82 protein-coding genes, 2 tRNA genes and 2 pseudogenes (1 of these 86 running past the window's edge) are annotated in these 105,563 nt (G+C 64.1%); 52 read left to right on the top strand and 34 right to left on the bottom strand.

The annotated features are described in order from the left end of the window. Nucleotides 1–219, top strand: a 219-nt coding sequence (locus GC162_11040; protein MBI1369173.1) for a hypothetical protein, incomplete at its 5' end; no start/stop codon positions are given. Here the strand turns inward: GC162_11040 and GC162_11035 are convergent. From GC162_11035 to ligA, 5 genes are all read right to left on the bottom strand, one after another. After that, the gene (locus GC162_11035; protein ID MBI1369172.1) at nucleotides 185–826 is read right to left on the bottom strand and encodes a hypothetical protein; all 642 of its coding nucleotides are present in this window, start codon (nucleotides 824–826) and stop codon (nucleotides 185–187) included. The genes GC162_11040 and GC162_11035 overlap by 35 nt on opposite strands. 108 nt (nucleotides 827–934) lie before the next feature. Further along, the gene (locus tag GC162_11030; GenBank protein MBI1369171.1) at nucleotides 935–1,564 is read right to left on the bottom strand and encodes an MOSC domain-containing protein; all 630 of its coding nucleotides are present in this window, start codon (nucleotides 1,562–1,564) and stop codon (nucleotides 935–937) included. A gap of 40 nt (nucleotides 1,565–1,604) precedes the next feature. After that, nucleotides 1,605–2,465 carry a PEP-CTERM sorting domain-containing protein gene (locus GC162_11025; GenBank protein MBI1369170.1) on the bottom strand — a complete coding sequence of 287 codons (861 nt, stop codon included), beginning with the start codon at nucleotides 2,463–2,465 and terminating at the stop codon, nucleotides 1,605–1,607. A 141-nt stretch (nucleotides 2,466–2,606) separates the two neighbouring features. Then, nucleotides 2,607–3,599 carry a TerC/Alx family metal homeostasis membrane protein gene (locus GC162_11020; GenBank protein MBI1369169.1) on the bottom strand — a complete coding sequence of 331 codons (993 nt, stop codon included), beginning with the start codon at nucleotides 3,597–3,599 and terminating at the stop codon, nucleotides 2,607–2,609. 348 nt (nucleotides 3,600–3,947) lie between these two features. After that, on the bottom strand, nucleotides 3,948–6,068 hold the full coding sequence (gene ligA / locus GC162_11015; GenBank protein ID MBI1369168.1) for an NAD-dependent DNA ligase LigA: 2,121 nt from the start codon (nucleotides 6,066–6,068) through the stop codon (nucleotides 3,948–3,950). 685 nt (nucleotides 6,069–6,753) lie between these two features. On the opposite strand from ligA, the gene GC162_11010 reads away from it, so the two are divergent. The 3 genes from GC162_11010 to GC162_11000 are packed head-to-tail and all read left to right on the top strand — an operon-like array spanning nucleotide 6,754 to nucleotide 11,314. Next, on the top strand, nucleotides 6,754–9,042 hold the full coding sequence (locus GC162_11010; protein ID MBI1369167.1) for a hypothetical protein: 2,289 nt from the start codon (nucleotides 6,754–6,756) through the stop codon (nucleotides 9,040–9,042). 27 nt (nucleotides 9,043–9,069) lie between these two features. Further along, nucleotides 9,070–10,365 (top strand): glycosyltransferase, encoded by a 1,296-nt coding sequence (locus GC162_11005; protein ID MBI1369166.1) that lies wholly within the window; start codon nucleotides 9,070–9,072, stop codon nucleotides 10,363–10,365. Continuing rightward, nucleotides 10,352–11,314 carry a radical SAM protein gene (locus GC162_11000; protein ID MBI1369165.1) on the top strand — a complete coding sequence of 321 codons (963 nt, stop codon included), beginning with the start codon at nucleotides 10,352–10,354 and terminating at the stop codon, nucleotides 11,312–11,314. Before GC162_11005 ends, GC162_11000 begins: the two co-directional genes overlap by 14 nt. A gap of 48 nt (nucleotides 11,315–11,362) precedes the next feature. Here GC162_11000 and GC162_10995 read toward each other — a convergent pair whose 3' ends face one another. Further along, entirely contained in the window at nucleotides 11,363–12,121 is a 759-nt protein-coding gene (locus GC162_10995) for a helix-turn-helix domain-containing protein (protein MBI1369164.1), read from the bottom strand. A 68-nt stretch (nucleotides 12,122–12,189) separates the two neighbouring features. Between GC162_10995 and GC162_10990 the strand changes: the two genes are divergently transcribed. From GC162_10990 to GC162_10955, 8 genes and pseudogenes are all read left to right on the top strand, one after another. Continuing rightward, entirely contained in the window at nucleotides 12,190–15,240 is a 3,051-nt protein-coding gene (locus GC162_10990) for a DUF1549 domain-containing protein (GenBank protein MBI1369163.1), read from the top strand. Nucleotides 15,241–15,283: 43 nt separating this feature from the next. Beyond that, entirely contained in the window at nucleotides 15,284–16,717 is a 1,434-nt protein-coding gene (locus tag GC162_10985; GenBank protein ID MBI1369162.1) for a DUF1501 domain-containing protein, read from the top strand. Between the two features lie 349 nt (nucleotides 16,718–17,066). Next, nucleotides 17,067–17,582 carry a sigma-70 family RNA polymerase sigma factor gene (locus GC162_10980; GenBank protein MBI1369161.1) on the top strand — a complete coding sequence of 172 codons (516 nt, stop codon included), beginning with the start codon at nucleotides 17,067–17,069 and terminating at the stop codon, nucleotides 17,580–17,582. A gap of 1,111 nt (nucleotides 17,583–18,693) precedes the next feature. Next, nucleotides 18,694–18,966: pseudogene (locus GC162_10975) on the top strand (hypothetical protein). A gap of 60 nt (nucleotides 18,967–19,026) precedes the next feature. Continuing rightward, the gene (locus GC162_10970) at nucleotides 19,027–19,872 is read left to right on the top strand and encodes a hypothetical protein (protein ID MBI1369160.1); all 846 of its coding nucleotides are present in this window, start codon (nucleotides 19,027–19,029) and stop codon (nucleotides 19,870–19,872) included. 53 nt (nucleotides 19,873–19,925) lie between these two features. Beyond that, on the top strand, nucleotides 19,926–21,911 hold the full coding sequence (locus tag GC162_10965) for a hypothetical protein (protein ID MBI1369159.1): 1,986 nt from the start codon (nucleotides 19,926–19,928) through the stop codon (nucleotides 21,909–21,911). Nucleotides 21,912–21,971: 60 nt separating this feature from the next. Then, nucleotides 21,972–22,754 (top strand): prepilin-type N-terminal cleavage/methylation domain-containing protein, encoded by a 783-nt coding sequence (locus GC162_10960; protein ID MBI1369158.1) that lies wholly within the window; start codon nucleotides 21,972–21,974, stop codon nucleotides 22,752–22,754. Nucleotides 22,755–22,859: 105 nt separating this feature from the next. Next, nucleotides 22,860–23,891: a hypothetical protein gene (locus GC162_10955; GenBank protein ID MBI1369157.1), complete on the top strand. Its 1,032-nt coding sequence runs from the start codon at nucleotides 22,860–22,862 to the stop codon at nucleotides 23,889–23,891. 9 nt (nucleotides 23,892–23,900) lie between these two features. Here GC162_10955 and GC162_10950 read toward each other — a convergent pair. The 3 genes from GC162_10950 to GC162_10940 form a co-directional block, all read right to left on the bottom strand. Further along, nucleotides 23,901–23,986, bottom strand: a tRNA-Leu gene (locus tag GC162_10950). Between the two features lie 70 nt (nucleotides 23,987–24,056). Further along, complete coding sequence (locus GC162_10945; GenBank protein ID MBI1369156.1) at nucleotides 24,057–25,232, bottom strand: gfo/Idh/MocA family oxidoreductase; 1,176 nt, start codon at nucleotides 25,230–25,232, stop codon at nucleotides 24,057–24,059. A 59-nt stretch (nucleotides 25,233–25,291) separates the two neighbouring features. Further along, nucleotides 25,292–26,077, bottom strand: a complete 786-nt coding sequence (locus GC162_10940; protein MBI1369155.1) for a helix-turn-helix domain-containing protein — start codon at nucleotides 26,075–26,077, stop codon at nucleotides 25,292–25,294. 74 nt (nucleotides 26,078–26,151) lie between these two features. Here GC162_10940 and GC162_10935 point away from each other — a divergent pair, with 74 nt between their 5' ends. Together GC162_10935 and GC162_10930 are read left to right on the top strand one after the other, a co-directional pair. Then, the gene (locus tag GC162_10935) at nucleotides 26,152–29,184 is read left to right on the top strand and encodes a DUF1553 domain-containing protein (GenBank protein ID MBI1369154.1); all 3,033 of its coding nucleotides are present in this window, start codon (nucleotides 26,152–26,154) and stop codon (nucleotides 29,182–29,184) included. A gap of 5 nt (nucleotides 29,185–29,189) precedes the next feature. Further along, complete coding sequence (locus GC162_10930) at nucleotides 29,190–30,644, top strand: DUF1501 domain-containing protein (protein MBI1369153.1); 1,455 nt, start codon at nucleotides 29,190–29,192, stop codon at nucleotides 30,642–30,644. Here the strand turns inward: GC162_10930 and GC162_10925 are convergent. Continuing rightward, complete coding sequence (locus GC162_10925; GenBank protein MBI1369152.1) at nucleotides 30,590–32,926, bottom strand: methyltransferase domain-containing protein; 2,337 nt, start codon at nucleotides 32,924–32,926, stop codon at nucleotides 30,590–30,592. The genes GC162_10930 and GC162_10925 overlap by 55 nt on opposite strands. After that, nucleotides 32,923–33,339 (bottom strand): hypothetical protein, encoded by a 417-nt coding sequence (locus tag GC162_10920; protein MBI1369151.1) that lies wholly within the window; start codon nucleotides 33,337–33,339, stop codon nucleotides 32,923–32,925. Before GC162_10920 ends, GC162_10925 begins: the two co-directional genes overlap by 4 nt. Before the next feature lie 192 nt (nucleotides 33,340–33,531). Here GC162_10920 and GC162_10915 point away from each other — a divergent pair, with 192 nt between their 5' ends. Further along, entirely contained in the window at nucleotides 33,532–34,278 is a 747-nt protein-coding gene (locus GC162_10915; protein MBI1369150.1) for a hypothetical protein, read from the top strand. A 158-nt stretch (nucleotides 34,279–34,436) separates the two neighbouring features. Here the strand turns inward: GC162_10915 and GC162_10910 are convergent. The 7 genes from GC162_10910 to GC162_10880 form a co-directional block, all read right to left on the bottom strand. Beyond that, a tRNA-Leu gene (locus tag GC162_10910) sits at nucleotides 34,437–34,522 on the bottom strand. A gap of 130 nt (nucleotides 34,523–34,652) precedes the next feature. Then, nucleotides 34,653–35,513, bottom strand: a complete 861-nt coding sequence (locus tag GC162_10905) for a hypothetical protein (protein MBI1369149.1) — start codon at nucleotides 35,511–35,513, stop codon at nucleotides 34,653–34,655. 334 nt (nucleotides 35,514–35,847) lie between these two features. After that, nucleotides 35,848–36,255, bottom strand: coding sequence for a hypothetical protein (locus GC162_10900; GenBank protein MBI1369148.1), 408 nt, complete (start codon nucleotides 36,253–36,255; stop codon nucleotides 35,848–35,850). A 13-nt stretch (nucleotides 36,256–36,268) separates the two neighbouring features. Beyond that, nucleotides 36,269–37,384, bottom strand: a complete 1,116-nt coding sequence (locus GC162_10895) for an AAA family ATPase (protein MBI1369147.1) — start codon at nucleotides 37,382–37,384, stop codon at nucleotides 36,269–36,271. A 3-nt stretch (nucleotides 37,385–37,387) separates the two neighbouring features. After that, nucleotides 37,388–39,472 (bottom strand): DDE-type integrase/transposase/recombinase, encoded by a 2,085-nt coding sequence (locus GC162_10890; GenBank protein ID MBI1369146.1) that lies wholly within the window; start codon nucleotides 39,470–39,472, stop codon nucleotides 37,388–37,390. Further along, on the bottom strand, nucleotides 39,444–39,707 hold the full coding sequence (locus GC162_10885; GenBank protein MBI1369145.1) for a hypothetical protein: 264 nt from the start codon (nucleotides 39,705–39,707) through the stop codon (nucleotides 39,444–39,446). Before GC162_10885 ends, GC162_10890 begins: the two co-directional genes overlap by 29 nt. Further along, nucleotides 39,704–40,273 (bottom strand): hypothetical protein, encoded by a 570-nt coding sequence (locus tag GC162_10880; protein ID MBI1369144.1) that lies wholly within the window; start codon nucleotides 40,271–40,273, stop codon nucleotides 39,704–39,706. The genes GC162_10885 and GC162_10880 overlap by 4 nt, the downstream gene beginning before the upstream one ends. A 360-nt stretch (nucleotides 40,274–40,633) precedes the next feature. Here GC162_10880 and GC162_10875 point away from each other — a divergent pair, with 360 nt between their 5' ends. From GC162_10875 to GC162_10790, 18 genes are all read left to right on the top strand, one after another. After that, nucleotides 40,634–41,134 carry a hypothetical protein gene (locus tag GC162_10875; protein MBI1369143.1) on the top strand — a complete coding sequence of 167 codons (501 nt, stop codon included), beginning with the start codon at nucleotides 40,634–40,636 and terminating at the stop codon, nucleotides 41,132–41,134. A gap of 32 nt (nucleotides 41,135–41,166) precedes the next feature. After that, nucleotides 41,167–41,559: a hypothetical protein gene (locus tag GC162_10870; GenBank protein ID MBI1369142.1), complete on the top strand. Its 393-nt coding sequence runs from the start codon at nucleotides 41,167–41,169 to the stop codon at nucleotides 41,557–41,559. A gap of 29 nt (nucleotides 41,560–41,588) precedes the next feature. Then, a complete protein-coding gene (locus tag GC162_10865) occupies nucleotides 41,589–43,010 on the top strand; it encodes a hypothetical protein (GenBank protein MBI1369141.1) in 1,422 nt (473 codons plus the stop codon). Further along, nucleotides 43,010–45,397 (top strand): phage portal protein, encoded by a 2,388-nt coding sequence (locus GC162_10860; GenBank protein ID MBI1369140.1) that lies wholly within the window; start codon nucleotides 43,010–43,012, stop codon nucleotides 45,395–45,397. The genes GC162_10865 and GC162_10860 overlap by 1 nt, the downstream gene beginning before the upstream one ends. Next, the gene (locus tag GC162_10855) at nucleotides 45,363–46,202 is read left to right on the top strand and encodes a hypothetical protein (GenBank protein ID MBI1369139.1); all 840 of its coding nucleotides are present in this window, start codon (nucleotides 45,363–45,365) and stop codon (nucleotides 46,200–46,202) included. Before GC162_10860 ends, GC162_10855 begins: the two co-directional genes overlap by 35 nt. Beyond that, nucleotides 46,114–47,451 carry a phage major capsid protein gene (locus tag GC162_10850; GenBank protein ID MBI1369138.1) on the top strand — a complete coding sequence of 446 codons (1,338 nt, stop codon included), beginning with the start codon at nucleotides 46,114–46,116 and terminating at the stop codon, nucleotides 47,449–47,451. Before GC162_10855 ends, GC162_10850 begins: the two co-directional genes overlap by 89 nt. Before the next feature lie 108 nt (nucleotides 47,452–47,559). Further along, nucleotides 47,560–48,012, top strand: a complete 453-nt coding sequence (locus GC162_10845; protein ID MBI1369137.1) for a hypothetical protein — start codon at nucleotides 47,560–47,562, stop codon at nucleotides 48,010–48,012. Between the two features lie 121 nt (nucleotides 48,013–48,133). Then, nucleotides 48,134–48,322 (top strand): hypothetical protein, encoded by a 189-nt coding sequence (locus GC162_10840; GenBank protein MBI1369136.1) that lies wholly within the window; start codon nucleotides 48,134–48,136, stop codon nucleotides 48,320–48,322. A 13-nt stretch (nucleotides 48,323–48,335) separates the two neighbouring features. Then, complete coding sequence (locus GC162_10835) at nucleotides 48,336–49,991, top strand: hypothetical protein (GenBank protein ID MBI1369135.1); 1,656 nt, start codon at nucleotides 48,336–48,338, stop codon at nucleotides 49,989–49,991. Nucleotides 49,992–50,547: 556 nt separating this feature from the next. After that, the gene (locus tag GC162_10830) at nucleotides 50,548–50,832 is read left to right on the top strand and encodes a hypothetical protein (GenBank protein MBI1369134.1); all 285 of its coding nucleotides are present in this window, start codon (nucleotides 50,548–50,550) and stop codon (nucleotides 50,830–50,832) included. A 57-nt stretch (nucleotides 50,833–50,889) separates the two neighbouring features. Next, nucleotides 50,890–52,527 (top strand): adenylyltransferase/cytidyltransferase family protein, encoded by a 1,638-nt coding sequence (locus tag GC162_10825; GenBank protein MBI1369133.1) that lies wholly within the window; start codon nucleotides 50,890–50,892, stop codon nucleotides 52,525–52,527. A gap of 831 nt (nucleotides 52,528–53,358) precedes the next feature. Next, nucleotides 53,359–53,862: a hypothetical protein gene (locus GC162_10820; GenBank protein ID MBI1369132.1), complete on the top strand. Its 504-nt coding sequence runs from the start codon at nucleotides 53,359–53,361 to the stop codon at nucleotides 53,860–53,862. A 13-nt stretch (nucleotides 53,863–53,875) separates the two neighbouring features. Continuing rightward, a complete protein-coding gene (locus tag GC162_10815) occupies nucleotides 53,876–54,310 on the top strand; it encodes a hypothetical protein (protein ID MBI1369131.1) in 435 nt (144 codons plus the stop codon). A gap of 261 nt (nucleotides 54,311–54,571) precedes the next feature. Next, nucleotides 54,572–58,291: a hypothetical protein gene (locus tag GC162_10810; GenBank protein ID MBI1369130.1), complete on the top strand. Its 3,720-nt coding sequence runs from the start codon at nucleotides 54,572–54,574 to the stop codon at nucleotides 58,289–58,291. A 131-nt stretch (nucleotides 58,292–58,422) separates the two neighbouring features. Further along, nucleotides 58,423–58,947 (top strand): sigma-70 family RNA polymerase sigma factor, encoded by a 525-nt coding sequence (locus GC162_10805; GenBank protein MBI1369129.1) that lies wholly within the window; start codon nucleotides 58,423–58,425, stop codon nucleotides 58,945–58,947. Further along, the gene (locus tag GC162_10800) at nucleotides 58,944–60,533 is read left to right on the top strand and encodes a hypothetical protein (GenBank protein ID MBI1369128.1); all 1,590 of its coding nucleotides are present in this window, start codon (nucleotides 58,944–58,946) and stop codon (nucleotides 60,531–60,533) included. The genes GC162_10805 and GC162_10800 overlap by 4 nt, the downstream gene beginning before the upstream one ends. Further along, on the top strand, nucleotides 60,530–61,951 hold the full coding sequence (locus tag GC162_10795; GenBank protein MBI1369127.1) for a hypothetical protein: 1,422 nt from the start codon (nucleotides 60,530–60,532) through the stop codon (nucleotides 61,949–61,951). The genes GC162_10800 and GC162_10795 overlap by 4 nt, the downstream gene beginning before the upstream one ends. Beyond that, a complete protein-coding gene (locus GC162_10790; GenBank protein MBI1369126.1) occupies nucleotides 61,948–62,808 on the top strand; it encodes a prepilin-type N-terminal cleavage/methylation domain-containing protein in 861 nt (286 codons plus the stop codon). The genes GC162_10795 and GC162_10790 overlap by 4 nt, the downstream gene beginning before the upstream one ends. An 82-nt stretch (nucleotides 62,809–62,890) precedes the next feature. On the opposite strand, the gene GC162_10785 is transcribed toward GC162_10790, so the two are convergent. Together GC162_10785 and GC162_10780 are read right to left on the bottom strand one after the other, a co-directional pair. Beyond that, nucleotides 62,891–64,498, bottom strand: a complete 1,608-nt coding sequence (locus tag GC162_10785) for a hypothetical protein (GenBank protein MBI1369125.1) — start codon at nucleotides 64,496–64,498, stop codon at nucleotides 62,891–62,893. 64 nt (nucleotides 64,499–64,562) lie between these two features. Continuing rightward, nucleotides 64,563–65,858, bottom strand: coding sequence for an aminotransferase class I/II-fold pyridoxal phosphate-dependent enzyme (locus GC162_10780; protein MBI1369124.1), 1,296 nt, complete (start codon nucleotides 65,856–65,858; stop codon nucleotides 64,563–64,565). Nucleotides 65,859–66,012: 154 nt separating this feature from the next. Between GC162_10780 and GC162_10775 the strand changes: the two genes are divergently transcribed. After that, nucleotides 66,013–66,396 carry a hypothetical protein gene (locus GC162_10775; protein MBI1369123.1) on the top strand — a complete coding sequence of 128 codons (384 nt, stop codon included), beginning with the start codon at nucleotides 66,013–66,015 and terminating at the stop codon, nucleotides 66,394–66,396. A 111-nt stretch (nucleotides 66,397–66,507) separates the two neighbouring features. Here the strand turns inward: GC162_10775 and GC162_10770 are convergent, their stop codons facing one another. Then, complete coding sequence (locus GC162_10770) at nucleotides 66,508–66,975, bottom strand: Azurin (GenBank protein MBI1369122.1); 468 nt, start codon at nucleotides 66,973–66,975, stop codon at nucleotides 66,508–66,510. 33 nt (nucleotides 66,976–67,008) lie between these two features. Then, nucleotides 67,009–67,461 carry a hypothetical protein gene (locus tag GC162_10765; protein MBI1369121.1) on the bottom strand — a complete coding sequence of 151 codons (453 nt, stop codon included), beginning with the start codon at nucleotides 67,459–67,461 and terminating at the stop codon, nucleotides 67,009–67,011. A 181-nt stretch (nucleotides 67,462–67,642) separates the two neighbouring features. Here GC162_10765 and GC162_10760 point away from each other — a divergent pair, with 181 nt between their 5' ends. Further along, nucleotides 67,643–68,086: a GNAT family N-acetyltransferase gene (locus GC162_10760; protein ID MBI1369120.1), complete on the top strand. Its 444-nt coding sequence runs from the start codon at nucleotides 67,643–67,645 to the stop codon at nucleotides 68,084–68,086. Nucleotides 68,087–68,132: 46 nt separating this feature from the next. Here GC162_10760 and trkD read toward each other — a convergent pair whose 3' ends face one another. Further along, on the bottom strand, nucleotides 68,133–70,034 hold the full coding sequence (trkD, locus tag GC162_10755) for a potassium transporter Kup (GenBank protein MBI1369119.1): 1,902 nt from the start codon (nucleotides 70,032–70,034) through the stop codon (nucleotides 68,133–68,135). A gap of 188 nt (nucleotides 70,035–70,222) precedes the next feature. Here trkD and GC162_10750 point away from each other — a divergent pair, with 188 nt between their 5' ends. Beyond that, nucleotides 70,223–70,990, top strand: a complete 768-nt coding sequence (locus tag GC162_10750) for a hypothetical protein (protein MBI1369118.1) — start codon at nucleotides 70,223–70,225, stop codon at nucleotides 70,988–70,990. A gap of 166 nt (nucleotides 70,991–71,156) precedes the next feature. On the opposite strand, the gene lexA is transcribed toward GC162_10750, so the two are convergent. Then, nucleotides 71,157–71,783: a transcriptional repressor LexA gene (gene lexA, locus GC162_10745; GenBank protein ID MBI1369117.1), complete on the bottom strand. Its 627-nt coding sequence runs from the start codon at nucleotides 71,781–71,783 to the stop codon at nucleotides 71,157–71,159. Here lexA and GC162_10740 point away from each other — a divergent pair. The 3 genes and pseudogenes from GC162_10740 to GC162_10730 all read left to right on the top strand — a co-directional run bounded on the left by GC162_10740 (nucleotide 71,782) and on the right by GC162_10730 (nucleotide 76,107). Further along, complete coding sequence (locus GC162_10740) at nucleotides 71,782–72,279, top strand: hypothetical protein (GenBank protein ID MBI1369116.1); 498 nt, start codon at nucleotides 71,782–71,784, stop codon at nucleotides 72,277–72,279. The two genes, lexA and GC162_10740, sit on opposite strands and share 2 nt — an antisense overlap. 658 nt (nucleotides 72,280–72,937) lie before the next feature. Further along, nucleotides 72,938–75,457: a DUF4131 domain-containing protein gene (locus GC162_10735; GenBank protein MBI1369115.1), complete on the top strand. Its 2,520-nt coding sequence runs from the start codon at nucleotides 72,938–72,940 to the stop codon at nucleotides 75,455–75,457. Nucleotides 75,458–76,014: 557 nt separating this feature from the next. Then, nucleotides 76,015–76,107: pseudogene (locus GC162_10730) on the top strand (sulfur globule protein CV1). Between the two features lie 420 nt (nucleotides 76,108–76,527). On the opposite strand, the gene fliS reads toward GC162_10730, so the two are convergent. Continuing rightward, nucleotides 76,528–77,055: a flagellar export chaperone FliS gene (gene fliS, locus GC162_10725; protein ID MBI1369114.1), complete on the bottom strand. Its 528-nt coding sequence runs from the start codon at nucleotides 77,053–77,055 to the stop codon at nucleotides 76,528–76,530. Between the two features lie 93 nt (nucleotides 77,056–77,148). Next, on the bottom strand, nucleotides 77,149–77,457 hold the full coding sequence (locus GC162_10720; GenBank protein MBI1369113.1) for a hypothetical protein: 309 nt from the start codon (nucleotides 77,455–77,457) through the stop codon (nucleotides 77,149–77,151). A gap of 127 nt (nucleotides 77,458–77,584) precedes the next feature. Between GC162_10720 and fliD the strand changes: the two genes are divergently transcribed. The 4 genes from fliD to GC162_10700 all read left to right on the top strand — a co-directional run bounded on the left by fliD (nucleotide 77,585) and on the right by GC162_10700 (nucleotide 85,357). Next, nucleotides 77,585–80,353, top strand: a complete 2,769-nt coding sequence (gene fliD / locus GC162_10715) for a flagellar filament capping protein FliD (GenBank protein MBI1369112.1) — start codon at nucleotides 77,585–77,587, stop codon at nucleotides 80,351–80,353. A gap of 36 nt (nucleotides 80,354–80,389) precedes the next feature. Then, nucleotides 80,390–82,144: a hypothetical protein gene (locus tag GC162_10710; protein MBI1369111.1), complete on the top strand. Its 1,755-nt coding sequence runs from the start codon at nucleotides 80,390–80,392 to the stop codon at nucleotides 82,142–82,144. A gap of 26 nt (nucleotides 82,145–82,170) precedes the next feature. After that, a complete protein-coding gene (locus GC162_10705; GenBank protein ID MBI1369110.1) occupies nucleotides 82,171–83,286 on the top strand; it encodes a PilT/PilU family type 4a pilus ATPase in 1,116 nt (371 codons plus the stop codon). Nucleotides 83,287–83,386: 100 nt separating this feature from the next. Then, nucleotides 83,387–85,357, top strand: a complete 1,971-nt coding sequence (locus GC162_10700) for an oligopeptide transporter, OPT family (GenBank protein MBI1369109.1) — start codon at nucleotides 83,387–83,389, stop codon at nucleotides 85,355–85,357. 16 nt (nucleotides 85,358–85,373) lie between these two features. On the opposite strand, the gene msrA is transcribed toward GC162_10700, so the two are convergent. The 4 genes from msrA to GC162_10680 all read right to left on the bottom strand — a co-directional run bounded on the left by msrA (nucleotide 85,374) and on the right by GC162_10680 (nucleotide 91,560). Then, a complete protein-coding gene (gene msrA / locus GC162_10695) occupies nucleotides 85,374–85,958 on the bottom strand; it encodes a peptide-methionine (S)-S-oxide reductase MsrA (protein ID MBI1369108.1) in 585 nt (194 codons plus the stop codon). Between the two features lie 338 nt (nucleotides 85,959–86,296). Next, nucleotides 86,297–89,011, bottom strand: coding sequence for a hypothetical protein (locus GC162_10690; GenBank protein MBI1369107.1), 2,715 nt, complete (start codon nucleotides 89,009–89,011; stop codon nucleotides 86,297–86,299). Between the two features lie 78 nt (nucleotides 89,012–89,089). After that, entirely contained in the window at nucleotides 89,090–90,388 is a 1,299-nt protein-coding gene (locus GC162_10685; protein ID MBI1369106.1) for a hypothetical protein, read from the bottom strand. Then, entirely contained in the window at nucleotides 90,385–91,560 is a 1,176-nt protein-coding gene (locus tag GC162_10680; protein ID MBI1369105.1) for a hypothetical protein, read from the bottom strand. Before GC162_10680 ends, GC162_10685 begins: the two co-directional genes overlap by 4 nt. 354 nt (nucleotides 91,561–91,914) lie before the next feature. On the opposite strand from GC162_10680, the gene GC162_10675 reads away from it, so the two are divergent. Together GC162_10675 and GC162_10670 are read left to right on the top strand one after the other, a co-directional pair. Continuing rightward, nucleotides 91,915–92,667 (top strand): PEP-CTERM sorting domain-containing protein, encoded by a 753-nt coding sequence (locus tag GC162_10675; GenBank protein ID MBI1369104.1) that lies wholly within the window; start codon nucleotides 91,915–91,917, stop codon nucleotides 92,665–92,667. Nucleotides 92,668–93,099: 432 nt separating this feature from the next. Then, nucleotides 93,100–93,837, top strand: coding sequence for a PEP-CTERM sorting domain-containing protein (locus GC162_10670; GenBank protein MBI1369103.1), 738 nt, complete (start codon nucleotides 93,100–93,102; stop codon nucleotides 93,835–93,837). Nucleotides 93,838–93,920: 83 nt separating this feature from the next. On the opposite strand, the gene GC162_10665 is transcribed toward GC162_10670, so the two are convergent. Continuing rightward, nucleotides 93,921–94,262, bottom strand: coding sequence for a hypothetical protein (locus tag GC162_10665; GenBank protein ID MBI1369102.1), 342 nt, complete (start codon nucleotides 94,260–94,262; stop codon nucleotides 93,921–93,923). 103 nt (nucleotides 94,263–94,365) lie between these two features. Between GC162_10665 and GC162_10660 the strand changes: the two genes are divergently transcribed. The 6 genes from GC162_10660 to GC162_10635 all read left to right on the top strand — a co-directional run bounded on the left by GC162_10660 (nucleotide 94,366) and on the right by GC162_10635 (nucleotide 99,269). Continuing rightward, nucleotides 94,366–95,718 carry a hypothetical protein gene (locus tag GC162_10660; protein MBI1369101.1) on the top strand — a complete coding sequence of 451 codons (1,353 nt, stop codon included), beginning with the start codon at nucleotides 94,366–94,368 and terminating at the stop codon, nucleotides 95,716–95,718. Then, nucleotides 95,715–96,335, top strand: a complete 621-nt coding sequence (ilvN, locus tag GC162_10655) for an acetolactate synthase small subunit (protein MBI1369100.1) — start codon at nucleotides 95,715–95,717, stop codon at nucleotides 96,333–96,335. Before GC162_10660 ends, ilvN begins: the two co-directional genes overlap by 4 nt. Before the next feature lie 18 nt (nucleotides 96,336–96,353). Next, nucleotides 96,354–96,812 (top strand): hypothetical protein, encoded by a 459-nt coding sequence (locus GC162_10650; GenBank protein ID MBI1369099.1) that lies wholly within the window; start codon nucleotides 96,354–96,356, stop codon nucleotides 96,810–96,812. Nucleotides 96,813–96,878: 66 nt separating this feature from the next. Beyond that, a complete protein-coding gene (locus tag GC162_10645) occupies nucleotides 96,879–97,121 on the top strand; it encodes a hypothetical protein (protein ID MBI1369098.1) in 243 nt (80 codons plus the stop codon). Further along, nucleotides 97,118–97,342, top strand: a complete 225-nt coding sequence (locus tag GC162_10640) for a hypothetical protein (protein MBI1369097.1) — start codon at nucleotides 97,118–97,120, stop codon at nucleotides 97,340–97,342. Before GC162_10645 ends, GC162_10640 begins: the two co-directional genes overlap by 4 nt. A gap of 169 nt (nucleotides 97,343–97,511) precedes the next feature. Continuing rightward, a complete protein-coding gene (locus tag GC162_10635; protein ID MBI1369096.1) occupies nucleotides 97,512–99,269 on the top strand; it encodes a hypothetical protein in 1,758 nt (585 codons plus the stop codon). Between the two features lie 71 nt (nucleotides 99,270–99,340). Here GC162_10635 and GC162_10630 read toward each other — a convergent pair whose 3' ends face one another. Next, on the bottom strand, nucleotides 99,341–100,819 hold the full coding sequence (locus GC162_10630) for a tetratricopeptide repeat protein (GenBank protein MBI1369095.1): 1,479 nt from the start codon (nucleotides 100,817–100,819) through the stop codon (nucleotides 99,341–99,343). Between GC162_10630 and GC162_10625 the strand changes: the two genes are divergently transcribed. Continuing rightward, on the top strand, nucleotides 100,698–103,046 hold the full coding sequence (locus GC162_10625; GenBank protein MBI1369094.1) for a hypothetical protein: 2,349 nt from the start codon (nucleotides 100,698–100,700) through the stop codon (nucleotides 103,044–103,046). The two genes, GC162_10630 and GC162_10625, sit on opposite strands and share 122 nt — an antisense overlap. A gap of 210 nt (nucleotides 103,047–103,256) precedes the next feature. On the opposite strand, the gene GC162_10620 is transcribed toward GC162_10625, so the two are convergent. After that, nucleotides 103,257–104,822: a hypothetical protein gene (locus tag GC162_10620; protein ID MBI1369093.1), complete on the bottom strand. Its 1,566-nt coding sequence runs from the start codon at nucleotides 104,820–104,822 to the stop codon at nucleotides 103,257–103,259. Between the two features lie 79 nt (nucleotides 104,823–104,901). After that, nucleotides 104,902–105,563, bottom strand: partial view of an AAA family ATPase gene (locus GC162_10615; protein MBI1369092.1) — the 3' end only. Its footprint extends 841 nt past the window's final position; 662 of the gene's 1,503 nt are visible here — the last part of the coding sequence; its start codon lies off the right edge, out of view — the gene reads right to left on this strand; its stop codon occupies nucleotides 104,902–104,904.

The following is a 105,563-nucleotide window of genomic DNA, read 5'->3' as shown; positions in this document are numbered from 1 at the left end:
GGGGTCAGGGGTCAGGGGTCAGGGGTCAGGGGTCAGGGGTCAGGGGTCAGGGGTCAGGGGTCAGGGGTCAGGGGTCAGGGGTCAGGGGTCAGGGGTCAGGGGAATCGTATAAGATTTCCACACTCCACACTCCACACTCCACACTCCACACTCCACACTCCACACTCCACACTCCACACTCTCCTCACACGCCCGACTTCAACCGCAGCACTTCCGTAATCACCACCTGCGCATCGTCGATGTCCGGGCGCTTGGCCAGGACGTCGTCGATCCAGGTGATCGCCTGCGTGCGGTTCTCGCCCAGTTGGACGAGCACCTCCAGCGCCTCGCGGGCGGCGGAGCGCGACGGCGTCGGGGCGCTCTGTGTCTGGTCCGCCGCACGAAAGGATTTTTCGTCGATGAAGCGGTCCACGCGATCGTGCAGCGACGCGACAATCGTCTCGGCCGTGCGCTTGCCCACCTCCGGCAGCGCCTGAAGCGTCTTGACGTCGCGATCGGCGATCGCCGCTGCGATCTGCGCGCTGGGCATCGCCATCGCCCGCAGCGCCTTGCGCGGCCCGATGCCCTTGACGCTCGTGAACAACTCGAAAAACGCCCGGTCCGACTCCGTGACGAAACCGGCGAGCCGCGGTACGAAACTGCTGCCCTGCGCGGCACCCTCCAGGTAATGGATCGTGTGCAGCGTGATGGGCTGGCCGATGCTCATGCCGAGCCGCGCGGCGGTGAAGGCGGGGACGTAGACGCTGTACGTCAGCCCCGCGCCCGGATCGATCGAAGCGACCGCGCCGGTGAGGGACTCGAGCAAGCCGTGAATCCTGCTGATCATGGCGGTAGTTTAACATCTGCGATGGTGAAGTGGCGAAATGGTGATATCGTGATATGGAGAAGTGGTGGCGGACGCTCTGCAATATCACCACTTCACCATATCACCCCATCACAATTTCCTAGCAAATCGCCCCCGCCAATCCGGGGCGAGCTCCTCGCACGCGACGAGCTTTTCGTAGAACGCCGGATCGGTGTCGGCGTTGAACATCGCGCGCATCGTCGCGGCGACGGTCAACTCGGGATGCGGCCGGTGGACGAGCGTGATCGCATCACCCGCTCGCACGCTTCCGGGGGTCAGCACGCGGAGGTAGAAGCCCGTGTAGCCCGTTTCGTGAATGTACGGCAGCAGGTCGGGACGATCGTGCTTGCGCGCGAGCTTCGAGCACGGCTGTCGCGGCTTGGTGACCTGCACCGCCGCCGACCCGACGCTCAGCGTATCGCCGATCGAGATCACCGTTTCGTCGAGGCCTTCGGTGGTGAAGTTCTCGCCGAAGCTCGGCACGTCGAGCGCCACGCCGAGAAAGTCGCCGACGGGGCCGTAGTGTTCGCGCGGGTACACGCAGATCGCCATGTGCGGCCCGCCGTGATTTTCCCGGTCCGCCTGCCGATCGTCACCGACGTGTTCATGCGACACGGCAACCGGGCCGTCGACCGGCTGCTTGTTGATGGCGGTGGTGTAGCTGTGCCCGCTGTGAACAAGCAGGCGCGGACGGGCGGTGTTGACGCTCAGCACACGCATGGCGTCGACAGTGTAGCATCGATGTCGTGGAAGATTCCGCCTATGCCACGCGCATCCGTGAGCGGCGCATCAGCACGAGCGATCCAAGACCCAGCAGCATCATTGACGTCGGCTCGGGAATCACCGCCGTCGCCGCCGCCCCGCCGGCCAGGACGGAGATTGCATGGGCATTGAGCGTTTCGTCATAGATGGCGATCTCGTCCATGTGTCCGTCGAACTGCTTGGAGGCGCTGACGGCGTCGGAGACCTGCCCGGCGCGGAGGACTTTGGTGGTGATGGTGGAGAAGCTCGAGGCGGTGGTGCCGGAGCGATGGGCGGTGACGTTCACGCCATCGACGTAGAGTTGAAGCCCCGTGGACAGATTCGGCGCGAAGGTGAGCGCGACATGATGCCAGCCGGTATTGGCCAGCACGTTGTTGGAGCCGGACACGCGGGCGTTGCCGACGAGGGCGGCGATGGTGTTGTTGTTGGTCCCGCCGCCCAGCGAATCGTCCTCATCGCGCCAGAACACGAGGGGCTGCCCCGTGGTGAACTGACCGACGGACAGGAAGGTCATGTCCACGGACGTGCTGTCCATCTGAACCCACATCGAAATCGTGAAGTGCGCCAGCCCGTTGAGCGGCCCGCCGCTCGAGCCCAAGTCCAGATAGTGCGCGGCCCCGACGGCGTCGAGGTTCACGGAGTTCGCCGGCGCGCTGGCGTCGCCGGGCGAACCGGCGTTCTCCCAGTCGCCCGTGTTGAAATTGTTGTACGTGCCATCGGAACCGACCGTGGCGTGCACGGCCGCCGACCCGTCCGCATCATCCAGTTCCCACCACGCGACCAAGCTCGCCTTCGCCGAGCCGACACAGATCAGACTCGCCGCACATGCGATCCATACGCGTTGCAACCCATGCATCATGATTTGCTGGCCTCTTCTAAGGATTTGATTTTCCACGCCGTAAGCGGCGCATTTCCCACAACCCGAGTATACCCCCACGATCACCCCGCCGCCAAGCAATAATTGTAGGATTTCTCCGCATTTTTCGGGGTCCGACGCCGTTCACGCGCCGGGTTCATCCGCATCGTCATCATCATCATTCGCTTCACCGTGCGTCATCATCGACACGACCATCCCCGTCGCCAGCGACACGACGATCACCGCCAGACTGAACCATGTCTCGATCGCGACCCAGTGCGAGATGAGCATCTTCACGCCGACGAAGATCAGGATGAACACCAGCGAATACTTGAGCTTCTCGAACCGGTCGAGCACCGCGGCCAGGGCGAAGTACAAGCTTCGCAGGCCCAGCACGGCGAAGACGTTGGACGTGAAGACGATGAACGGCTCGCGCGTCACGCCGAAGATCGCCGGGATCGAGTCCACCGCGAACACCGCGTCCATGCTCTCGACCGCCAGCAGCACGAGCATGAGCGGCGTGATGGCCCGCCGGCCGCCAAGGTGCGAGAAAAAATGATGCCCCTCATAATCGCGCGTCACGGGATAAAACTTCCGCGCCAGTTTCACCAGCGGGTTGCGATCCGGATGGGCATCGGACTCATGCGCGAAGAGCATTTTCAAAGCGGTGACGATCAGCACCGCGCCGAGCACGTATTCGAGCCATTCGAAACGGTTGATCAGCGCCGCCCCGACGCCGATCATCGCCCCGCGCAGGACCAGCGCCCCGAGCACGCCCCAGAAAAGCACGCGATGCTTGAGGGCTTCGGGCACGTGAAAGTACGAGAATATCGCGGCGATGACGAAAATGTTGTCGATGCTCAGCGACTTTTCGATGAGGTAGCCGGACAGGAACTCCATCGCCGCCTGCCGCCCGCCCAGGTCCGTGCCGATGCGTTCGCCGATGCCCAAAAGGTGATAGTCGTACATGAAATAGATGCCGACGTTGAACAAAAGCGACACCGCCACCCACACCGCCGTCCAACCCAGCGACGCGCGCAGACTGATCACCGCGTCCCGGCGATGAAACACGCCCAGGTCCAGCGCCAGCATCCCCAGAATCATCACGATGAAACCGATCCACACGAAGACGGTCATGGCGGGATTGTAGGCCCGGTCGTCCGCCCGCAACGCCCTCGACGCCTCCGGCTGATTCGCCCCATCGCACCGGCGCGCCCGCCCCCCGGTTTTTCGACGCACCGGTGTGCCCCCGTTCACGCCTCAATATCGAGCAATTTCACCCCTGTTTCGGGGTCCCGGCGCGCACCGGACGGTCCGGTGCGCACCGGCGCGGAGGCCCCGGCGCGCCGGTGCGCGATCAATCAAGGACTTACATTCATCGCGCGCGCACGACCGCGTCCGATGCGCCATCGCTGTGCGCAAACCGCGAAACGACGGTGCGCGAAATGGGGCCAACGGCCCCGTCGACCGCTCCCCCGCCGCTCGTCACAACTTCTTCATCGTCGCCATCAGCTTCGCCTCGTCCCACACTTCGACCCCCAGCGCCTGCGCCTTGTCGAGCTTGCTCCCCGCCTCCTCGCCGGCGATGACGAAGTCCGTCTTCTTGGAGACGCTCCCCGACACCTTCGCGCCGAGCCCTTCGAGCTTCTCCTTGAGATCCTCCCGCTTGAAGTGCGCCAGCGTGCCGGTGAGCACGATGGTCTTGCCCTTGAAGGGCGAGTCGGGCGTCGAAGCGCGCTGCTGATACTCCCGGCTTGTCAGGTCCACGCCCGCATCGCGCAGCCCGTGCAGCGTCGCCCGCCCCGCCGCCGAGTGCAGATACTTGTGCAGCGAAGCCGCCACGATCGGCCCGACATCCGGCACTTGCGTCAGCGCCGCCTCCTCCGCCCCCATCAGCGCGTCCACATCCTCAAAATGCATCGCCAGTGTCCGCGCCGTCGCCGATCCGATATGCCGCACGCCCAACGATCCGAGCACGCGCGCCATCCCGCGCTGCTTCGACGCCGCGATGCCTTCGATGACGTTCGCCGCCGACTTCTCGCCCATGCGCTCCAGCCCCGCAAGCTGCTCCGCCTTCAGCGCGTACAGGTCGGCGAAGTGATGCACGAGGTTGTGGGCGAGCAGTTGATCGACGAGCTTCTCGCCCAGGCCGTCGATGTCCATCTGTCCGCGATGGGCGAACCAGATGAGTTTCTCGCGGAACTGCGCGGGGCATTCGGGGTTGATGCAGAAGCGCCCGGTTTCGTCGGCATCGCCGATCGGCTCGTGATTTTCCGCGTCTTTTTCGACTTTTTTGACGCGGTCGGGGTCCATGATGATCTCGACCGGCCCGCCGCACTCGGGGCATTTTTCGGGCGGATGAATCTTCTTCTCGTGCCCGGTGCGCTGGTCCTTTTTGACCTCGACGACCTGCGGGATGATTTCGCCGGCCTTCTCGACGACGACGTGATCGTGAAGGCGGATGTCGAGCTTGGTGATGTAGCCGAAGTTGTGCAGCGTGGCGTGCGAGACGGTGGTCCCGGCGAGTTCGACGGGTTCCATGGTCGCGCGCGGCGTGAGCTTTCCGATCTTGCCCACCTGCCAATCGACTTGCATCAGTTTCGTCGTCGCCTGATCGGGGGCGTATTTGTAGGCGATGCGCCAGCGCGGGGCTTTGCTGGTTTCGCCCAGGGCGCGCTGCTGGTCGAAGCGGTCGATGGTGACGACGACGCCGTCGACGGGGTAGGCCCAGGCGCGGCGCTGCTTGTCGTAGTCGGCGATGTATCGCCAGACCTTGTCCGCATCGTCGAATCGCTCCGTCCCGGCGGTGACGGGCACGCCCCATGACTTGAGCGCTTCGAGGTAGTCGGAAAACGACCCGGCGTGATCGGGTTCGACGATGCCGCGGCTGTGGGCGTAGAAGCGGAGGGAGCGACGGGCGGTGACCTTGGGGTCAAGCTGCTTGAGCGTCCCGGCGGTGAAGTTGCGCGGGTTGGCGAAGAGGGCCTCCCCGGCGGCCTCGCGCTCGGCGTTGATCTTGTTGAAGGTGTCGAAGGTCATGAAGACTTCGCCGCGGATGTCGATCACGTCGGGGACGGGATGTTTTTGTGTGGACTCGAGGGAAAGGGGAATGGCGCGGATGGTTTTGGCGTTGGCGGTGATGTCGTCGCCCCGCCGGCCGTCGCCGCGCGTGACGGCCCGGATGAGTTTGCCCTGCTCATAGCGCAGACTGATCGCCACGCCGTCGATCTTGGGCATGCACACATACCCGATCGCCTCGCCGAAGAGCCCGCCGCCCTCGGCCGCGAGGTTCTTTTCGTTCCGGGCCATCCATTTACGCAGGTCTTGTTCGTCGTAGGTATTGTCGATCGACATCATCGGCGAGGCGTGTTCGACGGTGTCGAAGCCCTCGATGGGTTCGCCGCCGACGCGCTGGGTGGGGCTGTCGGACGTGACCAGTTCGGGGTGGGCGGCTTCGAGGTCTTGCAGCCCCTTGAGCAGGGCGTCGAACTGCTGATCGGTGATCTGCGGCGCGGCCTGAACGTAGTAGAGCCGATTGTGCCGCTCGATCTCCTCGCGCAGCTTCGCCGCTCGCTTGCGTGCTTCATCAAGGTTCGACTTGGACATGGGGGCAGTTTACCACTCCGGCCGCTGGGCTCGAAGGGGGACCATTCGGTTGACTTGCGTCAGAGGGCGTTCCGCCCTCCGACACCTCCCTGATGCAAAAGTCATCAAACCCCGCTCGCCGCCGTCTCTGACCCCTCCCCCTGAAAGGGGGAGGTTGGGTGGGGGTCAAGCGCATCGGCCCGCGTGCGCTTCCTCACGGCGCGGACGCATCATGCGACGAGACCGATGCGCGGGTCACGTGACGCAACATCACCTGAACTGATGCGCCTCACCCTCCCCCCGCCCCTCCCTCGAAGGGAGGGGAGTCCGACCCCTCCCCCGGAAAGGGGGAGGTTGGGTGGGGGTCAAGCGCATCGGCCCGCGTGCGCTTCCTCATGGCGCGGATGCATCGTGCGACTGGAGCGGTTTCACAAATCAAATAGCGTTCCCAACGAGCCGCGACCGTGAGGGAGCGGTCAAGGAACGTCATTGGATGCGGGCTCGACCGCTTGCTGACGTGCGCGGCTCGTCAGGATGCGTGGCTACACATTGATTCAAACCGCTCTTGATTGATGCGCGGGTCACGTGACGCAACATCACTCGAACTGATGCGCCTCACCCTCCCCCTGCCCCTCCCTCGGAGGGAGGGGAGTGGATCACTTCAAAATCTGCAAGCGAGCGGGCGAATCGGTCGATGATGGGCGATATGTCATCGTGCGTCGATCATCAGTCCGTCACGCTGTTTACCGAAGCTTTCGCCGGGGGCGACTTCGAGAAGGCGGACGGGCTTTTGACGGAGATGGGCAAGGCGGTGCCGGGGGAATTGCTCGCGGCGGCGGGTCAGGTGCATCTGCATTTTGGGCGCTGGCGTGAGGCGGCGAAGTTGTTGGGTCGGATCATCAATCCGACGCCGACGGATCAGCTTCATCGCACATTCGCGCGGAACATGGGGGCGATGGCGGAATATCGACCGGCCCTGTGCGAGCGGCTGGCCGGTGCGACGCCCGAGGCGCGTTTTCAGATCGCCGCCACGCCGTCCGGGCGGCCGACGATTCTGTACACCCCTCCCGTCGGTCCGCCGACGATCCTCAGCCCGGACAACGATCCGCTCGGGGCGGTCGAAACCTCGCTCCGCAAGCTCGCGACCGCCTTCGAGAAGGGGCAGACGATCGGCGTGTACGGGTTCGGCGACGGGTATCTCGTCGCGGCGCTGGCGCTCAAGGCCCCGCAGCTCACGCTCACGCAGCAGCAGGCGGTGCACATCATCGCCGCCGAAGCGCAACATGTGCGCCTCGCCCTGTCGATGCACGACTACACCGGCCCGGACGGTCCGATCGCGCAGCAGCGCTTTCACTGGTGGGTCGGCGAAGACTGGGCGGAGCAGATGCGCGATGCGATGCTCACGGAGCCGCAGATTCCTTTTCCGCAGATGTGCATCACGCACGGCAAGCAGGGCGACCTGATCGAAACGCAGCTTGTCAAAGTCGGCGAGGCGATCAGCGCCCCGGCGCTGGCGGTGCAGTCCCAGTTGGATGAATACTACCGCGACCTTGACGCCGGGGAACTGGCGGCGGCGTTCAGCGAGCATCCGCTGCGGACCCCGCGAGCGCTGATCATCACGTCGCGTTTCACGACGGTGCTTCAGTACGCCGCGCGGGACACGGTCGCCGCGCTGCAGTCGCTCGGATGGAGCGCGCATCTGCTCATCGAAAAGCGCGATGACTATCAGATCACCGGGTCGGCGGTGCAGCGGGCGGTCAGCGATCTTAAGCCGGACATGGTGTTCGTCATCGATCACCTGCGCGTCGAGTACCCGAAGGTGTTCCCGGCGAATCTGCCGTGGGTCTGCTGGATTCAGGATCATTTGAGCAATCTGACGAACCGGGCGGCGGGCGCGTCGGTGACGAAGCGCGACTTCGTGCTCACGCCGTTCGCCCCGCTGTACGCGCAGCGGCACGGGTATCCGATGCGCCAGTGCATCCCGCTGGGCAAGCTCACGCGGATTCCGCAGCGGCCGGAGACATGGGCGAGCGATGGCGATGACCTGGCGTTCGTGTCGCATGCGTCGCAGACGCCGCCGGCGATGGTCGAGCGCATGCTCGATGCGGCGAAGCATGACCCCTTGGGTCAGAAGCTCATCGCGGCGGCGAGCGAGCGGATGATCGATCTGTACGAGCGGGGGCAGAGTCTGCCGACGCCGCTCGATGTGCGTCTGCTGCTTGACGAGACGCAGCGTGAGACGGGGATGTTCATCCCCGATCCCGACACGCGGCACTTCGTCATCGACATGCTTTTCACGCAGCTCAACAATTTGCTCTACCGGCAGCAGGCGTTGACGTGGTTCGCCGACGCGGCGGACGAGATGGGTTTGTCGCTGGCGCTGTACGGGTCGGGGTGGCGGGATCATCCGCGCTTCGGCAAGTACGCGCGGGGGCCGATCGATTATGGGCAGCCCCTTGAGGAAATGACGCGGAAGACGAAGATCAACTTGCAGATCGTGCCGTTCTTTTGTCTGCATCAGCGGCTGCTGGACGGGTTGGCGGCGGGCGGGTTTTTTCTCGTGCGGTCCGGGCCGTACGACACGGTCGGACCGGCCCTGCTGGCGTTCCTGGCCGATCATCTGCCCGAGCATGTCGACAGCGTCGAGGAGGCCCGCCGGCTCATCGATGCGTCGCAGCGCGAGGCGCTGGAGCAGCATCTTGAAAGCGCGGCGGTGTTCGCGGAGCGCGGCGATCCGGTGGGGATCGTGCAGTCGTGGCGGCGGGCGGGGTGGCTAAAGCCGCATCAACCGGCGCTGCCGCGCTTTGATGAGGTGAGCTTCGATGCGCCGTGGTGTGTTCGGTCGCATCTGGCGCGGTTCATTCATGATGAAGGCGCCCGCCGCGCGATCGCGGAGGCGCAAAGGCAGGCGGTCGAACAACGCCTCAGCTACACGACGGGCATGCAACGGGTGACCCGGCAGATCGGGCGACTGATTGAAAGCGAAAATCGATGAACCGCCGAGACGCAGAGAACGCAGAGAATGACCATCAGGCAGAAGATGATTCTGTCGCCTCTCTCCGCGTCCTCGGCGTCTCGGCGGTCAACCCTTCCGGAAAATAACATGCGACTCAGCTATGTGATCATCACCTGGAATCGTCGCGAGCGTCTGCTGGCGACGTTGGAACATTTGCGCGACAGCACGCCGCTGTCGAGTGCGAATTTTGAGACGTTCGTCGTGGACAACGCTTCGACGGACGGCTCGGCGGACGCGGTGGCCCGGCGTCATCCGGAGGTGAAGCTCATCCGGCTCGGGCGCAATGAGGGCATGGCGGCGCGGAATCACGCCATCGTCCGCGCGGCCGGGGAGTATGTGACGATCCTCGACGATGACAGCTACCCGGTGGACGATGCTCTGATCCGGGCGATGCGGTACATGGACATCCGACCGCAGACGGCGGGCGTGTGCGGACGCGTGGTGCTGCCGAGCGGGAAGCTCGAGGCGTCCGCGCTGCCGAGCGTGATGATCGGCTGCGGCACGGTGCTCCGCCGCACGACGCTCGAGCAGGTCGGCCACTTCGCCCCCGAATTTTTCCGGCAGGCGGAGGAATACGACCTGACCTTCCGCCTCGCCCGGGCGGGTTACCGCATCGAGCGATTTGAAGACATCGTCTTCCGTCACGACAAGCATCCGGGCGGGCGGTCGAGCGCACTGACGCTGCGGATGGACCTGCGGAACAATCTGATTCTCACGTCGCGCTACTTGCCGGCGGAGCTGCGGCGGATGTACGCGGCGGATTGGACGCAGCGCTACGCTGCGCTGGCGGCGCATGCGAAGATGTCGCGCGTGGCGAAGTCGGCGAAGCGCGAAGCGCGGCTCTGGGAATGGCGCACCGCCTTCGCCGGTCGGCGGGTGCTTGATGACATGGCGCTCGAATCGATGCTCGAACTGGAGGCACAGGCGACGCTCGTCGACGCCTTCACCCGCCTGCACCATCTGCGCGACGTCGTCATCGCCGACCTGGGCAAGAATATCCACGCCACCTGGCAGGCCTGTCAGCGGAGCGGTCTGCGGGTCAAGGCCATCGCCGAGAATCATCCGGCTTTTTCCTCGCTGACCTACCGCGGCGTCGCGGTGCGGACGGACGCGGTGGCGATGAGTACGGACCCGGAGGCGATCATCGTCTCGAACATCAATCCGGCTCAGGTCGAGCGGCGGGTCGATGCCCTGCGCGAACAGTACAAGGTGCCGGTGCTGGCGCTGTGGAAGCCGCGCACGTTGAGCGCGCCGGCGCGCGATACGAAACCGCAGGAGACGATGCGCGATGCCGCTGCCTGAATCGCGACACTATCGCCCCGATGAGCGGCTCGTGATGTCGATCGAGCTGACGAATGTGTGCAATTACCGTTGCCCGTTCTGCCCGCAGGCGTATCAGCATCTGCCCAATCAGCCCGCCGGCTCGCCCTACAACCGCAAACCCGGCATGATGAGCCGGGCGGTGTTCGAACGCACGCTCGCCGAGGCCCATCGCGTCGCGCGCACCGTCGAGCTGGGCTTCTTCGGCGAGCAGACGCTGCACCGTCACTACATCGAATTCATCGAAAAACTCGGCAAACCGCGGCCCTTCGGCGTCGAGCTCAATACGAACATCTCCATGCTGACCAAACCCATGATGCAGGCATGGATCGATGCGCAGATCGACCTGGTGCGATTGAGCGTCGACGCCGTGACGCCGCAGGTGTATGACCATGTGCGCCCCGGTCTGATCCGCGACTTCGAGGGCAGAAACGTCCCGCCCGATCGGCGCATGGCGGTCATCAATGAGAAGATTCACCACTGGCTCAGTCTCGCTGATCATCGCCCGACGCGGATCGTCTTCGTCAAAAGTTCGCACAACGAAGGCGAGCGCGAGAGGTTCATCGACTACTGGCAGCCCCACCTGGGCGAGCGCGATGTCATCCTCATGAAACAGGTGCTCAGCTACGGCGGCAAGATCACCGACCCGATGATCGAAGCGGGGCGATGCAATGTGTGGAACGTGCGCTACCTCGTCGTCGACTGGTCGGGGCGGGTGAGCCCGTGCAATCTCGACACGAACATGGACCTTTGGCTGGGGAGTCTCATGGACGACTCCGTCGATGCGCTCTACCACGGCGAAAAGGCGCAGTCGCTGCGTCAGCGGACGGGTTGCGGCAATGATCTGACGCCGTGCCGGACATGCAAGGATGCGAACAACTGGTCGAAGAACGAGCAGTTCCGTTCGATCGCACTGCCGATCGCGATGTGAGGGGAAGCGCGGGGCGTTGCCCCGCCGCTAAACGGGAGACAATCTGATTCATGCGTGGCGGAAGCGCTTTCGATACGCGAGCGGGGTCATGCCGGTTTCGGTGCTGAAGCGTTTGGTGAAGTGGGCCTGGTCGCAGAAGCCGGTCGCGGAGGCGATTTCCGAAACGGGCCGCGCGGTGGTGTTGAGCAGGCGTTGGGCGGCCTGAATGCGCAGGGAGAGAATGAACTGTTTGGGCGTGATGCGGAAGATCTGCACGAAGCGGCGATTGAAATGCGTGAGCGAGATGCCGGCGAGCGCGGCCAGATCGCTCATGCGCAGCGGCTCGGCGAAGCGGGCTTCGAGATGACGAATGACGGGCGTCAGCTCACGGAAATGATGCGACGTGTCGCCGGGCGTTTCGATGCGGTACATCGCGCCCACGAGGCCGATCACCTGTCCGCGCTCGTCGAAGATCGGGACCTTGGAGCAGACGTACCAGTTGGGCACGCCGCGGGCGTTGGGCACGAGCCAGACCTGTCCCTCGGCGGGCTGACCGCTGCTCATGACGCGCTGGTCCTCGGCAATGTAGGCCTCGGCGTGCAGCGGGGTGTGGAAGTCGCGATCGCACTGCCCGAGCAACGTCTCCAGCGACACGCCGCCGTGGTGTTCGAGAAATCGCGCGTTGGCGTGGACGATGCGGCTTTTCGTATCTTTGGCAAAAAAGCACACGTCGGGCAGGTGGTCGAAAATGCCCATGATGTGCTTCGCCACCGGGTATTTTGCGAAAAACGCCCGTCCGAACGCCTTGCCTCGGGAAATGGGGGTCATGGGCGGATTTTACAAAATTTGTCGTCGTCGATGCAAGAACAATTTCGCGCGGATGCCTTCAATGACGGATGCGATCCAGAGGTCTCTTCATCGTCGGGGCGATTCTTTGCGTCCTTCTCATCCCGCACCTGGCCGCGCGCGGCGAGGCGACCATCGACTTCGACCGCGATGTGCGGCCGATCCTCTCGGACAAATGCTTTTTCTGCCACGGCCCGGACCGCGCGCACCGCAAGGCCGACCTGAGACTCGACACGCACGAGGGCGCGCTGGCCAAACTCAAGGACGGCTACGCCATCGTGCCCGGCAAGCCCGACGCCAGCGAACTGGTCCGCCGCATCAACACGACCGACCGCGACGACCTGATGCCCCCGCCCGATTCGGGGCGCACGCTCACCGATGCGCAGAAGAAGACGCTCACGCAATGGATCACGCAGGGCGCGGCCTGGGCGGAGCACTGGTCATTCGTCCCGCCGGTGCATCACGAGCCGCCGGCGGTCAAGCGCGCGGACTGGGCGCGCAATCTCATCGACCGCTTCGCGCTGGCGAAGATGGAGGAAGCGGGCGTCGCCCCGTCGCCGGAGGCGGACAAGCGTACGCTGATTCGGCGCGTGACGATGGACCTGACGGGCTTGCCGCCGACGCGCGACGAAGTCGCCGCGTTTCTCGCCGACGATTCGCCGCAGGCGTATGACAAGCTCGTCGATCGGCTGCTGGCGTCGCCGGCGTACGGGGAGCACATGGCATGGACCTGGCTGGACGAGGCGCGTTATGCCGACAGCAACGGGTATCAGCAGGACGCGACGCGGACGATGTGGCCGTGGCGCGATTGGGTGGTCAAGGCGTTCAATGAGAACATGCCCTTCGATCAGTTCACCGTCAAGCAGATCGCCGGCGATCTGCTGCCGAACGCCACGCTCGAGGACCGCCTCGCCACCGGCTTCAACCGCAATCACATGCTCAACGGCGAAGGCGGACGCATCCCCGAGGAATCGCGCGTCGATTACGTCGTCGATCGCGTCGACACCACGGCGACGGTCTGGCTGGGGTTGACGCTCGGCTGCGCCCGCTGTCACGATCACAAGTACGATCCGTTCACGCAGGTCGAGTTCTATCAGCTTTATGCGTATTTCAACAACATCGACGAGTCGGGCGCGGTGGATGCGGGCGGCAATGCCCGGCCGGTGATGTCGATACCTACGCCGCAGCAGCAGGAAAAACAGGCGGCACTACAGAAAGACCTCGCCGCCGCGCAGCAGCGGCTCGACGCGGCGCTGGCCGACAAGACCGCGCCGCCGCAGACGTGGATCGATCAACAGATCGAAGCGATCAAGTCGATCGAAGGCGACGCGAAGTGGGCCGTGCTGCATCCGACGAGCGCGACGTCGAAGAACGGGCAGACGATGCACATCGAACCCGACGACTCCGTTTACGTCAACGGCGTCAATCTCGAGAAGGACGTTTACACGCTGACGCTCGCCACGGATGCGAAGAACATCCGCACGCTGCGCCTCGAAGCCCTGCCGCGCGAGGAGTTCACGCATCACGGGCTCGCCCGCTCCGACAGCGGCAACTTCGTGCTCACCGAAATCGAAATCAGCGAAGGCGGCAAACCCGTCAAAATCACCGGCGGGCAAGCGGATTTTGAGCAGTCGGGGTTCCCGGTGGCAAGTGCGTTCGACGGCAAGTCGGAGACGGGATGGGCGGTGAACAGCCCGAAGATCAACACGCCGCGCACGGCTCAGTTCGCGCTGGGCCGCACCATCGTCGGCGGACCGGGCACGACGCTGACCCTCGTGCTCAAACACGAATCGCCGCACAAGCATCACAACATCGGCCTGTTCCGCCTGTCGGTGTCGTCCAAGCCGATCGGCCAGCCGAGCGTCGAACTTCCGGCAGCGGTGAAGGACACGCTATTGGCGGCAGAGCGCACGGCGGATCAGACAGCGGCGCTGACGAAGTATTACCACGATCTGCGGGCTCAGCCGGTCAAGGATGAGATTGACGCGATCCACAAGAAGATCGAGGCGGCGGAGCGATCGAGCATCAGCGTCATGGTGATGGCGGAGCGGAAGGAGCCGCGGGAGGCGCATGTGCTGATCCGCGGAGCGTATGACAAGTACGGCGAGCCCGTGCATCCGGGCGTGCCCGCGCGGCTCAATGCGTTACCGAAAGATGCACCGTCGAATCGGCTGGCGCTGGCGAAGTGGCTCGTCGATCCGGCGAACCCGTTGACGGCGCGCGTGACGATCAATCACTACTGGCAGCAGTTTTTCGGCATGGGGCTGGTCAAAACGACCGAGGACTTCGGCTCGCAGGGCGAGCGGCCGAGCCATCCGGAGCTGCTCGACGAGCTGGCGGTTCAGTTCGTCGAAAGCGGATGGAACGTCAAGGCGATGCACCGGATGATCGTCACGTCGGCGACGTACCGGCAGTCCTCGCGCGTGACGGAAGCGATGGTGGAGCGCGATCCGGAGAATCGATTGCTGACGCACGGGCCGCGGTATCGCTGGCCGTCGCAGGTCTTGCGGGATCAGGCGCTTTCGCTGGGGGGATTGCTCAACGCGCAGATGGGCGGGCCGGGCGTGCGGGCGTATCAGCCGCCGGGTTTGTGGGAGGATTTCAGCTTCGGGAAAATCAGGTATGAGCAGGACCACGGCGCGGCGCTGTATCGGCGATCGCTGTATCTGTTCTGGCGGCGGACGATCGCGCCGACGACGCTGTTCGATACATCGTCGCGGCAGGTGTGCATGGTGAGGCAGCGACTGACGAATACGCCGCTGCATGCGCTGACGCTGCTCAACGATCCGGCGTACGTCGAGGCGGGGCGTGCGGTGGGCGAGCGCATGATGCACGAAGGGGGACCGACGGCGAAGGCGCGGATGGCATGGGGTTTTGAACTGGTGACGGGACGGGCGCCCACGGCGGAGGAAGCGTCGGTGCTTTACGAGGGATTTGAGCGCACGCTCGCCCAGTACCGCGCGGACCCGACGGCGGCGGAGCAGCTTCTTTCCATCGGCGAATCGAAGCCCGATGCGAAACTCGATCCGGTCGAACTGGCGACGTACACGACGATGGGCAACACGCTTTTGAACCTCGACGAAGTGATCAACAAGGAGTGACGCGATGGGCCCGGAAGCATTTGCTCAGCGACACCTTTTGGACATGACCCGTCGGCATTTTTTCGGCGCGGCGAGCACGGGGATCGGCACGGCGGCGTTGGCGTCGCTCTTCGCGCGCGAAGGTTTGGCGGCGCCGTCGAGCACCTCGACGGGATATCGCGGTCTGCCGGGTCTGCCGCACTGGGCGCCAAAGGCCAAGCGCGTGATCTATCTGTTTCAGTCGGGGGCGCCGTCGCACATCGACCTGTTCGAGAACAAGCCCGAGCTGGTCAAGCGGCGCGGGGAGGATCTGCCGGACTCGGTGCGGATGGGGCAGCGATTGACGACGATGACGGCGGGGAAGCCGACGAAGTTATTGCCGGCGATCAAGCCGCTCAAACAGTATGGGCCGGGCGGGATGTGGCTGAGCGATTTGCTTCCGCACACGGCTGCGAACGCGGATAAGCTGTGTTTCATCCGCTCGATGCACACGGATGCGATCAACCATGCGCCGGCGACGACATTCTGTCTGACGGGGGCGGAGCAGCCGGGCCGGCCGAGCATGGGGGCGTGGCTCAGTTACGGGCTGGGCTCGACGAACGACAATCTGCCGACGTTCTGCGTCATGACTTCGCGGGACAAGGAAGCGTCCTGCGGGCAGCTCTTTTTCGATTTCTACTGGGGCAGCGGATTCTTGCCGTCGCGGTATCAGGGCGTGCAGTTCCGCGGGGCGGGCGACCCGGTGCTGTATTTGTCGGACCCGACGGGACTGAAGCGAGCCATTCGTCGGGGTCAGCTTGACGATCTGGCCCGGCTCAACACGATCCGGCAGGACGCGGTGGGCGACCCGGAGATCACGACACGCATCGCGCAGTACGAAATGGCGTACCGCATGCAGACGTCGGTGCCGGCGCTGACGGACATCACGACGGAGCCGAAGCACATTCTGGAAATGTACGGCCCGGACGTGCATCGGCGGGGTTCGTTCGCGCAGAACTGCCTGCTGGCCCGCCGGCTCGCGGAGCAGGGCGTGCGTTTCGTGCAGCTCATGCATGCCGGTTGGGACCAGCACAAGAACCTCTTCACGCAGCTCGCCATTCAGTGCCAGGACACCGATCAGCCCTCCGCGGCACTGGTGCGCGATCTGGAGCAGCGCGGGCTGCTCGACGACACGCTGGTCATCTGGGGCGGCGAATTCGGACGGACGGTTTTCAGCCAGGGCGATGTGAACAAGACCGACGGCACGGGGCGCGATCATCACCCGCGCTGTTTCACCCTCTGGATGGCCGGCGGCGGGGTCAAGCCCGGTTACGTGCACGGCTCGACCGACGACTTCGGCTACAACGTCGCCACCGACCCGGTGAGCGTCTACGACCTTCAGGCCACGATCCTGAACCTCTTGGGCATCCATCACGAAAAGCTGACCTATCAGTACCAGGGCCGGCACTTCCGGCTGACGGACGTTCACGGCGCGTCGGTCGGGGCGGTGATGAGCTGAGCCGTTCCACCACCAGCGTGGACAAGAGTGAACTCTCAATGGCCAAGCGGTCACGTCGCAAAACGAAGATTGCTAAGCCGCAAGCGACTTGACGAGGACGCGAGAGAGGAAATTCAGAGCATTCAATTAAGGCCTCTGAATAACCACCAAGGCACCAAGAACGCCAAGATGAAATCAGGGTTTTGAACTCAACAACGCATTCCTTGGTGACCTTGGCGCCTTGGTGGTTCAATTTTTCAGAGGTCCCAATTGTTTATTCGACGGCCCGTAAGGTTTGCCCGTCGGATGCTGTATCTTGGCGGCGGGATGCGCTGCGCCCCGGGGGCGGCGGCGACCGCGGAGATTGTAAATGGCGGTTGACAATGAATTTGCGACCACACTTGCCCGGTTTCAGCATCGGATTTACGCCTATGCGCTGATGCTGACGGGCGAGCCGGGGGCGGCGGAGGAAGTGGTGCAGCAGGTGAATGTGGTGCTCTGTGCGAAGGCGGACGACTTCGTGCGGGGGACAGATTTCATGGCCTGGGCGGCGGCGACGGTGCGCTTCGAGGTCAAGGCCTTCCGCACCAAACAGAGCCGCGACCGGCATGTGTTTGACGCCGCCACATTCGACATCCTCGCCGCCGAAGCGGACGCGAATTTGTCCGGGCTCGACGAGACCACGGCCGCGCTGCACCAGTGCATCGAACGGCTGAGCGATCGGCAGCGTGCGATTCTCCGCCGGCGGTATTTCGACAACGAAGTCGTCGCGCACATCGCCGACGCCATGAGCATGACCGCCAACGCCGTCGATCAATCACTGTTCCGCATTCGCAAAGCGCTGGCCAAGTGCGTCGAGGCGCGACTGAACGGGGGCCGATCATGACCATCGCCGCCCATGACGTGGACCATTGGCAGCAGCGGATCTCCGCGCTGCTCGACGGCCGACTCGATGACGAGGCGCGGCGTCAGCTCGATGCGGCGCTGCGCGATGATCCGGCGGTGCGGGCGGCGTACTTTGCCATGATGATGCTGCACTGCGGCATGCGGCGGAGCGCCATCGCGGCGGCGCCGACGACTACCGCGGCCGACGCCACGCCGGCGGGTTGGACCGTCGGGCGATGGGCCGTGTGCGCCGCGGCGGCGTGCGTGATGCTCGGCGTGCTGGCGGCGATCAGCGTGGTCAGCCAGCGCGATGCTGCGCCGGCGCGGAGCGGTGATGCGGCCGGCGCGGTTCCGCATGTGGCGATTCTCTCGGACCTCTCGGACGATGCGCGTTTCGATGCGTCGGCCGGCGCGATGAACCTCGGCAGCGAACTGACGATCGGCCCGATTCGACTCGCCGCCGGTCATGCGCAGGTGATGTTCACCTCCGCCGCCGTCGTCGACCTGACCGGGCCTTGCGAATTTGAAATGACCGGACCCAATCGCGCACGTCTCATCTCCGGTCGCATCGACGCCTACGTCCGCCCCGAAGCGCGCGGGTTCGCCGTCGACCTGCCCGGCGGGGCCAAAGCCATCGACCTGGGCACGCGCTTTTCCGCTCAGACCCTCCCCGCCGGCGAATGCCAGGTGCGCGTCACCGAAGGCCGCGTCATGCTCGAAATCACCGGCGGAAGTTCTGCGTACACCCTGCGACCGGACTTCATCGCGACTCTCGCCGCCGACGGCTCCCTCCGTTCGCTCCGCACCGACTTCACCTACGTCAACGCCACCGCCGGACCCGGCGGCAATACCGTCAACATCGCCGACGGCCTGACGACGACCTGGTCCAATGACAACGCCAACGCCGGCGCGAGCCGCATCAATACGGACCGTCTCTGGGGCTCGTCGCCGCTGGAGCAGGGCTTCGACGCGATGCCCAACGCCATGGTCTGGGAATCGTCCTCCTATACCGAGGACGCCCCCGCCATTCGCACGACCGTCAACGGGCTCGACGATGGAACCTACGAAGTCTTCCTCCTCTGGGCATCGAACACCACGCAACCCGCCGCCGCCTGGCCCCTTCGCGCCCGGCTCCCCGGCAGCAACGTCTACAAGACTTTCGCCGCCAATGGCGACATCATCGAAACCAACAAAATCGGCCTGCACCTGTGCCGCGCCCCGCTCGGCAAAGTCACCGGCCGGTCGCTGAGCGTCGAAGTGGACGACGTCCCGCACGTCGCCCGAGCACGCTACCTCGGCTTCGCCTACCGCCGCGTCTTCGAACCGTCGACCGGCCTTTCCGAAGACCGCATCCAAACGCCGATCCGTTCGTCCGCAAAATCCGTCACGGATGTTCCGTCACTGGAGAAAAACGACTGAAGGTCCCGCACAAAAGGAATGGAACATTGAATCACGCTTTAACCGTCCGACTCCTGACCGCTCTGGTGATCGCATCCGCCCTCGCCGTCGACGCCCGCGCGGCTCTCATCCTGCACTACACGATCAATTCCTCGACCGTGCACACCAACATCGTCGACGACGTCAGCGCCACGCAGATCAGCGATGGATACCGCAGCGGCGGCGGCAGCTTCGCACTCACCACCGACCACCTCGGACAGGCCAACGAAGCCCTCGTCGTCTCCGCCAACAGCATCGCCGTCGACAACTCCAACGGCGGCATCAGCACCGGCGGCTCCGGGACCTTCACCATCGCCATGTGGTACAAAGGCACCGGCACCGGCTACCTCTTCGATCAGCTCTCCACCCGATTCGTCTGGTCCCTGAACACCAGCACCAGCGGCGACGCCAACGACGGCGGGGCCGCATCGGGCATCGGCGTCCATTGGAACGGCACCTGGTACAACTCCGGCGTCACCACCGGCTTCAATGACAACGCCTGGCATCACATCGCCCTCGTGCTCGATAACGACGGCTCCAATTCCTTCTTCAGTATCTACCTCGACGGATCGGCGATCGACGTCAACCCCGCCTCCGCCGGCGTGCAGACCACCCGCGCCATCACCGGCATCGCCAATCTCACCACGCAGGCGAGCAACTTCACCCAGCGCCTCGCCAGCGCCTACAACGGCACCGTCGTCACCGCCGGCTCCTACGATGACATCCGAATCTACAACACCGCGCTGAGCGCCACCGAGATTCACAACCTGGTCATCACGATCCCCGCCCCCGCCGCGCTGCCCGCCGGGCTGGCGCTGTTGTTGGCGATGACCCTCACGCGCCGTCGTGACTGAACAACCCGAAGCTCAGGAAGGGCCCTCCCTGAGCTTTCCGCAGGAGATGAAACATGAAAACCCGCATGAACCGACTTCTGATCCCCGTCGCGATGATCGCACTGACCGCCTCCTCCGGCGCCCGAGCCGCCAGCGTCACATGGAACGGCGGCAGCGCCGCCAATGACTTCTGGTCCACCGGCGGGGCCGGCGGCAACTGGTCCGGCTCCGCCGCGCCCGGCTCGGGCGATGACGCGATCTTCGGCGACACCGACGCCGCCGCCAATTCCTCCACCGTCAACAACATCGTCGACGCCAACCGCACGATTCGATCGCTGCGATACGCGCCCACCTCCTCCTCCAACTGGCAAAACACCCAGATCAACACCGGCGTCACGCTCACCGTCAACGGCACCGACGGCACGCGCTCGTTCGGTCTCAGCGCCGCCATCGCCGGACCGCAGGTCACGCAGGTCACCATCTCCGGCGGCGGAACTTTCGCCATCAACAGCTCCGCCAACATCCGCATCGGTGAGGGCGGAAGCACGCTTTCCAACACCGGCATCCTCGACATGAGCGGACTGGCCGTCTTCACCGCCAACACCGGCACGGGCAGCTTCATCGTCGGACCCCAAGGCACGTCGGCCGCCGCCGCCCCGTGGACCGTCAAGTTCGCCGCCGCCAGCACACTCACCACCACCGCACTCCAGCTCGGCGGCACCACCCCGGCCACCGACACCAGCACCCTCAAGCTCGGCTCCGGCACCCAGATCATCAATGCCAACACCATCAACCTCGGCTCCGCCCCCTCCGGCGGCAACCGCGGGTCCGGTGAAATCTCCTTTAATACCACCACCGGCACGCTCAAAATCCGCACCGCCGCGGACACCGTCAACGGGCGCGCCGACCTCAACGTCGCCAACGTCACCAACGTCACCGGCTCCCTCATCACCGGACTCTTCGATGTCGCTGGCCACGCCGCCGACCTCCGGCTCAACAACCTCAACGTCGGCAACCGTGTCCTGGCCTCCGCCAACACCGGCACGCTCGCCACGTCCGGCACCTTCAGCTTCGACAACGGAACCCTCGACGTCACCGCCGTCTCGATGGGCAAACGCACCAACGTCAACAACGCCAACGGCGTCACCGCCGTCCTCAACATCGGCGGCGGCATCGCCAACATCGGCTCCATCTCCATGGGCCAGAACTCCGGCACCGTCGGCACCGGCGCCGCCAGCGCTACCCTCAACCTCACCGGCGGCAACGTCACGCTCGCCGGCAACATCTCCCGACCCGCCTCCACCGGAACCGTCAGCTCCATCATCAATCTCGATGGCGCATCCCTGAACATGGCCGGCTTCGCCATCGGCGGCTCCGATGCGATCACCTTCAACGCCAAGTCCGGAACCCTCTCCAACCTCGGCGCCCTCAACAGCGGCGGAACACTCACCAAGTCCACCAGCGGTACGCTCATCCTCACCGGCACCAACAACTACGCCGGTCAGACCCTCGTCACCGCCGGAACGCTCCTGGCCAACGGAACCAACACCGGCTCCGGCGCCTTCACCATCCAGTCCGGCGCGACGCTCGGCGGGTCGGGCTCCATCGCCGCCGCCGTCACTGTCGATAGCGGCGGCAAACTCGCCCCCGGAAACTCCCCCGGCATGCTCACCCTCGGCAGCACCCTCGACATCTCCGGAGCCCTCAGCAACGCCTCCCCCTCCATGCTCTTTGAACTGGGCTCCACCAGCGACAAGGTCGTCCTCACCTCCGGCATCCTGACCATCGGTTCGGGTCTGCTGAATTTCGACGACTTCGCCTTCACCCCCGTCACCGGCTTCGGCCCGGGCGTCTACACGCTCTTTGACACCGCTCAGACCATCAGCGGCACGCTCGGCTCGAGTCTCACCGGCACCATCGGCGCGTTCAGCGCCACGCTCTCAACAGCCAACGCCAATCAGGACGTCATCCTCACCGTCGTCGCGGTCGTCCCCGCGCCGATGGCGCTGCCCGCCGGTCTGGGTCTGATGGCGCTGCTCGCGATGCGCCGTCGCAAATAGCGGCGACCCAACGTGTCGCGCGTCGCGCCGCTTGTTGAGCGGCGGCTACGGGATTCAACCATGCGTCCTCGCGCGTTCAGTCTGATCGAACTGCTCGTCGTCACGGTGATCATCGCGGTGCTGGCGGCGATACTTGTGCCGGCCCTGAAGCGAGCCCGCTTCGTCGCGCGCGAAACGGTGTGCGCGTCGAACGATCGGCAAATGGTCGTCGCGATGCTCCGCTACGCGGCGGACTTTCAGGGTTGGTATCCCACCATCCCGATCAACGCCTCCATCGGGCTTAACCCATGGGGCTGCAATCCGCAGTTTCTGCCGATGCTCGGCAAGTACGGCGCGGGATGGGAACTGTGGGGCTGCCCGCTGAGGCCGCTCACTTCGGGCTGGTCGCCGTTCCGTCCGCAGTACAACGTGCCGCAGAGCGTGCTCGATACGCACGATGACAACGCCATCGCCGCCGCCATGCAGTACAACGCCACGCTGACGATCGGGCAGTTCCTGTATTGGGTCCCCACCAAGTGCAACAACGGCTACGAGCCGCACAATCGCGATCCGGTCACCGGCGTCTTCGATGTGCAGGCCACCGATGACTGGCCCACGCGCGTCAGCCAGCTCGGCAAAGGCGGCCATCCGCTCATCTCCGACCTGCTTTACATCTATCCGCTCGAAGGCCCGTCCACCGCACGCGACTTGATCCGCGGCGGACACGCCTACGACACCGGCCGCGTCTCCGCCGTCGGAGGCGTCGAGTCGATCAACGCCGCCTATCCCGATGGTCACGCCGAACATCGAACCTTCGACGACTTCGCCCTCCGACAGTCCCAGCAGTGGTACGTGTTTTACTGACGACCGGCGGAACGTTCGTGTTAGAATCATCCCCGAGGAACCCGGCGACAAGGCCGGGCAAGAGCGTTTCACGATCGTTCCCGTTCAGGCGTCGGAGACACCGCGATGAAAACGCTGATGCCTTGCATATGCGTCGTCGGCTTGGTCATGTCGCTGGCGCTGGCTCCCGCCGTCCGCGCGGAGGATCTTCCCGAAGGGCCGGGTTTGGCGGCGATGTATCCGGGCGATGTCGGCATTGCGAACGATCCGCATGTGGTGCTTGCGGAGGATTTCGAGGAGGACGACCTGGCGGCGATGGCGCGGCGTTGGAGCGATGTGAGCAATCGCGATCTAAAGCCGATGCGGTTCATCGATGACGCCCCGCCCGGCGGCAAGGGTCATCACGCCCTGCAAATCTCCGCCGACGTGACGCACGACACCGGCGGACATCTTTACACGCAGCTATCGCGCGGCCTCGATGTCGCTTTCGCGCGCTTCTATGTGAAGTTTCCCGACGATGCCGGATATGTGCATCACTTCGTACACCTGGGCGGGTATCGGCCGGCGACGAACTGGCCGCAGGGCGGCGCGGGCGTTCGGCCGCGCGGCGATGATCGTATCACCGTCGGCATCGAACCCTTCGGTCAAAACGGACGCGTGCCCCCGCCGGGCGAATGGAACTTCTACGCATACTGGCATGACATGAAAATCTCCGGCGATGGCAAATACTGGGGCAACGGTTTGCGTCCCGTGACTCCCGCCGCCGTGCCGCACGGGCGATGGCAATGCGTCGAGTTCATGATCAAGCTCAACACGACCCCCGACAGCCGCGACGGCGAACTGGCCCTCTGGCTCGACGGAAAACTCACGGCGCATTTTGCGAAGGGCGCGCCGCGCGGCCGATGGACCGGCGAGGGCTTTTCGCTGTTGCCCGATGACGAGGCCGACGCGGCGCCCTTCGAGGGATTCAATTTCCGAACGAATACGGACCTGAAAGTGAATTTTTTCTGGTTGCTGCACTACGTCACGCCGGAGAACCAGAAACGCAACCGCGTGAACCATCCCGAGTCGCCGGTCCGCGTGCAATTCGATCACATCGTCGTCGCCGACCGGTACGTCGGTCCGTTGGAGCCGATGGCGGGTCCGGCGTCAAAATGATCGAACGAATGCCGAAGGTGGGAATCGAACCCACACGGGGGGTGAGCCCCAACGGATTTTGAATCCGTCGCGTCTGCCAATTCCGCCACTTCGGCCGTTGGGGCAGATTCTAGTTTCGCCGACATCACGCGGCAAATCCGCCTGATCCATCCGAAGCGCGGGGACTTAAGTCCCCGCGCCCACATCAACATGCTCCCCGCTCGCCGCCGACGCCAGCCCCGCTTCGAGCACCTGCATGCAGCGCCAGCCGTCCTCAAAATCCGGCTTGATCCCCCCGCCGCGCGTGATCGCATGCACGAAATCCACCACCGCGTGCGTGAACTCATGCTCATACCCGATCATGTGACCCGGCGGCCACCACTGCTTCATGTACGCATGCACCGGCTCGGTCGCGATGATCGTCCGAAACCCGTGCGCGTCCGCCGAATCCTTCCGATCGAAATATTGCAGTTCGTTCATCCGCTCCAGGTTGAACGCCACCGCGCCTTCGGAGCCGTAGATTTCGAACGTGTTGAAGTTCTTGCGCCCCAGCGCGAAGCGCGATGACTCGAACGAGCCGAGCGCGCCGTTGGCGAATTGAACCGTCATGAACGCCGCATCATCGACCGTCACTTCGCCCTTCGGTCCGCCCTTGACGCCCTCGGCGAACGCCGTCGCTCCTTTGGGCGGCAGCGGGCGCTGGCGGATGAAATGACTCGTCATCGCGCTGACGCGCGTGATGTCGCCCACGAGGAAGCGCGCCAGATCGACGCTGTGCGAATTCAAATCGTAATGCGGCCCGGCCCCGGCGTGCTCCTTCTGCAATTGCCACGTCAATGGGAAATCCGGATCGACAATCCACGACTGAAGATACGCCCCGCGCCAGTGAAAAATCCGCCCGATGCGACCGTCGTCGATCATCTTTTTCGCGAGCATCACGGCCGGGCATCGACGGTAATTATGATTCACGTAATGCACGACCCCCGCCGCTTTCGCCGCCTCGTACATCCGCCGCGCTTCGTCGCTCGACAGGGCGAACGGCTTTTCGCAGAACACATGCTTGCCCGCCTGCGCCGCGGCGATGGCGATCTGGCAATGCGTCGCCGTCGGCGTCGACACGTCGATGATGTCGATGTCGTCGCGCTCCACGACCTGCCGCCAGTCCGTCGAAGTTTCCTGCCATCCCCACCGATCCGCGAACGTTTCGAGCGGCTCGCGCGACCGGCCGCAGATGACTTTCGTCACCGGCGCCGCATCGAGATCGAAGTACAGCGGCGCGTTCCGCCATGCCTGCGTGTGGGCCTTGCCCATGAAGTTGTAGCCGATCATCCCGACGTTGAGCGTTTTGGATGCCACGATCATCGCTTCCTTATGCATCTGTTCATGCGAATCAGTCGTGCGAGCGTAACGGCAACGCTTGGTCATGACAATCCGTGCGCCCGGCGGCGGTCTTTCTTGCGGCCGGCGAATCGACGGCGGTACGCCTCGGGCGTCTGCCCCAGATGTTTGCGGAAGAGCTTGACGAAGTGGCTCGCGTCGAAAAAGCCCGTCCGCTGCGCGATGTGTTCGAGGCCCATGGGCGTCTCGCTGAGCAGGCGGCAAGCCGCGTTGATCCGCACCTGCCGCACATAGCGCGCCGGGGTGAATCCGAACTGCGCCTTGAACCGCCGCACGAACTGGCTCACGGAAAGGTGCGCCAGCGCCGCCAGGTCCGCGATGTGAATGGTCGAAGCGAAATGCTCGCTCACGTGCGCGATCACGCCCGCGAACTGCTGATATGGCCCGAGCACTGACCCGCTGCCGGCGATGTCCTGCATCACGCCCGCGATGCCGATCGCCTTGCCGCTTCGATCCACGAGCGGCGTCTTGGTCGACATGAACCAGCGCACCACACCCGATGCGTCCGGCACGAGCCAGACACGATCGGCGATCGTCCGCCGCGCCTTTGCGACCTCGCGATCCTCCGCCACGTACTGGTCCGCCAGCTCCGGCCGAAACAGGTCGTAATCCGTCCGCCCGATGATCTGCCGATCCTGCGTCACGCCCAGCATCCGCCTCAGCGCCCTGTTCATGTGCATGAAGCGGCCGGCGTCGTCCTTGATGTAGAAGAAGACCGTCGGCAGGTGATCGTACAACGCCGCGATCGCTCCCGCGTCGGACAATCGGGCGAAGAACCGGCGACGAAGAACCTCGGTCGATGTCGCCATGATGCGCCGATTATACCACAGGTGGGCGGGAAATTACCTTGCGGGCGATAAGGGGCGGATCGTAGCATTGTGGCATGAGGATCAAGCCATTCCGTGCCATGCTCGCGACATTCCCTCTGTTGATCGCGATGGCCGCCGTTTCAACCGCCTCCGCGGCGGAGCGCGTTTCCTACAATCAGACCATCCGCCCCATCCTCTCCGAGCACTGCTTCGCGTGCCACGGCCCCGACTCCTCCGCACGCAAGAAAAACCTCCGGCTCGATCAGCCCGACATCGCTGCCGCCAAACTCGATGACGGACGCATCGCCATCGTCCCCGGCGACGCGAACGCCAGCGAACTCGTCCGTCGCATCTTCAATCCGAACATCGACGACCGGATGCCCCCCGCCGACACGCACAAGCCGCTCAGCGAAGCCCAGAAGATCGCGCTGCGCACATGGATCGCGCAGGGTGCGGTGTACGAGAAGCAATGGTCCTTCATCGAACCCGTCAAACCCGAACCGCCGCAGGTCAAACATCCCGAGCAGGCGCGCAATGCGATCGACCACTTCGTCCTCGCCAAGCTCGACGCGGAGGGCCTCGCCCCCGCGCCCCCCGCCGACCGCATCACGCTCATCCGCCGCCTGTCGCTCGATCTGATCGGCTTGCCTCCGACGCCCGACGAAGTCGACGCCTTTGTCGCCGACACGTCGCCGGATGCGTACGACAAGCTCGTCGACCGGCTGCTGGCGAACCCGGCGTTCGGGGAGCGCATGGCGATCGTCTGGCTCGATGCCGCCCGATTCTCCGACACCAACGGGTTCTCGATCGATGAGCACCGCAACATGTGGCCCTGGCGCGATTGGGTCATCGATGCCTTCAATCGCAATGAACCCTATGACCAGTTCATCACCGAGCAGCTCGCCGGTGATCTTCTGCCAAACGCCACCGACCGCCAGAAGCTCGCCACCGGGTTCCTGCGCAATTCAATGAGCACGCACGAAGGCGGCACGCTGCCGGAGGAATACCGCGTCATTTATATCGGCGACAAGATCGACACCGTCGCGTCATCGATGCTCGGCCTGACGCTGCGTTGCTGCCAGTGTCACGATCACAAGTACGACCCGCTGACGCAGCATGACTATTACAGCATGTTCGCTTTCTTCGGCCAGTCGATCGAACCGGGCCAGGGTATGCACAATGCCGACCCCCCGCCCGTACTCGACGTCGAGCCGGTGCTCGGCGACGTCGCGTCGATGCGGGCGGATCTTCAGCGACGCATCGACAATCTCGAACATCTGCGCTACGCCCCGACGGCCGCGCTGGATCGCGAACGCGCCCAATGGGAATCGCAGCAGTTCGGCTCCTCCAAGCCGCACGATGACAGGTTCGACTTCCCCCCGTCGGAGGGCGACGGAGCGATTGTGCCGCAATGGATCTGGGCCGCGCAGACAAGCGATGGTCAGCACGTGACGCTGCATCGCACGATCGCGCTGGTCGCCGCGCCCAAGCGTGCTCAACTGTATGTTTGCGTCGATGACGGAGCGAGCGTGTCGTTGAACGGCAAGCCGATCGGCGCGGTGGATACCAGGCAAAGCTGGCACGGCCCGATCACGCTCGATGTGACGACCGCCTTGCACATCGGCGACAACGCACTCTCGATCGACGCGGCGAACGTCGGCGGGCCCGCGGCTCTGCTGGCCATCGTTGCGATCGAAGCGGCGGACGGGTCGGTGCAGTACATCGTCAGCGATGGGGCGTGGCGCGTCGGCGAAGGGGACACGACGCCCGCCACGATCATCGCCCCGCATGGGCAAGGGCCGTGGGGTCAGGTGTTCGGCCCCGGGGCCGGATCGCTGGACGCGGCGCTGCGTACGCCGATCAACAAGCGCACGCGCCAGCAGTGGCACGCGATCGCCGACGCCTTTGCCAAGGCGTCGGCGCTGATGAAGCTGCATGTTTTGAACATCGACACGGAGATCGGCTTTCTCCGCAAGCAGATCGAAGCGGGCAAGATTCGCGTGATGGTCATGGGCGAGGACCCCAAGCCGCGCCCGACGTACCGGCTCATCCGAGGCCAGTATGACCAGCCGGACAAATCACAGGCGCTGGCGCCCGACACGCCGGCGGCGCTGGGTCCGATGCCGGCGGGCGCGCCGAAGAATCGGTTGGGGCTGGCGATGTGGCTCACCGATCCGCACAATCCCTTGACGGCGCGCGTGGCGGTGAATCGCTGGTGGCAGATGCTCTTTTCGCGCGGCCTGGTGGCGACGGCCAACGACTTCGGCTCGCAGGGACAGTACCCGACGCATCCCGAGCTGCTCGACTTCCTCGCACGCACGTACATCGAAAGCGGTTGGGACACGAAGGCGATGATCCGCCTGATCGTCACCTCCGCGACGTATCGGCAGTCATCGAATGCGACGCGCGAGCTGCTGGAGCGCGATCCGGAGAACCGACTCCTGGCGCGCGGGGCGCGCTTCCGCCTGCCGGCGGAACTGGTGCGCGACAATGCCCTGGCGGTGAGCGGACTGCTCGATCGCGAGATGGGCGGGCCCAGCGCATTTGTCCCGCAGCCGGAGGGACTGTGGCGCGAGATCAGTCACTTCGGCTACCTCGGCGTGATCTACACCTCGCAGTCGTTCTACCCCGACGAAGGGGCCGATGCACATCGGCGAAGCGTTTACACTTACTGGAAGCGCACGAGTCCGCCCCCGGCGATGGCGGCTTTCGACGCGCCGACGCGCGAAGTGTGCACCATCACCCGCGCCACCACCAACACGCCGCTTCAATCGCTGGTGCTGCTCAACGATCCGCAGTTCGTCGAGGCGTCCAAGGCACTGGCGATGCGCGTCATGCACGAAGGCGCGAAGTCCGCGGACGAGCGCCTCGACGACATGATGCGCCGCGCCGCCGGTCGAAAGCCGGATGCGGACGAACGAACGATTCTCAAACGGCGTTACGAGCAGAGCGCCGCCCGATACGCGGCCGACCCCTCCTCCGCCGCCGCCCGACTCGCCGTCGGCGAGGCGCCGGTCGATGCGACGCTTGATCCGACGCAATGCGCGGCATGGATGGACGTGGCGTCATTGATCCTCAACCTTGACGAAGTCATCACGCGGGAGTGACAGCGATGGACCCCGGACGTCAATACGAACTGATGCTCACCCGCCGGCAGCTCTTTGACCGCACGAAGAACGCCGTCGGCGCCGCGGCGCTGGCGTCGCTGTTGGGGCGCAGCGCGATTGGCGCGCCCGCGGCGCGTACCGCCCTCGGCGGCCTGCCCGACCTGCCGCATTTCGCGCCGCGCGCGAAGCGCGCCATCTACCTCTTCCAATCCGGGGCGCCCAGTCACATCGACCTGTTCGACTACAAGCCGACGCTCGCCGCCGAGCATGGCAAGGAGTTGCCCGCTTCGGTGCGTGGAACGCAGCGCGTGACGGGCATGACTGTGAACCAGAAGCAGTTCCTCGTCGCCGGTCCGCTCAGGCCGTTCCGTCAGCATGGGCAGTGCGGGCGCTGGCTCAGCGATCTGATTCCGCACACCGCGTCGCTCGCCGACGAGATGTGCCTGCTCAAGGCCGTACACACCGAAGCGATCAATCACGACCCGGGCATCACGTTCATCAACACCGGCAATCAACAGATCGGCCACCCGTCCCTCGGGGCCTGGCTCAGCTACGGGCTCGGCTCGGAGAATCAGAATCTGCCCGCGTACATGGTGCTCATCAGTCAAGGCACGGGCAAGAACCCCGGCCAGCCCATCTTCGCCCGCCTCTGGGGCAGCGGCTACCTGCCGAGCCGACACCAGGGCGTTCGCCTCCGCCCCGGCTCAAACCCCGTCCTTTACCTGGCCAACCCGGCGGGCGTGGAGCGCGAAGACCGTCGTCATCTGCTCGACGACCTGGCGGCGATGAACGAACATCGCATGCAACTCACCGGCGATCCTGAAATCGAAACGCGCCTCGCGCAGTACGAGATGGCCTACCGCATGCAGGCCTCGGTGCCGGACTTGACGGACTTATCCGACGAGCCGGCGCACACGTTCGAAATGTACGGCCCGGAATCGCGCACGCCCGGGTCCTATGCGGCGAATTGCCTCCTCGCACGCCGCATGATCGAGCGCGGCGTGCGCTTCGTGCAGCTATTTCATCGCGGTTGGGACCAGCACGACAACCTCAAGACGCAATTGACCAATCAGTGTCGCGACACCGATCAGCCCACCGCCGCGCTCGTCAATGATCTGAAGCAGCGGGGCCTGCTCGATGAGACGCTGGTCATCTGGGGCGGGGAGTTCGGGCGCACCGCCTACAGCCAGGGCGCGCTCGGCAATGGTCGAGATCATCACGGCCGATGCTTCTCCGTCTGGATGGCGGGCGGGGGCGTCAAGCCGGGCATCGAACATGGCGCGACCGATGACTACTGCTACAACATCGCCTCCGGCGGCGTGCACATCCATGATCTGAACGCCACCATCCTCCACTGCCTGGGCATCGATCATGAACGCCTGACGTTCCGATTCCAGGGGCTCGATCAGCGGCTGACCGGCGTCGAAACGCATGCGCCGGTCTTCGATGTGCTCGCCTGATTCGATTCGACCGTCGCGACGAGGCGCATGTCGCGATTGAGTTTAGCGGCGTGGCGCCAGGTCTGCGTCACCGACTCGGATACCACGCGATCGAACCCCGCCGCGCGAAGCTCGGCTTCGAGCGTCGCCGGCGTCCAGCCCCATTTATGCACCTGCCACACGCCGTCGCGCGCGATGTCCGGCGGATAGCCGAACAGGCCGATCGTCCCCATGTCGTACCCGCGCGGGTCCGCATGCTTGCCGATCATCGCGGCGCACGCCTGCATGTTGGGCAATTCAAGCATGAGCTGCCCGCCGACTTTGAGCACGCGACGCCATTCAACGAGTGCCGCGCGGGCCTCATCGAGCGTCAGATGTTCGAACAGATGACACGCTTCGATGGCGTCGACGCTCGCGTCGGCGAAGTGCGAAAGGTCGTCGGCCGTCGCAACCACGTCCGGGTTGAAGGCGGCGTTGGCGTCGATGTTGACCCATCCGTCGCGCTTGTCGGGGCCGCAGCCGAGGTGGAGTTTCACGGCATCATCCGGGGCTCCCCGCTCTGCGAAGCCCGCCGGCGAAGCAGAGTCGCTGCGCTCAGCCCGCGGCTTTGAGGGAACGCGGCGGCGGGCGAAGATGGCGACCCGGCGCTGCGTCGAATAGTCATCGACATTGCGCAGGCCGAACGGCGCGCCGAAGTCGGCTTCGAGCACTTCGGCGTCGAAGCCGAGTGATTCGATGGCGGCGATCAGCTTGGGCAGATGGGGCACGATCTTGTCGAGCGTGGCGTCGATGGCGTTGAAGTTCAGATCGCCCGGCTCGCGGATCATCGACTCGTGCTCATCGCCGACGCGCGTATCGATGAGCATCACCTCGCGCGTCATTTCGGCCGCCCATTTGAGCACGTCGCGGTAGTTGGCGATGTGATACAGAATGCCGGCGCACAAGGTGAAATCGAACGGCCCGCGCTCGCGGATCGCCGGCCAGTCGTTCGCGTCGGCGATATTGCCCAGCAGAAATTCGTACCGCCCCTTGTCCAGAAACTGATTCGTGTCCCAGTAAAGCTGCGCCTGCGCGACGTGCTTGGGCCGACCTTCCATACCGAGCACACTCGCCGCACCGTGCTCCGCGTAGCGTGCGGACCAGTATGCGCAGTTGCACGCCAGATCGAGCACTTTTTTGCCGGAAAAGTCGTAGTTTTCGACCACGCGATCGACGAGCACGCGCCGCCTTGCCGCGATGCGGTTGCTGAGCCAATCGGCGCGCCATTCCGTCTTCACCCCCGGCGGCACGCGCAGCTCGCCCAGCGACACCGGCACGAACCACGGATGCAGTTTCGCCGCCGCATCGACGGTTTCACGCTTCGGAAATCCGATCTGCCCCGCCTTGCGATGCACCTTCTTCGACTTGGCCGCGTTGCGATCCGTGCCGCAGCGCCGCTCCGCTTCATCAAGCCGACCGCTCAGGCCAAGCAGTTCGTCTTCGTTGAACGCGCGGGCCCAGTACGCTTTGTGATAACTGAACGTGTTGTACTCGATCCCGAATTTCGCCGCGGCTTCGAAGAACAGTTCGTCCCAGTTCTCGCCGTAGCGTTCGCGCATGATGCGGTAGGCGAACCGGGCCGCCTCGGCCTGATAGTCGTCCCGGCTGATCGTGTTCGTGCCCGACTGGCCGTACGTCGATCCGCCCAGATGCTTCATCATCAGCTTGTCGTGATAGGCGATGAAGTAACCGGCACTGTTGAGCTTGTAGGCCAGTTCGTGAATCGCGCCCCAGCAGAACTTGAACGACGGATCAAGGAAACCGATGCTTTCGACGACATCCGCGCGCATCATGAACCCGAGATAGTCGCAGAGGCAGACCGCATGCCAGTCGCGCCCCGCTTGCGGGTAACCCTGCGGGAAATGCCCATCGACATTCATCGGCGAGCAGATCGCCATGCGGTCATCGCTTTTCATCGCACTGATGAGCGCGGCCGCGGGGTCGAGCGTTCCGGGGGCGTCGAAGCGGACATCGTTGTGCAGGACCCAGTAGTAGTCATATCCGCCGCGCATGCGGGCGAGGTTCAGCGCGATGTTGTGGCCGTGACATTTGCCGAGAAATTCGCCATTTTCGTCGGCGTAGCTGATCGTCGAATGTTCGCAGAGCTTGTCGGGCGTCGTGCCGGACTCGACGGTGAGGATGTCCAGGTCAATGGTGTGACATGTTTCGCGCAGGTTCTTGACGGCGTCGCGCACCAGGTCCGGCCGATTGCGCGAGGCGATCAGTGCGGCGACCTTCGGGCGGCGGGGTTGGGGTTGCGTCACGCGTAGGCCTCCTCGCGGTGCTCGATGCGGACCTGGGTCAGTTCGTCTTCGAGGCGGCGCTTCAGTTCCTCGACGATGATGCACGAGCGGTGCCGGCCGGACGAACAGCCGATACCGACGCGGACATCGTCGTCGGCGTCCATGACCACGCGCAGCAGCGGGATGACGGCTTCGATGAACTTCTGAGCGGCCGGCTGATCGAGCACGAAGCGTCGCATCTTCGGGCACGGCTGAGAGAACAGGTCCCACTCGGCCTGCCGGGCGGGGTTGGTCAGGAAGCTGACATCGAAGTAGTAGTTGGCGTTGGGCTGACCGTATTTGAATCCGAAGCTGATGAGCGTCAGGCGACGCTGGCGACGGGGCGCGGTCACGCTCGAAGCCGCCGCGGCGGTCTTTGCGGTATCGTGAATCATGCTGGTTATATCGGACAATACGACAAGTCGTCTCCAAGACAGGTATGCTGGCTGCTTGGATCAAGACAAGGTGGGCCACGAAGGCGCGAAGACGCGAAGGAAGGCAAAGAAGATTGAACTTTGAAGATTCGATCTCCCCTGTCTTCACTTCGCGTCTTCGTGGCCAATCCTTCTTTGTCTTACAATGCCCCAATGGCGCGGAATGTGGTCATCATGGGGTCGGGGCGGAGCGGGACGAGTCTGGTCGCCGGCTCGATCGCGGGCAGTTTGACGGGGTATCACCTGGGCGAGCGGCTCGTCGAGGCGCGCGAGGCGAATCCGAAGGGGTTTTTCGAGAGCCGGTCGATCAATGCGATCAACGAGGCGATCATGGGGCCGGTGGTGGAGGCGATGACGGACGGGCCGGGGCATCGGCAGTACTGGCTCGCCGCCCTGCCGCCGGAGGTTCAGTTCACTTCATTGACCGGCGTTCAGGAGCGGGTCGATGAGGCGGTGAGCCGGGTTCCGTGGTGCTATAAGGATCCGCGGTTCTGCTACACGCTGCCGGCGTGGCGCCCGCGGATCGGGGATGCGGCGCTTCTGTGCGTGTTCCGACATCCGGGGGCGACGGCGGCGAGCATCGTCAAGGAAGTGAACACCGCTCCGTATCTGCGCGATCTGTCGATGAGCATCGAGCAGGCGATGGAGGTGTGGTGCGCGATGTACGGGCGCGTGCTCGATCAACTGGCCGATCAGGGCGACTGGCTCTTCGTGCATGCGCAGCAGATGTTCGACCCGGCGGCGCTGGACCGACTTGACGCGTTCATCGATGCGAAAGTCGATCGCGACTTTCCGACGCCGTCGCTGCAGCGGAGCGAACCGGCGGGTGCGACGGAGCGGGCGATGAAGTTGTACAAACAGCTGTGCGAACGGGCGGGGTGGGACGAAAGGCGGGGTTAGCCACGAAGGCGCGAAGACGCGAAGGAAGGCAAAGAAGATTGAACTTTGAAGATTCGATCTCCCCTGTCTTCCTTCGCGTCTTTGCGCCTTCGTGGCTGATTCTCTGATGCCAATCGGCGCATGAAAAAACCGCGTGAAGGGTCACGCGGTTTTAAGAGTGCGGGCGATAGGAGTCGAACCTACACGGGATTTTACTCCCACTAGGACCTGAACCTAGCGCGTCTGCCAATTCCGCCACGCCCGCGGGGATCAATAGTTTAGGGGGTCGAGGGGTAAAAGCAAATCAATTGGCGTGTGGAGTTGGGAATGCGGAATGGGGAGTGAAGAAGGGGGAGAAGCACGCCGCGAGCGGCGTCGCTGAACGGGGGAGCGGGTCATTGTCCGGTGTCGGGGATGCGGACGAGGAAGCTGGGTTGGGTGGAGACTTTGTCGCCGCGTTTTTCCCGGATGGTTTCACCGTTGGCGAGGTTGTAGGGGAAGCGCTGCTGGAGGGCGAGGATGGGTGCGGCGTAGGTGGTTTCACCGTTGGATTGGACGTTGAGGGCTTCGGGGCCGAAGACGCCGACGGTGACCATGGAGCGGTTGGGGCCATGATAGTAGTAGGCCTCGACGCCTTCTTTGCGAAGTGCGGCGACGGCCTGCTCGGCGACTTTGCGGTAGTCGCTCTTGCCGGAGATGTCATCGTAGAAGCCGACCTGGAGCGTGTAGAGACCGCGGGAGCGGGCGCCGCGGAGATCGTATTCGGGCATGGAGCCCTGGTTGTGTGTGATGACGGGAACGAGCATGGCGGCGGGAACGTTGACGCGGTGCGATTCGCGCATCTGCCGCCAGCGTTCGACGTCGGCCTGCGCGTCCTTGTCCTGCGGGCTGGGGTAGTGACCAGCGTAGACCATCGTTCCATCGGGTTCATCGGCGAGCCAGATATCCTTGAAGCCGGATTGGGCCAGGAGTTGAGCTTTGGCTTTCTCGGCCCGGGCGAGGTGGTCGAGACCTTCGATGCGGCCCAGGCCGATGGCCCACGGGAATTCGCCGGCGGCGTCGGGGGATTGGGTGTTGGTCTTCTTCGTGCCGCCGAGTCCGAACCAGCCGGCGTCGTCCTTGGAGTTGTCGGGCGCTTTGCGTTCGGAGTCGGAGAACTGGCCGTAACTCACGCCGACGACGTGCTCCTCGCAGCCGGCGAGCAGCGCGATCAACACGACAAGGCAAAGCAGTTTCAAGCTAGAGGTCGTCATCATTTGTGAGTGTACCCGATCAATGGACGATGACCAGCGGCGCTTGGGACAGCACGTTGCGGGCTCTGACTCCTCGCTGTAATGTGACGATCGAACTGTCCAAGCGGGAGGACGCGCGGCGACACGGGAAGACACGGGAAACGTGCCCGAAAACAAAGGACTTATATCAATTGGATGCGGGAAGTGGCGAGGGTGAGAATGGGAATCGAAATGTCCAAACGGGGGGCTGCGGGAAGGTTTTGTGACGCATCTTGGCCAAACCAAACCGCACTGGCGCTATCAAAAACCGTGTTTCATGCCTGGGGCGCTCTCGACATTCGGCGCACTCTCGGCGCGGTTATTGGGCGTCCTGATCGGGAAGCGGGGGCATTCCTTTACGCTGGCGGCGGGCGTTCTCATGACGCCGCCGGTGGGCAGCCAGGCGTCGGCCCACGCTGTCCGCATCATGGGCGTCGGCGGGATCGTCCGCGAGGCCGACGCCGACCAGCATGGCGTCCTGGACCAATGCGGCCGTCTTGCGGAACTCGACGATGAACCGCGACAACGACGACTTGAGCATCACCAGCCCATGCGTATCAAAGACCCACTGAATTAGCTCGTCGTGCCTTTCGACGTTCGTCACCAGACGAAGGCATACTTCCGACAGGTCCTTGTCGGCCAGGGCCATCAGCTTGTTCCGGCACGGCCTGATCCGCATCCGCTGGATCGTGTGACGGATGATTGATTCGTAGGTGTCATTGGGCATGGTGGTTGCTCCGTCAGGCGGCTTCGGTCTGCTCGATGTGCCGGTCGGCGATGGTGCAGATATGAGCGCCATGCGCCGAGTGAATGAGCTTCAAGGCGTTGATCATGCGGTCGCGTGTGACCGCTTCGCCGGGCCATCGCGTGCGGCAAAGCTCAAGGATGCGACGCACGAGGCGGAGACAGCCGTAGCCGGGCAGGCACGCCAACGCCCAGGCCAGTTCAAACCCGCCGTCGCCGAACCGCACCTTCATCTTGCCGAAAAGGCGGCGACATTCGTCCTTCGTGTAGAGCGGCGGGCCGAGCTTCGCACGACGACTGCCGGGGTCCTGCTCGGCGTCGTAAATCACGTCCATCGCATTGAAGCGAAGGCAGCGTGAAGCCATCTGACCGCGACCCGCCGACTGATCGCTGATGCGGTCGATAATCTCGTATGTCCCGGCCATGATGACCGACACGCCGGCCCGGTCGTGAATCGTGCGAATCGTGCCGAAGCAACTGGGGTTCAGGCGGTGCGACTCATCGAGCACGATCGGGCGGCTCGTGCCCTTGAGCTTGTCCACGATGTGCTGCAACATGCGGGCCTTGTTGATCGAATAGCTCGTGATGCCGATGGTGCGGCAAAGCTCTTCAAGGAACGCCTTGGGCGTCATGGTTTCGTCGCAGTACATGTAGAAGCCCGACCGCTCTTCGGCGCAAAGCTCCAGCAGCATCGTCTTCCCCGACCCCGCCGGCGACACGATCGCCGCCATCGCCGTCGTGTCGCACGCGACATTGATGACCGTCCGCATGCGCTCGGCGATCTGCGTCGGCACGTAATCGACTTCGATCGCGGCGTGACGGCGGCGCGCGTCCTGCTCAAGCCAGTTGTTGACCTGGCGTGTGATGCGCTGCACGTCGCCCTTCTGATACTTGCCCGATCGCCACTGGCTGACGACGCCGTTGCTGACGCCGATCTTTCGGGCGACCTGACTGATCGTGACCTGGTGTTCGGCGATGTAGGCGTTGAACGTGCCGACAACGCCGGCGATCTGTTCGTCGGTAAGGGTCTGGTCCACAGGCAGCATCCTTGCTTGCTTGAGAATCCGAGCTTCAATGCTCAGCTCGTCGATGATGGGGTGGTCATTGTCCATGCGTCACCATCCGCCGAGTAGGTCGTTGTCCTGGTCCGCGTCGAACCGCTGCGGCGTGCTGTACGCCGATGACCAGGCGAGCGGGTCCGCATCGCTCGCATGGTTTGTGTGCGACTCCGCGCCCGCCGCCTTGCGGCTTCGATGGCCTTTCGACTCGCCATCGACAGGCGTTTGAATGATTTTTAACGTTGTCGGATCAGCCGCTTGCTGATCGGGTTCGTTCGACCGTGCGACATGCTCGGCAAGCCTTTCCTCGTCGCTGAGGTACTCCACTTCCCGATTGTCCGCGACGTACTTGAAGCTGCGGTTATAAGCCGACTTCTGCCGCGCCATGCCCGCGACGTGCTGACGATTGATCGGGTCGGCGTGACGCCCGCCGGTCGCGTTGATTTGAGCGGTGCAGATGAACTCGAACTGCATCGACCGGACGCTAATCGTGCGCATGTCGTTCGGGTCGTAGGCCACGCGCACGGTTTCCTTCGTGCCCTTGAAGCGGCGAAGCGCGTCGGAGAACTGACCGTATCGAAGTCGCCCGCCGGCGACGGTGATCGTGATGCCGTTGCGCCCAACGCGCACGGGCTTGTGATGCTGCATCAATAGCAGGTCGAGCGACGACGGATCGGCCATGACGCGCCGCGTCTGACACCAACGCGCCATCGCCTGGACGGGCGAGAGTCGCGCCCTGTCCGAATCAACCATGTCGTCAATCGTGTGATCGGCGTCTTTGTTGTAGCCCTCGACGAACTCCCCGAATCGCTCGCGGACATGCTCGAACGTCGGCACTTTGTGCAGGTCCTTCACGACATCCTTGAGCTGCTCCGGCTTGCGCATCGGGTCCGGGCCGGTGTAGGTGGCGAACGTCTTGTCAAAGTGATCGCCGACCGTCGCATACCATCGCTCTTGCCGCGCCTTGCCCTGCGGGTTGTGCGCGATGGCGAAGTGAGCTTCGATGCCCAGGTGCTTGAGCAGTCCGCCGGTTTTGTCTTCGTCGAGTTGCACGCGGACCTTGCTCAACCGCTGACGCTTCGTGCGGCCGTGGAAGCTGTAGCAATCGAAGTCGCGCCCGTTGTCCATCCAGATAAACAGCGGACCGCCCATGTTCGTTTCGTCGAGCAGGCCCATACGAAGCGCGGCAAGGATCGTGCTGGAGTTGGGATTCTCGCTCATCGCCCAACCGACAATCTTCCTCGTGCGCCAGTCCAGCCATGTCGTGATGTACGGACGGAAGATGTGATCGCGGATGCGACACAGCAGGTCCAGCGGACGATGATCGCCGACCCAACACTGACCGGCGGCGAACCGCTCCGTATCCTGCTCGATATACGCTGCAAACTGACTGCGCCATCGCGCCGGGTCGCGGTGCATCACCTGCTGCTCTTTGGGTATCCGATCATCAAGCTGGCGGATGAGACTGGCGTACGAACACCACGCCACGCCGTGACCTTCCGCCCACTCGCCGGCCCGCTTCCAGCAGCTTCGTTTCGACGGCTTGCGCTGTTCCAGGAAGATGCCCTTGAAGTAATTCCAGGCGGTCGGGTCGCCCTGATTCTTCTGATCGCCCCCGCGATCGTCGGCGAGCTTGTGAACATCCTCCGGCCCGTGGTACGCGCGATCCCAACGGCGCAGCGTTCGAGCCGACACGCTGAACGTGATGCCCGACTCCGCGAGCTTGACTTGCTCCGTCGCGGTCAGTTGCTCGGCGAAGCGATCGACCCAAGCGCTGACCGGCCCCGGCCGCGTCGATCGCATGTGCCGGTATAGCTCCAGGCAACGCAGCTTCGCATAGATGACCGTCCGCTGTTTGTCGGTGAAGCGGTCCAGGTGCGAAGGTCGGTCGGCCTGCTCGACGTGAAGGCGGTGGTCCATGCTCCGACGCACGAACCACTGCGCGGGCGAACCCTTCATCACCTGCGCCTTCATCGCCAGCCCGCGCGCCTCAAGCTCTTCACGGCATCGACGCGAAAGCGAATCGCGATGAGCACCCAGACGCGCCGCCGCGTCATCGACGGCGATCCAGTCCGACCAGTTGATCGGGGCGGGGGCGTTCTTGCGCACGGCCTCAGCCATGATCGCCCCTTTCCTGATCATCCAGGCCGTCGCACGCGCGGCGCATCTCCGACACGACGATCGAAGCGGCGGCGAAGCCGGCGGCGGTGCGCGCGATGAGTTCGGCTTTCACCGAGCCGAATTTTTCGACAGTCGCGGCGATGCCGTTCGTGTGGAGATACTGACACTCAAGGCGATGATCGAGCACGCCGGCGAGGCAGCGATCCAGCGACGCTTCGGCGAGCATGAGGGCTTCACGCTGTTCGGGTGTGCTCAAGCTGCACCGCCTTCATCCATGATGAGCGCGTCGAGCTTGGCGAACGTGTCCGCGTCGATCGACGCAACGCCTTTGCCGATGGCGTCGGCGATGGACTCGCCGTCGAGTTCGGCGCTCATGCCCAAGCTGTACACTTCCATGAAGGCGTGCCCTAGCTCATGCCAGAGCACAAAGCGCCGGTGCGACAGTGGGACGGAATCAGAGATGAGAATGTCGCAGGTGTTGCCGCAGATGAGGCCGTTGACGTATTTGCCTTCGTCGTCGAACCAAAGCTGGCCCCGACAAAGTGAGACAGTGTAGTCGAACGGTCCGATCTTGACCGTCATCGTGCGGATGCGCTGCGCTTTCATGCGGCGCTCTTCGAGCGTCAACGCGGGCGGGATCGCGCTCCCGCCTGCGGTCTTTCGCGCGGCCTTGTGCGCGGCTGGTGTTGATGTGTGTGCGGTCGCTTCCATGCGACGGGAGTTGTCCTGTGTGGATCGGGAGCGTACGCTCATGGTTAAGCCTTTCGGTTGAGTGACTCGGTTCTGGCAAGTTCTGAACACTCGGCCGAAGGGTTTTTTCATGCGCCCTTCGTGGCCGGTCGAGCCGGCAAAATCTCCTATCAAAAAAACTTGACGACACTATTGTTTTTGTCATAGTATTCATAGTTGATCAACTAGTCAATTAAACGCAAGGAAGCTATCATGACACACTCAAGCGACTCTGCTACTATCTCGCCAATGAAGGCGGATGCTCCGATTTTTACGCAGAAGTTGGCGAAGTTGATGGAGACGCGGACCGCTCCGGCGGTAGCAGCGTCTGCGGGCATTCAGGCGCAATCGATCTACGATTACATCAGCAAAGGCGTCACTCCGAGGGCGCTCACGTGCCTTCGTATCGCATACGCTTGCGGTGTTCCCGTCCAGTGGCTCATCGACGATGAGATGCCGATTGAACCCATCCCGACCGCCGCTTCGCTCATTGATGACGATGAACTGATGCGCGAAGTTGTGAAGCGTTTTTCCGCCAGCGCGATCATGCTTTCGTCGCTGCTTGACCGTGCGGAGCGGATCGACTGGGAAGCGGCGGCGGCGGCGATGGACGAGAATCCCAACGCGCGCGAAGATGACTACGACGCAAAGACGGAAGCGGCGATCGACGTGGCCGACGCGATGTATCTGCTCATCACGAATACGATCGACCGCTTCGACTCGGCGCTGATCGCCTGCGATTCTCGCGCGGTCAAGTTCGGCGAAGTGGACCAGCGCAAGGGGCCGCTGCGGGAATGGTTCTTCGATCGCGCCAATGCGATCTACTCACGTCTGACGGCAACGGACAACGCACGCTCCACGTTCATGGCCCGCCTCATGGGCCGCGCGCATGTCAACGAACCCGACATGATCATCGGTCGGCTCGAAGAGGCCCTGACGCGCTACGGCGTCTGACCACCATCCCCAACTCATCGGAGTGCGACATCATGTCACATGCCCATGGCAATCTATTCGATGGCATCACCGCGATCCAAGACGCCGGCGGCATCGACGGCTTTGCGCGTGAAGTATTGGCCGAAACAAAGACGTTGGGCTTCAAGCGGTTGGACGAGCGGAAGATTACGAACAAGCGCGACGCCATCGACGTATTCGACGCCGCGCTCGACGATGTGCTGATCCGCCGGCTCGACGATGACGGCAGGCGGATCATGAAAGAGGCCGCCATCGAAGCTCTGATGCAGGGCGATCCGAATGGGAAATTGACTGCGGCAGATAGCGCGCGCGTCGATGCTGCAACGATGCGAGCCGTGGATCGTCTTGATGCGGTGGGACGTGCGGTCATTGAGAAGGTATACCAAATAAAAGCCAATAAAAAATAAGCATTGCACAGGATTTACAAGCGTCAAGGATGACGACGAAAACCCCTAAAAACCCGACCAATTCGCCGCGTTTGAGCTTCAAGCTCGATCCGGCTCAGCAGCGTTTTTTCGCTGATGAATCGCGCGTGCAAGTCGTCTGCTGGCATCGTCAGAAGGGCAAGGACTTCACGACGGCGGCGAAGGCCGTGATGCACGCGCTTCGCACCGGCCAGCCGTGGTACATCATCTCGTTGACGCAGCGGCAGGCCGACGAGACGTTCGCCAAGTGCGTGCAGTGGGCGAAGGCGTTTAAGGCGGTCATCGAAGCGACGAACGAGCGGGCGTTCACCGAATACGATGCGACGCTCGATGAAGAGTTCACATTCAGGGCGCGCGAGCTGATGCTCCCCGGCGGCGGCAAGGTCGTCAGTCTTCCCGGCCGCAACCCCGACACGCTCGCGGGCCTGACGGGCAATGTCATCTTCACGGAGTTCGGGCTTTTTCCGAAGGGCGGGTACGACCATTGGCGCGTCGTGTTCCCGCTGGCGACGCGCGGCTTTCATGTCATCGCCATCAGCACGCCGCGCGGCAAAGACTCCAAGTTCTTCGAGCTGGTCAACGATCCCGACACCTATGCCGTTCACTTCTGCGATATCTATCAGTCGATCGCCGAAGGGTTCGTGCTGCGCGATCAGAAGGGCGAGCCGACGACGCTGGACGTGTTCCGTAAGCTCTACGGCGATGAAGCGGGTTGGCAGCGGGAATACGAATGCAAGTTCACCGGCGACCTGGAAGCGCTGGTGAAATGGTCGCAGCTCATCGCCGCCGGTGAACTGGGCCGGTCGCATCCGTTCGACTTGCTGCGCGTCGATGGCGAGGCGGGTTGGGTCGAAGATTATTTCAAGTCGCGCATGCCGACGACGGGCCGTCTCGAAATGGGTTGGGACGTGGCGCGTCGCGGGCATCTGTCATCACTGTGGATCAATCATGCGTTGCCGGGCAAGTTCAAGTCGCTGCGCTTCCTCGTGCTGATGCACGGCGTGAGCTTCGAGCTACAGCGCCACATCGTCAAGGCGGCGATGAGCGGGCCGCGCGTCGGCGTCGGATGCGGCGACGCGACGGGCCTGGGCATGGACTCCAACGAAACGCTCCACGATCTGTATGGCGACCGCTGGGAGCCGGTGGACTTCGGCGGCAAGCGCAAGAGCGACCTGGGCAGCACGCTGGCGACGACGTTCACGGACGGCGGTCAGGCCATCCCGCCCATCGACGGCGCGCACAAGTTCATCGCGACGGACCTGTACGCGATCCAGAAGGAAGAGGAAGGCGGCGGCGCTTCGCGACGGCTCAAGCTTTACGAGACGCCGAACCCGCTGATGGGTGAGTCGCATTGTGATATCGCCTGGAGCGCCGCGTTGGCGCTTTACGGTTCGTCCCTGATCGGCGTGCGGCCTGGACTGTGGGTGCTCTGATGTTTGGACCGACCTTTTCGACGCTCACTTGTGCCGGGCTTACCGACCTGGCGTTCGCATCGCCGCAGTCGGACGCGGACGTGTATCGTGCGATGACGATGGGGCTGGGGGCCGTTCGTCATCCGCGCCCGTCGCAGACGTACAGCCGCGTCGCGGTGGTTTATGCGTGTGTGCGCGAAAAGGCCAAAGCGATCGGCGGCTTGCCGCTGATGATATCGACGGGCGAAGACAAGATCGTCGAAAGCGGCCCCGCGTCGGCGCTCACCGAACAGCCGAACCCGAACATGACGGCGCGCGCCTTTTGGTCGCACACATCGGCGTATCTGGACCTGTTCGGCCGCGTGCATTGGTGGCTTGAGCTTGATTCGATCGGTCGGCCGCTCTCCGTTATTCCGATCAACCCGCTCCAGATGAAGCCGATTGTTGATCGTTCGACGGGCAAACTCACCGGCTGGCGTTACAGCGCCGCCGGCGCTTTGCGCGGGCGACAGATGACCATCCCCGTCGATGAAGTCTGGACGATCATCGACCCGGACTACGAATCGCCGGATTGTCCCTTTGAAGGGTTGAGCCCGCGCAAAGCCGCCATGTCTGCGATCGCGCAGTATTGGAAAGCCGACATCGCCAATGAGTCATCGCTCGATAACGGCGTGACGCCATCGGGTGCGTTCGTGTTCCCGCCGACGATGACGGTGACGAAAGATGATCGTCGAGATATTACTGATGAGCTTCGGCAGTTCAATCAGGGCGTGGAGAATCGACGCAATTATCTGGTGCTCGGCGGTGGGATGGACTGGAAGCAACTCGGCGCCGACTTCGCCGACATGGAATTCAGCGAGCTGAAGGCGATGAGCCGAGTGGATATTTGCGCCGTCTTCAACGTGCCGCCGCCGGTGTGTGGTTTTTACGAAGACAGCAACTACGCGCACAGTGATAGTGCGGAGCAAAACTTTTGGGTGCGAACAATTCTTCCGCGCGGCGTCTGGCTCGCGGAGGAATGGACGATCGGCGTGTTGCGACGGTTTGAAGGCGATCGGTCGCTTGCCGCCGCCAACGCTTCGACGCGTCGGCTGGCGATCGATGAACGTGTGACGTTCGGCTATCGCTCCGCATCCAAAGCGGCCAGCCGTTCGCGTCGGAAGCTCTACGCGTGGTTCGACTCATCGGGCATTCCGGCGGTGCAGAAGGCCATGCTTGCGATGACGCAGTCGCTCAAGACATGGTTTGAAATGGGCGTGCCGCTCAACCAGATCATCCGCGCGTCCGGCGCGCCGTTCGAGGAAGTCACCTACGGCAATACATGGTTCAAACCGATTGCTCTTGTGGACGTTGCCGAGGATTCAACGCCCGGCAAGAACGATGGGACAGGCGCAGAGCCGATCGACGACGCGACGATGGATGATCGGTCATTCGATGATGAAGCGGTCACGAAGGCGGATGATTTGCTCGGTCACATCTGGATGCGTTGGCGTGCAAGTTGGGCGGGGCTTGAGCGTCTGGCATATAGCAAGCTCAAGCGCCACAACTTCGAGCTGCGCGCCGAGACGCTCGCACGGCTCAATCAGTATGTGCCGGAGATCGGCGTGAAGGCGTTGTCGGACATTGAGCGGCGCGACATAGTCACCAATATCGTCTTCGATATTGTTCCCGCCAACGGCAAGCTTCTGGCGAAGATGCGGCCGATCATCCGCGATAGCTATCGACTCGGCGGCGAGCAGTCGATGCAGGAAGCGGCCGACGCTCAGGGCGGAGCGAAACCTGGCAAATTCAACATGCGCGATGAACGCGTCGTGGCGAAGATGCGGCGGCGCGAAGTGCGCGTTACGGGGACGAACAAGACCACACAGCGCAAGCTCGCCAAAACGCTCGCCGAGGGACTCGACGCCGGCGAAGGCCGCGCCGACCTGGCGAAACGTGTGAAGGAAGTCTTTAAGGATGCGGCGGGCCGACGTGCGGCGAACATCGCGCGGACGGAAGTCAGTGCGGCGCTGGAGGAATCGAGACACGAAGGCCGAGAGCAGGCGGGCGTACCGCTCAAGTCGTGGCTCTGGTCGCGCAAGGAAACCGGCCGACCGGCCCACGCCGCGACGCAGCGCCAGACGATGGCGATGCCGATTCCCAACGGCGACCGCTTTACGATCGTCGGCACCGGGGAAACCTGTGACCATCCAAAAGACGCGTCGCTCTCAGCGGGTCAGTCCGTCAACTGCGGTTGCTTGGCGATATCACGATTCCCCGGCGACACGCTCAAGGCCGTGCTCGCCCGCTATGCAACGCGGGGCTTCCTGACCTACGAGCAGCTCATGCACCACGACCACCAGGCCGACACAACCGCCACGATCAAAGGCAAGGATGCCAGCGATGAACCGAACCAGCAAGTACATTGATGCCGCGCTTCAGATCCTCGACTACCACGATCGCACGCTCGCCCCGGCGGTCGGCGATCGCGGCATCGTCATCGGCGAGGTGCGCGGCATCGATGAGAGCAAGCGTCAGGTGACGGGCCTGCTCTCGAACGACTCGATTGATCGCTACGGCGAAGTCGTCTTGCCCTCCGCGTTCGCCAAGTCGCTCGATCGCTTCATGCTCAATCCGAAGTTCATGGCGCAGCATGTCTACGGCGCGCCGGACGGAAGCCCGACTTCGATCGGCCATTGGGCCGACGTGAAGATCACGAAGGAAGGCTTGATCGGCACGGCGCAGTTTCTTCCGGCGGGTGATGCGCTGGCCGATGCCTGGTGGTTCCGCTTCGTCAACAAGGCCGTGCGGACGTTCAGCGTCGGCTTCATGACGCGCTCATGGGAGATGCGGCCGGTGTCGATCGACGGCGAGACGAAAATGATCCGCCACTTCACCGGGGCGGACCTGCTCGAAGTGTCGGCGGTGGAGATTCCCGCCAACGCGGACGCGCTCGTGCGGAGCGCCGGCAAGCGCGACGGCGACGGGGTTTCAAAGGAGCTTCGAGCGCAGATTGAAACGGTTGTGAAAGAGATTCTGACCGCAGGCCCAGGCGGCTACTTGTACGCGGCGGTTGAGGATGCCATCGAAGCGTACGGCCACGCGGGCTTGAGCGGTGCGGACTTCTACGAAGGCATCCACGGCGATGACGATGACGCGCCCGACGCGTCGCCGGATTCAGAGGGCCAGTCACTCAAAACCATGCTGCGCGACGTGCTCGCACGAAGCGCGTGATAAGGACAATCTCATGCCTCCGACGATGACACTCGACAACGAAACCCGCGAGCTTTTCAACGAAGTGAAAACGCAGCTCGCGGAAGGCAACAAGATCAAGAGCGCCGTCGCTCAGCTCGAAGAGCAGATGAAGGGCCTGCCGCAGACGATCGAGCGCAAGCTCGAAGCGATCCGCCGCACGGTCTACGACGATCGCGGGCGCTATCGCGGCATCGCGTTCCACTCTGAAGAGGAAGCCCGCGGATTCGGCCTGTATGTGTTGGCCAAGATCGGCGGCGATGCGCGGGCGCTGGGTGCGCTCAAAGCCGAGTTCAAGGATGTGTTCGAGCGTGCGATGGGCGACGACCCGGCCACGATCGGCACGCCCATCGAATACTCGAACCGCGTGCAGCGGCTCGTGGAGGAGTTCGGCGTATTCGCGGCCAACGCTTTCCCGATGCCGATGACTTCTGACCGTTTGACCTTCCAGCGGCGGACGAGCGGCTTGACGGTGTTCAAGACCGGCCGCAACGTCGCCGCCACGGGGAGTGACCCGAAATATGCGACCGTGGACCTCAACGCCGATGAATGGAACACGCTGACGCTGTATCCCAAGTCGCTCGGCGAAGACGCGGCGGTGGCCGTGGGCGAGCTGATCGCACTGGAGATCGGCCAGGCGTTCGCCGAGGCGCTCGACGATGCCGGGTTCATCGGTGACGGCACGCCGACGTATCTGGATGTGCAGGGCCTGACGACGCGCCTTGTGGCGATCAACGGCGTCGATGACGGCGGCGGCCTGGTGCTCGGCACGGGGGCCAACGGGGCGGGGTGGGGATCGCTTGTGCTCGATGACTTCCTGAAGGTCAAGGGCCGTGCCCCGCGCTACGCGCAGCGGAACGGCAAGTGGTACGTGTCGTCGCAGTTCTACTGGACGGTGATGGCCAAGATCATTCTCAGCCAGGGCGGGACCACCAGCGCCGAGATCGAAGGCCGGCGATCGCTGATGTTCCTGGGCGACCAGGTCGAGATCACGCAGTCGATGCCGGGCACGCAGGGCAACAGCCAGGTGTGCGCCGCATACGGCGATCTTCGCCTCAGCTCGACGCACGGCGTGCGCAAAGAACTGACGATCGAACAGAGCAACGACGTGAGATTTATTGAGCGGCAGGTTGCCGTTTTGGGCACGCAGCGCCATGCCGTGGCCAATCACTCGCTCGGCACGGCGACGGAGGCCGGACCGATCGTCGGCCTCATCACGCCGGCGGCGTAATCGTCTCTTTGTCCAGGTCCGGCGGGGAGCGTTCCCCGCCGGGCTTTCATGAACCATCCCTGAAAGTTTCTAGGAAACTTTCCAGAAAATATCTAGGAAACATTCCCCATGCTCAACGAACTACAGAACACGAAGATTCAGGGGGCGATCCTGCCCGCCGCGATCAAAGACGATGCGGCCTTCGCCGCACAGGTCATCGACAAGACGGACTTCCCCGGCTGCGACTACCTTGAGTTCGTCGGCGTGCTCGGCTCGATCGACGCGACGGCGGCGGTGCTCAAGGTGATGGAATCTGACACGAAAACAAACGCCACGACGCTCGGCGGTACGCCGTCGCTGGTCAAGGATTCGACGACGAAGCCGGGCGCGAACGACGACGGCAAGACGTTCGTCTTCGGCATCGACCTGCACAAGACGCGGCAGCGCTACCTTCAGCTTCAGGGCACGGCCGGCGACGGTGCGGCGGGCACGTTCCTGGCGGCGGTGGTCATCGGACGCCGGCTCGTGGAGTCGTCGCCCAATGCGGCCGATCGCGGGCTGCTCTTCGCCCAATACGCCTGATCGACGACGACTCACAACCCCGCCGCCGCACCGGCACCACCACCTTCATTATCCCCGCAGGGGGGACACTCACCGGCGGCGGGGCTTGAATCGCCCTCACAGTCTTGACTGAAAGGCCATCATGAAACGCAAGACGCCCGACAAAATAAACCCCAGCGACATCGTGCAACTCACGCAGAACGTCGGCGAATATCTGACCGGCCAAACCTTCACGCGCCACGACGCCGAAGCGCTCGGCATCGACAAGGCGCATCTGCGTGACTTCGTGACCGATCGAGCGGTCAAGAGCGGTGACAGTACGACGCGCTGAGAGATTCGACGCCATGCCGAACCCAATCGAGCAAGACGTAAAGATCAACTATGACGGCCAGGGGATGGACCGCGCCGTCAACGATCAAACGCGTCTAAAGGAAGAAGTCAAAGATAGCGGCGAGGCGGCGAAGGAGACCACGCGCGACAACGAGCAACTGTCCCAGGCGACGGCGCAAACAAGCGCGGTAACGAAAGACGCATCGCGCGAAGCCGAGCGGCTTGCCGCCTCGACGCGCGTTGTCGGTGATGAGACTGAGCGAACAGCGGAGAAGACCGGGCTTTGGTCGCGCATCGTCGAAGGAGCGACGACGCAGGTCACTGGCTTGGCTTCCGTGTTCATCGGCGGGTTTGGCATTAACGCTTTGCTCGAGCGCTACAACTCGATGCTGGAGGAAAACAATCGCCTGCTCGAAGAGAATGCGGAAAAGACGCGCCGTGCGGCGGACGCGCGGCTTGATCTTGTTGCGCTGAGCGGATTCGAGTCGCCGGAAGACATCGCGTTTCTCGATGAGGCGTCATCTCTATCCGGCCGCAGTCAGTCGGAGGTCGCCAGAGCGCAAACGCTCATAACAAGCCGGTTCCCCAACGCATCAAAGGAGCAAATTCAGCAGCTCGTCATGCTCACCGCAGCGCAAGGGCAGATTACCGAAGCGCCATTGACATCGCTGGCCGACCCGCTCGGCACGCTCTTCAATGCGACGAAAGACCCCGTAAAGGCGTCGAACCTGCTCAACGAAGCGATCAAACAAGCGGGCGAGCCGGACCCCGCCAAGCTTGGCCCGCTCATCGGCAAATTCAATTCGATCGGCTCAGCGGTCGGCGGCCTCGATGCCGGCGAATCGACGGGCATGGTCGCCGCCGTGACGGGACTCGATATTCCCAACGACCAGGCGACGACCGGACTGGCGCGGCTGGTCATCGCGTTGCGTGGCGCAGGGACACCGGACGGGAGGAAGATTCTTTCACGGGAAGGCATCACCGGCGACGATCTGATCGGGAGCATTAAACAGATCACCGCCGCATACCGGGCTGGGAAGATATCGCGTGCGGAGCTTGAGCAGATCGGAGGAGCTGAGGCGTTGCCGATCATCGCGAAGCTTACCGACCCGCAAATCGAAAAGGATTTCTTCGCCAAAGTCGGCGCAGTCAATGCGGCGGAGGATCGAACGGACCTGATCATCGAACAGAATACGCGGTCGGGCTTGTCCGGCGATATTCAGCGTCTGAACTTGCTGGCGAAACAGGAAGAGGCAAAAACGGCGGCGATTCAATCGTCCGATGTGAATGCAATCGAACGCGACGCCGCCAGGGCAACGATGATTCGTGTGTTGAACGAGGCGCAGCGGCGCGGCGAGATTACGCCCTATTACGTAAATCAAGCGATCGAAGGATTCGACCGCTCAATGTCCGTCGATTCGACTTCCGCCGAGGCCATCCATGGCGCGTTGACCGAAGCGGAGATGAACACCAGCCAATTCGGAATACGCCCGGCAATCAACCTTGAAGACCGTGTCAACGAAAGTCTGAAACGAGGCCCGCGATACATCAACATGCAGGACTTGAAACCGACGAACATCACCGTCCACACCGGCGACAACTACAACCTGGTTCATCCGGACGGTACGACGCACCAGACGGAGCGGCCGGGGAGGGACGATTTGCCGTGACGAACAGGTGAACGGCTCGGCGGCCTTTCACACCCCGCACGGCTTCCACACGTGCGGGCTTTGAAGTGCCCCCGAACGGCCTTTAAGGCCCGTTCGACAGACCAACAAAAATGCCCCGGCCAACGGTCGGGGCGATCCTACGCGCCATATGTTTTGGACAAAATGCGTCACATTTGGACATTTTGATCGCGCCGCTACAACCTCGCAACCGCGTTTTGCCCGCCTCGGTTATCGGATTTTGGCGAACGCCGATCGCGCGTTTTCGGACTTGTGGCGTTAAGATGGAGAAGATGGCAAATGTAGTGTATTTCGGAATGGACGAAACGTAAATATCGGACGCGGAACGGAAGGCGTCAAATTGGCATGTTTTGGTGCAAAGCCAATGTAATGAGCAACATACGACGATGGTTCAGAACGTGTGCACGCTCAAGCCCGGCGGCGCGGATGTACGATATATGGTGCAGAGAGATATGCGTGTGACTACTGGCCGCAAGGATGCGGCCGCGACAGACCTCCACGGCGGGAGACCCTCCTTTTGAACCCAGGGACGATTGTCATGGACATCAACTCAATCGGTACGCAAGGTAGTGCCCTCTCGCGCATCGCGGCGCGACGGGCGGCGGAACAAGGGACGAACCTCAATGGCTCGACCCCCCGTCCCGGCGACAGCGTCGAAGTCTCCGCGGCGGCCCAACTCCTGGCCCGACTCTCGGATCTGCCCGATGTGCGTCACGACCTGGTCGATCGCGTCCGCTCCGAGATCCAGAGCGGCGAATACGAAACGCCCGGCAAACTCGACGCAGCCGTCAACGCGCTGATCGACGATGCACAGCTTTTCTAAGCGTGCAATCCCTTTGAGCCCCCCTCATGGCCGAGGCCCGTGTGCCTCGGCTTTTTTATGCGCGATCCATTTCATGAGCCGATAAGCAATGGCATGAAGCTCGACGTGCTTCGCAAACTCGTGCCCGTCGCCGACCTGGCCGCCCTGCGCGCCCGCTATGCCCCCGAGCAGCGGACGCTCGTCCTCTGTCACGGCTGCTTCGACATCGTCCATCCCGGCCACGTCCGCTACCTCCAGTTCGCCAAACAGCAGGGCGACATCCTCATCGTCTCGCTCACCGGCGACGACGCCATCGAAAAATCCGACGGCATGCGCCCCTACGTCCCGCAGGAGCTTCGCGCCGAATCGCTCGCCGCCCTCGAGTTCGTTGACCACGTCGTCATCGCCGACGACCCCACCGCCGAGCCGATCATCCGCTCCCTCGCCCCGCATGTATACGTCAAGGGCAAGGAATACGAGCACTCCGCCGACCCGCGATTCCTCGCTGAGAAGCATCTCGTCGAGTCGCAGGGCGGGCGCGTCATCTATTCCTCCGGCGAAGTCGTCTACTCGTCCACCGCCCTGCTCGAATCGGCCGTCGCTGCCGACGGTGCGGGCGAAGCCCGTCGCCTCGCGGCCTGCTGTCAGCGATGGGGCGTCGATGTCGTCTCGCTCCGCCGCACGATCAGCGGGTCGTTCGTCGGCAAGAAGGTCGCCATCATCGGCGACGCCCTGCTCGACCGCTACGTCTTCTGCGATGCGATGGACGTCGCCGGCGAAGCGCCGATCCTCTCGGTGCGTCCGCTCGACGAGGCGACGTACCTCGGCGGGGCCGCCATCATCGCCGCGCATATCAAAGCCCTCGGCGCCACCGCGCACCTGTTCACCACCCTCGCCGACGACGCCGACTCCGCCGAGCTGATCGCCCGGCTTGAGGCCGCGCATATCCGCCACACCACGCTGCCGACCCGCCGGAATCTTCCGACAAAACAGCGGTTTCTCGTCGATTCTCAGAAACTGCTCAAGGTCGACCGCGCCGCCGCGCAGCCCCTCGATACGACCGCCCAGCGTCGCCTCGAAGCCGCGCTTTACGATCTGCGTGACGACCTCGACGCCGTGATCTTCGCCGACTTCGGGTATGGCACGATCACCACCGCCCTCCTCGAAAAGCTCATGCCCATGCTCCGCCCGCACGTCGCCATCATCACCGGCGACGTCTCCGGCCCCCGCCGCACATTGCTCGCCATGCAGCAGGCCGACCTGCTCACACCCACCGAACGCGAACTGCGCGGCATCCTCGGCAACAACGACGAATCCCTCCCCGCCGCCGCCATGTCGCTCATGAAACAGCTTCGCACGCCCAACCTTGCCGTGACCATGGGCCGTCGCGGATGCGTGCTCTTCCGTCCGCGCGAAACCGAAGTGGCCGATTACTTCACTTCGCGTCTCCGCAGCGAGTACCTGCCCGCCCTCGCCCATCACGCCGTCGACCCCGTCGGCGCCGGCGACGCCTTCCTCTCCGCCGCCACCCTGATGCTCACCACCGGCGCGACGCTCAATCAGGCCGGCTACCTCGGCTCCGCCGCCGCCGCCCTCGCCATCGCCCGCATCGGCAACCAACCCGTCTCCCGCGATGACCTGATGCGCTACCTCACCACCCGCCCCGAACTCGCCCGCCCCCTCCCGAGCAACCACGCCGCCGGCTATCCCGTTTAGCGGCGGGGCACCGCCCCGCACTCCCATATGGCGATTTGGCGATATCGCGAAGTGGCGATCGCCATGCCATTTTTCACCACTTCACCACTTCACTCGCCCGCGCACTCGTGCGCCGACTCTTGCGTTTTTCAACCTATCCGTGCGCCCCCGTTCCCGCCTCAAAAACCGCATATTCCTGCCCTGATCCTGCACTTCCCGCGCGCACGGGCGCGCCCGTGCGCACCGCCGGGGAGGCCCCGACACGACCGTGCGCGATCAATCAAGGACTTACAGAAACGCGCGCACACCGGAGGCGAATTTGCCTTTCCGGTGCGCGAATTACGAAACACCTGTGCGCCGAACGACGCAATTGCATACTGACGATTCACGACGAGGCAAATTCTGTTCCGCTCCAACCGGATGTGAATCACGAAAATTCAAACGAATCGCCGACCGCGTGAAGTGCAATTGAGCGTCATTGCCTATCATCGTATCTACGAACGCGTGTGAGCCCGGATCGACGAAATTGAACGGTAGCGCCCATGAAGACTCACTCGTCGAGATTTTCCATGATTGTTGCTGGCGTGATGTTGTTGATCGCGTTTTTGGTTCTTAGAACGTGTGTGAGAAGGCGGAGTTTAACGAGCCGCGACCGTCAGGGCGCGGTCACGGCGCCACCCGTTGTTACCTGTTTCGACCGCTCCCTAACGGTCGCGGCTCGTCGATCAATGATCTTCTCACACACGTTCTAACTCTTCAATCACTCGAGTTCGAACCGTGTCGCAGGACAGGTCGTCGACCTGCGCCACGTCACTGCTTCACGCCACTGAATCGATCAAGCTAAAATGCTTCATGGCTTCCCGCGCCGCGCTGCCGCTGATTATTTTGTTCGCATGCTTGTTCGCCGCCGGGTGCGCGACGTCCGTCATCGTGAACAAGCCCTATGCGCAGGTCGTTCAGACCGTCCGCCGCATGTATCCATCGCAAGCGTTCCAGGGCGCGATCGCCGGACCGGGCAATCCATTGATGGACGAATTTCTCGCCCTCGCTTCGCCCCCTGCCGGCACCGTCGCACCCGCCATTACCGGCAGCCCCCGCTTCGTGCGCCATAAGGAACCCAACACCGGCGCACAATGGGTCGTGAACATCATCGACTACCGCGGCGCCCCCGCCAGCATCGACACCGACATCGTCATCGACGCCGTTGACACGTCCGACACCCGCATCCGCATCACCGCGCGCGACTACAACACACCGTTCGGGCTCTTCGGCGGATCCATTCGCGATGCGTCATACGAACGCGCCCGCCTCGATGAAATCCAACGGGAACTCGACAGTGCAACCCTCGTGCCCTGATGCAGTCAATCACATGGGAATCCTCTACCGAATACGGGTGCGGCAAACGCGACTGACGGTTGATCAGTTCATGGAGCGGCTCGCGGCGCATGTCGAGCCGATCACGACGTTCCGGAGGCAGCGAACGGAATCCGGTCGCCCGCTCGCGGGATGGCTGACGCAAGACGCATTCACCGTTCAACTGAATTCGTCGATTTGGCAATTGCAGGTTTCAGGGAAGGTGGTCGCGAAGTCCGATGGAGCGGCGGTGGAGGTCACCTCCTTCCCGGCAATCCCGTTGCAAATCGCCCTCGTTCTGTGCGTTACCCTATTGCTGTCCATTGGCGGCCCCGACGCGCTGGTCATCGGTCTTTGGCTCTTGGGCGTCGCGACATGGTCGATATTTCACACATGCAATCTCGCCGCCATCGAACACGAACTTGACGCTCTGTGCGGCGAATCGCATTGACCGGTAAAGCCGAGCGGGTCGATGGCACGCCCGGTCGGCCGATTCGGCGATCGCCGATGCGGGTGAATCCTTATCGCGTCCAAGCGACTGTCGATACTCGGCTTGCGCTGTATCAAAAATTATTGCCCGGATTTTTGGTGACGAAATGATTTCTCGCGGTAAATTGATATGTGAGCCCCGCAGAGGCGTTTGTGCGGGGTGAGGCGTTGGAACGATCACTTTGTTGCATTGAGGCAGAGGCGCTCGCGCAGGAGAATTCGAATGGACGGCAGTCAGCGTCGGTTTGGGCGTTGGGTGTGGTGTACGCTCGTGATGGTTCCATCACTGGCACAGGCGGCCAGTCAGACGTGGAACGGCACGACGGACGGGCTGTGGGCGACGGGTACCAACTGGTCCGGCGGCGCGGCGCCGGGGATCACCAGCGTCTCGACCACCTCGGGGCAGACGACCAACATCGCCACCTTCAATAACGCCGGCAACGGCAACACCGCGATCACCGTGGATGCCAATCGCATCATTGGACAGATCGTCTTCGACACGTCCAGCGCGGCGGCGTACACCTTCGGCGGATCGAAGCTGGTGCTGGACACGACGGTGTTCGGGCCGGGCATCACGATCAACGCCGGCGTGACCACCAATCAGATTTTCAACGTCAACATCGGCAACCTCAGCGCGCCCGTGTACACCAACAACGGCTCGGGCACGCTGACGTTCAACGGCGTGCTGAGCCGGGAAAACTCCTCCAACGGCACGCAGCAATTCGACGGCACCGGCACGATCATCGTCAATGGCAACTTCGCCTCGAGCATCGGCACCGTCAACAAGAACGGCACCGGCACGCTCGAACTCAACGGCGCCAACCTGTACAACAACACGCTCGTGCTCAACAACGGCACGGTCAAGATCGGCAACACCGCGGCACTCAACGGCAAGGCGGTGGACTTCGGGTCCAATGCCAACACCAAGACGCTTCAGCTCAACAGCACGAGCGTCGCCATCGCCGGGATCGACACCGGCGCGACCGTCGGGACAAGCATCGTCGAGAACGGCGGCGCGAGCAACGCCACGCTGACCATCAACAACAGCAGCGGCACGTTCACCTACGCCGGCACGCTTCAGGACGGCTCGGGCGGCGGGACGCTGGCCCTGACCCGCTCCACCGCCGGCGGCACGCTGACACTCTCCGGCACCGCCAGCTACTCCGGACAAACCACCGTCTCCAACGGCACCTTGAACCTGACCGGCGCGTTCTCCGGCACCAGCAACATCTCCGCCACCGGCGGCATCCTCAATCTCACCAATGCCTTCTCCGGCAACGGCAACGTCAGCGTCGCCGGCGGCACCGTCAACGTCACCGGACTGCACTCGGGCTCCGGCTCCGTCACCGTCTCCAGCGGCACGTACACCGACTCGGCCAACATCACCAACATGTCGACGCTGGGCGTGTCGGGCGGCTCGGCCAACCTCTCGGGCAACATCAGCAGCATGAGCGGCGCGACGCTCACCGCCGGCACCACCACGCTCTCGGGCAACAACTCGTTCAACGGCGCGATCGCACTGAGCAGCACGGCTGTGCTCAACATCCAGTCCAACACCGCCCTGGGCTCGACGGTCGGCGGCACGACCGTCGGCTCCGGCGCCCGGCTGGAGCTGCAAGGCAACATCACCGTCACCGGCGAGAGTCTGACTATCGCCGGGACCGGCACGAACAACATCGGCGCGCTTCAGACCAAGACCGGCGACAACATTTGGGACGGCAACATTCTTCTGTCCAACGTCGCCAACACGCGCATCGGAGCCGACGCCGGCTCGCTGACCGTCACGGGCGTCATCAGCGACGGCGCCAACACCGTCGACCTCAACGTCCGCAACAACACCGGCACGACGATTCTCAGCGGCGTGAGCACGTACAAGGGCGCGACGAACATCGTCGTCGGCCTGCTCAAGATCGACGTCGGCAACGACCGACTGCCCACCGGGACGACGCTGCATCTGGGCAACGGGACGAACGTGGGCACGGCGACGTTCGACCTCAACGCCCGCAATCAGACCGTTGCCGGGCTTGTCAATGACGGCACGACGATGAGCATGCTCATCACCAACAACGGCGGGTCGGCCTCGACGTTCACCGTCAACAACGCCTCCGCCAACTCCTTCTCGGGCAACATCAATTCCGGCGCCAGCGCCCTGAACCTCGTCAAGGGCGGGGCGGGCACGCTGACGCTGCTGGCGACCAACACCTACGGCACGACGACGATCAATGCCGGCACGTTGCAGATCGGCAACAACGGCACCGTCGGCACGCTCGGCACCGGCGCGGTCACCGACAACGGCACGCTCAACATCAACCGCTCGGACAATGTGACGATCGCCAACGACATCTCCGGCACCGGCGCACTGACCAAGTCGGCCCTGAACACCGTCACGCTCACCGGCAATAACAGCTATGGCGCGACGACGATCTCGTCGGGCACGCTTCAGGTCGGCAACGGCGGAACGACCGGCTCGATCGGCACGGGCGCGGTCACCAACACCGGCACGTTGACTTTCAACCGCTCCGATTCCATCACCGTCGCCAACGCCATCTCCGGCACGCTCGGCAACGTGATCCAACTCGGCTCGGGCACGACGATCCTCACCGGCGCCAACTCCTACACCGGCACGACGACCATCACCGCCGGCACGCTCCAGATTGGCAACGGCGGAACGATCGGCACGCTGGGCACCGGCTCCGTCACCGACAACGGCATCCTCGCCTTCAACCGCTCCGACAACATCACCGTGAGCAACGCCATCTCCGGCTCGGGTTCGCTGACGAAGTCGGCCGCCAACACGCTGATCCTCACCGGCGGCAACAGCTATGGCGCGACGACGATTTCCGCCGGCACACTTCAGATCGGCAACGGCGGCACGACCGGGTCGCTCGGCACCGGCAATGTGACCGACAACGGAACGCTGACCTTCAACCGGTCCAATTCGCTGACCGTCAACAACGACATCTCCGGTTCCGGCGCCCTCACGCATTCGGGCTCCGGCTCGCTGACCCTCGGCGGCAACAACTCCTACGCCGGCACGACCACCGCGTCCAACGGCAACCTGATCATCGCCTCCAGCACCGCGCTGGGTTCGACGGCGGGCGTGACGAACATTACGAGCACGGCCACGAAGCTGATCCTCTCCAACAACATCAGCGTCGTGGGCGAGACCGTCAACACCACGTACCTGCAGAACCTCTCGGGCACGAACTCCTGGAGCGGCGCGGTGTCCAACAACGCCAACGCGCAGCTCACGCTCGAATCGCTCGCCGGGTCGATGACGATCAGCGGGGCTGTCAACGCCGCGTTCGCCGGGAACCACACGCTCAATCTCCGCGGGGCCGGCGACGGCACGCTCTCGGGCAACGTCACCGGCGTGTTCGCGTTCAACAAGCTGGACGGGGGCACATGGACGATTTCGGGGGCGAGCAAGACGTGGACCGGCGAAGGGTCGACCAACACGGTCGGCGCGGGCAAGCTGCTGCTGGACACGGGCATCACCAGCGATCGGCCGTGGGCCGTGAGCGGCGGCGCGACGCTCGGCGGCGTCGGGTCGATCACGGCGTCGAGTCTGACGGTCAACGGAACGATCGCGCCGGGCGATTCGCCGGGCACGTTCACCATGAATGGCGCGCTGAACCTCAACAACGAATACCTGTTCGAACAGGTGGGCGGCGTGGCCGACCGCATCAGCGTCAACGGCACCCTGACGCTCGGCGCTTCAAGCGTCTTGAACATCACGACGTCGCTGAGCGGCATGGTGATCATCCTCGCCGACTACACGACGCTCAACGGCTCCTTCGGCACGATCCTCAATCAGCAGGGCCACAGCATCGACTACAACTATCTGGGCCTGCACCAGATCGCCCTCTTGATCCCCACGCCGGCGGCGCTGCCGGCGGGATTGATGCTGATGGCGGGGCTGATCGGGCGCCGCAAGCGATAACGCACGGACCGACAAATGCTTGAAGCCGGCCGGTGGATGCGTCGGCAGGTTTTTTCATGGGCATGTACCGCCGCCGACGCCGCGGCCGTATATAAAGGTGACTCTTTGCGCGCCTGGAGCCAAACCGGATCATGTCCGTCACGGAAAAACAGATCGTGTCCGTTCTGCTGTCGGACCGGGCGGCGATTTTAGCGCGGATCGACATGGTGGTGGGCGACTTTCACCGGGCGGAGGATGTGCTTCAGGAACTGTCCGTGCGGGCGCTGGATCATCGCGATTCGATCGAGAACGAGGTGCATCTGCGCCGCTGGCTCCGCACGACCGGTCGGAACATCGCCATCGACCTGTTGCGTCACGACGCGGCGCGGCCGGCGGTGCTCAACAGCGAGGTGCTGGACCTGCTCGAAGCGCCGCTCGATCGGCTCGACGCGCTGGAAGCGGGCGAGACGCAGGGCGCGATCCGACGATGCATCGACGAGTTGTCGCCTTATCATCGCCAGCTCATCGAGCATCGCTACCGGATGAATCTGAGCGGGGAAGCGCTGGCGGCGGCGATGGGCCGCAGCGCCAATACGATCAAGGTCGCATTGACGCGGGCGCATCGGGCGCTGCTCGAATGCTTCCGCCGGCGCATCAGCGGCGAGGTGCGGTCATGAGCATGACCCCCCGCCTGTCGCTGCCGACGTTTGACGAAGCGGACGCGCCGCTGATCGAGGCGGCGATGGCGTATCTGTCGGACGAGCGCGATGCGGAGACGATCGAGAAGCTCAACGCCCTGCTCGCCGGCGATGCGCAGCGGCGCGAGCGATTCGCGATGCTCGTGTGGCATCGGCGGATGATGATTGAAACGCTCACGCGGGACCAGACGCTTCGCCCCAAGGCGGGCTCAGCGTCGGCGTGGGGGGATGCGGAAGACGCCCGCAGCGAGCCCACGCCGACGCTGAGCGGCGCTTCGCCGCGAAGCGTCTGGTACGCAAAAGGGTTCAGGGGTCAGGGATCAGGGATCAGCTTCAAGGCGGCGATCGCGGCATTGGTGGCGCTCGCCGCCGCGCTGGTGATGGTCTTTGTGCTGCCCTATCCGCAATCCGCAATTCGCAATCCCAAATCCGATTCCGCCGCGGCGCGGAACTTTGCGATTTTGTCGGATGTTTCGGCGGACGCGCGGTTCGCGGATGCGGAGTACGCGTTGGGCTCGGACCTGAGCGGGCCGATTCGTCTGGCGGCGGGGACGGCACAGGTGATGTTCCGTTCGACGGCGGTGGCGGACCTGATCGGGCCGGGCGAACTGGCGATGACGGGCTCCAATCGCGGCCGTCTGGCGTCGGGCACGCTGAGCGTGTACGTGCCGGCGGCGGCGCACGGGTTCACGCTGGACCTGCCGGGCGGGGCGTCGGTGGTGGACCTGGGCACGCGCTTTGTCGCGACGGTGGACGAGTTGGATCGCGTGCAGGTGCGCGTGCTGGCGGGTCGGGTGTTGATCCGCGAGGCGACGGGGGCGGAGCACGAACTGTCGGAGGGCGCTTTGACGGCGCTGACGGCGGGTCGCTTGTCGCCGGAGGCGATCACGCTGCCGGTGCTCTGTGATGCGCAATTGATCACGAGCCGAATCAGTCCGCTCTCGCGCCTCAACACGTTCAAGGTCGCCGCGGACGATCTGCTTCAGACCGCCGCGGCGACGCGCGAGCTGGGCGAAGGGGCGGCGGCGACGGGCGTGTTCACCAATCAGTCGATCGACGCATTGACCGACGGTCCGGTGGTCTGGGACAGCGCCAACGTCAGCGATACGCACGGAAGCTGGTCCACGCTCGACGGCGGGTCGATCACCTGGCATTTTTCGAGCGACGATGCGCCATGGGGCTATGACATCGACCGCATCGAAAGTCTCACCGGCTGCTGGCCCAACCGCGACGGACAGGTTTACAGCGTGCTGGTCCGCACCATCGGGGACGCGGCGTTCGTGCCGCTCACGGAGGTCCGGCTGCCGGACAACTCCCCCGACTCGCGCGGCGTGTTCGAGCGGCAGGTCGTCGTCGAATCGCGCGACGGTCGCCCGCTGGCGCGCGGCATCGTCGCCGTTCGATTCGTCTTCCATGACGACGAGCCGTTCGGCAAGCATCTGGGGCCTTCCGTGTACCGTGAACTGGATGTGATCGGCCGGGCGAGCAAGCTGACCGCGACCGCCGCGCCGTCGATCGAAGAGGATAATGAAACCGCACCGCACCTTGAAGGAGATGCACCATGAACAGGATGAACACGTTGATCCGGACGACGTTGCTGGCAGGTCTGGGCTTGGCCGGGACCGCCGCGCCGCTCGGCGCCGCGACCTTGCCGAGCGTCGCCAGCGCGAATCTGACGTACCGGCTTTCCGCTGACACCGGCCTGACGAGCGGCGGCGAAGGCACGACCATCACCGCGTGGACTGAACAGGTGCATGGCGTCAACGTCAACATCCAGACGACGCCCACCTTCCGCGGAACCGCCATCGCCGGCGGACCGGCGGTCCGGTTCGACGGCGGGGCCTCCGGCGGCGACCTGATCTTCTCCAACAACGCCGCCATCCTCAACACCTCCGCGCAGACCATCTTCGTCGTCGCCTCGATGGCCTCCGACGCGTTCACGCTCTCGGACCTGATCTCCGACTCGTCCGGCAATAACACCATCCGTCAGACGACCACCGAAACCGCCGCGTACTTCACCGGCAACAGCGCCGACTTCGCCCTCGGCGGCACTTTCGCCATCAATGGCAGTCAGGTCTTCGCCATCCCCGGCGGATTCGGAACCGCTCAGGTCGTCAAGGCCGTCGCCACCACGACCCGAAACATCAACTCCCTCCGCATCGGCAACAACGCCAACAACCGGCTCTGGGCCGGCGACGTGGCGGAGGTGCTCGTCTACGACGGCGTACTCAACGGCAACGACACGGCGGCGGTCAATCGGTATCTGACGGCCAAGTACGCCCTGACGCAGGTCGATGACGAAAAGCTCGCCGACGCGGCGCGGGTGGCGGATAATCCGTTCGCATCGACGGCGGGGACGCGGATCAACTACGGCGTGAACTTCCTCTACAGCGGGCCCGGCGTGAGCACCACGTTCCACGGCATCGGCTTCGACAATGTGAACATGTCCTCCCTGCCCGCCGGCCCGATCGCCCTGTCCGCCAACGCCAACAACGCCGGCGCCACCGTCTCGCTCATCGGCACCGGCTTCACCTCCGACAACACCGTCCGCACGCAGACCACCGCCATCACCGGCACCGACGGCGCGACGCTCGACGCCGTCGCCAACCAGATGTTCTATATGGGCGCAACGCACACGGGCATGGCCATCAACTTCGCCGGCCTGGCCGCCGACACCAAGTTCTACGTCCAGCTCATCGGCGGCGACGCGGGATGGAACGGCGACCTGAGCATCACCGTCAACGGCGTGACGCTGGCGCCGCTCTGGGCGGGCGTGGCCGACGGCGTCACCACGACGGCGTCGCTGTTCGGCTTTGACGCCAGAACCAACGCGCTGGGACAGCTCAACATCAGTCTCGCCCTCGCCGCCGGGAACTTCGCCGGCGTCAGCGGCATCCTGCTCAGCACCGTGATCCCCGCCCCCGCCGCGCTGCCCGCCGGGCTGGCGCTGATGGGGCTCTTCGCATTCAAACGCCGCCGATGAAACATGGATCGGTTCATCTCGAAACGCATTTGCCGGCGGGAACTGCCCCGCGCGGCGCGTCTTGCACGAGGCGGGGTGACTTCAGTCACCCCGCCGCACCTTGCGTGCGACATGGTTTCACCTTGATCGAACTGCTCGTCGTCGTCGCCATCGTCGCCCTGCTCGTCGCGATGCTTTTGCCCTCGATGAAGCTCGCCCGATATGCCGCTCAGTTGGTGAAGTGTCAGTCGAACATGCATCAGCAGTACGTCGCGCAGATTTCCTACTCCGCCGACGCCGCCGGCTGGTTCGTCCCGCGCAATGAGGACTCGCCCGATTATCAGCGCCGCTCCGGCAACGCCAACAGCATCGTCAACCTGATGCGCGGAACTTATGTCGCCAACACGACCCTCCTCACCTGCCCCATCGTCGCCAAGGTCCCCAATCAGGCCAACCTGTCCGTGTACTCTTCGAGCAACTGGACCAATGGGGCCTACGGCGGATGGGACTCCAGCGCGGCCAATGTCTACACGGCGTACATGTGGATGGCCGGTTATTCGGGCGGCGGGCGCACGCTGGCGATGATCGGCTCGGAGCCGCGCCCGCCTCTCCGCGCGTCGCAGATCGGCGCCGCCGTCACGTTCATCACCCACCGCATCAACTTCTATAACAGCAACAGTCTCCACGAAATTTCGCACGGCGGGCGCGGCCTGGCCGTCAGCGGCGCGCCCTACAGCGACTACCTCACCGATGACAACCCCGTGCTGACCGGCGACGGCGGGGCCTTCCTGCACACGCGCGGCGAGATCGCGCCCCGCATGTGCATCGGCGGCAACTACCCGGTGAGCCCCGGGTACACGGGAACGTATCTCTGGTAAAAAAAGCCCACATTGCCTCAGCAACGCGAGCCGATTTGGCGCGATACTTGTCACGGCCCGCTGTTCAACAGCCGCGGTTGCGTCACTGAACATCGAGGTCAATGTTGTGAAGCACGTGCTCGCCGCTTGCGTCGGAGACGTCGGCGATAATCGCGGCGGTGTCGTTTGCAAAATCGGCCGGCGGGGTCCAGCGAATTGTGCCGTCCGGGTCGATGATCGCGCCCGGCGGCGCTGAGGCGAGCGTGCAGACGACCGGCCCTTTCGATGACTGTGCTTCGACGCGATAGACCAGTTCCACGCCGCGCTTGGCCACGCACGGCGGGACGGACTCGACGTAGAGATAGTCGCCGCGCTTGGCCATTTCGTCGAGCACATTGAGCTTGTATAGGTGAATCGTCTTGCGGTCCACATCGGTGACGACGAACACCTGCGGGTGCACGAGATATTCGAACACGCCTTCGCTGAGCCAGAGGGATCGTCCGCGATCGTCGTGGTTGCCGTGTCGACCCCATTCCTCGAATCCCTTGATCGTCGCAATGACGCGCCGATCCGCGACGGTGCATATCTCAAGCGTCAACCCTTCCTTTTTGGCCCCGATGTTGGTCTGCTCCAGCGCGATGAAATAGCGCGGATCGTCGGTGGGGAAGAGCGTGCGCTTGTTGAGCGCGGTGGTGGGAATCTCCTTGAGATTGGCGTTGTAGAGCGCGTGTCCGGTCATGAACATGAGACTGCCGTCGGCATTGGGTTGAGCATAGCGGTAGGCGCCGCTCGTACTCGAAAAGTTTTGAAGATCCGTCGAAGCCGGCAGGAGCATCATGCGCGTAAAAGCGATCGGCCCGATGCCCAGGGGAATGCCTCCAAAGGTCAGCCCGTCGGCGGAGACCCGGATGGAGTATCCGTACTCGTCCTGCCCGCCGATGGTTTGCCGCGTCTCGTCGGACTCGAGCGTGAGCAAATCGACGAGGTGGCCTTTGTTGGAGCCGATGAGCAGCGGGCCGTTGGACGCGTAGCCGATGAGCGCGGCGCGTGTGGTGCCGTCTGTCGGAAGCGGGCCGACTTTGTCGCGTTCGAAATTGTCGAGTCGGTATCGCACAATGCGCTGCTGCGAAGGCAGCACGAGCACCATCCAATTGCGCCCGGCCGCGGGGATTACATCGTCCGTCACGCCATCGAAAGTGTGCAAAATCCCGCCCGCCAGTACGTCGATGACCGCGACCTGATGCGCCTCGGGCATGTGCACGATGATGAATCGTCCGCATCCCGCCAGACACCAGCGGCCGTACTTTGCGGGCAAAGCGACATGCGTCGCGTTGCCCGCAAAAGTTGGTGGGCCTTGCAGAGGCGGAAGCAGATCGGGGATCGACACCGAGGGCTTCGTCGTCGACGGGGTCGGTACAGGTGCTGCGACGGGCGTCGCCGTCGCGCCGGGCAACGGCGTCGGCGGGGCCGGCACTGGCAGAGGCCGCGGGGTCTTGCCGGGCTCGGCCGACAACGGCGTTGCCGGAGGAATCGGCCGCGCGGATGCAGCGACGGGTGCGATCTGCGTCTGCGTCTCCAACTGCCGCACGCGCGCGTGAAGCATTTCCAATTCCGCCGTCTGCTTGTCGTTGATGTAGAACAGGTACGCCGCCGCACCGAGTGCCAGCACGGTGGTCAGAAAAAAGAATGTGACCAGGAAATTCCCCGTCACCGGGGGTTCCTCTTCCCAAGGTCTGTAGGGACTACGCGACATGCCACCCCCGTATCGTCAGCTCTCAGTGCGGCAGCGGGAATTCCTTGCACAGGTCGACGACGTCGGAGCGGACCTGTTTGGCGATGCGCTCGTCGCCCTTGCCGGTCAGGACGCGGTCGATGAACTCGCCGACCTGGGACATTTCCGATTCCTTGAACCCGCGCGTGGTCAGGGCGGCGGCGCCGAGGCGAAGCCCGCTGGTGACCTTCGGCGGGCGCGGGTCGTTGGGAATGCCGTTCTTGTTGGTGATGATCCCGGCCTTTTCGAGCCAGAGTTCGGCGTCGGCGCCGGTGAGACTTTCATCCTTGGCGCGGAGGTCGACGAGCATCAGGTGATTGTCGGTCCCGCCGCTCGTCAGGCGGTAGCCCGCTTCGGTGAGCGAGCTGGCGAGCGCCTTGGCGTTGGCGACGATCTGTTTGGCGTACTGCTTGAAGTCCTCACGCAGCGCTTCGCCGAAGCACACGGCCTTGCCGGCGACGACGTGCATGAGCGGCCCGCCCTGCAAGCCGGGGAACACGGCCTTGTCGATCTTCTTGGCGATCTCCTCGTCGTTGGTCATGATGAGCCCGCCGCGCGGACCGCGGAGGGTTTTATGCGTCGTCGTCGTGACGATGTGCGCATGCGGGAACGGCGAGGGGTGAACCCCGCCGGCGACGAGGCCGGCAATGTGGGCGATGTCGGCCATGAGCAGCGCGCCGCATTCGTCGGCGACTTCGCGGAACTTCTTGAAATCGATGATGCGCGGATAGGCCGAGTAGCCGCAGAGGATCATCTTCGGCTTGGCTTCGAGGCAGACTTTCCGCATGGCGGCGTAGTCGATCTGTTCGTAGCCATCGGTGTTCAGGTCGTAGTTGAGCGGGTAATGCACCGGCTTGAAGTACTTGCCGGAGAAGTTGATCTTCATGCCATGCGAGAGATGCCCGCCGTCGGAGAGGACGAGCGAGGCGAAGGTGTCGCCGGGCTGAAGGAGGGCGAAGAAGACGGCGGCGTTGGCGGAGGCGCCGGAGTGGGGCTGCACATTGGCGAACTGGCAGCCGAACAGTTCCTTGGCGCGATCGCGGGCGAGGTCTTCGATGACGTCATAGTACTGACACCCGCCGTAGTACCGGGCGCCGGGGTATCCCTCGGCGTACTTGTTGGTGAGGCAGGACCCGACGGCAGCCATGACGGCGGGGCTGGTGTGGTTTTCGGAGGCGATGAGCTCGAGGGTATGTTCCTGCCGCTGCTGCTCGGCGGCGAGGGCCTGCCAGATTTCGGGGTCGCCGATCTGCAGGGGATTGACGGTATCGGCGGAAAGCGCGGGGCTCTGGGCGGTCATGGCGATTTCTCTCTTATTTAGAGCGGGGATCGGTGGTGGATTGCATCGTATCCATGTGCCCAGCCCGTGGCAATGCGGCCGGGGGTCGGGGAAAACGTGTCAATTCGGGCTTGAAACGAGTCGATAAGATCAGGAGAAGGACGGAGATCGGATGATGATTCGTCACAATCCCATCCCTACGGAGCCCGGCCAGCCGCTGTTCGAGCGGATCGGCGGTTCGCCGACGTTCGACGCGGCCTGGATGGTGCTGGCGCGGCTGATCCAGACGGACGAGTCGTTGGTCATGTTGCGCGCTCACGCGCCCGGGGCGGCGCGCGTGCTGCTCGAGACGGCGCTTCAAGTGCCGGCGGATGTTTGCGATGGGCAATTGCATGATGTGTTCAGCGAGGCCGTCGCGGCGGGGTTCGGGGACAGCGCCTATAACGCCCTGCTGTGCCATCTTGTCGACGCGCTGGGCGAGACGGATGTCGATCCGCTGCTGTGTACCGAAGCGTACGGCCGGGCGGCGGGCATGCGCGCGGCGGTGCTCGGGCGATGATCATCTTTACGGCGGCCCTTCGGGCCGGCTGCCAAGGGACAAAACTACCGATCCAATAAAAAACCGCGAGGGTCGCTCGCGGTTTTAAGAATCGGGTGATTCAGAAGCACCTCACTCCACGATCATCTTGCCCTTCATCAGGGCGAAGTGGCCGGGGAAGGTGCACAGGTAGTCGTACGCGCCCGCTTCGGTCGGGGCGGTGAACTCGATCGTGTCCGACTCGCCGGGGCCCAGCAGCTTCGTGTGCGCGAGGATGTCGTCCTTCTTGGCTTCGGGGATGTACTCGGGCGGCGACTGATTGGCGGCCAGGGCGAACTGCACCAGGTCGACGCCCTTCTTGAGCAGCACGCAGTTGTGGCCCATCGCCACCTTCGGCAGCATCCCCGCGTTCTTCATCGTCAGCTTGACCTTCTGGCCGGCTTTGACTTTGAACTCGTGGAGGTTGTACTGCATCTGGTCATTGCCCTGCAGCTCGACGACCGCCACATCCGCATCGTCCGCCACCGCCAGCCGGCTGACACCGATCATGGCGACCAGCGCCAACATCACGACGCACAACAGCGTGAACTTCGTCTTCATAATGGATTCCAGTTTGTGTTTCGGGTTTGGGGTTTAATCTTCCGTGAACCGGTCGTGTCCTTCGCTCTTGATCTTGCCGAGGGCTTCGATGCCTTCGGCGACGGCGTCATTATCGCCCTGATCGAGCGCGATTTCCATGTCGATGAGCTGATTGAGCTGCTTCTGGAGCAGCTTCTTGAAGGCGACCATTTCGGTCTTCTGCTTCGCGGCCGGCTCCTTCTCGACGAGCGGGACCTTCTCGTGCATGGCCGCCAGCGTCTGCGTCTGCATCGTAATGAGATTCGTGCGCGTCGAGTCGTCGAACTTCTTGTCGCGCGCCTGCCGTCGCAGCGCCTTGTACGCGTCGTTGATCTCCTTCATGTGCTTGGCCACCGGCGAATCGTCCTCCGCCGTCGCCGCACGCGTCAGGCCGAAGCCCGCCACGAACAGCGCCATCAAAAGAACCAGACCCATGCCCAGACGCTGATTGACCTGCCGATGTTCCATCAGTTGCTCCTTGCGGATTCAGGGAAAGAAAACCATCAAAATCGAGCCGGATTATAGGCCCCACCCGTTTGGCGAGGCCGCCCGCGGCCTGTTTTTTCCATTCGCCGCAAACCCCGCCGCGAGCGGCGTCGCTAAACGGGGGACGGACTTTATACTGTGATCCTTTGCGGAGGGTTCATCCATGTCCTCGGACATTCGCTACCAAATCACAACGATCGACCGCATCCGGCCATTGCGTCACCGCGAGTTGCGCGCGGGCCTGCCGTTCGAGTCGGCGATTTTCGAGGGGGATGATCTGCCGACGACGCTGCATTTCGGGGCGTTCATCGAAAATGAAAATGTCGGGTGCGCCACGTTCATGGCCCAACCGTGGAACGGCCAACCGGCGATGCGGTTGCGCGGCATGGCGACGCGCGCGGATATGCGAAGCCGGGGCATCGGGGCGGGACTGCTCCGCTTCGCCGAACGGACGCTGATCGCGCGCGAGGGTCCGCGCCAACTCTGGTGCGACGCACGCATCGGGGCGATCCGCTTTTACGAGGCAAACGGGTGGGCGATCGCGTCGGAATTGTTCGAAGTGCCGACGGCGGGGCCGCATTACAAGATGACGCGGATGTTGGAATAGGCGAAGGCACACGCCGCACTGAAGTGCGGCGTGCCGAAAAAGACATTCACAATTCAATCTGCGTGCCCACTTCGATGACGCGGTTGGGGGGGATGTGGAAGAAGGCGTTGGCGGGCATGGCGTTTCGCGCGAGGATGGCGAAAAGCCGCTCGCGCCAGATCGCCATGCCGGGGCGCTTCGTCGCCAGGTACGATTCGCGGCCGAGGAAATACGTGACCTGCATCGGCTCGATCTTCACGCCCTGCTCCGCGCACATCTCCAGCAGCTTCGGCACATCGGGGTCTTCCATGAACCCGTACGTCCCGGCGACTTTGAAGATGCTGTTGCCCAGGTCCTCCATCTCAAGCCGCTTCTTGCGTCGCACATAGGCCTGCTCGGCGGTGTTGACGGTGAGCAGGATGACTTTGTCGTGCAGCACCTGATTGTGCTTGAGATTGTGGATCATCGCCAGCGGGACGAGGTCGGGGTTGCCGGTGAGGAAGACGGCGGTGCCGCGGACGCGCGTGGGGGGATATTTTTTGATGTTGTCGAGGAAGGCATTGAGAGGCGTGAGGTTTTCGCGGATGCGCCGCCCGGCGATGGCCCGGCCGCGCTTCCATGTCGTGGCGATCGTGAAGAGCAGGCCGGCGACGAGGAGCGGGAACCACCCGCCGTCGAGCACCTTGACGATGTTGGCGCCGAAGAAGGAGATGTCGACCGTCAGGAACAGGCACGTCAACATCCACGTCGGCACCAGCGGCCACTTCCAGCTATTTCGCGCCAGCGCGTGAAAGAGCACGGTGGTGATGATCATGGTGATCGTCACCGCTACGCCGTACGCCGCGGCCAGGTCGGTTGATCGCTTGAACCCGAGGACCAGGCCGATCGTGGCGACCATCAGCAGCCAGTTCATCGGGGCGATATAGATCTGACCGTAGTGATGGGCGGAGGTGTGATCGATCTGCATGCGGGGCAGATAGCCGAGCTGCACCGCCTGCATGGTCAGCGAAAACACACCGCTGATGACGGCCTGCGAGGCGATGACGGTGGCGGCGGTGGCGAGGACGACCATCGGATACAGCCCCCATCCGGGAACGAGCGCGTAGAACGTATTGACATGCGCTTCGGGATGCGCGATGAGGTAGGCGCCCTGCCCGAAGTAGTTGAGCAGGAGCGACGGCAGGACGAAGCAGACCCAGTCGAGTCGAATCGGGTACGGGCCGAGGTGACCCATGTCGGCATAGAGGGCTTCGCCGCCGGTCACGACGAGGAAGACGGCGCCCATGACGAGGTAGCCCTGCAGGCCGTTGTGGAGGAAGAACATGACGGCATAGTGCGGGCTGACGGCGGCGAGAACGGAGGGGTGATGCGCGATGGCGACGATGCCGAGGACGGCGAGCGTGGCGAACCAGATGACCATGATCGGGCCGAAGAACGCGCCGATCTTCGCCGTGCCGTGTTTTTGGAGTGAGAAGAGTCCGATGAGGACGACGATGGTGATGATTTCGACGTAGGGGGTGAAGGTGGAGGTGGCGACTTCGAGGCCTTCGATGGCGGAGAGGACGGAGATGGCGGGGGTGATCATGCCGTCGCCGTAGAGGAGGGCCGCGCCGAAGAGGCCGATCATGACATAGAAGGCGGACCGCCGGCGGGAGGTCGCCGCCGTCGCGTCGGGGCCGAGCAGGGCCATGAGCGCGAGGATGCCGCCTTCGCCGTCGTTGTCGGCCCGTAGGACGAAGACCATGTACTTGACCGAGATGACGATCATCAGGGACCAGAAGATCAGCGACAGGGCCCCGAGCACATTGTCATGCGAAACACCGACGGCCTCGGACCCGTGGAAACATTCGCGCAGGGCGTAGAGCGGGCTCGTGCCGATATCGCCGTAGACCACGCCGAGCGTGACGAGGGCGATCTTGGCGAGTTCGCGGCCCTTGGGTCGGAGCGTGGTCGAGTCGGCGGTACTCATGCGGCACAATCATCCCATAGAGGGCGTCAACCAAAGCCCACATGATAGCGGTAAACGCACCGGGGATGTAGTGCCGCGAATTGAAAGAGGTTCACGCGGTTGCCGAACACGATTGGGGTGAACCTGCCGCGAATGCGAATGAACTGATGATTCACATGACGCGCGGCGCCGCCGGTAAAATGCGATCGATGACCTTTGCGGCTTCGCGCATCGTGCTTGTCGGCGCCAGCAATCTGGCGATGTCGCTGCCGCTGGCGATCGACGCGGCGCGGCGAGCGGTCGGCGAGGCGTTGTTCTTTGTCGCGTGCGGTCACGGGCGATCGTATGGCGTGACGAGCCGGGTGATTTGCCGCACGCTGCCGGGCATCGCGCCGAGTCGGTTGTGGGGCGAACTTGAACGGACCGCGCCCGGGCCCACGTACGCCCTGCTCACCGATATCGGCAACGACATCGGATACGGGTTCGACCCGGCAACGATTCTCAGTTGGGTGGACCAGTGCCTTGATCGACTCGCGTCGGCCGGGGCGCAGGTGGTGATCACCGATCTGCCGGTCGGCGGACTGGAGCGCCTGCCGCGATGGCGCTTCAAAATGCTCCGGGCGCTGCTCTATCCGCGCCATCGGGTCACGCAGTCACAGATGATCGAGCGCGTGCATGCGATCAGCGACGGACTGCACCAGCGGGCGGCGGGTCCCGATGTCCGGATCATCCGCCCCGACCCCGCATGGTTCGGCTTCGACCCCATTCACATCCGCCGGCCATTCCGTCCGCTCGCGTTCGAGCAATTTTTCAAATCGTGGCAAGGCGAAGGCGCGCCCGCACAAATCGTCAACACGCGACCCGATCATCGCGCGATTCGCCGCCTGCGCCCCATCGATCGCCGCATGCTCGGCCGAACCGTCGCCGATCGACATACAACCACACTGCACGACGGCTCGATGGTCCACGTTTTCTGATCGCATCCCCATCGCGTCACGAGCATGAGAAACGATTTTATTTTCAGTGGTGGCGCGCGAACGCGCCGTTTGACCCCTCGGGGCCACCCTCACCCCGGCCCTCTCCCGGGGGGAGAGGGGGTGGCGTTGGCTTCAGTCCGTACTCCCCACCCGCTCCGCATTTGGATCAGCCGTAGGCGCGGACGACGCCGATGACGATGCCTTGGATTTGGCAGTCGGGGACGATGATGGGTTCGTATTTTTCGTTGGCGGGCTGGAGTCGGACGCGGCCTTTTTCGCGGTAGAACTTTTTGAGGGTGGCTTCGCCGTCTTCGAGGAGGGCGACGACGGTGTCGCCGTTGTGGGCCTGGTTGGTGCGGCGGCAGATGACGTAGTCGCCTTCGCGGATGTGCTCATCGATCATGGAGTCGCCGCGGACTTCCAGGACGAAGGTGTCGCCGGTGCGTCCGGAGCGGGGTTCGCCGAAGAGTTCCTCCAGGTCGAGGGTGCGTCGGTCTTCGATGGCCTCGATGGGCAGGCCGGCGGCGATGGTGCCCACGAGGGGCAGGCGCGTGGGGCGGGACTCATCGGGGAGGACGGCGTTATCCGACAGCTCCAAAGAGCGAGCCTTGTTTGGATCGCGGATCAGGGCGCCTTTCTTTTCGAGCGCTCCCACGTGCTCGAAGATCGTCACCTTGCTGACGTTCAACTCGTCGGCGAGCTCCTGCAAGGTCGGGGAATAGCCGCGGGTCAGTTGCCCGTCGCGGATAAGCAAAAGAATCTTCTTCTGCTTCGGGGTCAGCTTCAGAGACATGGTCGTGCTCCGTGGAAAGGTAGAGGTCGGCGGCGAGGTAGTCGCCCATCAGGCGGCGCAGCATCGCGTGACCTTCGTCAATATGCAGGAGGCGGCGGGGATCGAGCTTGGGCGGACGCAGGCCGGCCAGTTGATCGGACGCCAGATCGAGGGCGAAACGCTGCTGGGCGAGCCAGGCGTCGATGGCCTGCACGGCGGCGGCCAGCGAACCGGCCTTGACCCACCGACGGTCGGTCATGGGCGCTTCGCCATGCTCGAACGTGTCCGCCGGGGCGGCGACTTGAACGGTCGCCCCTTCTTCAACGTCCGCCCCCGCGGCCGAGCCGCGCGGATATCGGGCGTAACCGGCGTAGGAGGAGCCGGATTCGGTGTCGGGCGAGTCGGGCTGGCCCTGCGTGCCGGCGACAGTTTTGAACATTTTGCGACCGCGGGGCTCGTAACGGGAAACATACTGTCCGCCGGGTCCGAGCATCATGAGGGGCATCGCCATGCGTAGGCCTCCAGTATTGGGTGTTCCATCTAACAGTGCACAGGATGTTGTGGTCGGGTACCTGTGTCTGCTCTATGGTTCGACCAATCCACGGCCGCGTCTGCAATCTTTGATCACTATTTTGTACGGATGATGTTACCCTAAAAGTATCCTTCCGTCAAGAGCCCTGCCAACATTTTTTCCACACGGGTTTTACGGTTGATTCACGGTGTTTTTCGCGTAGAACGGGGTTTTTGTGGGGTGCAGGATTATCGGAAGGTGCAGGTCCGAGAAGGTCAAACCGGGCGACGGCGGTCGCCGGGCTTTAGATCGGTTTCACAATGCCATGAGCGTCCTCAATGACTCGCGACCGTAGGGGAGAGGTCAAGCATTGACGCGATGTGCAAGTTGGTTGCGTGCTTGGGATGAGTTTTCAAGACTGTGTGGGCCACGAAGGCGCGAAGACGCGAAGAAGGGCGAGGAAAATGGGAGGGGTGGAATGGACAGACTCCTGCTCCATGGCGTCTTCCTTCGCGCCTTCGCGTCTTCGTGGCCCATTTTGCCTTTTCCGCTTCCAACCGACGATGGAAAAAACTTGCACATGGCATCATTGGAGTTGACGCGATGCTCGTCGTGCACCGCGACACATTGATGGAAACCGCTCAAGGGGTAACATGGGCGCGGGGTGTGTGCCGTGAGCGAACCGGAAATTGTGCATCATGATGAATGGAAAGGCAGCCCGCTGGTGTGGGCGGCGGGGTGCTGGGTCGGGGGCTTGATCCTCGGTCATCAACTGGACGGCCGCGGCGGGAGCGCGTGGCTGATCACGGCGGCGGCGGCGATGCTGTTGCTCGCATTCGTCCTGATGCGGCGACACCTGCGGGGGGCATGGGCGCCGGCGGCGATGTCGCTTGTCTGCACGGCGGCGGCATGGTGGACGATCTCCACCACGATGGAGGCGGGGCTGAAGGTTGACGGCGCGAGTCGGCTGGCGTGCATCGAAGGGGTTGTTGAAGGCGAAGTGTATCGGCGGACGGAGGCGGCGGGGTTACTCGGCGGGTTCGACTATCGGGGACCGAGCACGAAGTTCGTGGTGCGCGTCGATCGGATGGACGACGGGATCGCGCTGCATGCGGTGCGGGCGGCGGTGCTGGTGGACTCGCCTTCGTATGACGGGCGGGTGCACACGGGGGATCGCGTGCGTTGCACCGGCTGGCTCGCCCCGCTGCGCACGCCCTCCAACCCCGGCGAGCGCGACAGTGCGGCGATGCTGCACGATCAGGGCATCGTCGCGCGCCTCGCGCTCAAAACGCGCGGCAACTGCCAGATTGTCTGCGCCTCGGCGAGCTGGCTCACGCTGATGCGCGAACAACTGATGCGCGGCGCGGGACGATCGCTCGATGCGGGGATCGAGGCGTCGACGCCGCAGCGGCGGGCGACGCTGGCGATGCTGCACACGATGCTGCTGGGCGATCGTCGGAACGAACTGGGCGAACTGGATCAGGCGTTTCGCAACACGGGGCTGGCGCATCTGCTTGCGATCAGCGGATTGCATCTGGCGATTCTGGTGGCGGGCGTGTGGGGCTTGCTGGCGTTTGTGACGTGGCGACCGCACGTCGCGGCGATCGGGGCGCTGGCGGTGATCGGGCTGTATGTGGTGGCGGTTCCGCCGAAGGTGCCGTTGCTTCGGGCGGCGGTAATGACGGCGATTGCATGTTGGGCGCTGACGCGGGGGCGGCGGGTGTCGGCGGTGTCGACGATGGCGCTGGCGGGATTGGGACTGCTCATGTGGCGGCCGGGCGATCTGTTTTCGGCGGGATTCGAGTTGAGTTTCGCGGTGGTGGCGGGATTGATCGTGCTCACGCCGGGCGTCGGGCGATGGCTTCGGGCGCCGGGGCTACAGGAGAAGCTGGGCGATCGGGGATGGATGCTGCGCAAGTACGGGACGGATTACGCGGCGGTGACGATCGTGGCCTGGTGCATGTCGCTGCCGCTGGTGGCGTATCACTTCGGGGTGATCGTGCCGATGGGTTTGGTGATGTCGGTCTTGATGCTTCCGGCGGCGGGGGTGCTGCTTTGGGCGGGGTATTTGAAGATGGCGTTGTCGGCGGTCTGGCCGGTGGCGGGGGCGGCGGCGGGGCCGATCGTGATGAAGATCGCGATGTGGATCGGGGCGATGGTGCAATGGGGTGCGGAGGCGCCGGGGGGCGTAATGCGCGTGCCGGGGCCGACGGTGTTGTGGGCGATCGCGGCGATGGGCGTCATGATCGCGATGCTCAGCGGGATGTTCGCGGGGCGGCGATGGGCGCTGGCGGCGAGCGTGATGATCTGCGCGGTGTGGCTTGTCGGGCCGGGCGCGATGAGCACGCTGCGGGCGAACGATGCGCAGGCGTCATTGAAGGTCAACATGTTCGCGGTCGGCGACGGTTCGTGCTACCTGCTTCGCAGCGGCTCGGAGAACTGGATGTTCGACTGCGGATCGAGCAATTACTACGACATCACGACCGTCACCATCGGCCCGGCCCTGCGGGCGCTGGGCGTGCATCACGTCGACACGCTCTTCATCTCCCACCCCGACACCGACCACTTCAGCGGGGCGCTGGAACTCGTCGAACAGTTCGGCGTGCGGCGCGTCGTCACCACGCAGACATTCATCGACTCGGGCGAACATCATGTTTATGCGGCCGCGGCGGCGGCGATGAACTGGCTCAAGGCGCATCATGTGCCGATCGAGTCGGCGGCGGCGGGCTGGCGGGAACCCTTCGGCGAGGCGGAGGTCCAATTGATGTGGCCGCCGGCGGGCATGACGTTCGAGCGCGACAATGATTCGTCGCTGGTGCTGTCGGTGCGTGCGGCGGGGAGGCGGGTGCTGTTCTGCGGGGATGTGCAGCAGGTGGCGATGGCAATGATGATCAAGCGGAATGTGGATGTGAAGGCGGACGTCTTGGAGCTGCCGCATCACGGGTCGATGACGCCCGAGTCGCCGGCGTGGTTTGAGCGCGTGAGCCCGAGCGTAGTGCTGCAATCATCGGGGCCGACGCGCGTCCGGTACGATCGATGGGGGCCGTATTTGAAGGGAATCGAGCGGCATATCACCTGCGAGCACGGCGCGGTGGAGTTGACGATCGCGTCCGACGGGTCGATGCACGCGGAGCGGTTCCGACAGACGCCCGTGGAACCGGCGGCGGCGGCGGACGTAGAATAAGGATGACGACCGCGATGGAGAACGCCATGCGTCGATACATGCTGATCCTGTTGATGTCCGCCGGTTTTTCGCTGGTTGCAGCGCCCATGGTGCGTGCCGCCGATGCGAATAATGATGCGGAGCTTGCGGCGATGCGGGCGGAGATGAAGGCGCTGCGCGAATCGATCGATGCGACACGCTCAGCGCTCCTCGAAACGCAAAAGGATCTGGCCGAGTTGCAAAGCGCCATCGGCCAGAATGATTTTCTGGCCGACCGGCTCGCGGCATGGCGGAGCGAAAAGCAGCACTACGAAGCGGAGCGACGGGCGGTGCAGCGCGATCGGCTCAAGCTCGATCAGACGCGCGATACGCTCAGCCGCACCGTCGACGCCGAGTCACGCAAGATCGAATCGCTCAATGACGCACTGGCTAACGCCCCCGCCGCGACGCCGACCGATCGCCTCGCGCCGCAACAGGTCAACACCAACGCAACGAATCCCTACGGGTACGGACCCTACGGCCAGTCGTACTACGGCTCCTACACCGGCTCAACCTTCAGCACCGGCTACTACACGCCCTACCCCTATGGTTACTACGGCTACGGCTACCCGTATGGTTACGGCGCGTCCTACGGCTACCCCGTCTACCTGTCGCCCTATGGTTACCGCTATCACCATCATTACGACCACGATGGCGATCACTCGGGCTTCAACTTCAGCTATCAGAGCGGTTCGCTGGGCATCCGCATCGGTTCGGGCTACCAGTCGGTCGCGCCGGACGTAGTGCGCGTGCCGCATGTGAGCCCGGCCCCGGCGCCGCAGACAAACCCCCCGCCGCAAACCGCCCCGCGATCAAGCAATGATCTGCGCCCCCCGCCGGTCAATCATCAGCCCGTGCATCCCGCGTACCGCCTCAATTTGCGCCAACGGTGAGCAGCCGCGTCATAACGTGTCGCGCGCCGATCCTGAATTCAATTCACCACCAAGGCACCAAGAACACCAAGGGCTATCCCTTCATCAATGCACAAGCACGAAGGTCTTCCTTGGTGACCTTCGTGCCTTGGTGGTTGATTGATCAAATGGGTCGGTCGCTCAACCCTGCGCGCTGAATCGCGCGGGGGCGGCGGCGGGTTGGCCGTAGGCGGGGCGTTCGGGGCCGATGCTGGCGATGGGGCCGGGATGGTGTTCGTCATCGGCGGCGGCGGGCGCGGGGGGCGATTGGCCTTCGTCCTCGGCGAGGCGTTTCATGAGCATGACCCATGTCTCGCGCTCGTATTCGAGGAGCTTGATCGTCTCGTCGACGGCGGCGATGTCGCGGCCGATGTTGGCGTCGACGAGGCGGCGGTAGATGTAGTGATACAGCGCGGTGAGTTTGTCGCAGAGGGCCGGATCATGCTCGTGCTTCAAGCTGTTGGACAGTTCGAGCACGATGTTCTGGGCGCGGGTCAGGGCGTTGTACATCGCTTCGAATTTCTGCTGCCCGAGGGCGTGGCGGCCCTGACGGCAGAACTTGATGGCGCCGTCGAAAAGCATGAGCCGAAGCTCGACGGGGCTGGCGGTGAGCACCTTGGTCTTGAGGTAGGCGTCAGGCGAAGCGTAGGCGGACTGGGCGAAAGCCATGCGATCAAACTCCGGCAAATTCGGCGATCTTGACGTTGCTGTTGATGGCTTATCGGCTTGTTCGGCGGGCGTGCGTGAGGCCCGGTTGCAGATTCAACCTATCGGACTTGAAGCGGTCGCGTCATGCACGAGCGGCGACCGGCCGGGCCACCAGAGCGTGATGTCCCATCGATAAAGCCCCAGCCAGGCCCATCGTGTCAGTCGAACGCGCACAATTTGCGCCTCGCGATCCGCCAGCGCGCTCGCGTCGTAGTCGTGCCACGACAAACCCACGCGGCTCATCAGCAGATGCGACCGCCCCGTCGGGTCGTCGGCGTAAACCCATTCAAATCGCAGCAGCCCCGCCGCGATCAATCCGATCGCCAGCCAGGTCCATCGCCCGCGCCGCATCGCCTTGCTCATGACGCCAGTTTACCCCATGCCGATCCTCAAGGCACCGCGCGTTTTGGGTCGATAACTCTCTAGTGAAAGACGCAGCGCGGCCCGGCGATCGAGATGGAGCCGACGCGCCAATGAAAAAGAAAGAGACATGGGCACGATTACCTCCAGCGTGGGACTCATCAGCGGCATCGACACCAAGTCGCTGATCGATCAGTTGATCGCCATCGAAGCCCGGCCGCGCGATCAGGTCAATAACCAGGTCACCGTCTTCAACTCCCAGAAGACCGCCTTCCTGGAGATCAACGCCCGCGTGCTCGCCCTCAACGGCACCGCCAACACGCTCGGCGGCATCAGTCTTTTCAAAACCAACAAAACGCTCAGCTCCAATGAGTCCGTCCTGTCCGCCTCCGCCTCCAACGCCGCCATCCCCGGCACCTACAGCTTCACCGTCGACAAGCTCGTCTCCACCAATCAGCTCATCACCAGCGGATTCGCCGACCCGGATACGACCCCGATCGGCGCCGGCACGCTCAGCTTCACCAGTGCGCAGGCGAAGCTGACGCGGGATGTGAAGCTGACTTCCCTCAACGGCGGGACCGGCGTGCAGCGCGGCAAAATCCGCATCACCGACCGCGCCGGCAACAGCGCCGACATCGACCTGACCAAGGCCGTGTCGCTTGATGATGTGCTCACCGCCATCAACAACAACACCACGATCGGCGTGACCGCGTCGCTCGACGGCGATCACCTCAAGCTCACCGACACGACCGGCTCGACGACGACGAACCTCGCCGTCGCCAACCTCGGCTCGTCCACCACCGCGACCGATCTGGGACTCGCCGCAAACTCCGGCGGGACGAACACGATCAGCGGTTCGCAGATCAACAAGATCGTCAGCACCACGAACCTCAACGCCCTCAACGACGGCAACGGCATCCGCGTGCTCAACAGCACGCTGAGCGACTTTCATGTCGATCTCGGCGGGACGGGCTTCGATGTGACGCTCAAGGGATCGACCACCGTTCAGGACGTCGTCGACAAGATCAACAATGCGACGGGCAACCCCGGCGTCACCGCGTCGATCGGGGCCGACGGCGTGAGTCTCCAGCTTGCGGGCACGGGCACGATCACCGTCACCGCGCTCAACAGCTCCAACGCCGCCAAGGATCTGGGCATCCTCGGCTCCGCGTCCAATACGCTCGCCGGCTCCCGCCTGCTCGCGGGCCTGGGATCGACCCTGCTCTCAACCCTGCACGGCGGGGCCGGCCTCGACACCTCCGGCGGCTCCACACTCTCGATCACCAATCGCACCGGCGCACAGACCGACATCGAGCTCTCGACCGCCAGGTCCGTCTCCGATGTGATCAGTCTCATCAATAGCGCCTCCGCCGGCGTCACCGCTTCGCTCAACAACACCGGCAACGGGCTGACCCTCACCGATACGACCGGCTCGACCGCGTCGAACCTGATCATCACCGACCCCGGCAACCTCGCGTCCGACCTGGGCATCAGCACCGGCGCCGCCGGCGTCGCCGCGTCGAGCGTCAAGGGCACCGGCCTCGATCATCAATACATCAACGGCAACACGCGACTCGACTCCCTCAATCAGGGCAAGGGCGTCACCGCCGGCAAATTCAAGATCACCAACTCCAACGGCGTCAGCGCCACCGTCGATCTGACCCAGGGCGATGAAACCACCCTCCAGAAAGTCATCGACGAAATCAACACGCGCTCCATCGGCGTCACCGCCTCGATCAATGCGACCGGCGACGGCCTCCTGCTGACCGACTCGGCCGGGGGAGCGCTAAAGCTCAAAGTCGAAGAGTCCGGCTCCACCACCGCGCGCGACCTGGGCATCCTCGGCTCCGATGACGACGCCGACGGAAAAATCGACGGCAGCTTCAAAGTCAAAATCACCGTCTCCGCCACCGACAAGCTCAACGACGTCGTCACCAAGATCAACGCCGCCGGAACACTCGTCTCCGCCTCGGTCATCAACGACGGCTCGTCCAGCAACGGTTACCGCCTTTCGTTCACCAGCCGCCGCTCCGGCGAGGCGGGGCAGATCGCCTTCGACGACGGCGGCCTCGGCATCACGTCGACGACCCTCGTCAAGGGTTCCGACGCCGTCGTGTTCTTCGGTTCCTCCGACCCCACCCAGGCCCTGCTCGTCACCAGCTCCACCAACAAGCTCACCAACACCGTCGCCGGCGTGACCATCAATCTCAACGGCACAAGCGCCTCGCCCGTCGAACTCACCGTCGCGCGCGATGATGAAGCCGTCTCCACCGCCATCGGCTCCTTCGTCTCCAGCTTCAACAGCGTCATGGACACCCTCGACAAGTACGACACCTACAACGCCGACACCAATACGCGCGGCCTCCTCCTCGGCGACCCCACCGTCAGCCAGGTCCGCAACCGGCTCAACAATCTTGTCCTCGGCAAACTCGCCGTCAGCGGGCAGTACCAGTACCTCACCCAGATCGGCATCAACATCGGCGACGGCGGTCATCTGACGTTCGATCAGGAGAAATTCGACGCCGCCTTCGCAACCAACCCCGCCGCCGTGCAGGACCTCTTCACCGCCATCACCTCCAACACCGACACCAGCAGCTCCAACCTGCCCGCCGGCGTCACCGTCCCCAATACCGCCTCCGTCTCCAAAAGCATCGGCTTCGGCAAACTGCTCATCGACCTGACCCAGCAGCTCACCAATTCCGTCGATGGCCTTTTGACGCTCAAAACCAACAGCATTGACGCGCAGGTCACGCTCGCCAACAAACGCATCGACGACCTGACCACGCTGCTGACCAACAAGCGCACCATTCTCGAAAACAAGTTCGCCGCCATGGAATCCGCCCTCGCCTCGATCCAGTCGCAGCAGAACGCCCTCGCCTCGCTCAACAAGTCGTCATAACCCCGGCCCCGGTGTGATTCGCATATGATGCGCCTCATGAGGCGCCGCTTGCTCATCATCGTGATCCTTGTCGCCCTCGCGCCCGTCACGCGCGCGGGCGAACCCGTCTGGTTCGACGAGCTTCCCGCGACCGCCGACATCGCGCCGGCGTCCATCGAAGCGATGACGCGCGCGGCATGGGCGAAACTGGCCGGCGATCCGCCGGTGACGCTGGCGCCCAATGACGAGCCGCGCATCATCTTCCTGAGCGTCAGCGAAGGGACGCATCCGGCGGTGACGGTCAGCGGATCGGGGCAAGGCGACGCGGCGGCGCTCGATGCGGCGATGAAGAAGCTAGGGGAGTCGAAGCGGCAGGTGCGCTGGCTGCGGATCGATGTGGTGGACCGGGTCAAGCCGCGCGGTTCGTGGCGCGATGCGGTGGTGGAGGATTTCGATCATCAGCGCGACGGCCTGGCGTTCGGATCGAAGCCCGGCGGGCTGGCGCTGCTCAACATCGAACTGACCAGCCGGCCGATCATGGATGAGCGCATGGCGATCGTTCCCGCCGCCATGCTCGCCGCGCTCAAGCCGCGCCCCGACGCCCTCAAGCAGTTCAACAATCTCTGGATCGCCCGGCCGCTGCCGATTTATCGCTTCGATACGCGCGGCGGATTTTTCGATGGGCGCGCCTACGTGCCGCTCATCGACGGCACGCGGGCGGACCCGCCGCTCGATCCCGACGCGCTGCTGAACATTGCCGTCGCCGGCGGCGCGTACCTGACGCGCAGCGTCGATGACAAGGGCCGCTTCGTGTATCTCTACGACGCGGCGGCGGACCGGGTGCCGGAGGAGTACAACCTGATTCGTCACGCCGGGGCGGTGTACGCCATGGTCGAGCTGTATCAGGTGACGCACGACAAGGCGCTCATCGCGGCGGCGAAGCGCGCGATCGACTATCTCATCACCCAGACGCTTCACGAAAAGACCCCCGATGGGTTGGACCTGGCGTTTCTCGTCGAAGACCACCGCATCGCGCTGGGCACGAACGGGCTGACGCTGCTGTCGCTGGCCCAATACATGATCGCCACCGGCGACCGCACGCTGATGCCCGTCGCGCAAAGTCTGGCGAATTGGATCAAGCTCACACAAGCCCCCGACGGGCGATTCACCATCTATGAGCAGCGCTGGCCCGACCGCCTCGTCTTCGAGAGCCCCAGTCTGTATGCCGCCGGCGAAGCGATGCTCGGCCTGCTGCGCCTCCATCAGCTCACCCGCGACGATTCGCTCATCGATGCCGCCCTGCGCGGGGCCCGCTATCTGGCGCACCAGCAGGCCGATATCCCGCTGGACAAACTCGATCACGACCACTGGCTCATGTACGCCTTCAACGAACTGGCGATGTACCGGCGCGACAACGATGTCGAGCGATCCATGGGCCGCCTCGTCGAAGCGATCCTCACCACACAGCACGGGTCCGATGCCGATCCGCTCTGGGTCGGCGGCTGGTACGACCCGCCGCGCTCCACGCCCGCCGCCACGCGCGTCGAAGGACTGGGCGCGGCCTGGCGCATAGACACCCGGCTCGGCGACAAGACGAAGGCCGCGGCTCTGATCGCGCCGATGCTCTCGAGCGTCCGATACCAGATGCGCACATGGATGGGCCCGGAGAAGGCGATGTTCTTCGCCGACCCGCCGCGCGTGCTGGGCGCGTTTTCCGGCGCCATCGACAACTTCGAAATCCGCAACGACTTCGTGCAGCACAATGTCTCGTCCCTGCTGGCGCTGCGGGGGATTCTGATGACGGCAAAGTGATCTGATCCCACATAGGATGACGCATCATGAGCGACGCGACGGTCAATCCGCTGGATGTGTATCTCAAGAAGATGGTCGAGCTGGAGGCGTCGGATCTGTTTTTACGGGCGGACGATCCGCCGACGTTTCGGATCAACGGCGAATTGATCAGCGTGGAGATGCCGCCGCTGGCGGAGCCGGCGTTGCGGGCATGTCTGGAGCAATTGCTCACGCCGATCGCGCTGAAGCGGTTCGCCGATTCGCCGGACATTGACGTGGCTTGCACGGCGGGCGGGGCGGGGCGTTTCCGCGTCAACCTGTTCATGCAGCAGGGCCGCCTCGCACTCGTCGCCCGGCTGATTCCGACGGGGGGCGTGGCGTTCGAGCGGCTGAACCTGCCGGAGACGATCGTGAAGATGGCGGACCGGCGTCGCGGTCTGATTCTCGTCGTGGGTCCGACGGGCTGCGGCAAGTCGACGACGCTCGCCGCGCTCGTGCATCACATCAACGCCACCCGCCGCGAGCACATCGTCACCATCGAAGACCCCATCGAGTTCATCCACGAACCCATCAACTGCCTCATCCATCAGCGGCAGGTCGGCTACGACACCGAATCGTTCGCCACCGCGCTGCGGCACGTCGTGCGCCAGTCGCCCGATGTCATCCTCATCGGTGAAATGCGCGACCGCGACACGATGGAGACGGCGCTGAACGCGGCGCTGACGGGGCATCTGGTGCTCTCGACGCTGCATACGACGAGCGTGGTGCAGTCGATTGATCGCATCCTGAATTACTTTCCGCCGGAGGCGCGCGGTCAGGCGACGGCCGACCTGGCGACGACGCTCATCGGCATGGTGTCGATGCGCCTGCTGCCGCGCAAGGACGGCAAGGGGCGGCTGCCGGCGACGGAAGTGCTGCTCGGCACGCCGACTGTGCGGCGGATGCTCACCGAGAGCCGCTTCACCGAGTTGTACGACTTGATGAAGCGCGGGCGCGACACGGGCATGCTCACGCTCAATCAATCGCTGGTCCAACTCTGCAAGGCCGACCTGATTGACTCCGCCGACGCGCTGGCCCATTCGCCCAATCCCGATGAGTTCCGATTGAACATGGAGGGGATGTACACGGGGGTTGATTCGATCGAGTTTCGTGCGGGGGGTTGAAGGAGGGATCGGGGATCAGGGGTTGGGGATCGGGGACAGGCAAAATGCCGACTCCCGATCCCTGACCCCTGATCCCCGCTTTCGGTTACGATCCGTCTTCATGAGTGATGAACGTCCTTACGTTTCTCCCGCTGACGATCCGCCGCAGCTAACGTTCAAGGCGCTGGGGCTGGGGGTTTTGCTTTCGATCATTCTCGGGGCGGCGAATGTGTACCTGGGGCTCAAGGCGGGGCTGACGGTGGCGGCGTCGATTCCCGCGGCGGTGATCTCGATGGGCGTGCTGCGATTGTTCAAGCGCTCAACCATTCTCGAAAACAACATCGTGCAGACGGCCGCGTCGGCGGGCGAGGCGCTGGCGGCGGGCGTGCTGTTCACGTTGCCGGCGCTGGTGATTCTGGGCGTGTGGGACCATTTCGATTACTGGCAGACGACGATCATCGCGGCGCTGGGCGGGCTCATCGGCGTGGGGTTCACGATTCCGCTCCGCCGGGCGCTGATCGTCAGCGCGAAGCTCAAGTTCCCCGAAGGCGTGGCCACGGCCGAGGTGCTCAAGATCGGCGACAAGGCGGGCGCGGACCTGTTGCCGCTCGTGTTCGGGGCGCTGGCCGGGGCGCTGTTCAAGATCGGCGAGACGGGGCTGCGCTTGTGGACTGATGCGGCGCACATCGCGGGACGCATCGGTTCGAGCGTCGGGTACATCGGCATGACCGTCGCGCCGGCGCTCGTCGGCGTCGGGTACATCGTCGGGCTCAACATCGCAGCGCTCGTCTTCATCGGCGGGGCGATCAACTGGTTCATCGCGATTCCGATCGTCGCGGCGATGCACGGCGACACAAACGACGCGGCGGCGGACGTCGCCTGGTCGATCTGGAGAACGCAGACGCGCTATATCGGGGTGGGCGCGATGGTGGTCGGCGGATTGTGGGCGCTGATTCGGCTCTGGCCCAGTCTGGTCGAAGGCATCGGTGCGGGACTGGCGTTGTATCGCAAGTCGCGCGACGCCGATGCGGCGACGCCGAATCGCACGGAGATGGATGCCCCCCTGCCGTGGATTTTCGGGGCGCTGGCGCTGTCGGTGATTCCGTTGTACTTCGTGTTCGAGCATGTGACGCATGACATGGGCATCGCGGCGATCATGGCCCTGATCATGCTCATCGCGGGATTTTTGTTCTCGGCGGTGGCGGCGTACATGGCGGGATTGGTGGGGTCGTCGAACAATCCGGTGTCGGGTGTGACGATCGCGACGCTGTTGACGGCGGCGCTGTTGCTGTTGGCGCTGGGCGTGTCGGAGGCGACGGGGCCGACGGCGGCGATCTTGATCGGCGCGGTGGTGTGCTGCGCGGCGGCGATCGGCGGGGACAACATGCAGGATTTGAAGACGGGGCATCTGGTCGGCGCGACACCGTGGAAACAGCAGATCGCGCAGTGCTCGGGCGTGTTGGCGGGCTCCTTCGTGATGGCGCCGGTGCTGACGCTGTTATTGAAAGCATACGGGATCGGGCCGATCGCGGTCGCGGGTCAGACGCCGTTGCCGGCCCCGCAGTCGACGCTGATGGCCTCGGTGGCGAAGGGCGTCTTCGCGCGCGATCTGCCATGGACGATGGTGCTCATCGGCGCGGGCGTGGCGATCGGCGTGATCGTGCTGGATGTGATGCTCGAAAAGAAGCGCGCGGCGTTTCGGGCGCCGGTGCTGGCGGTGGCGGTGGGGTTGTATCTGCCCTTGGATCTGGGCGTGGCGATGATGCTCGGCGGGGTGGTGGCGTATGCGGCGGATCGGTTTCATCTGCGCCGCTCTCAGCGCGAGGAAGCTCAGGGCGAGCTTCAGGCGACGATGGATGCGATGCGCGAAATAGGCGCGCGGAACGGGCTGCTGTTGGCGGCGGGATTGATCACGGGGGAGGCGCTCTTGGGCATCGGGCTGGCGATCCCGCTGGTGATTGACGAGGGGTCGAACCCGATGGCGATCGGGCCGGAGCATCCGCCGAGCTGGCCGGGCGTGGTGCTGCTTGTCGGTGTGGTCGTGATGCTGTATCGGGCGGCGACGCGCGGAAAGCGGAACACGGGCAACTGAAGTTCCCCGTGCCAACTCACTTCTTATCGAGCGGGGATTCCTTCTTGAGAAGCTCGGGGAACTTCTCGCGGACTTTCTCCACCTTGGGGATCGCCACGGCCCGGACGTAGCCCTGATACGGATTGTTGCAGACGAAGTTCTGGTGATAGATCTCCGCTTCGTAGAAACCCTTGAGCGGTTCGAGCGTGGTGACGATCGGCTTGTCGTACTTGCCGGAGGCGTTGAGGTGCTCGATCATCTTCGCGGCGGCCTCCTTTTCCTCGTCGTTGGCGTAGAAGATCGCGGAGCGGTACTGGGTGCCGTAGTCGGCGCCCTGATGATTGAGCGAGGTCGGGTCGTGCGTGGCGAAGTGGACTTCGAGGAGTTTTTCGTAGCTGATGCGTTTGGGGTCGTAGTAGATTTTGATCGACTCGGCGTGACCGGTCAGACCGGTGCAGACGGTTTTGTAGTTGGCGGTCTCGGCGGACCCGCCGGCGTACCCGCTGACGACTTCGTAGACGCCTTCGAGCTCCTCGAAGACCGCCTCGGTGCACCAGAAACATCCGCCGGCGAAGACGGCTTGAGCGGCGTCGGCAGGGACGTTGGGATGCTTGGGATTCATGGCGAGCTTCTCGACTTTCTTGTCATCCGAGGCGGGCTCGGAAGCGGGCGCGGTCGTGGGCGTGTGAGCCGATGCGACGGGTGCGGGCGCCGGGGCCGGCGGGGCCTCGGTGCCGGACTTGGGCGCGGGCGGATCGACCTCATGCGGCGGCTCGGCGGATTCGTTGCCCGGCGAGCAGGCGGACAGCAACGTGAACACGAACGACGCCAGCAGCAATTTGAGGGTGGTGTTCATGGTGTACTTTATGCGGCTGTGGATTGAGAGGCGCGGCATCGGCGAATGGTTACAAACGGCGAAGAAGAGCCCGCCGCAAGCGGCGTCGCCAAACAGGGGGGCGGTCAGACGATTTTGACGCGCGAAGGGGTTTTGCCGTGCTCGTCGAAGAGGATCAGCTCGTTGTCGGCTTCGGCGCTGAGCCAGCATTCGGGCAGGTAGTAGCGCTTCTGCGGCGGGACTTTCTTGCCGGTGTGGGTCGAGAGGAAGTATCGGCCGACGTTGTAGCCATTCAAAAAGATCTGGCCCTTGGACATGCCGTTGAGGTCCACCATCAATGGCTGCGTCGCATCGCTGACGGAAAACGTCGTGCGGAAGAACGCCGGGGCGTTGGGCGTCGTCCTGGGCAGGTCGATGTACGACTTGGCGGCGGGCATTTGCCAGCGGGCGTACCAGAAGTCGGCCTTCTCCGTGAGATTCTCGACGACTTCGTAGAGCTTGAGCACTTTGCTCACGTCGAACTTGGGCCATGACTCGTCGAAGTAGGCGAGCGTGATGCGGTTCTTGCCCTTGTGCAAAGCGTCACCGAGGAGTACGCGCACCGTCACGCCCGCCCCCATATCGATCGCGGCGGGCTTGTTATTAACGAGCACGATGCTGCGCGGCCGGTCGCCGGAGAACTCGAGCACGAGCGTCTTCTTCGATGACAGGGACACATCGAACGTATGCCGGGGGAACGGGCGACGATCCACCACGCTGCACCGCGGCACATAACCGGCGAACTCGAACGGATCGACGCGCGGCTCGGCGGTGACTTTGGGCTTGGGCAGCCGCACGGGCTTCACATCCAACAGATGCCCATACAACCCCTTGGGCCAGGCAATGCCCAGATCCTGCGAGAACCGGCCGAGGTTGTCGGCGAGGAAGACCAGATCGCTGTCGCCGCCGGGCGCACCGACGGCAAGCGGCCCCGATGTCGCGCCCGGGCCGACGCCGAGGATGTTCTTGAGCTTGCCTTCCATGTACAGGTGCAGGCGATCGCCGGACTGGGGCAGGAGCAACTGACACTTCTTGGCGCGCGAGCGATGGAGTCGGACGCGGTACCAGCCGTACCCGAAATCGGCGCCGCACGCTTCCAGACTCCTCGGGCCGTTGAGCGTGGCGAAGCGCGGCGCGGTGCCGTTGACATAGCTTTCGACGTCGGCGTACCGCCAATCGCCGAGTCGCGGCACGGTGCGCTTGGGCGTCGCGTCGCGCTTGTGGCGCGTGATCTTGCCGTCGAGGTCGACGGCGTAGTACGTCGCGAAGTCGGGATGCGGCAGCGGATGATCCGCGCCGTCGAGTCCGGCCGCGCCGACGTAAAGTCCGCCTTTGTGCAGATACGTCGCGTCGATCTGCTCTTCATTGAGGATGAGGATCGTCAGGGCGTCCTGCTGGAAGGCGAGAGGTTCGGCGGTGGCGGGCACGACGGCGGAGATCAGCGTGCCGTCGATGCTCACCAACGCCGGCGCGCCCGCCGGACCGAAGAGCACCAGCAGCCGGCGCTCGACGAATGCCCACGGGCGCAGACTCGTCAGATCGAGCGTCGCCACGCCTTCGAGGTTCGCATTGAGCACGATCCACGCCACGCCCGAGTCGCCGAGGTGCACCGGCACGGTTCGGCCGTCGGGCGTGGTCAATTCGACTTCGTTGAGCTTTGCGTCCGTCTCGCGCCAGACGAAGACGACCGACCCCTGCGAGCCGGTCTGCTGAATGACCGAAAGCGTCGTCGCCGCGACGGTGTGATGCTCGGCCCGGTGCAGGTGCGACATGAGCGGAGCGAAATGGCTCAGGAAGGTGCACAGGCGTTTGGTGCGGATGTATTTTTCGGTGCGGGTGCCGGTCTGGTCGATCGGGCTGTGCGCCGCCATGTCGGTGGTGACGAACTGGTCGTCGGAGCCGGTGAGTCGGCCGGCGGCGAAGGCGAAGTTGGTTCCCCCGGCGAAGGGTGCGAGATTGAACATCCCGCCGCTCGCGGACACGGCCGCCATCGCGCGGAGTAATTGATCCGGCGAATGCACCGCGTCGCCGGAGCTGTTCCATGTGTCGGTCACGCCGGTGATCAACCCCGACACGATGCACGGCGTGTCGTGCTCCAAGGCGCGGAGCTGGCGGCAGTTGATGAACAGGTTCGAGTCGCCGTGCCACGTGTCGATCGTGCCGGGGACCTGCTGCCAGAGATTGTTGCGATTGGTCAGCGGCACCGCGCAGCCGGACTCGCGCAGGAAGCGCGTGATGACTTCGATGTATCCCTCGGCCTGATCATCGTGATGGGCGAACCATTGATGCTCGTTCTGCACCAATACGATCGGACCGGGCTTGGACTCGGTGACCTGAAGCGACTTGACCTGCGACATCACCGCATCGAGATACCGGGCGACGACTTGAAGGAAAGCCGGGCACGCCTGCCGCAGCTTCACCTCGGGCATCTCCAAAAGCCACGCCGGCATGCCCCCCATGTCGTATCCGTCGCCGACATAGGGTCCGGGGCGGAGGATGCACCACATGCCCTCGGTGGCGATGAGCTTCACAAATGCCTTGAGGTCCGCGTCGCCTTCGAAATTGAACTTGCCCGGCTGCGGCTCATGCACGTTCCAGCACACGGCGGTTTCGATGCAGTTGAGCCCGGCCTGCCGGGCGGCACGGATGCGATCGCGCCACAGTTGATGCGGCGTCCGCGCGTAGTCGATCGTCCCGCTGACGAGCCAGACGCGTCGAGAGTCGATGATGATGCTGTGCCCGTCGTAGGTAATGCTTGCCATGCGTGCTTCCGAAGGGGCAACCGCGGCTTTACGAGGCATTTAAGATAGGTGGCCCCGCGGTCTTGTGCAAACGCCCCGCGGGCGCCCGCTCACAATCAGACCTACGCAGACAATCCGCTAGCGGTTCTGCCAGATGCGCTGAATGTCCGCCGCCGTCGCCGGAATCATCTTGTTGCCCCCGCCCAGATCCTTCTCGACAAGCTTGCGATTGGCGTCGTAAGTCGCCTTCCGCGGGGCGTCATTGGGCGAGAGCCGCGTCTCGATCACCACGCCGCTGAGCATCGGCGTCACCGTGTCGGTGCGGAAGCCGACCTTGCCCTCCAGCGCCGAGTAAAAGTAGAACGCATACGTGCCCGGCCGATCGATCGGAAGAAGCTGCGGCAGCAGATAGGACTCGACCTGCGACAGATACCCGATCTTCGGCCGGGCGTAGTCGCGCTTGCCCGCGCCCTGCGGCGCATCGGTGGTGACGGTGATGGCGTCGCCGGTGCGGATGCCCGACTCGGTCGAGTTCTGAAACCCCTGCTGCGGGCCGTTGCCGCGCACGACCTGCGGCTTGCGCGTCGTGATCGTCTTCCATGCCTCCATCGAATCGTCATCCGACAAAAACACCGTCCCGATGCTGTCAAAGTAGTATTGCTGCGCCGCGATGCGCGACTGCATCTCGACGCTCACGCCCTTCTTCCCGCCGACCGCTTCGTCCGTCTGCCGCACGCGCATGTACCCGATGTCCCGACCTTCCGCATCGACGATCCGGTAGTACTGCTCGGGCACGAGCGATGCGTGAAGCTTCTTGAGATCGACGCCCCGCCGCCAGTTCGCCCCCGCCTGCAAGGCCGCCTCGCGCTGCGCCGCGATCGCCTTCGGGTCCTCGATCTCCATCGAGTCGAGCACCGCTTCAAACGTCGGCTGCGACACCCCCGCGTTCTTGATCTCGCTGCGCATGTCCAGAATCGCGAACGTCTGCGGGTCCATCTGCATGATGGCCTGGCCCATGATGATCTGACGCCCATCCGCCAGCGGCGAGCTGTTGTAGATCACCACCGCCGGTAGACCCGCCACCTTGCGGTCCTTCACATCCAGAATCTTGTTGTTGCCCAGCGCCCCGCGAATCTCGATCTTCGCCTCGTCCGCCACCTGCTTGAGCGTCAACACGCTCCGCGAACGCTTGACCTGAAGCGACATGTTGAAAATCTTCTTGTCATCCTCCATCCGCATGATCGCCGTATCGACCGTCAGCGACTTGACCGTCGTGCCTTCGGGCACCAGAAACGACAGGCCGTACGACCGGTCGTACCAGCGGTGATCCGAAAGCGGGCGACCGGCCGCGGAATCCTCCGCACGAAGAGTCCCGCTCGTCGCGGCGATCATGCCGCAGGCGAACAGCATCCCGATCCAATTGAAGCGTCGCATCATGGTGCGGTCCTCCGTGCCCCCGGAACCTCCGGATGAGTCGGCGAATCCGGCGCGTCGGGCGCTGTGGGCGTCTCATGTGATTCATCGGCCGCACCGGCGGGGGCGGTTGACAATTCCAGCCCGCTGATCACCGCTCGCGCCTCGGCCTGAACCTGCGCCGCGGCCGTCGGCTCGGCGACCAGCTCCATGATCAGCGCCCGCGTGTCATCGAGCGGCACCGCCTCCAACACCTGATACACCACATTCGGCCGAACGTCGTTCAACATCATGCCCAGCACAGGCCGGCCCTCGACTTGCGATGCCGTGATGCTCAACCGCGCCGGCAATTCATGCCGCGCCTGCCAGTACATGAACGCCAGCAGCGCCCCGAAGCGCGAACGCGGATCATTCGGCTGCGCCGCCGCCTTGGCGATCAAGTCCGCCAGCGCCGGCGGCAATGCCGTGCTCTGACTGCTCACCTGCGCCAACCGCTCCACCGCCGCACGGGTATCCATCATCCGCAGCGCCACGTAAAAAAACTCCGGCCTCTGCGTCGGACTCACCAGGAGACTCACATCCGTCGTCCCCCGCCCCAACAACCGCCCCGCCGTCAAACCCGCCGGCAAAGTCAGGTGCGTGCGGTCGCCGATGTCGATCCCGTTGCCCATCAGCTCGAACCGACGGTCCAGCACCGAGCGCAGCATCTGCTCGACCATCACCGCATCGCCCGCATCGCTCATCGACGGACTGATGAGCGACAGGCCGAAGTAGCGCTTGCCGTCGAGTGTGAGCACCGCGATGTCCGCCGCGCCCATCTGCTGATCGTCGCCCATCACATACGCCCGTCCGCGCACACCGACCATCGGCCCGATCCGCAGCGGCGACGTGTCCAATAACTGCGCCAGCCCCCGAACCATCTGCTGCATGATCAAACCCAGCGCCGCGTTGGGCGACACCGCGCGACCGTACTGAAGCTCCGCCACCGACAGCACCCGACCGCGCTCGCCCGCTTCGAGCATCACGCGCACGCTCGCCGTCAGTCCCGGCCCGTCAAAGCTCTGGGCCTGACTTTCCCAACCGACCGGCCCGGCGAAGCGGAACGCCCCGATCTCCGACGCCGCCAGCCGATCCGGCCCCTTCGCGTCGCTCATCCACCACGCCACCGCCGTCGACGCGGCCAATAAAATCGCCATGACCGCCGCAATCAGCCGCCTTCGAGCGCTTTCTGTGAAATTTTCCGGGGAAAATGCCATGTTTCGATCATATCCGACCCACGCCGCGCGAGCCAGACGGGTTATCGGAGCAGTGTTCACTCATTGTAAACATTCATGCTAATTCAATCCGTGCATGGATTTGCGACGCTCGCCCTGTCCCCGGCCCCGCCTCACGTCCGAAAAATTGCAGGATTTTCTTGACAGACTTTGCGATTAGGGTATTCTATGTGCAATGCTGGAACGGGGGGGTTCCCGCCGGCAGGGTGAAAGACTGACCTTTGGGTAGAAAGCCCACATAGAACATTTGGAGAGGTTACAGTGTTTACTTCCAAGATGGTGAGAATTGCGGTGGTGTTGGCTGTGGCCATGATGTTTAATTCCGCTGCCAAGGCGGTGGTCATGGTCGGGTTCGATATTAACTTCAACAGCACGGTTCCGCTGTTCGTGTACAGCAACGGCGGCACGGCGACCAATCTGACCGACGACACGTTCGTCGGCTCCAGCTCGGTCGACTTCACCGTCGGCATCGACGGCGGCATGGTGCATACCTTCAGCGGCGCGATCTTCTCGCTGACCGGCACGCCGACCGCCATCACCGACGCCGACATCGTCAGCCAGCACACCATCACGATGGACGGCTCCCTGTCGATCATCGACTCGGCGACCATGAACACCGTCCTGACGATCGACTTCACCAATGCTGAACTCGTCCTGCAGGGCAAGAGCTCCGACAAGAGCCGCATCCTGCTCGGCCTGGGCTTCGGTGGCGCCAATGCCAACAACGGCCAGAACGTGGTCTACACGGCTGGTTCTGAACTGGCGGCCCTTCTGCCCGCCGGCATGACCCTCGGCGGCTTCCAGAGCTTCCACTTCACCACGACCGGCTTCAAGGAAAACATCCCCGCCGCTGACGCCGACACCTTCGTTCGCGTCAGCACGGCCGGCGGCGTCCAGGACGCCTTCCAGTTCGACAGCTCCTTCTCCGGTGAAGCTGAACTGGTCTCCGTCCCCGAGCCCGCGACCCTCGGCCTCATCGGCCTCGGCGTCCTGGTGATGGCCCGCAGCCGTCGCTCGAACGTCGCCTGATCGCGACCCTGATTCGCAACTCACTCAAAAGAGCGGCCAAACGGCCGCTCTTTTTTTTGCGCGCCCTTGTCCCGTACCGCCAGATCCCACCGCTCGCCGCCGCGAGCTTCGTGATGCCCCAATCCGCCCCCTCCGATCCGCCCCCCAAGAACGCCCCGATTCGGCCGCGGCGAACGCCGTTCGCCCAATCCCCCGTTTCAACCGATTTTCACTGACGAATTCCTCATGAAAACGCCCCCACGAATCGATACGCTCGCTTACACATCCACTGCGATGTCAACAGACTATAAACGACCGATAAATTTTGTTACCGGCCACAACAAAGCGCTTGACAATTTTGCCGGATGCGGTATCCTCTATGTCAATTGGTGGAACGCCACTCAATAGGGTTCGAAAGAGAAACTGATACGCTTTATCCTTGAGGGGACTTTTATGTTCAAGACGAACGCGATTATGGGGTTGATGGTTGCCGCTGTGCTCGCCTTTGGTTCGGCAGCGAAAGCCGTCGTGATTTTCGGATTCGACGTCAACACCGTCCAGTCCGCTTCCCTGTTCAACTACAGCACCAATGGCACGGCGTCCGTCTCTGACGACACGCTGACCGCCAACACGAAGGTCGACCTGTCGGTTTCCGTCGACGGCGGCTCGCCCACCGTTTTCACCGGTGCGGACCTGGTCGTGAACGCGGCTGTCGCCAGCGTCACGCGCGATCCGATGACCAACAAGTTCTACTTCGCCCTCACCGGCACCTTCTCGTTCAGCCAGGGCGGCACCGAAATCGTCAGCGGCTCCATCGACGGGTCCAACCTGCTCGTGCAGACCACCCCGATCTCCGCCACCAAGTTCAAGGTCACCTCCGGTGACAGCGTGTTCAACTTCGCCCTCAACGGCGAAATCTACACGTCCACCGGTCCCCTCCTTGCCGCTCTGCTCGGGTCCAACACCCTCGGCGGGTTCCAGTCCATGCACTTCACCGCTGAGCGGGCCCGCGGCGCCTCCTCCATCGTCCTCACCAACTCCGGCGGTGTGACCACCACGACCACCGACTTCAGCATCACCGGCTCCTACTCCGGTGACAGCGAACTGCTCCCCGTCCCCGAACCCGCCACGGTCGGCCTCGTCGGCCTCGGCGCTCTGGTGATGGCCGGCAGCCGTCGTCGCTCCGCCTGATCTTCAGCGACTCAACTTCGCCACAAAGACCCCGCTCTTAAGCGGGGTTTTTTATTGCGCCTGCGGTGCTCGTCTCCCGCGACTCAACATGCTTCGGCCACACGCACCGCCGCGCATGCGTCGGCGATCATCTCACCCAACATCGCGGGCAACGGACCCGGGGCAAACAACTTTGTGAGCCGATCCGTATGGCGATCGATCAGCACGCGGGCGCGATCGATGCCCAGCGCCCGTTCGTCCGCCGGCAGTTCCCCCGCTTCACTTAATGCCATGGTGAGCGCCTGCAAGCCGATGATCTCCGGCACCGCCTCGCGCCAGGTCCGGCCCGCCGCGTCGTCCGGCAGCGCCAACGCCGACTGCGCGAACTCGACCCATCGCCCCAACAGCCCCGCCCATGTCAGCTTCTGCATCGCGTCTTTGTGCATGATGGTTTCCAGACACACGATATTCCCTTCCCCGCCTTGCCGCCATCGACGCATCGGCTACGATAACGTCCCGGATCGGGTGACCCTGACCGTGGAGCCGGCGATGAGCACGCAGCAAACGCAGATCGTCATCGAGCGCATCGACTACGGCTCGGCCTTCCGCTTCACGCGCATCTTCGACTGCTTCCGCATGGCGCTTCAGCCCTCGCGCCTGATGATGGCGCTGATCCTGCTCATGATCGTGTTCATCTGCGGCTACGTCATGGACAGCATGACCGCGCCCAGCGTCGTGCCCGATGAATTCGACTACTTCGCCAAACACTCGCTCGTGGAGTTCACCGACTGGCCCTTCCTCAAACCCGGCGCCGTCCGCGAAGAGCGGCTCACCGGCGTGTTCATGTCGTCATTGAAGATCACGCTCGGACATTTTGAAAGTCTCGTCAAGGCCTCCGTGCAGTTCAAGCCCGGGTTCGATCAGCTTGCGCCCAACACGCCGGCGAGCGACGAGACGGTGCTCGGGTCGCTGCGGTTGATGATGATGGAGCCGCTGTGGCTCTGGCAGGCGCACCGGTGGTTTCTCATCGGGTACATGGTGATGTTCGGCCTGCTGTGGTCGCTGTTCGGCGGGGCGATCAGCCGGTCGTGCATGGTCGACGCCGCGCGCGGCAAACCCATCAGCGCCACCAGCGCCTTCCGTTACGCCTGGCGCCGCTGGCTCTGGTACATCCTCGCGCCCGCCCTGCCGCTGTTGATCGTCGGCGCGCTGGGGCTGCTGCTGGCGATCGGCGGGCTGCTCTTTTATGTCTGGGTGCTGGACATCCTCGCCGGGCTTTCCTTCGCGCTGGCGCTGTGCATCGGGTTCATCATGGCGCTGCTCATCATCGGATGGGTCGCCGGCGTGCACCTGATGTACCCGGCCCTGAGCGCCGAAGACTCCGACGCCTTCGACGCCATGAGCCGCAGCTACAGCTACGTGCTTGCCCGCCCGTGGCGACTGCTGTTCTACTGGCTGGTCGCGCTGGTGTATGGCGCGGCCACGTACCTGATCGTCGGCATCTTCGTGTACATCACGCTGTACCTGACGCGCTGGGCGGTCGGGTCATGGGTCACGAACTTCGACGCCACGCTCCCCACACCCAAATTCGGCGACCTCATCAGCTACAAGCCCGACTACGAACAGCTCGGCTGGTCCGGCAAGGTCAGTGCCGCGCTGGTGTGGGTCTGGGTGTGGCTGCTCATCGGCGTGCTGGGGGCGTACGCCATCAGCTTCTATTTCAGCGCCTACAGCGTGATTTACCTGCTTCTGCGCCGCTACACTGACGGCACGGATGTGAGCCAGATCGCCGAGGACGACGCCGACCGCAAAGTCCCCAGCGACAAACTCGAGCCCGCGCCCGCCCCGGCGACGCCCGCCGCCCCGTTGGTCCCCGATCCTGATACGGATGTGATTTCATGACCAGTTCCGATTCGCCGATTTTGAAGCACGTCATCGCCGCCCTCGTCGCCAACGAACCGGGCGTGCTGGCCCATGTCGCCGGCATGTTCGCCGCCCGCGGGTTCAACATCGACTCGCTCGTCGTCGGCCGCACCGAGAACCCCGAGTTCAGCCGCATGACCATCGTCGTCTCCGGCACGGTCAATACGCTCGACCAGGTCCGCAAGCAGCTCGCCAAGCTCGTGCAGGTCGTCAAGGTCGTCGACTACGTCGGCACGGATTACGTCGAGCGCGACCTGATGCTCGTGCGCGTCAGCACGCCGTCCGAATCCCGTCGCGAGGTCATCGAGCTGGCCGATCTGTTCCGCGCCCGCGTCGTCGACGTCGGCCGGGAGGAGCTGATGATCGAACTCTCCGGCGCCGAGGAGAAGCTCGAAGCGTTCGTCGATCTGATCCAACCCTACGGGATCGTCGAGCTGGCGCGGACGGGCGTGATCGCCATGCCGCGCAGCGAGAAAGTCGCCGGCAAAATCCCCACCCGCCGCCCCACCACCGCGGGCCTCGCCGGCAGCGCCAACCTCGGCGCCGGCGACTCGCCGACGAGCGGCGTGGATCCGAAGGAATTGCCGCCGGGTTAAGTCATCGATGGGGGAACCATGTCCGACGATCTGGACGATCTTCAGGTAGCTGCTGCCGAAGATGAGCTTCGCCTTGGTCAGCCGCGAAAACAGAAAACCGCACGCAAAAAGAAGCTGGCGCGACTGGCGCTGACGGCACGAAGTCCGTTGATCATGGGGTTCCTGAGCGCGGGCTTGATCGTCATGTTGGCACTCGCCCAAGGAAAGTTGATTGAAGCGGCCGTGTATCTGATGCTCGGCCTCGTCTTTTGCGGGCTTTATCGCTGGTCGCGACAGAAAGGCAAGCTGCTGAGCGCGGTGCTCACGGCCGTCGGCGTGTACGTCGGCGGCGTCGTTGCGCTCGCCGTTGATGATTTTCAAAGCGCGATCGAGCCGACGTTGAGCAAAGCGATTGCGCTGGCATGGATCTGCGTGGCCGTGACGGCGGCCGTGCAACATCGTAAACTCTCGCAATCCGGGGCGGCGGGCGAAAAGTAATTCATCGGTTCGGTCATTTCCTCCGATATAATGTGGGTGTCGCCCACTCCTCGGAAAGCAGCAGACATGGCCAAATGGGAAGTCCCCGATGAACTCGATGCCCGCGTGCGGGAGCACGTCGGCTCTGATGTGGCGGCTTACGTCACACAGGTGATCAGCGGGCAGCTCGATTTTGAAGACGACCCGGGCGTCCGAGCGGAATTGATCGAGCGGACCCGGCAAGGCATCGCCGACGCCGGCCGGGTGCGCGACGCACGTGCGGCGATGCAAGACCTTGCGAACAAGCACGGTCTGACGCCGCCGCAATGACTTATCGCGTTCTGTATTCCGAGCAGTTCATCGCCAATCTGGATGATCACCTGACCTACCTATGCAACGAAGGAGTATCCCGCAGCGTCATCGATCGCTGGTACGGCAAACTGTTCAAACTGGTCGAGAGTCTGAACGAATGGCCGGAGCGTTTTCCGGTGGATCGCGTCTTGACCGAGGCGACCGGCCGCGAGGTCCGCAAAGCCAACTACGCTGATTAACTGATCTCCTATATCGCCGATGATGAAAACCGGACGGTCACGCTGACCGGTTTTATCCACGGCTCAACCCGCAAATGATGCTGATCACCTTCCACCGCACGCTCGGCGGGCTCTGCGGTTAAACTGGTCGCTCCGACCGGTGGTCGGCCTAACTCAGGAGTGTTCACGGATGAAGTACACGATTGCACATGTGACCCACGAAGCTGTTGAAAAAATCGGCGGCATCGGCACGGTTCTCGAAGGTCTGATCACCAGCCCGGTCTACAAGAAGGAGGTTCGGCGGACGATTCTCGTCGGGCCTTGCTCGGCGGGGATCGCGATTGATCCGTCGCAGCGGCTGGGCAAGCACGGCACGGTGCTCTACTCGGGCGTGGACAACATCGACAAGGTCCACATCGCCGCGAAGCTGCGCCCGATCGAGTGGGCCTTCAACGTCAAGATCATCTACGGCAAGCGCACCTACGAAATCCCCGGCGACAACCGCACGGGCGAAGCCGAGGTGCTCCTCATCGACGTGTTCCAGACCAACCGCGAGCGGCTGGGCCAGTTCAAATATCAGCTCTACGAAAAGTTCGGCATCGACTGCACGCGCTACGAGCACGACTGGGGCTTCGAGGAATACACGCGCCTCGCCGAGCCGGCGTTTTACGCCCTGATGGCGCTGCTCAAGGACGAAGAGCTGCCGTGCATTCTCTTCAGCCACGAGTTTATGGGCCTGCCCACCGCGTTCAAGGCGACGCTCGACGGCGCCAAGCACTTCCGCACGTTGTTCCACGCCCACGAATGCTCCACCGCGCGGCACATCGTCGAGCACGCCCCCGGGCATGACACGATGTTCTACAACGTGATGGCGCAGGCGATGAAGAAGGGCAAGTACGTCGAGGACATGTTCGGCGACCAGTCCGTGCACGCGCGTCACGCACTCATCAGCCGGGCGCATCTGTGCGACGCGGTCATCGCCGTCGGCGACGACACGGCCCGCGAAATGCACTTCCTCGGCGACCACTTCGATCATCACCAGATCGACAAGGTCTACAACGGCGTACCGACGATGAAGGTCACGCCCGCCAAGAAGGACCGCGCCCGCAAGATGCTCGCCGACTATGCGGAGGAGTTGCTCGGGTATCGGCCGGACGTATTGATGACGCACGTGATGCGCCCGGTGATCAGCAAGGGCGTGTGGCGCGACATGAGCGTGTGTCACGAACTGGAGAAGCGATTCGAGAAGACGAATCAGACCGGCGTGCTGTTCATTCTGACCAGCGCGGGCGGGACGCGCCGGCCGCAGGATATCCGCACGATGGAGAAGAACTACGGCTGGCCGCGCACGCACCACAACGGGTTTCCCGATCTGGTGGGTCCGGAGGTCGACTACAACCACATGATCGAGGCCTTCAACAAGGGTCACAAGCGGATTCAGGTCGTGCTCGTCAATCAGTTCGGGTGGGACAGCGAGGCGATCGGCGAGCGGTTGCCCAAGCACATGCACATCGGCGATCTGCGCACGGCGGCGGACGTCGAGTTCGGCATGGCGACCTACGAGCCGTTCGGCATCAGCCCGCTGGAGCCGCTGTGCGCCGGGGCGATCTGCGTGATTTCGAGCGTGTGCGGGTGCGCCGGGTTCGTCAACGAAGTGACGGACAACGCCACCGTGCCCAACGTCATCATCGCCGACTACACGAAGCTTCCCAAGAAACGGGACCTCGACGAGGCGATGGCGATCGGCCAGGCGGAGCGCGATGCGATCGAAGCGAAGGTCGCCGTGTCGATTGCCGAGACGATCATGAAGGATCTGCCGCGCACGGACGGCCAACGGAAGGCGATCGTCGACGCGGGTCAGAAGCTGGCGGCGAAGATGGGTTGGGACAAGGTGATGAAGGACCACCTCTCGCCGGTGCTCAAGCGGATCATGGGCAAGAAGGGGTGATCTGCTTAGCGACGCCGCTTCCTGCCGTGAGCCCGTCGAACGGGCGGCGTCGCTGAACGGGGCGAAGAAGCTCAGCGCCGGCCGAAGAAGCGGGCGAAGCGCTGCACCATGATTTTGTGGCGGAGGCGTGTGGCGACGCGGCGCATGGCGGCGTCGTCGGGGGCGATCTCCAGCGCCCGCAGCGTCCAGTAGCGGGCCCGGCGGAACTCGCCGAGCTGCTCGTGGGCGGCGGCGAGGTTCTGCATGGCGAGGGTGTAATTGTGATCGGCCCGGATGGCGTCGCGGCAGGTGCGGATCGCTTCGCGGATGCGCCCGTCCATGAACATGGCCAGGGCGAGCTGATGACGCAGCGGGGCGTTGTCGGGCTGCTGGCGGACGAGGCCGCACAGAATCCCCGACGCCTCGCGCGGCATCTGCGCGTCCATGAGCATCTGCGCCAGCGGCTCGGCGATGTCGATGTCGTCGGCGGAGCGCGTCAGCGCCAGTTCCGCCCGGAGGTGACGTCGGGCCTCTTCGATGCGCTGCCGCCGCAGGGCGATGCCGGCGAGCTTCATGTGCGCCTCGGCCCGCGCGGGATTGAGGCGGAGCACCAGATCGAAGGACATCTGGGCGGCGTCCAGGTCGTGCGACTGAAGGGCCAGTTCGCCGAGGTTGAAGTGGGCGTCGATGTGCGTGGGGTCCAGTTCGATGACCCGGCGGAATTTTTCCGCGGCTTCGAGCGGGCGGTCCATCTTGACGAGGACCTCGGCCATGTCCATGAGCGTGTGCGCGTCCGACGGATCAAGCCGAAGCTGCCGGCGGTAGGCCCGGTAGGCCCGGTCAAGCTGACCCTTGAGCGTGTACGCTTCGCCGAGGCGGGCGTTGACATCGGGGTAGTCGGGGTCGAACTTGCGCACCTGATCCAGACACCAGATCGCGCGATCGATGTCGTGACGATCGAGCAACGACGCGGCGAGATTGAAATGCGCGTGCGGCGAGTGCTCGTTGATCTGGCACGCCATGTAGAACATCACTTCCGCCTGTTCGTGATCGTCGAGCTGGGCGTAGGCGGTGATGCGATGCGCGTAGGTCGCTTCGTTGTCGGGCTGAAGGTGCTGGGCCTGCTCGAAGTACTTGATGCCTTCGGCGGGGCGGCGGAGGCGCAGGCAATCGACGCCGAGGTTGATGAGAATCTCGACGTCCTGCCCGTGATAGACGAGGGCGTTCTTGAACGCTTCGACGGCTTCGTCGTAGCGGCCCATGGCGTCGAGCGTCAGGCCCAGGTTGTAATGCCATTCGCCCTGCTCGGGGTTGACGCTCAGTGCGGCACGAAGCTCGTGCACCGCGTCCTCCCATCGGCCGGACTCATACAACTCGTGCGCGCGCTCCACACGTTGCTCTGCTTCAAACCATTCATTCATCGTTCTGCGTCCCGCGAATGGGGAAATTATGGGACAAGCCTTTTTCTCTCTCAAATCCGCCCCGAAGCACCGATATTTTGAACACAGACGCCTTTTTCTGGCTATATTGTATAGACATCGTCTTTGGGTTGCAACAGGATTTTTCACCATGCCAAGAGGGGCTAACCTCACTTACCGCCGTTGTTTAAGACCGATCGCGGTCTTTTTCTTCGGCGTGATGGTCCTGACGGGCCCCGGCCTCCGCGCCGCCGCCGACGAAGCATTCACCAACGCTCAACTCGACGCCGAGCGGCTCGACCCCGACGAGCAGCGCGAGCTGGACCATCTGCTCGACGACCTGCGGGACACGCGGCTGGACCTGGACCGACGCCGGCGCGCCGCCGCCATTCTGCTCGACCACAACTGGCCCGCCGCCGTCAGCACGCTCAAGCAGCTTCTGTCGCACAGCCCCGATGCGACGACCCGCCGCGCCATCGCCCGCGCCATCGCCGGCGCCGACGCGCCCGATCCGCAGCTCATCGACCCGCTCGTCAAGATGCTCGGATCGGATGATGCGGATCTGCGGCGTGATGTCTCGGCGGGGCTCTCGCACTTTGCCGATCCGGCGCTGGTGGCGAACCTGATCAAGATCGCGGACAGCAACAAGGCCCCGCTCAACGAGCGGCTCGGAGCCGTGGCGGCGCTGGCGGAGCATCGGCAGCCGCGCGTCGTCGAAGCATTGCTCACGCATATTCACGCCCGGCAGCCCGCCCTGCGCGACGCCGCCTTCGATGCGCTGGAACAGCTCACGGGCATCGCCGACTACGGGCACGACACGGCCGAGTGGCACCGCTGGTGGTCCCGCGTCAATACGCTGCCGCAGGCGCAGTGGGAAGCGATGATCATGCGCCACCTCTCGGCCCGCAACGTGGACCTGGATAAGCAACTGTCCCGCCGCACCGCCCGGCTCACGCAGACGTACAACAATCTCTACGACGCCACCGACGAGAAAGGCCGGGCGACGATTTTGCAGCAGATGATGGTCGATGATCTGATCGAGCTGCGCATGCTCTCGCTGGGACTCATCGAACGCCGCGTGCTCAATGCCCAGCCCATCAGCGACGACGTCCGCGCCGCCATGCGCGGCCGGCTGCTCGACCGCGATCCGGAGGTGCGGGCGAAAGTGGCGTCGCTATTGGAAAACGTGGCGGACGAGGCGGCGGCGGAGCAGGTCGTCGAACTGCTTCTGGCGGAGGGCGATCCGCGTGTGCAGTCGGCTTATCTGGCGCTGCTGGCGCGCGTGCCGCAGGTCGAGGCGGTCAATTCGGCGCTGCTGCTTCTGGACCGGCCGACGGTGCGCGGGTCGGCGGCGACGTTCCTCGTCGCGGCGGCGGAAGCGAAGATGCTCAGCGATCAGCAGGCCCGGCGGGCCCTGGCGTTCGCGCGTGTGAACCTCAAGGACGCGGACCCGCCCGAGCCGGCCGTCGTCCGACTCCTCGGCCGCCTCGGCGAATCGAGCGATCAGCCCATGCTCGAAAAGTTGCTCACGCACACCGAGCCGACCGTCCGACTCGCCGCCGCGGAAGTCTTTGCTGATCCGCGCTGGCCCCTCGCCCCGCTCACCGAGCGCATCAGCGACCCCGCCCTGCGCCCGGCGGTCGTCGCCGCCATCGGCGCCCGCGGGGCCGATGTCGCTTCGCTCATCAAGCTCATCGACGCACCGCCCAAGGACACCGAGCAGCGCGCCAACTGGCTCGCCGCCATTCTCGCCGTCGCCGCCCGACTCGATGCCCCGGGGGTGGTGCGCATCGATCAGTACCTCGCCGCCGCGACGAATCTCGATGACATTCACGAGCAGATCTTAAAAGCCGCCGCCGCACCCCCGCCGGCCGACGCCACGACGCCGACCGCCGAAGCCCGGTCGGACGAAGCGACCTTCCGGCTCGCCGGCTTCTACGCCCGCTCTGATCAGCCCGCCCGCGCCAAGCCGCTCTACGAGCGACTCGCCGCGCGGACGACCCTTTCGACCGACGATCAGCGCCGCCTCGTCGATGCCACGCTGCGCCTCATGCTCATTCAGAAGCTCTACGACGACGCCGAGCGTTACACCACGACCCAGCTCACCGCCGCGCCCCCCGCCCCGCTCGACCTGCTCGCCGACACCTGGCTCGACCTCGCCGAGCAGTCCATCGCCGCCAACGACAAAACCGCCGCCGGTCTCCTCACCGACCGCGCCGCACGGCTCTTCGCCAAGAAGCTCTCCAACACCGACGCCGCCCGGCTCACCGACTTGCAAACACAGCTTGCCCCGCCCGATCCGATCAAACCCACCTCGACGCGCAACAGCAACACCCCCGCCGCGCCCCAAACCGCGCCGGTGACGATCGTCAAACCCTGATGTTCCGGTGATTACTTCCCGCCCGCATCCGCCGGCTGAACGACGACCGGCGTCGCCGCCGCGCTGCTCGCGCTCATCTCACCGCGAAACCGATCGCACCAGAACCCCAGTGCGATCACCGCGATGAATATCGCAATGCCGATGTGCTCGATTCGCATGGCAAATAGAGCATAACCGCCGCGTGTTCAGGTTTGGTTAACTCGGCGCTTTTCAGCTCAGCGCTTCATGCAACTCAACGACATGACCCGCCGCAACTTCAACCGCCTTCAACAGATGCAGCTTGAACGGCCGCTGCTGGGGCGGGGCGGCGTAGACGAATTCCGCCGCCGTGCGGGGCTCATCGGTGAAGAAATGCGCCACCGCCGGCGAGGCCGCGTCGACCTTGCGGTCGTGACACGTCAGCGCCACCAACTGCTGATGCTCCGCCAGCCAGGCCCGCGTCGCCAGGAGCGTGCGGATCGCCTCGTCGGTGGGCATCTTCTGCGTGCGCATCATCATGTGCAGCCGGCCGTCGTCGCCCAGCGCGATCTGCACCTGCGGATGACGCGGACAACGCGCGGCAATGTTCACCGTCGAAGGCACGTAAATCGTCAGGTCATCCGCGTCGAAAGCCGGTGCGGGTGTTGGCGCGGGTGCTGATGTGCGCGACGCATCCTTAGAATCCGGGGCTCCCTGCTTCGCGAAGCCGCTTCGCAGGGCGGAGTCGTCGCTGCGATCAATCCGCGGCTCGGGCGTCTCTTCAGTGACGCGCGGCTCAACGAGCGGCGCTTCCGCCTTCGGCGATTCAACAACCGGCGCAGCCGCCGCCGGGCGCCTCGGCTCAATGGGCGTTTGGATCTTCGGCTCCAGCGAGAACACCGGCGCCGTCGTCGCATCCGCGTCCTCCAACGAGGCATGCATGCCCGCCGGCTTCGCCTTCGGCGCGATCGGCTCCGTCGCGAGGGCGACTTCGTCCGGCAGCGCGACCGGCTCCGGCAACGACGCCTCGGCGAACATCTCGCCCAGGTCCAGCCACAGCCGCGATTCATCCGCGATGGCGAAGCGCCCGACCCGCCGGCGTCGCACCGGGGCCATGCGCTTCCGCACCCCGGCGATTTCAACGGGCGCATCGAGCAGTTCGCCCACCGCGCGGTTGAGCCGGAACGCCGCCGCCCGCGCAGTTGGATCGTCGCAGCCCATGAACATCACGCGCAGATGCGGCAGCACCTCGTTTTTCCCACGCTCCGCATCGCTCAACAGCGACTTGATCATGCGGTACGCCGCCACGATCGCCGCATCGTCCGCGCCGGTGAGGATCGTCCACGACCGCAGCCCCATCAGACGGGTCTTCTGCGGCGACTTGGACGGCTCATCGAACAGAATGACGAACGCCCCGACGCTCGAGGCCGAGTCGTGAAGCATCTCGACCAGCTCGTCGGTCGTGGCGACTTCCATCGCCCGGCTCGACGCCGCGTTCGACGACATCGATTCCGCCGGTCCTGATTCCGGGGGCGGTTCGGCGTCGAACATCTCGTATTCGATTTCATCTTCGCTGATGCGCAGCAGGGCCGCTCCCTCGTACTGCTGCGCCAGATGCGAGACGTACTGACTGACCCACGGCGAGGCGTAACCGGGCAGATGCCCGACAAGAATGGCGTCCACCACCGGGGCGGGTCGATCCGATCCGCTCAGTTTCAGCTCCGGCCCGACGCCGTCGGTGGGCACGATGTCCTCCGGCCCGGTGCAAAGCAACTGGGCCAGCGCGTCGATCGCTTCTCGTGTCCGCGCATCGTTCATGTTGGAGCTTTCAGCTTTCAGCCATCAGCGGTCAGCGACAGAGCAAGCTGAAAGCTGACGGCTGATCGCTGACAGCTTGCTATTCCACTTCGATGATGTTGTTGAGCTCACCGAAAGGGTTGGTTTCAACATACCGGTTGTGCGGGTCGCTTGTCCATTTGCCGTCGACCACGATCCGATAGCGGTACCGCCCCGGCGGCAGCGGTACGCACGTCTGCCAGATGCCCAGCCGCTCATTGCGCTGCAGCGGCGTCGCGATGGCGGACCATTCATTGAAGTCCCCCGCGATGCTCACCCGGCTCGTGCTCGCCGCGTCCGGCTGGACGAAAAGCGTGCCCTGACTCGTCACATGCGCCCCGTAGAGCGCCCGGAGCTTTTCATCAAGTGTGCGGCGAACGTCCGGGTCCGCCGGCCGGGTCTCCAGCCGCTGCTCTCGCGCCTCGAACTGCGCGACCTGCGGGTCCGACGCCAGCCGCTGCTGCATCGCCGCCGTCCGCTGCGACAAGGCCTTCGCCCGCGCCACCAGATCCGCCACCCGATTGTTCGCCACCGGCGCGGCCTCGGCCGGCTCCGCCGGACGCACCGGCTCCACCGTCGTCACACCGGCCCGCGAGCCCATCGCCGGCATCGCGTCAACCGTTTCGTCACACGGATCAATCTCCCGCAGCACGCGCGGCTCGGCAACCGGCCGCATGTCCCGACGCATCGGCGCTTCCGCCGGCGAACCCGCGGGCATCGCCG

The organism is Planctomycetota bacterium (assembly GCA_016125255.1).
Lineage (GTDB): Bacteria > Planctomycetota > Phycisphaerae > Phycisphaerales > Zrk34 > RI-421.
This window is presented reverse-complemented; position numbering and strand designations above follow the sequence as displayed.

What these genes read in the sequence shown, in the direction of transcription:
- GC162_10955 (MBI1369157.1), top strand. Translation starts at nt 22,860, where the DNA reads ATGAAAACGCTGATGCCTTGCATATGCGTCGTCGGCTTGGTCATGTCG.
- GC162_10815 (MBI1369131.1), top strand. Translation starts at nt 53,876, where the DNA reads ATGGGAATCCTCTACCGAATACGGGTGCGGCAAACGCGACTGACGGTT.
- lexA (MBI1369117.1), bottom strand. Translation starts at nt 71,783, where the DNA reads ATGTCTCTGAAGCTGACCCCGAAGCAGAAGAAGATTCTTTTGCTTATC.
- GC162_10840 (MBI1369136.1), top strand. Translation starts at nt 48,134, where the DNA reads ATGAAACGCAAGACGCCCGACAAAATAAACCCCAGCGACATCGTGCAA.
- GC162_11025 (MBI1369170.1), bottom strand. Translation starts at nt 2,465, where the DNA reads ATGATGCATGGGTTGCAACGCGTATGGATCGCATGTGCGGCGAGTCTG.
- GC162_10690 (MBI1369107.1), bottom strand. Translation starts at nt 89,011, where the DNA reads ATGCCTCGTAAAGCCGCGGTTGCCCCTTCGGAAGCACGCATGGCAAGC.
- GC162_10680 (MBI1369105.1), bottom strand. Translation starts at nt 91,560, where the DNA reads ATGGCGATTTTATTGGCCGCGTCGACGGCGGTGGCGTGGTGGATGAGC.
- GC162_10835 (MBI1369135.1), top strand. Translation starts at nt 48,336, where the DNA reads ATGCCGAACCCAATCGAGCAAGACGTAAAGATCAACTATGACGGCCAG.
- GC162_10935 (MBI1369154.1), top strand. Translation starts at nt 26,152, where the DNA reads ATGAGGATCAAGCCATTCCGTGCCATGCTCGCGACATTCCCTCTGTTG.
- GC162_10855 (MBI1369139.1), top strand. Translation starts at nt 45,363, where the DNA reads ATGCCAGCGATGAACCGAACCAGCAAGTACATTGATGCCGCGCTTCAG.
- GC162_10825 (MBI1369133.1), top strand. Translation starts at nt 50,890, where the DNA reads ATGCGCGATCCATTTCATGAGCCGATAAGCAATGGCATGAAGCTCGAC.
- GC162_10940 (MBI1369155.1), bottom strand. Translation starts at nt 26,077, where the DNA reads ATGGCGACATCGACCGAGGTTCTTCGTCGCCGGTTCTTCGCCCGATTG.
- GC162_10620 (MBI1369093.1), bottom strand. Translation starts at nt 104,822, where the DNA reads ATGAACGATGCGCGGACACGAGAAGCGATCGACGCGCTGGCCCAGTTG.
- GC162_11005 (MBI1369166.1), top strand. Translation starts at nt 9,070, where the DNA reads ATGACCATCAGGCAGAAGATGATTCTGTCGCCTCTCTCCGCGTCCTCG.
- GC162_10705 (MBI1369110.1), top strand. Translation starts at nt 82,171, where the DNA reads ATGAGCGACGCGACGGTCAATCCGCTGGATGTGTATCTCAAGAAGATG.
- GC162_10750 (MBI1369118.1), top strand. Translation starts at nt 70,223, where the DNA reads ATGACCTTTGCGGCTTCGCGCATCGTGCTTGTCGGCGCCAGCAATCTG.
- GC162_10630 (MBI1369095.1), bottom strand. Translation starts at nt 100,819, where the DNA reads ATGGTGAAAAATCCTGTTGCAACCCAAAGACGATGTCTATACAATATA.
- GC162_10740 (MBI1369116.1), top strand. Translation starts at nt 71,782, where the DNA reads ATGGTCGTGCTCCGTGGAAAGGTAGAGGTCGGCGGCGAGGTAGTCGCC.
- GC162_10930 (MBI1369153.1), top strand. Translation starts at nt 29,190, where the DNA reads ATGGACCCCGGACGTCAATACGAACTGATGCTCACCCGCCGGCAGCTC.
- GC162_10625 (MBI1369094.1), top strand. Translation starts at nt 100,698, where the DNA reads ATGGGACAAGCCTTTTTCTCTCTCAAATCCGCCCCGAAGCACCGATAT.
- GC162_10820 (MBI1369132.1), top strand. Translation starts at nt 53,359, where the DNA reads ATGGCTTCCCGCGCCGCGCTGCCGCTGATTATTTTGTTCGCATGCTTG.
- GC162_10915 (MBI1369150.1), top strand. Translation starts at nt 33,532, where the DNA reads ATGGCGCGGAATGTGGTCATCATGGGGTCGGGGCGGAGCGGGACGAGT.
- GC162_10770 (MBI1369122.1), bottom strand. Translation starts at nt 66,975, where the DNA reads ATGAAGACGAAGTTCACGCTGTTGTGCGTCGTGATGTTGGCGCTGGTC.
- GC162_10650 (MBI1369099.1), top strand. Translation starts at nt 96,354, where the DNA reads ATGTCCGACGATCTGGACGATCTTCAGGTAGCTGCTGCCGAAGATGAG.
- GC162_10905 (MBI1369149.1), bottom strand. Translation starts at nt 35,513, where the DNA reads ATGATGACGACCTCTAGCTTGAAACTGCTTTGCCTTGTCGTGTTGATC.
- GC162_10665 (MBI1369102.1), bottom strand. Translation starts at nt 94,262, where the DNA reads ATGCACAAAGACGCGATGCAGAAGCTGACATGGGCGGGGCTGTTGGGG.
- GC162_10660 (MBI1369101.1), top strand. Translation starts at nt 94,366, where the DNA reads ATGAGCACGCAGCAAACGCAGATCGTCATCGAGCGCATCGACTACGGC.
- GC162_10965 (MBI1369159.1), top strand. Translation starts at nt 19,926, where the DNA reads ATGAAAACCCGCATGAACCGACTTCTGATCCCCGTCGCGATGATCGCA.
- GC162_10645 (MBI1369098.1), top strand. Translation starts at nt 96,879, where the DNA reads ATGGCCAAATGGGAAGTCCCCGATGAACTCGATGCCCGCGTGCGGGAG.
- GC162_10875 (MBI1369143.1), top strand. Translation starts at nt 40,634, where the DNA reads ATGCCGATTGAACCCATCCCGACCGCCGCTTCGCTCATTGATGACGAT.
- GC162_10990 (MBI1369163.1), top strand. Translation starts at nt 12,190, where the DNA reads ATGCGATCCAGAGGTCTCTTCATCGTCGGGGCGATTCTTTGCGTCCTT.
- GC162_10760 (MBI1369120.1), top strand. Translation starts at nt 67,643, where the DNA reads ATGTCCTCGGACATTCGCTACCAAATCACAACGATCGACCGCATCCGG.
- GC162_10795 (MBI1369127.1), top strand. Translation starts at nt 60,530, where the DNA reads ATGAACAGGATGAACACGTTGATCCGGACGACGTTGCTGGCAGGTCTG.
- GC162_10780 (MBI1369124.1), bottom strand. Translation starts at nt 65,858, where the DNA reads ATGACCGCCCAGAGCCCCGCGCTTTCCGCCGATACCGTCAATCCCCTG.
- GC162_10790 (MBI1369126.1), top strand. Translation starts at nt 61,948, where the DNA reads ATGAAACATGGATCGGTTCATCTCGAAACGCATTTGCCGGCGGGAACT.
- msrA (MBI1369108.1), bottom strand. Translation starts at nt 85,958, where the DNA reads ATGAATCCCAAGCATCCCAACGTCCCTGCCGACGCCGCTCAAGCCGTC.
- GC162_10945 (MBI1369156.1), bottom strand. Translation starts at nt 25,232, where the DNA reads ATGATCGTGGCATCCAAAACGCTCAACGTCGGGATGATCGGCTACAAC.
- GC162_11030 (MBI1369171.1), bottom strand. Translation starts at nt 1,564, where the DNA reads ATGCGTGTGCTGAGCGTCAACACCGCCCGTCCGCGCCTGCTTGTTCAC.
- GC162_11035 (MBI1369172.1), bottom strand. Translation starts at nt 826, where the DNA reads ATGATCAGCAGGATTCACGGCTTGCTCGAGTCCCTCACCGGCGCGGTC.
- GC162_10920 (MBI1369151.1), bottom strand. Translation starts at nt 33,339, where the DNA reads ATGATTCACGATACCGCAAAGACCGCCGCGGCGGCTTCGAGCGTGACC.
- GC162_10635 (MBI1369096.1), top strand. Translation starts at nt 97,512, where the DNA reads ATGAAGTACACGATTGCACATGTGACCCACGAAGCTGTTGAAAAAATC.
- GC162_10890 (MBI1369146.1), bottom strand. Translation starts at nt 39,472, where the DNA reads ATGATCAGGAAAGGGGCGATCATGGCTGAGGCCGTGCGCAAGAACGCC.
- GC162_10765 (MBI1369121.1), bottom strand. Translation starts at nt 67,461, where the DNA reads ATGGAACATCGGCAGGTCAATCAGCGTCTGGGCATGGGTCTGGTTCTT.
- GC162_10720 (MBI1369113.1), bottom strand. Translation starts at nt 77,457, where the DNA reads ATGAGCAAGGCGATGCGGCGCGGGCGATGGACCTGGCTGGCGATCGGA.
- GC162_11000 (MBI1369165.1), top strand. Translation starts at nt 10,352, where the DNA reads ATGCCGCTGCCTGAATCGCGACACTATCGCCCCGATGAGCGGCTCGTG.
- GC162_10985 (MBI1369162.1), top strand. Translation starts at nt 15,284, where the DNA reads ATGACCCGTCGGCATTTTTTCGGCGCGGCGAGCACGGGGATCGGCACG.
- GC162_10895 (MBI1369147.1), bottom strand. Translation starts at nt 37,384, where the DNA reads ATGGACAATGACCACCCCATCATCGACGAGCTGAGCATTGAAGCTCGG.
- fliD (MBI1369112.1), top strand. Translation starts at nt 77,585, where the DNA reads ATGGGCACGATTACCTCCAGCGTGGGACTCATCAGCGGCATCGACACC.
- GC162_10870 (MBI1369142.1), top strand. Translation starts at nt 41,167, where the DNA reads ATGTCACATGCCCATGGCAATCTATTCGATGGCATCACCGCGATCCAA.
- GC162_10700 (MBI1369109.1), top strand. Translation starts at nt 83,387, where the DNA reads ATGAGTGATGAACGTCCTTACGTTTCTCCCGCTGACGATCCGCCGCAG.
- GC162_10685 (MBI1369106.1), bottom strand. Translation starts at nt 90,388, where the DNA reads ATGATGCGACGCTTCAATTGGATCGGGATGCTGTTCGCCTGCGGCATG.
- GC162_10860 (MBI1369140.1), top strand. Translation starts at nt 43,010, where the DNA reads ATGTTTGGACCGACCTTTTCGACGCTCACTTGTGCCGGGCTTACCGAC.
- trkD (MBI1369119.1), bottom strand. Translation starts at nt 70,034, where the DNA reads ATGAGTACCGCCGACTCGACCACGCTCCGACCCAAGGGCCGCGAACTC.
- GC162_10710 (MBI1369111.1), top strand. Translation starts at nt 80,390, where the DNA reads ATGAGGCGCCGCTTGCTCATCATCGTGATCCTTGTCGCCCTCGCGCCC.
- GC162_10845 (MBI1369137.1), top strand. Translation starts at nt 47,560, where the DNA reads ATGCTCAACGAACTACAGAACACGAAGATTCAGGGGGCGATCCTGCCC.
- GC162_10830 (MBI1369134.1), top strand. Translation starts at nt 50,548, where the DNA reads ATGGACATCAACTCAATCGGTACGCAAGGTAGTGCCCTCTCGCGCATC.
- GC162_10800 (MBI1369128.1), top strand. Translation starts at nt 58,944, where the DNA reads ATGAGCATGACCCCCCGCCTGTCGCTGCCGACGTTTGACGAAGCGGAC.
- ilvN (MBI1369100.1), top strand. Translation starts at nt 95,715, where the DNA reads ATGACCAGTTCCGATTCGCCGATTTTGAAGCACGTCATCGCCGCCCTC.
- GC162_11020 (MBI1369169.1), bottom strand. Translation starts at nt 3,599, where the DNA reads ATGACCGTCTTCGTGTGGATCGGTTTCATCGTGATGATTCTGGGGATG.
- fliS (MBI1369114.1), bottom strand. Translation starts at nt 77,055, where the DNA reads ATGGCTTTCGCCCAGTCCGCCTACGCTTCGCCTGACGCCTACCTCAAG.
- GC162_10670 (MBI1369103.1), top strand. Translation starts at nt 93,100, where the DNA reads ATGTTCAAGACGAACGCGATTATGGGGTTGATGGTTGCCGCTGTGCTC.
- GC162_10640 (MBI1369097.1), top strand. Translation starts at nt 97,118, where the DNA reads ATGACTTATCGCGTTCTGTATTCCGAGCAGTTCATCGCCAATCTGGAT.
- GC162_10865 (MBI1369141.1), top strand. Translation starts at nt 41,589, where the DNA reads ATGACGACGAAAACCCCTAAAAACCCGACCAATTCGCCGCGTTTGAGC.
- GC162_10960 (MBI1369158.1), top strand. Translation starts at nt 21,972, where the DNA reads ATGCGTCCTCGCGCGTTCAGTCTGATCGAACTGCTCGTCGTCACGGTG.
- GC162_10775 (MBI1369123.1), top strand. Translation starts at nt 66,013, where the DNA reads ATGATTCGTCACAATCCCATCCCTACGGAGCCCGGCCAGCCGCTGTTC.
- GC162_10675 (MBI1369104.1), top strand. Translation starts at nt 91,915, where the DNA reads ATGGTGAGAATTGCGGTGGTGTTGGCTGTGGCCATGATGTTTAATTCC.
- GC162_10995 (MBI1369164.1), bottom strand. Translation starts at nt 12,121, where the DNA reads ATGACCCCCATTTCCCGAGGCAAGGCGTTCGGACGGGCGTTTTTCGCA.
- GC162_10880 (MBI1369144.1), bottom strand. Translation starts at nt 40,273, where the DNA reads ATGAAAAAACCCTTCGGCCGAGTGTTCAGAACTTGCCAGAACCGAGTC.
- GC162_10850 (MBI1369138.1), top strand. Translation starts at nt 46,114, where the DNA reads ATGACGATGACGCGCCCGACGCGTCGCCGGATTCAGAGGGCCAGTCAC.
- GC162_10900 (MBI1369148.1), bottom strand. Translation starts at nt 36,255, where the DNA reads ATGCCCAATGACACCTACGAATCAATCATCCGTCACACGATCCAGCGG.
- GC162_10805 (MBI1369129.1), top strand. Translation starts at nt 58,423, where the DNA reads ATGTCCGTCACGGAAAAACAGATCGTGTCCGTTCTGCTGTCGGACCGG.
- GC162_11010 (MBI1369167.1), top strand. Translation starts at nt 6,754, where the DNA reads ATGTCATCGTGCGTCGATCATCAGTCCGTCACGCTGTTTACCGAAGCT.
- GC162_10810 (MBI1369130.1), top strand. Translation starts at nt 54,572, where the DNA reads ATGGACGGCAGTCAGCGTCGGTTTGGGCGTTGGGTGTGGTGTACGCTC.
- ligA (MBI1369168.1), bottom strand. Translation starts at nt 6,068, where the DNA reads ATGTCCAAGTCGAACCTTGATGAAGCACGCAAGCGAGCGGCGAAGCTG.
- GC162_10980 (MBI1369161.1), top strand. Translation starts at nt 17,067, where the DNA reads ATGGCGGTTGACAATGAATTTGCGACCACACTTGCCCGGTTTCAGCAT.